Raw genomic sequence first — 88,377 nt, forward strand, 5'->3', positions numbered from 1 at the left:
TCAACCGGTGCCACGGTTTCAGGTATTGCGCAAACTCAGGCGAAGGTCGAAGTGCGTCAATCTGGGGTATTGATTTATTCAATGTTGGTGCCACCCGGCCCTTTTACGCTGGACAATATCCCGGTAGTGGATACTCGCAATGACTTGCAGGTGACGATAGATGAAACACATAGTCAACAGCAATACGTGGTACCGATTAATGCCAGTATTGCCAACATTGCTCCACCGATCGGTAAAGGATTTGCCTACGCAGCGGGCCAAACCAAAGGCAATAATACTAAAACACTGGTGAGTGCTACTGGCAACTGGGTTCCATTCAATCAAATAGGGGTCAGCGCCGGTATATTAGCCGCTTCAGATTATTATGCTGTCGGTTGGGCAGCGAATACTTCGCTGATCCCAGGCGGCTCACTGAGTTTCAATCAAAACTTGGCGCAAACATCAGGTAACGCGCAGTCACTGCAAGGCATCGAAAATCGGATTTCTGTGGGATTACCGATCACGAGTAACCTAAACAGCAACTTTTCAGTTACGCAGCGCAACGCCGGTTATCGTAACTTTGGCGATGATGATGGCAACACCATGAACACCCCTCAAGGTGCCAGGCTGCAATATACTGCGGGTTTGGGCTGGACAGCACCACTAATCGGTGGAGGCGTGTTTTCATATTCACGAGCAGAGAACTTTAGTGGTGCGGCCAGTCATGGTGTTTCTGCCAGTTGGGGACGTAGCTTCGACTTTGCGACTATCAACCTTAATGTGCAAAAAAACTTACAAAATATACAGCGCAGTGAGAAGGGAATATCCGTTACTAACAAAGCTCAAGTCTATGCTTCGATAAGCATTCCATTGGGTAAAAATGCCAATTTACGCAGCTATAATAATCGCCGACAAGACGGTGGAATACAGCAAGGTGCCAGCTACAACCAACAGGTTAGCGAACAACTGAGTTACGGATTGTCTTGGGCCAGAGAAGGCAACAGCGGTACTAACAGTTATTCAGCCAGCATAAATGCCGTGCCTTATTACACTCGCACCAGTGCAAATTATTCGCAAAGTTCAGGCAGTAACAGTATGTCAGGTTCGCTAAATGGCGGCATTGTGATTCACAATAAAGGCGTAACCTTCTCGCCTTATCCGGTACAAAACACCATCGGCATCGTCTCTGTCGGTGACTTGTCTGGCATTCCCATTAGTACCCCGAGTGGCACAGTATGGACCGATGCCTGGGGCCAAGCTGTCGTCCCACAATTGGCGCCCTACGGCAGTAGCAATATTCAGATTAACGCACAAGCCTTACCAAAAAATATTGATGTCAAAAATGGGGTTGAGGTGAAATCTGCCGCCGGCACCGTGCAGCGGATTTCATTAGAAGCCTCACTCGTGCAGCGTTTCCTGCTGGATACCGTAGACAGTAACGGTTTACCACTAAACGCAGGTGGGGAAGTGACCAATAACGACGGGGATTTACTGGCTTTTGTGACCGCCGGTGGCCAGATATTTATTTCCGGCAGCGAGATAAAATTGCCACTCATCGTCAGTGATGCTGATGAAAACCGCTGTCAGCTTGACTTCACCCCACCGAAAACAGTGGACACAGACAGTTATTTCACCACCGTCGCGGCACAGTGCCACCCGGTAAGCGCTTAAAACGAGATGATCATGCTTAGAAAATCGATAACACCTCGACAGTATCGAATGTTAATACTGCTACTCACCATTTGGAGTGGTTATTCGCTGGGGGGCTGCGACATTAACATTTCGCAATCAGAACTGAATTTTGCCACCTTCACGCCACAAAAGACGGACCAAATACAAAATGGCTATCGCAAAATTAATGAGCCACAACAACTGACACTTACCGTTAATTGCGATCCCTCGGAGCCAGCACAAGCGATAGCGCTCAGCTTTAGCGGTATGCCTGCAGATAACCAATTGTATAGTCTTACCAGCTCAGAAGGCTCGATCGGGGTATATCAACTGACACTGCATAATGTCACTCTGGATGGTAAAAGCGTCATGTTACAGGCGACTGATGAAACCAACAGCAACAGTGCTGCGGTATTTTCGAACCATCGGAAATTACAACCCGTCATCAACGGCATTGTCACTAAAGGCCACCAATTGACTGGGCAAGTCACTGCACAGATCTGGGCTGACGATAAGCGAGCACTCCCACACAGCGGTGAGACATGGTCAGGCAATGGTCGCTTTAGCTGGTATTAATTCGATAAGGCGAATAATTTTCGCCCTAAAGATATAAGAGTATTTCATGTTAAAAATCAATATGGTCAGAGCGATGATACTGGTCGCTACATTTTCCGTTCTTCAATCTGCTATGGCGGCCGACAGTGCGCCTTTGACCCTAAAAGTCAATTATCAGCCGGCAGCCTGTAGCGTTAATTTATCAAACCAACAAGCAGATTTTGGCGACATTTCCCCCCAAAGCCTAAGTAACAATGCGGCTGGAACGCCACTGCCCCCCCCCAACCCGGTGGATATTAGTGTCATTTGTAGTGGTGAGGTCGCCGCAGCTATCATGTTTGTTGACCACCGTAAAAATAGTATCGCCGAGGGATTGAATTATATCGGGCCACAAGGAAAACTGGGCAATCTGGGCAAACAGCAGGTGTTTGGTTTAGGAACGGATAGTCAGGGAACAGCCATTGGTGGATGGGTTCCCTATCTAAGTCAGATTATTGCAAATGGTGCGCCCACTAATTTTGGTTTGATTAATCATGACGGTCAACTTGATGCAACTGTCAGCCAACCTAGTGGAAAAATAATGCCCAGCCACGGCTTTACTCCGGTCAATCATCTGGCACAGGTCCAAAAATTTACTCAACTTAATGCCAGTATGTATGCTGTCAGCAGCATAAATCCAGTATCTAAACTCTCTTTGCGAGATGAGGTTAGAATTGATGGCAATATAACGGTACAAATAATTTATTTATAAAATTGGGTTGCCCTATGACCAAAGCGCCGTAATAACGCCTGATTAAAAAGGCAACACTGGGGGCTATTGACTCACCGCTGGCTATTCTGTCTCCGACGGTGGAGTGAATTCGAATTTTCGCCAAGCATAGTAACCACTAGGATGTACTTTAAGTGCCTCGCACAAACGACGTACTGGATAACGATCTAACATCCGATAGATAAACTCATACCTTACCCGGATGTTTGGGCAAAGTATGCCGCGGCCTTTTTTAGAATATCTCGCTCGTCAGTTATGCGCTTAAGCTCTTGGCGCAGCCATTTAATTTCGGATTCTAAAGCATCATCAAGGTTACGTTGATAAGGAGATTTTTGATGGCGTTTCAACCAAACATAGAGACTATTTGCAGATACTCCTAACTGTGCAGCTACACCCGATACAGGATGCCCCTGCTCGGTAATACGTTTAACAGCTTCATACTTAAATTCGTCAGTAAATTCTTTAACGGGCATATATCCTCCTTATTTAATACTAATTATAGGAAGCTACACCCTGTATTTATCTGCTATGGATCAATATTTCACAAAAATATAACACTAGAAAAAAATTGAATTATGTCTCTGCCACAAACCATCTTGATGATTATAGAAGCTTATTTTATAAAGATAATATTAGTGACAATTGAATTTTCCTACACAAGTCACACCAAATGAGTACGGAAAACAAGGATTTTAGCTACATAAAAAGTACAGTGTCTGATGTAAGATTCGCTGCGCTGTGTTATTAAACACCGGATACGTAGCAGCATCTTCTAAAGAGGCTTGATTAACAATTTACCTGATAATCTACGACCAACTAGAGGTTAATGTATTAAATTACATACTATAATTATAAAAAATTTATCGGCACTTACTCTCAGATTTACACTGGCTGTGCGGTCAGAAAAATATAGATCTGTGTAAGACCTACTTCGTATCTTTTTTTACGTCTTATCCTGAGGTTTAAATGTATAAAGTACTCGTCGTAGACGATCATCCCTTCATTCGCGAAACCGTTAAAATGGTGCTGGAGCAGGATAATTTTCGAGTTATCGCGGAAGCAGACTGTGGCTTAACTGCGATGAAACTCGCACGACTACACCATCCTGATCTTATCGTGTTAGATATATCGATTCCAAAAATGGACGGTTTGGAAGTAATTAGTCGCCTACATGACATCGGGCTATCACAGCGTATTCTGGTACTGACCTCTCAACTATCTGATTATTATGCCGTGCGTTGCATGCGTTTAGGTGCAACTGGCTTTGTTTCCAAGACCGAAGGGCTGAACGAATTAAGTAAAGCAGCCAATGCCATTATGTCCGGTTATACCTACTTCCCTAATTTAAGTATCAATGCCATTACCCGAAGTGATGTTGGCATGCAGGAAAGTGATGCTATCAAGCTGCTATCAAACCGTGAAATCTCTATTTTGCAATATCTCGCGATGGGGATGACCAATAAAGAAATCAGTGATCTGATGCTATTAAGCAATAAAACCATCAGCACATTTAAAACCCGGTTAATCGAAAAGCTTAACGTAAAATCCGTGGTACATCTGGCTGAATTAGCAAAACGTAACAACTTGATTTAACAGGGATCGCAATGACATTACGTAAAGCTATTTTGATGCTTTCGTTGCTTTTACTGGCGGTAATATGTCATCACGCTGCCGCCAATGGAGAGCCCTTGCATTTGCAGGGGCGTTCGCATGTCGACGGTTACAAACTTGACCTTACTGAGAACGACTGGCGTTTCCTGCGGGAACACAAAATTTTACGGTTGGGTACGGCATTATCCGATTACCCACCACTCGATATTTCACTAAATAATAATTATGAGGGCATTTCTGCTGACTACGCTGCATTGTTGGCGGACCTGCTGCATGTGAAAATTGAAGTTCTACAATTCCCAACCAGGGCGCAAGCGGTTCAAGCGCTAAAAGAGGGAAAGATTGATCTACTCAGTAGTTCCAGCACATTTGAGGCTAAAAAAAATTCACTAATTCTTTCAGGCGCATACGTTGAAAGTGAGCCTGTACTGGTCACTCGAGTTGATGATAACCAACACCCTGAACCGGAACCTAAAGCAGATTTAGCCGGACAAGTCGTTGCCATGTCCTACGATGACCCACTGACAGAAATCGTGCGCAAAGTCTATCCACAGGCTGATGTGCAACTTTTCCCTAACCAGCAGAGCGCACTGGGTGCAGTCGCCTTCGGGCAGGCTGATGCTTATATGGGAGATATGATCGGTGCTGATTACATGGCTGACAATATTTATCTGAATAGCGTCAACCTGATTTATGTCACTTCGTTGGGGGAATATAATTTCGCTTTTGCTTTAGCTCCGGAAAATACCCATTTACAAAGTTTGATCAATATCGCGCTTAAAGCCATTCCATCCCATGAGAAAGACAACATCCTGCGTAATTGGGCAGCTGACGTCAGTATCATTGATAAAGAAAGGCTGAATCTCAGCCCGGCAGAGAAACGTTGGATAGAAAAGCATCCACAGGTTGATGTCACCGTATCGCCTAATCTGGCACCGCTGACCTTTTTCGACAGTGAGGGCAGTTTCCGTGGTATTACCGCCAATTTGCTGACCGAAATCACTGCCCGCACTGGGCTGAAGTTTGATATCTCGCAAGCGGAAAACTCTCTGGGCATGATAGAGCAGATCAAAAAGGGCGATGCCGGAATGAGCGGCGGGATACTGTCCAGCACAGCACTAAATAATGAGCTAAGTGTCACCCGCCCCTATCTGACCAGCCCGATAGTGCTAATCAGTTCAATCAATAACAGAGACATACAAACGCTGGCAGATATGGATGGTAAACGTCTGGCAATAGCGCGCAGCTATCCTTGGATTGATTATATTCAGACTAATTATCCGAAAATCATTATTGTTAAAGTCGATAGCTTGAAGGCCGGCATGGACTCAGTGGTTAATGGTCAAAGTGATGCCACTCTCAATTTACTCCTTACCGGCAGCTATCTTATTTCCAATCAATATCGCAATAAATTGCAGGTCGTCGCCACCGTTGGCACCGATATGGAGCAGATAGCCTTTGCGATGAGTCGCAGTTCGGTTGAATTACAGTCGATAATGAATAAGGCATTACTGAGTATTACGCCGGAGGAAATGCATCGCCTAACGACACGCTGGCATACTAAAGTGTTTGTTGACGACAGTTATTGGTTTAAGAACCGGACCTTTATCACTAATAGCTTTGCCATTACCGTTTTACTTTTGGTATTTACTTTGGTGTGGGTAAGCTATTTATATCGTCGCCACCGTATTCAATTGCGGTCTAATATGTTATTGCAAGAGCAAGCCAGCTTTTGGCATAGCTTGATTGACTCTCTTCCCTACCCTATTTACTTGTTTAATAACCAAGGTCAACTGCTTGCTACCAATCAAGCGTTTCAGGCATGCAATAGTGCCCTTAACCAAGACGGCCAGCAGAGTATCGCGGAAGTAACCCATTTCAACGACGAATGCCAGCAGGTAATAAGTTCTGGGCAAAGTACCATGACCGATCGTGTTTTAGCGCTAGCAACGGGTGAGCAAGTAACCTTCAGTCATTGGATGGTGCCATTTTACGATGCCGAAAAGAAAATCATCGGCGTGATGGGCGGCTTAATTGACGTCAGTCAGCGGCAACAGCAATATCATGAATTAGCGTTGGCAAAATCCTTGGCTGATGATGCCAGCCGAGCGAAAACCACCTTCCTTGCAACAATGAGTCACGAGATTCGGACCCCAATCAATGCCATTATTGGGATGCTTGAATTGGCGCTGAAAAAGGCAGAAAAAGGCTTACTGGACCGCCTTGCGATCGAAGTTGCCTCAGGTGCGGCTAACAATTTATTGGGTTTACTTGGTGATATTCTTGATATTGCACGTATTGAGTCGGGTCGCCTCTCTCTACAGCCTGAACGAGCTAACCTGCGCGTACTGGTTGAATCGGTTGTGAGTCTCTTTGAACAACCGGCTCGCCAAAAAGGTATTCGCTTTGTTCTCGATATCGATTTTAACTTCAATACCAATAATGACGTGCTGATTGATCCGGTGCGCTTTAAGCAAGTGATGTCTAACCTATTAAGCAACGCCATTAAGTTTACGACTGAAGGCGAGGTTAGAGTCAGTCTCAAATCACTACCGCAAAAAAACGATCAACGACTCACTATCTGGTTACAGATTGAAGACTCAGGAATTGGTATTTCAAAGCAAGATCAAGCAGAGTTGTTCACCCCTTTCCATCAAGCACTTAATCATGGCCAGTCTGCTCGTAACAGTACCGGTTTGGGCTTGAGTATCTGCAAAGTACTTTGTGAAATGATGGGGGGAAAACTGGAACTGCACAGCCAGTTGGGGAAAGGGACTCAAGTTGAAGCTACTTTTGAGATGCAAATTCTGCAACCATTGAATTTGCCCGAGACTTTTGAAACTGTCGTCGCAGAACCAAAGACACTCAATATATTGGTTGTGGATGACTATCTACCAAATCGCATGTTGATGTTGCAGCAATTAAGCTATTTGGGCCATGAAGTGATGGACGCCGAAAATGGAGCCGCGGGCTTGAAACTTTGGCAAAGCGAACGTTTTGACGTGGTGATTACGGATTGTAATATGCCCGTAATGGATGGCTATCAGTTAGCCAGAGAAATTCGGCAGGCGGAAAATGAACAAGGGCTAGCACCTTGTTTGATATTTGGTTTTACTGCGAACGTGCAACCCGAAGAACGCGCAAATTGCCTAGCAGCAGGCATGGATGATTGCCTGTTCAAACCCATCAGTCTGAAGGAGCTCAATACCCGCTTAACAGGCATAGAACCCGAAGAAGCGCTGAGTTCGGAGATTCAGGAAGATGACGATATTGATGTTAGCGAGTTATTACAATCGGCCAAAGGTAATGATGCCGCAGTGCAGAAACTGCTCGGGTATCTGGCGAGTAGTACGGCGAGTGATCTGGTATTGATTAACGAGCTGTTAGGGAAAAAAGATAGGCGAGGCTTGTCGCAGTTGGCCCACAAAGTTAAAGGTGGCGGTCGTATGATCCATGCTCAGTTCTTGATTACTGCCTGTGAACAACTGGAAACAGCTTGTGCCCAGCCTGATGAAGATGAGATGTTAGCTGCGGGACAAAGGCTACAACAGGCAATGAAAAAACTAACAGAAATACTGGTATCACGTGGGTAATCTCCTATTTAGGCCCCGATGAGGGGCCTGAATAGGGAGTCACTCAACAACTTTGGTTGAGACTAATAAACTTACTGTCAAAAATAATAAATTGTTCGCTCTTGTATTTAATTCGTGGGTCGCGAAATGTCTCGCCTGGGCGAATATAAACGGTGGTTCCCTGTTCATCAGTCGCACCACAACCCGGTTTAATCAGGTATTTAAAGAAGGTATTACCACTATTGGTTATTGCACCTTGTTCCCTGTCTAAACGGTAATCAAAGTGAGTATCTCTCGGTCTAACCACCAAAATAGTATCAAGAACGATAACGGGCTCTAGCTCAACATCATGTTTTCTTTCTTCCAAATCAGAGGTGGGTACTTCGCGAAATGAAACCCGATAGTAGCGTTCATGCTGATCCTTTGGTCCATGATAAAAGAATTTGTAATATTCCGATTTTCCCGCAGCCAATACTAATTGCTTTGGTGAAAACAGTAATTCCCCCCCAGCCGGTCGGCTGACAACCTCCTTGCTACCAGGTCGATCAAGAGCAGAAATATTGACCTGATAGATACGCGCTGTCGGGTTATCGTTATATATCCGTTTGGCAATAAATACCTGATCCTGATTCATTGTAAAGGTCAGCGGCCCCACACTTATAGCCTGGGAAAAAAAGGGGCACATTAGTGCCACAATTACCCATAGTTGCAACTTTATACCCATAAACTCACTCGAATCCTTTCTCTCTAATAACTATCATTCCAAGTTGCTTGTACGTGAATTTCCCCAGAGGCACTGACTTCTCCCAACCAACTGTCGCCACTGACTGTTTTCAAAGATACAGGTGCGTCCATTGGAATGACAAAACTCACATTTGCACTGTCTCGGGTGCCGATAACTGCGGGATTATCCTTAGCGCGAGAAGTCCCCCAACCAATATTGGTAATGTCGAACCATTGGCTATTACAACTGGCAGAAAAGCGACTCGCCGCACCACGGGTACCACTGACATTCAATTGCGCAGGGAAAGGGACCTGAATACTGTTATCTGCTGAAGAGAAAATACAGTAATCGATACCACCAATTTTTTGAGAAGGGCCACTGACCATAATTTTTACGCTATCCGCCTGCGTCATGCCACTAGTGCTCAGGTTATAATCAAACACCAGTGGAGCATGACCCACCCCCACACTACCTTGCCGCTGAGGATTGGCGCTACCGTCTGTCGAGGTAATAGTCAATTCAAAATCACGTGGCTGAATAATCAGTTCATTGCTACTCGAAATATCATAATAGCCAGCCCCTACTGAGGCATTATTCACAAAACGGAAATGCAATAAATCACGAGTTTGTAAATTACCCTGTTTTAGCATTTGTTTGAAAAATTGACTGGAAAAATAAACGTAAATTCCTTGATTACCTTTCATTTCATTAAAGGTAAAATAATCATTGCTGCCCGAGGTCGATTTCCAGTCATTACCATTGAGGCTAAACTTAATGTCATTGGCGGCAGTAGCCGAGACTAATAATGGATTATTAATGACTGGATAGAGATGAATGGCCGAATTATTAATGTTCGCACTGGCATTTAAATCATAACTCAGCATTTTACACATGATGCCCGTCTGCCCCGCCAGCGAATGATTGCGGCAGTCAGCGCTGTCTTGCCCGACAACTGGGATACCATCGGTATTAATGAGTATCTGAGAAACAGCATTGACCTCTTTCAGCCGTAAATGTGCCACTTTCTGGTGGGATACACTACGTTTACTCCAATTAGCCAGTTCCCGATCCTTGCAACGAGCGCCATTGCTAGCATCATACTCTTCCGCAGTTGAGCACAAATTGATGTCCATTCTTAGCACATCACCAACGGGTCGTTGAGCCAAATAATAATAGAAACTGTCTGACATCATTCCCTGCGCTCCGCGACTGCCGCTGACTGGGAGTGTTACACCATAAAAACCTTTCTCATCAATCGACTGCGGCAATCCACTACAAACAGCCCCCCCTCCACAACGAAAACCGGTTAGCGGCCGCTGGATATTGCTATTTTCCAGCCACATATCTAGGCGATTATTAGCCGCTAATTCGGTCATCTGGCCGTTATCGATATAACCGAGCGTCAGCCCGTTATTACCCCGTGCACCTGAGGATTTCACCCCTGCCATATGGGGTAAAACTGCAGCCGTTGGGGTCACAAAATAATTACTATCGGCACTATTCTCAATAAAAATATATTGGGTCTGTTCAGCATCCGGTAATACAGTCACCTGTGCAGAAATGGCTACGGGCTGATAAAAAGCCGCGGTAAATACCACCAACGGAATGACTTTATTCGTCAACATTAACTCACTCCTTGGTTTGTTAAGCCATCACATATCACATCGCCCACCCATGCCGCACCCTTTGCTTCAGAGAGATTCAATTCAACCACACAACTTCGATTATCATTATTCTTCAACTTTATTACTGGCGAGTGTTTATCTATATCCATAATAAATTCTCCGTTTTTGTCTGTCGTCGTCTGGCTGATGCTATTGGTAATACTCATATTATCTAATCGATTCCCCTCCTTATTTTTAATAACACCGGATACTGTCACCATCTGCTTTATTTGTGGTTCAATCACTGCCACATTACCGGGATATAGAATAAATTTATTCTCAGCTTGACTTCCGATATCAAAATTGTCCGACGATTTATTATTATTAATAATTTGCACCTCATACTGAGCATAAGGTGGTAACGGAATATAATTGCGCTGCCCGGTTAGCTCGATATTGCGATCATTGACTTTGGCTGTTAGCCGTCCTTCCTTACCAAGACCATTACCGGTATCAATGATCACACCGGCACTGCCATCAGAACGGCCACTCGCCGCGATATACTTCCCTTGCCAGCCGATACTGCCCTCACCATTCAAGGTGGCGTTGATTGATCCATCGTCACTACTGCTGGCATTAGCATTACCGGAGAGATATTTACTTTCATAGCGGCTGGAGAAACCACCATTGAACGCACGCTGCCCATCATCCTTGCCTTTTACCGTATGGGAGACATTGCCGCCAATACTGCGGATAATGCCCATATCCACCTGCTGGCGTGCGGCCAGATTAGCCGTGGTGCGGCCATTTTGATGTGACATGCCCGCGCTGAACCAATGGCCGGTCGGCATACTAAAATCTAACGCAACATATTTACCCGAATCGTTATTTTCGTTCTCACGGTTAGCCCTCTGCTGCATCCCAAGGCGCAGACCTAATCTACCGTAGCGATTGGTCATGACATTCTGGCTATAACTGGCATTGTAGTAACGATTGTTATTGCGTCTATCGTTGTTATAACTGACGGAGAGATTACCCAGGCTGGACACCAACGGCGTGAAATTTACATTCACACCGAGGCTATAACTGTCATTGGGTGCTTGTCGTAGCTTGTCACCAATATCACTGCGCTGCTGACTCAACCACACAGAGCTGAAATTTCCCGGTAAGGAGGAATTGATACTGTTAATTACCCCCCAAGAATTATCTGCGGACAGCATATTCTGCATGCTGATATTGACGCTTTCGCTAGCAGGAAAATTCAAGCGCGTTTCTATAACGGGGTTATTATCAAATGAATACGCTGAGCCTCCCCAGCTCAGAGTACGGAAATTACCCGCAGCAGATGCCCCCACCAGATACGTTTTCTGCGCAGCAACTTTCTGCGTGTAATCGCGCTCATAGGTATGGCTATCGTTATAGCGTTGCCATTCGTCGAAGTGGATAGCCCCACCCCAAAGTTGCCATAATGTCTTGCCACCGTTACCGATTGTTGGCGTAAAGAGTTTATTCACTGACTGAGTGCGTTTCTCAACCACCTGACCATTGACAATAATTTCCATCTCAACGTCATACATGCCATAAGGCAGAGAGGCGGTATTAAGCTCATGATTGCCCATCTCAAACTGTTGTACTGATAATAAACGGCCATCACGAAATAAGCGGACTTCACCGGCTGAGGGTAAAAAAGCAATAATAGGGGTCAGAGACTGGCTATTATCGAATACCGTTGAATTTGCCTCACTACCATAGGATAAGCCATAAATCTGGCTAGCGTTCAGGCCAGTGACTGGGCCAATGGATTGCAAATTCCAACTATCCACCATACCAGCGGCAAAGCGGCGTCCGTTAGTATCCCGCTCATACATGGCCTTGTATAATTTACCTTGCCGGTTATCATCATCAGTTAATCCATACAACGCACCTGTGACGTCAAAATGATGTTCACGATATCCGGTCATACTGTTCAGCGATAAATAACTGGAGCTATTACCGCTATTGCCTCCATTAATACGATTACTCAAGCTACCAGTATAATTAAGTGTACTGCTCAGGTTCTCGATGGATGAACGGCCAATATCTTCACTACGTTGAATGGCCTCCAGGCCCAAAGCATTTTTTTGTACCGTTAACTGTAATGTTAACTGTTTTAGTTGCAGATCTAGCGAAGCAACGTCGGAAACAGGAATAGTTTTGTTATCGATAAATACCTGACCATCTATTTTTGCCAGTAATTTTAGGGTCTCATCTGATAATCTGGCACCATTTTTACTGTGTTCAATATTAACTTGCCTAATAACTAAATTATTCCCCTCTAATTGCAATAACGCGGTACCAATTTTTTGATCCTGCTCACTGCCATTATTTTGCTTATAGCGCAGCAGCAAAGGTAAAGTCATACCGCCACGCAAGGCCTGCGCAAAAGCATGAGGAATAACAACACCTTCAATCTGTGTTTTATTTTCTGCTGATAAAGATAAAGATGGAATAAAGCATAAGGGTATAGCGGCGACACTGACATATCGACTATTTAATATATACTCCACATTTCCACTCCGGGCTATTACAAATAATAGCAAGTAGGTTTAATCGTGATCATTTAACTTTGGTATAAGTGTTATTATGCCAAATGGAGATATGCGAAGCAGGATCTTCCACATCGACTAATTTGAAACTCCAGCGTTGCCCAGGCAAAACAAAATAGTCTTCTTTACAGATCTCTTTTTTACTTTTATCACGACAAGTGCCATAGCTATCTATTTTATACGCTGCATTTCCGTTATTAGTTAATTTTCCATCAGCATAATGATATGAGACATTTTCTTGTCGTGGCGACACCACCAAAATAGTTTGTAATTGTATAGTAGTATTCGCAGTCGCACTCTTTTTTGCCGGGTTAGGATTGCGGCTACTTAATGACTCTTCAGTCCATTTCAGGCGATAGTAACGTTCTTGTGCATCCTTTGGGCCATTATAAATAAATGTCACCAAATTATCCCCCATCGCGGGGAGCAACATATTTGCGGGAGTAAAAAGCAATTCATCTGGACTGGCCATCGCAATAATTTCACCATCCGGTAACGGGCTGGATATACGCGCCACTTCCACCCGAACAAAACGTCCACCATTGCTTTGATTCTTAATCTCTTTACTTATCTTATTAGTGTCACTGAGCATAAATGATGTGATATCACCCACATCCAGAGCATAAACTGAATAACTTTGGCATAAAAAAGCGGCAGCAATCAAGGTTAACAATCGCATAATAAAAACCCTAACAGAATAAAAAGCAGAAGTTATCTTCTGCTTAGACAATTAATAAAATTAAGCTGGCACTGTCCAAGTTGCAACTAAATTAACAGTGACGTAACCTGACCAATCACCGTTTGGTAAGTTTTGAATGGGAACAGTAACACCATTAGATGTTCCACTTACAATATTGAAGAGGAATACATCTGAAGCATTACTCTTGCCCTGGCTCTTATATTTAGGGACAGGGTGAGCAGTAGTAGTATTAATTAGCGTTCTCATTGCATCTCTCATTACTGACTTTGTCACCGTAGAGTCAAGCAACGTAAATGAAGTGCCAGCAGTGGGAGTTATATCGTCATATAAATTATAAAGCATCCCTACCTTTAATGTAGATACGCTAGCACCACTGGTATGAGTTAACGTGTTGTCACCCAAGGTAGCGACCAATTTAAATGCACTGGCGGAACCATCGCCACCAATAGTGACAGTAAAAATGCTGTCTGTAGTATCAAATTTATTCGTGTCAGGATCAAAGTAAAATTCAATTTCACCATCATTTGCTACTTCAACAGCCAGAGATGCCGTGGAGGTTTTCTTTGCAGATGTTTGCCAAGTTACCGTACTAGGGCTGGTTACATTTGCGGCCTGAGCTGCAGGGATAATAGAAAGTGCACTTATCATTGCAGCAACTATCGATATTTTTTTCATTTATAGACTTCCATTAGCCAAAGGATTGGATGCTCTATCAGATAAGAATAAATAAAATATTTTTATATATTAATAAAACAGCGGACGGCGTATTGCCGCCCGCTATGAACAGACACAGTTCCAAACCCAGTAATAGGAAAATACTGACCTGTTAAGTTAAATAGAATTAAACAGGTACAGTCCAGTTAGCCGTGAAGACGACTTTAACATCACCTGACCAAGTCGTATTTGGCATTGCGAAAGGCGCCACATTAGCACCACTGTCATTGGTAGAATTAATAACCTTTAATGTGAACTTGCTATTCACATCCCGATCGACATTATCGTTGTAAGAAGTAGACAGTGGATCGAAATCAGGATTATATGAACCTGGGGTTGCCGCATCGAAAATAATGGTATCAGCGGCTGCAAGCAGGGTTGTTGTGCCACTCATAACACCGACATTTAGGGTTGAAGTTCCAACAGCCGCATGAAGGGTATTGCTACCTGTAGTTTTAGCCGCCAAGGTAAAAGCAGTCGCTGAACCTTCACCACTCACTGTCAACTTGAAAGGTGCATCAACAGTGCCAAAACCATCAGTGTTATTATAGATAAACTCTGGATCTACTGTAGAATCAACGTCTACTGCTAATTTTGCTGTGGTGGTTTTAGACGCGTTTGCAGTCCAGGTTGCAGTTGCTGTCTCTTGATGTATAGCTGCATGTGCCACATTAGCTGCTGCGAAAATGGACATTACTGCAAGAGCTACAACTGTATTTTTTTTCATTGATGCGTTTTTCATTTGTCATTTATTCCTATTATGTATATGAAACTAAATTAATTGTGAAAGCTACAGAGGATTTTCACTCAACTATCAAAACTCATCTTTAGATAAGAGTAATATAGGAGAGCAACTAGATTAAAGCATAGGGTATAATGAATATATGTAGTTAAATACACCGTCATTCGTGGGAATTTTCATTATGCAGAATTATTGTTACGTAGATCATAAAAATTAAAAAATTAAATGAACGAGAAAAGCACTTCATCAGTTTAGCTTCATGCCATCCTATTTTTGTTAAATATTTCTATAGATGCCATCCCAGCCTTATCTTCCCAAAGATATCAATCGACATCTTCAACCCTCACTAAATAGATAAAAGCAAGATAAGAATAAGTAATAAAAAGCACACATCCTTGCCAAACAATGGAAAAACAAAAGAAATTACAACAAGATAAATTCAACAGTTAAAGTAAAGGCTATATAAAAAGTCAGTAACTATTAATTTTAGAGTTGCGAAAAACTATAATATTCGTAGGAATATTCACTATATTAATGCGAAAAAAGTATATTCTACTTTTGCTATTGTCGTTCCCTAGGTAATTACATAATCTGTGTTGGCGGTGAGTAGCCGAAAAACATTGTAGTAATTTGAAGTCTTATTTTAAAACCAGGAGTAATAAAATGCGTACATTAGATATCCAAGAAGTAGAAATGGTTTCAGGTGGCCTGAATATCAACTTGGGCAACTTCGGCACGACTGGCTTGACCAGTGGCCTAGATATTGGTAACGGTATTTCCGGTATTCTTAATGTGATTCCAGGTGTCCCAGTCATTAACCTTGGTGGCCTTTTGGGTGGTGCTGGTATGTTGGTTGGTACAATCATGGATATGGTCTTCCCAACAGCAAAACATTAATCAAAATAATGTAGTCCACGGCACAACCTATCATGGGTTGTGCTGTTTTTTATTTATAGATACTGAGAAAATAACGTGTTATTCAGAAAAGAGGTTCTGGCAGCAAAAAGTGCCCGCGATATCGGACCCGTAGTGGTTATAAGCCCGATTCCTTTGCAGGTGGTTGCCATAACTGCATTTATCGTATTTATCACCATCATCTTGTTCGCCTATTTCGCCAGCTACACCAAGAAAGCCACGTTACCGGGTTTTATCTTTCCCAAAGACGGTATTGTCAAAGTCTATGCTCCCCAACCTTCCCGAGTGATTAAGCTATTGACCCATGAAGGGGCACAAGTCAATAAAGGTGACCTGCTCTATATCCTCAACCGGGAAAGTAGCTCCCAATTGGGACAGACCGATATTCTGGTACGTACTGAGCTAGAAAATCAGCACAGCCGAATGGCAGATAACCATATCAATCTAACTAATCAATTGTTAGCGATAGAAAATAATCTTAAAAATCAGATTGAAGAATCTGACAAAACGAGATCTATTCTGAATAAAAAAATCATTATACAAAAAAAGAAAATTGCACTATTGCTTGAGAAACAAACTCGTTTTAAAGAAATGCATAAATCTGGTTATGTTTCAAATCAGGAATTGGACGATAACCAACTGGTTGTCCTGTCAGAACAAACTAATCTAGACACCCTCTATCTAGAGGAAAAATCTCTCGATAAGCAACGACTGGACGCTATTTCCTATAAGAATGAACAAACAGCATCCTACAAAGACCGTATTAATCAGTTAGAAAATACTATTTCTGAGGTTAAAAATCAGTTAGTCAGGAATGAATCTAACGAAAACAGTTATATCTATGCCCCAATATCCGGTACGGCGACCAGTATTCTTTCTCAGGTTGGTCAATACGTTGATGCCAGTAAACCGCTGTTAGTTGTTATCCCTGAGCATGAACCCTTAGTGGCATTTTTGTATGCCACCAGCAAGAGTGTCGGTTTTATCAAACAGAATGACAGTGTACGTATTCGATATAAATCTTTTCCTTATGAGAAATTTGGCCAATATACCGGCACGGTTACCCATATATCGAAAACAGCAATGTCACTTAACGATGCGGTAGATTTCAACATCCCAGCCAGTAATGCGTCAGAAGGTTTATATAAAGTGACCATCTCACTGGATAAGCAGTATGTGAATACCTATGGCAAGAAGACTGCGCTGGTGTCCGGTATGGAAATTGATGCTGATGTCTATCTAGAAACCAGAAGACTCTATGAATGGGTTCTGGACCCTCTTTACAGTATTACAGGTAGAATTTAATGAACCCCTCTTCGCTATTGAATTTTAAGTTTTCTCACAAACTGCCGGTAATACTACAGAATGAAAATTCTGAATGCGCACTAGCCTGCCTCGCCATGGTGGCCAATTATCACCGTCATGTTATTGACCTTAACAGTTTACGCCAACGTTATCCGGCGTCGCTTAAAGGGATGACGCTGGCCAGCCTGCTCAATATTGCACAAAAACTGAATTTCTCCTCCCGTCCGGTTCGCCTAGAACTGGAAGAATTGGGTGAGTTGAAAACCCCCTGTATCCTGCACTGGGAAATGAATCACTTTGTCGTGCTTAAGTCGGTTAAAAATAATACGATAGTGATTCATGATCCGGCAGTAGGTGAAAGGGTATTAAGCTTTAAAGACGTCAATAACAAATTCACTGGTGTGGCCGTTGAGCTATGGCCAGATAATAATTTCACCGTCAAAGATGAAAGCCGAAAAGTTACCTTTGGCTTATTGCTAGGCAAGTTGAACGGATTCTTTTCGTTCTCCAGCAAAATCATCGTAGTAGCAATGTGTATTGAAGTATTGGTGTTGTTATCGCCTTTCTATTTGCAATGGACCATCGACAATGTGATTGTGTCGGGAGATAAAAACTTATTACTGACACTGGCACTCGGCTTCGCCATGCTGGCGATATTACAATCGGCTCTCACTGCGGCGCGATCTTACGCACTGATTTATATGAATACGTCGATCAGTATCCAATGGCTAAATAATATTTTTTCTCATTTGATTAATTTGCCAGTGCAATATTTTGAAAGCCGTCATGTCGGTGATGTGGTTTCACGCTTTGATTCAGTCAACGAGATACAAAGAACCCTCACCTCTTCATTGATGACAGCAGTCATCGATGGCGTGATGACACTAGTTATTATTGTCGTGATGTATGTTTATAATCCCTTGTTGGCACTGGTTTCCGTTGTCACCATGCTGATTTATTGCATCACGCGGGTTTTACTCTTCCGCACACTAAAACATGCGACTGAAGAGCAGATAATCTTTCAGGCCAAACAGAAAAGTCACCTGCTGGAAAGTATCCGTGGGGCCAAAACGATAAAGCTGTTTCAAAATCAAGAAATACGCCGCAGGAACTGGTTAACACTACTGGTTGAGCAAATTAATGCCGGTTTGAAGGTCCAAAAGATCCAACTCTCTTATCAAACTGCCAACAGCCTTTTTTTCAGTGTCGAAAATATCATTATTATTTATCTTGGAGCCTCTGCGGTGCTGGGCGGTGTGTTTTCAGTCGGCGCATTAATGGCCTTTATATCGTATAAATCCACCTTTGGCTCACGCATTACCAAATTAATTGACTGTTACTTTGAAATAAAAATTATGCGAGTACAAATGGATCGCTTATCTGACATTGTGCTGGCTCAGCCGGAAGAGAAAGTCGAGGAATTAGCGGAGGAAAATCACCCGCCGCTGCAATCTATCTCGTTAAGAAATGTGAATTATCGTTATGCCGAGGGTGAACCTTGGGTATTGCAACAGCTTAACTTGGATATTACCGCGGGAGAGTCTGTTGCCATCGTCGGTGCTTCAGGCTGCGGTAAGACCACATTGTTTAATATTTTACTGGGTATTTTACCTATCAATTCCGGTGAGATAACCATCAACAATCAACCAGCCAACGGCCAAACGTTAATTAGAATGCGTAAGCGCAGTGGTGTCGTCACTCAAAGCGACCACCTATTTACTGGCTCTATTTTGGATAATATCTCATTCTTCGCCACTGAATGTGACCGGCTTCATGCAATGAATTGCGCAAACGTTGCAGCCGTTCATCAGGACATTATCAAAATGCCAATGCAATACGAAACTCTGGTCGGTGATATGGGGTCAGCTTTATCCGGCGGGCAACAGCAAAGGATTTTGCTCGCCAGAGCTTTGTACCGCCGCCCAGAAATACTTTTTATGGATGAGGCGACGAGCAGCTTGGATGTACATGTTGAGCGACAGGTCAGTACCACCCTTAAAAGTTTAAACATCACTAAAGTATTTATCGCCCATCGTCCAGAAACCATTTATAGCGCCAGTCGGGTAATAGTGCTGAAAGAAGGTAAGGTATTTATGGATTTACGTACCGATAATCTGAGTGCAGATCAATACAAGACACTGTTAAGCGACTATTTTGCTAACTCCACTGCTACCGCGTAAATTTTCCTTTCTTGATAATAAAAAAACCCACCGTCAGCGGTGGGTTATGACTTTTATTTGTTACTGTCCATGACTGATAATTTTCCTAGCCTTCCAAATTTAGCGATATTTGATAACAATAAAACTGTTTTTCATGTCTGCACTACCCAATCGATGTTATCGCGCAGTGGATTGATGTTTATCATGCCACTTTGCAATAAGGAATAAGGCAGAAATATAATACTATTTCGTTTGCAGTGGATATGTTGAATACAATCAATTTGTCGACTTCTGTTCCGTCACCTGTACTGGGCAAGCAGAGTCCAAATGGTCAGAACTGATACAAGGTAGCAGTGACACATAGCGGGCGATTAATGCACTCAGACTTTGTTCAATCTGTTTTACCAACGCCGGGCTAATCGCCTCCCCTGCTGTGGCATGCTGTTCCAGCTTACCCAGCAAAGCTTCGGCCGGTAAACCGCCACTGTATAGATCTCTACGCAATTGATATACCGCCGTTTTTAACTCAGAAACCGTCATGAACTGATTACGGTTTTTTTCTGAGTTCAGGAGCCTTTGTTCCAAGTGATCAATATCTGCATTTAGTTTTAGCCAACGGCCCAGTGGCAATGCATCCCCGGTTTTCTCTTGCATCCTGCGCTGCCAAAGTTGCGATGCCGGATTATCGGGATAAACTTTATTTAATTGGCGGGAAATTTGCTCTCCCTGCTCCCAAGGAAATTGAGGTGGTAGCGCTGACAACCAATTAAGCTGTTGTTCCGCATTGCTAATAATTGATAGCTGCTCTTTATTCCACTGTGCAGCGGTGGCTGTCGGCCACCCTTCCGTAGTAAATGATGCATACTGGCGCAGTGCCCCGATGGGGGCGACGAGCTGGTTTGTCAGAGAAGGAGAGCGGTAAAGATATCCCCCGACCACGGCCAGTGTCAGGACGACCCCTAGTAACAGGCCGGTTAATGCCGATGGCATGTAGTGCCACCATAGTCCTGCCGGTGTTTTCAAACTCGCGCCCTGTCGTGGCGCTTCATTAGTAAGAGGCGCTACAGCTGCCTTTGCCTGCGGTGTTTCACTTTGTGCTTCTGGCAAGCGTGATGTTGCCATCGGCATATGGTTCATGGTGCGACTGCGAACTTGCAAAAAATAGCGTAAGTTATTTAATGGGTCCTGTATTCGCGACTGTAATAGATTGGCCTGTTGGCATAATAGTGCCATAGCGACCTCAACCCGCTGCATCAACGGAATATATTCGATACCCTGAGGTAGAATGTAAATTAAGCTACCCACATAGGCGTTAAACCATTCAAGTATTCCCCTACGCTGATGTTCCGCACTGGCTGCTGGCCAGCAACGAACCCCTGTGGGGCCAAATGCTTCGGCTAATAAATCAACAGCTTGTGCCAACCCCTGCCATCCATGCTGTTTGGTGTTAATAAGGCAAAACCACACTCCACTTTGCAAGTCATAGCCGTCTTGTTGAAAGATCTGATGGCACCGATTTTCCAGTGCCGCCCAATCCAGATTGACCGTATTACTGCTATTCAGTTTGTTCAACTCGCTACTTAATAACAGAAAACTTTTGCTATATCGCGGGTCATGGTAGTTAATTTTTAATGCAGCCAGATTGATCGTACTTTTCATTTCACCTTCTCCGCGCATAGATTTCAGGCTGAGTTAACAGCGGCTAGCCGTAATGTTCCAACCTAGGCCACAGACCGGCTTAATAACACACAGCCACTTTCGCTGGTAACTGTGAGATTTTGCCTCTCAATGAGGTTGGCAATTGCTGTTCCGACTGTTTCCCCTCCAGCTGTCGCCGTTGCAGCTCCAGTTCATTCTGCTGATGACTCAATACATTCCATTGTCGCCAACTGTGTTGGATCTCACTCTGATCGCCCGTTTCATAGCGCACCATAATGCCCTTAATGCCTAAATCAGCGAGTTTCGGAAGGTCCTCTGGGAAATCATTCGGCTGAAAAACGTGTTCACCCTGAGAGAAATCCTCCAGAAAATCAGGCCACGCACCTTCGCCACTGTACTTATGCCGAATATCGAAACCTGGGAACTTAATGACCAGATCCACCTGATGGCAAAGTGACGGCTGCCAGCTAAATTCAGCGCTATCACTAAAATTCATGCTATCTAACGTTTTACTATTACCGTTGCAAGTTAACGTCACGCTGCTACCCGTCGGCATTAAACGTGCCCCTCCGGGTATAGTGGCAGGCTGACTGGATAAGCGAATATTCAATGACTGAGCCTTGAGCGCCTCAAACTGCTCATCGACTATTTTCTGTTGTGCCTCCAGTTTGGCCAGTTGATCCTGAACAAGAGTAACTTTACGCTCAGGCATCACCAGCACATCATCCGGCCGTAGTTCGTGGTTAACGAGCCGCAAAAATGCCGGAGTGAGGGCAATTGTTTGACCTTGATACTCACCAGCTCGCGCGCCCTTACTGCCAATGACCAGCAGACTTTGCGCAGAACTCTTAACAAAATCGGCCAGATATTGGCTGGCAAGTGTTTGTTGCTGGTCATAGCTTTGTTGCCTATTTTTATCCATCGGCCACAATACTTGGGACTGCCACTGATCCTGAAGCCAACAACTGGAATAGGCCAATGCATGTCTGATCAACAAACGCCCCTCATTTTGATACAAAGCCCAAACGGCATTAACCGCAAAATCGTTATCCACTGGACTCATGCTTTTCTGCAAAGATGAAAAGCGACTATCTACTTGTAGCAACGGGTTATTCCCGCCGTTGTCTGCTGGGGTAAATAAACCACGGGTCAATAAATTGCTGCTATCAGGAACGGCCATAGCATCGGCAACAGCGGCACTTAGGCTATCGCGCCATGCCAGCCAATTGGCAATCTGATAGTCAGTCATCGCCAAAACCTGTATCTGTTCATCTAACCCCAGCAACGTATTGAGTTTGTCCTGCAAAAACTGGCTTAACTGGCTGACTTGCTGAACAACCAACGCGGCCTCCGCTAATTCACGCAACGCTATCAGACGCCGCAGTTCCTGTAGCCAAGGCTGGGCATATTCTTCGTCAATATTGTCCAGCTCGTCATGTATCCGTTGAACCAATTGCATCGCCGGACTGTTACCTTGGGCGATGGACTGTAATAATTTTTGCCAACTATCACTGGTTAGATCGCCAAAATCCTCTTTCCCTGCAGCTAACATAAAACGTAACCATGCACTCTGCCGTTGGTTTATCCAGTAGGAGTGGAAGCCAGTCAATGCAGCGTCAATACTCTTTTTATCAATAGCTTGCGTTATTATCGCGATATCCGCATTAATCGCATGATCCCCCACACGGGTCCATATTCCCTCAACCCGCTCATTACTTTTGCCGTTGTTAGGCCAAAAATCGCCTATTGCCACCGGCGTCAAAGTCGCGTCGGGGGCCAACAACCAATGTAGCTGGCTACTATTAACCAATTGCACTAGCAACTCCCGCTGCTCAGCTATCTGGCTGGCACCAAGGGGCTGTTGAAGTAGCGCCCGTTGCAGAGCAATACTCTGTTCATAAGGTAATGACGGTTGTGCTCCACTCATATTTAACAGCGGGGACACCGGCGGATAAGCGAATAACTCGACCAACGGCTGTCCATCCAACATCGCTTGTTTTTGCCGGATACTCTGCACTAAATGACGGATTAGCTCGCGTTGGCCTATCGGGTCAGCCTGATAGAAACGTTCACGATAGTCTGCCAGGACGATTTTTAGATCTATCGGTTGCCGAGGAATATGCTGTAATAATTGCGCATTCAACTGTTTATGGCGAACATCCAATAGTGGTATGAAAGGAAAATAAACCCAATTATTTTCATAGCGTTGCTCATTACGCTGTAACTCAGCCACCCATTGGACTGGTGTGGTTTGCGCCGTTGGTGAGCTAATCAATTCAGCACTTTTCCAGCCGCTGCCCCCTAGCAATAGCAAAACAACGACATAAATGCCTGGTCTTCCATAGCGTTGAAAATAACGACGCCAAAGTCCCACGGCTTCAACTGGGCGATTACGGCCAATGGTTGGCAGATGCTGGGTTATCAAGTCATGCAGAAAGAGTGTTTGTCGCTTAATACTGTTTTTACTGACTGGCTCACTAGCGGTAAACCATACCGCCCCCAAAGCCCCTTGTTCAAAATAAGCATCAGGTTCGCATAATGCAGCCACATACCCCTGCAATGCAGGCTGTAAGCCGGCGATTTGTTCAGGGAAATCCAACAGCGGCAATAGCTCTGCCGTCGGTGCATTTCTTGCCAACATACTAATCCGAACAAGGCCTAGCCCCTCTTTCAGCAGCGCAAACATAGGATCCAGCAATGCAGGGTCGCTGCCGTCAATGACTGGTGAAGTTGGCCAATAATACCCTAGCGCTTGCTGCCTTTGCTGTGGCGAAAGCACCTGCACCCATTGGCTAAATCCGGGGATCTCATCACAGCAGGTGATCATCACATACAGCGGCAATCGCTGTTTGACCTCTTTTACCAATGGTTCTATTTGTGTCCTAATCTTCCGAGCATCCAAGTGTAGGGCAACACTATCCTGCTGTAGCAAGTCGCTGACTGAAACACAAATGATGACCCCTGAAGGGGCTGGTAACCGCCTACACCAGCGGGTGAGTCTTAGCCACGCACGGCCAAAAGCTGGGGATTTATCGAGAAAATGGCTAGAGACATCCAGAACAGCCAGAGAGCGGTAAAACCACCAGCGTAGGGTTCGAGTGGGGACGACTAGCGCATTTTCCGGTTCATGGGAGAACATTGGCAACCCAGCGCCCGCCAACAACGTACTTTTCCCACAGCGTTTCCCCGTTAGGATATACCAAGGCAATGGATGCTTTCGTCGGTGGATTCGCCTAATCACTGCAGCACCGGCTTTCCAATGTTGCAATAGAATATATTCCATTCTGGACAAACGGAAACGACCAAACAGACGTGCTATGTTTCCATTTTTATGACTTTGGAATAAATATGTTCCGGCCAACCGCAATAGAATAATAATAATGACAATGGCGAATAAAAGTATAAATGCGATTGGTGCTGGCCAATTCTGCCATAAAGTGATTGCCAGACAAAAAACCAGCAACAGACAGAGCGAGACTGACCATAAAGTAAAAACAAGTAATTTTTTTAACATAGAATAAATTAGGTCAGGTAGACCATCCCTGCGGTAAACATAGCGGCATAAATAGCAATCACACCCAAAATGGCAGTCCATCTATTGCCAACAAAGCGTTTCAGCGAAGAAGGTTGAACCCTTGCACTGCCTAAAGTCATCGGTGTTAGTAATGCCTGATTGGGCCAAACTTGCCACTCTACTGGCAAACACCCCCTTTCCTGCTCTACCCGCTTTACTAATAATCCATTATCTGTCTGAGTATATTTGCCATTAAAACCCATTAACAAACAGAATAAATAAACCAACCGCAAAGGATGGTTATCTTTATCAATACTGTCTAAGCGGTTAAAAAAAACCTCACCACCAATAGAGGTTTGGAATAATTGGCCTTGTAATAAGGCACTGCGCCATCGCTTAACCCAAGGTAGTGATGAACAAAGCACCCGCTCATCAAACCAAACGACAACAGCGAACAGGGCATGCTCACAGTCTTCAGTCTCATTTTGTTGCTCAGCCGCTAAAGCGGCCTGCTCGAATAAATTGATACTCTGCTGGCGAAATTTTTCGTAATCGCTGTAATTTTCAGGGAAGAGATAAAACTCTGTCGCAAATCGCCATATTGGCAAATAACACTCGATTAGCCTCATCATGAGGCCACCATAAATATTATTTGTACCTGAAGATCTTCTGGTGCATCGGCCCAATAAAATGCCACACTTTTATGCTGTTCTATTTTTTGCCACAACTCGCCGTCACGCTGGATGCTGAAATAATATGAATCACTGCGATTAGGGACACCACGGGGAACCTGAGGACAAATATTTGCACTAACGCCAGGTAATGCATGTTGAATTAACGACTCTATACTTTCTCGCGAGGCCAGCTTAATACTACGACTATTCGCTAGCAGCTGTTTATCTTCAACAAATACTTGCGAGCGTAATAACAGTAATACCGAGTTAGATTGGCGGTTTTGGGTAGTATCAAATGCAGCAGAAAATATACCACTCTGGTCGTTTTCCAGCGTGATATAAATATTATCTTCTAATATTAAGCTATTAAGCAGTGCCACCAGCGTTTGACGTAAACTATCAAAGCACGGAATCAATTGATGATGATCGTAATCCAGTACGGCATTCCCACCATGACGCCACTCGCCCAAAAATGAACACTCATCATTAAATGACGACAGATCACCGACCAATTGGCGCAATACGCAATACATTTGCCAAGGATGAACTTGACGCGCCTGACAATAATTATATAAAAGTGGCAATACACGATTTAGTGAGCGCATGACCAATAATTGCATCATTTGATCACTGCGTTCATTATCGCTAACCAGTCGTTCAGGCCGCTTATATTCTTCCAACTTACGGGCCCGGTTACTTAACTCGAAATAGATGGCATCTATCAAGCGGCCAAGCATCGGCGTGCTGTACAGGGTCAGCGCGGGAGGAGAAAAGTGGTTATCCAGCACGACACTACCGTTGTCAAAACGCAAACGGGCCAATGGGATACATTCACAATCAACGGCATCATCACGTTCGATGTCCCATAACACACGGACGTTGTAGCAAATATGCGGTACCGCAGCCTCCGGGCCATTATCATAAATATCCTTCATAATCATTTCATCACCGGCAGTGATCCAACGAGTCACGGCACGATCATTATCGCGAGCCAATACAGCGACATTGTTATGGCTGGGATCAAGCCTGCGCAAAGCCAACCAAAGGGTAAAAGGCTGGTCTCGTTGTTTCCATGCGTCACGAAAATTGCGCTTTTCAATCTGACAATTTCCGGGAAAAACCAGGTAATTCCCCCCCGGCATCACAAGGCGAAGAGTTTCAATATTAACGGTAAAATCAGTCAATGCTTCTTGATTCATCCCCCACGCTAACACGCCGTAATTATACGGCTGAGCCATGCTTAGCTGTTGGGTCTGCAACCACTCGTGATGCAAATCTAACGACTGCAAATGTTGTGGCTGTAAATAAAGTCCGGAATACCAATGAATCTGTTGCTGCTCTAAGTACATGTTATTTCACATCCTGTAAGATGGGCTGGTCCTGCTTCTGGGCTACGATGCTTTCTTGACCCAGCGTCACATAAGCATTCAGTGGCACCAACTTAGCCGTCCATATTTTGTTTTGCCAACCGTGAGTCTTGAGGGTCATGGGAATGGTAAAACGGGCGATATGCCTGCTGTCGGGGAAAGGGAAATAGCCAGCCACTACCGCGATATAGCGGGTATTTTCAGCACGATCGATATGCAAGGTATTTTGTTGGCCTGGCATGGCCACGTAGCGATCTGTCTGCAAGATATCCCCTTCACTGCCAGTACCGGCAAACATGGCTTTCAGCAGCACCGGATTGCTTAATAATTTATCCAAAGCGGCTGTATTCTGGGACTGGATAACCAAGATTGAACTGCTGTTAGCCAAACCATTCCACATATTCAAATTGGGTTGTGCGTTCAACTGGATGGTGATGGCGTTTTTAGCAAATGGCTGGGTTACACCATCAATCGCCTGTTGACGTAACTTGGGATCCTGATGGCTACACCCCGTCAACATCAGTACCAAAATGACGATTCTGATAATAGATTTCATTGCTGTCCCGGCCCTTTCAGGATCTTATTGATCTCCTGCAAACTGCTGTCATCACGTAACATCTCTTCTAACCATTCCGTCAACGTCATTCCAGCCCAACGAGCCGCTCGCTCCATTAAAAATGGCACTGGGCTGGAGGGTTCACTTTGACGGAAAAAATGCGCAATAGTCAGCATTTGGCTAATCGCCAAATCCCGTGACATCTCTTGCTTTTTGGCATCGCTAAATAAGAGGTCAGCAGATAGTTCAGGATTCTCCTCACTAAGATGCAGGACGTTTAGCGACATAATATCTTCATAATTAGGCATAATTCGGTCACCGATGCGCTTTAAAAATTCGTCAAGCTCGTTGATCATCTGGTGCGTTGAGCTAAAAGGCGGACTGTTCGTGTCCGTCTGCAACCCCATATAGCATTGCGTAAATTTGATCAATTCGACCAAGCAGCGCGCCAACACATCCATCGCTTTAGCAAGTTGCATGGTGGGAACCGTTTGAGCCCAGCGACTAAACGCTTCCATTGAAAATTCGCTGCTTTGTGGTGTGACGCCACGCCCGTCCATATCCACAGCGAGCTGATGCTCAAAAGCCAGTACTTTTTGCCAGTGTTCGAAACGGCTTTCAGCTTGGCCCAACAGGGGTAGACGGCTAAGAATCTGACTCAGTTGTCGGTCTAACCAATCAATTTTGCTCTGTCGGATCCTAGCCCCGTCATCATCCAACGCAGGCCAACAAGTGCTCCAATAGCGGCTCACGAATTGGTTGAGAAAACGTAGCCCTGTATGTAGGCCTTCGGTGCCATACTGCTGGGCCAGCGCTTCAGTTAACCAACAAGCGACCTGAAGATCTTTACTGTGCTGGCTTAGCAACGCTTCACTCAGCCCGATAACCTTTAGCCAATCGGCTTTGCGCATCGCGCTGGCCCACTCATCTTGCGGTAAGTAATCAGGATCACTTTCTCGCGCTTGACGTATCTCGTCATACACCGCTTCGTATTCCATATTATTGCCAGCTGGGTGATGAGGACTGATAGGCGCCAGCAACGCTTCTAGGTTTAGTTTTATTTCTGACATATTTCCTACGCAATCAAGACGGTGGGACAGCCGATGACAATGGTGCCGCCATGAGCGCAACTATCACCCATTCTCGCGGCAGGTTTGCCATCAATCAGGACAGTTAAACTCCCGCCGACTACAGTATCCGGTGGCCCTACACAAAGTGCCATTGACCCTAATGTCGCTGCTGGCATCCCCCCAATTAATACTTTAGGGCTACCCGGTGTGGTGATGGGTCCACCAACATGAGGAATCGGCGGTACAGCCGGCGTAGCCATCGGGCATACGTGCATATCGCCCAATCGGGCTGCTGGTAAGGCCATTTATGCCACCTCGCTTTTCTGCAATTGAGTCATTAAAATTCTGGCGCCCACCGACGGTGCTTCTTCAAGCGCCAGCATCAGACAGCTTGATTTTAGTGAACACAACAGCATCGCCGGCGATAGATCAGGCTCGGGATACACTGCATCCAGTCCTGTCGGCGTCATACTTCCTTGCGACCAAAACAGAGATAAAGCCAAAGCCCCTAATGGGGTAGAAAACCCCAGTAAATTACCCTGCTGAAAAATACGCCAACGCAGCGCCTCATCAGGTTCGCGCAGCCATTGAGCAATATCAGCATGGCAGCGCTGCCAGATAGAATCATCGGACGCATCAGATAAACAGGCGTGAGTCTTATAGAGCGCACGATGATAAGGCTGTTGTTCCAGCCACAAAATCAGCATTGCTTCCCATTCACCCTGTACCAATAAAATCTCTGCATTTTCAGGCCAAGATCGTTGCGGACGCAGAAAAGCACGAATCTCGGCACTTACCTGTTGTGATAGCTTATTCATATTCGTCCTTAGCCAATCATGACTACGCCGCCCTTCACTTGAGTCATCCCGCTCCCCTGAACCGTCACCATTGCTGCTTTCAATTCCGCCGTAGCAGAGCTTTCAATTTTGATAGTAGTGGCGGTTAAGGTAATACCGACGGGTGTGATGGAAATCTTGCTATTACCCACTTTTAGCTCAATGCCCTGAGTGGACTCCAGCAAGCAGCTTTTATCTGCACTCAACTCGCTGCCGCCACCGGAAACTTTCAGTTGATGATCGCCCCCCTGAAGTTGGGTCGTTAGATCGCCTTTGATCGTTAGCTGGTAATTCCCTTGATCTAACGTTGTCGAATGATCGCCCTGCTTTAATATCAGGGAATCATTTCCTTTGGTTATCTCGGTGGCACGATCGGCACCAATAGTGGTGTTTACTGCGTGCTGAATGTCGGTGGTAATGTCATTTTTGACCGTGAGCAGTAGGTCTTTTTGCGAAGTAATCGACAATTTTTCTGCATCTTTGCTATCGTCAAAACTCAGAATATGCCCTTGTTCTACCGTGCCGTTCTGACTGCTGCGTGAGGTAAAACCCGTCACGTGTTTTTGTTCTGGCAAGGTAAAAGGCGGTTTGTTTTCACCGTTGAATACCGCGCCGGTCACCAATGGGTAATCCACATCTCCCTGCACAAAGCTGACAATAACCTCACTGCCGACACGGGGAAGAAATAGAGCACCAAAACGCCCGCCAGTCCAAGGTTGGGATACCCTCACCCAGCATGAACTGCTGTCGTCTTTTTGATTTTCCCGATCCCAATGAAACTGGATCTTGATGCGCCCATATTCATCAGTATGAATTTCCTCTGAGTTCGGCCCGACCACTTTGGCGGTCATAATTCCGGACACGATAGGGATGGGGGTACAGGATTCAGCCCGGTATTTTTTATCGCCATCCATGGCGATAATTGAGCAACCATAATCCGCCTGATCACCATTCACATTACTGCTCACCCGTAGTGATAATGATTTAATACGATAATTACCACGACAAGAAGGGTGTTCGCTCAGGCTGAATATCTCGCCGCAATTGAGCCAATAGCTTTTTATTTCCCCCCTGAACAATTGAGTGCCAGCTTCCAATTGCTCTATTTTTACCTGCGCCGTCGTACTGAGAAGATCGCGTTTCTCATAGCCTAAAAAATCAACATAACTGACTGAATCCACTGCCTGATCATGGTTATTACTGCGGGTTTCGCTCTCAATAGACTGAGCTTGCAAAATATTGAAACCGAGCAATTTAACGCTGGATGCGGCCAAAGTACGATGAATCTCCCAACGATGTACCCCCATGTTGCCCTGCTCACTCAGTTGTGGGTAAAACGGCAATTCACGTGGCTTTGCAACGGGGTGACTGGCTGAATGATCGGCTAGCACTAAAGTATGCTTATCTGCCTTGTGCAGGAAGAAGTAGTAAATACCTTCCTGTTCCAGTAGACGGCTGATGAAGTTGAAATCGGATTCACGGTATTGCAGGCAATACTCACGTTTTTGATATTCCGAGCGCAAACGTACATCAATATCCTTGATGTTATGTTCACGTAATAATTGACATACCAAATCAGGGACATTCAGGTTTTGGAATACGCGTAAATTGCATCCCAAACGCAGTAATGCCATACGCGGCTCGATAACAGCCGTGTAGTGACTAACACCCTGGCTATCATTGTCCTCTTGCATCGCGGTGAGAACACCATGCACATAGCGTCCTCGATCACTGTCGCCAATCTGGCAGGACACGTCTTGTCCCAAATAATGATTAAGCTGGGCAGAGGTCAGCGAGGAACTGAAATGAGCATGATATCGATAAGGCTGGGAAATAGACTCTTCGCCAGTCAGTTCGAGTAGCAGCATGTCATCCGCCATATTACCCACCCAGCGAATAAAACGTTTATCTTGTCCTACTGACATAGTGTTACCTTAACGATTAAATACGGGTAAACGGACTTTATGGCAGACAGCGGGGTAACGCTGCGCCAGACATATATCCAACCCGAGGATACCCAGCCCTAAAACAGCGGTAGTGCTTTGTGCATTATCGATGAGCAGGTCGATTTCAAAATCGAGCCCGATGCCGACATAATCTCGGATTTGTTGCCAAAGCTGGTTGTAATAGCGGCCTTCGGGAAGAAATAGACTCGCGTCATCATGCTTGACCGGCCCCAAAGTCAGATTAAAATTGCTCTGGATATCACGGTATACCGATCCCAACATCGGTGCGGCTCCCAGACTCTGCTGTGGGTCACCTAGTCGGCAACATAGCGTCCTGTCAACCCTCTTCCAACTCCCCGTAAAGGGGATAATACGAGCCGGAACCGCAAAGTGCTGCTGTAACCAGATTTCAAGATTCACCAGTGAACGAACCGGATGAACCAGTAAACCGGCAAACTTTTCCTGCTGAAATACGGTTGATTGCTGTAGCACGCCAGCCAATGCGCGGATCGCCTGACTTAATGGCGGGCTACCCGTAAATTCACCTGCCGCATAGTAGTGATACTTCTGCCACGACAGGAAACGCAGGCTATGTAAACGGTGATTAAAAATATCCAGAAATGCCTTGCCAGCAGTGTCGCCGTAACGGTAATACCGACCAATTAGCCATTCCGTATAGGCGGTGGGTAGCGCCCCCATCGCGCCGGTCAAACCAGAGGCAAACACTTCAACCTGCCATTGCTGATCTTGGGTAAGGCAAATTTCACCTATCTCACCCTCCCCCGCATTCAGCGACAGCGGGGAGATAAACCGTAGATGGTCTTCCAGTATCTGTTCTGGCGGCAGCTTTTTTTGCCGGGAGAGTTTTTGTAACATCACCCTCACCTGCTGGAAAAAAATGTGCCGACTATAGTGGGGTTTTAAATCCATGCCAGCCGCCCTGCCCGTATTGGCCATTGACGTAAGGACTCCTCCTGCGCACCAATGCGGGTGACAACACGAGAAAAACTATTCACCGGTGCATAGAGCGCTAAAAAGTGATCCAGAAAACGGCACAACAAGAAATGGCCAGGTTCATCGTTAGCTTCGTCAGTAAAAGTAATATTGATCTGCACCCCGCGCGCCATAGAACGCGGATCATTAGCAACCAGACGGGCAATAATCGGTGTGACCTCAATTTGAGCGATGAGGTTAATTAGCCTTTCATTTATCGGGCTGTTACTAAAGTTGTAGAGCGCCAGTGTTTCTTTTAATACTCGACAGCCTTGAGCCCCGTTCAGCAGCATATGATTCAGGGACAACTGAGAGATTAATCGCCAGCGTGCCGCCTGTTTCATCGGTGGGCGCAGTGGTGCACTTGGCCGAGTCAATGCCTTGATTTTCACACCTGATATCGGGAGTTCTGATTCAAAATCTCCCGCAGGATCGCCATTGAGTAGCTGAGTCGCTAAATCTCGATTCGTGCACGTCAGTGAAATACTGACCATGTCACTTTCCGGCCCTAGTGGTTGCTCGCCACAATCGGAAAAGGCAATGAACCAGCCTTGGGTAGTATCCTGCTCATCAATCCATTTGCGCTGCATACATTGCCAGTAAATTCCGCTCTCCCCGTCACTAGCCGAATGATCAAGACCAAACAACGGATAAATGGGGCGCGATACGATGTCATTTCCCTGAACTCGTAAAGCGCAAACGCGGTCTACGGACCAGACTTCCATCGACGATTTATAGCGGACATCAGGTGTAATAGGGTATTCGGCCATATTGGCATGAGGAGTGATGGGTTCCGCCCGCTGTTCAAACAAATTAATTGCCGGTGTACAGTTAAGACGAAAGACATCTCGATCGATGATACTGGCGATACTTTCCAACCGACGTGCAGTTCGGCAGTGGTTAAAGACAAACCTAAAGGTAAACTCGCGGTGACTTCCTGCAATAAAGTTTTCCGGTAAGGGCAGATCGATAAAGTGAAATTTTTGTGGAAAGAAAAAGTAATCTTGCAACAATGTATGAGCAGGAGAAATCAGAGAGTCACTATCCAGCAACCCTTCATCAGCACCAAAACCAACAGCGCCAATATCTTCGGGTTTAAGTTGATGCCAAGCCCCCCCTTCACCGAAGGAAAGCGATTTCAGCTCGCCGCATAACAAGTTATACAGCACGTTGACAATAGATGCAGAACCGTTCAGATATAAGCGAATCCGATCAGTCGCGAGTTCTGCTCCCGGCCAAACTGAAAAAACCAACTCCAGCCGCCAGCTCATATCATCCTCATTGAAAGCCAGAAGCGACTTCTGCAATGTTATTGGCAGCAACGTGACAGGGTATACCGTACGGAAACGGCAAACCTGATTATTAATAGGTTTAGAAAATAGCTCTACGCCACTTTTTATTAAATTCTTAGCTGTCATAGCACTAGATTTGATATCAGGTAACATCTGCACAATACAAACAGAGGGAAATTGTCGTAACAGATGTGGAGCTAATACCGTTAATAGCGCATCAGTGACCTCCGGAATATCCTCATCAAGGCGCTGCTGAATTTGTGCTGTTAATAGCGCAAAAGATTCAATGATACGCTCTACATGGGGATCTTCAGATAACCCATCTGACATACCAAGACGACGAGCAACTTTGGGGAATTGGCGAGAAAAAGCCGCACCATATTTTTTTAGGTGCGTCAGTTCTTTTTGGTAATAAGAGAGAAGTTTATTTTCAAACATAATTGTCGCTATTCACTCAAATAAAACCGATTTATCGCATCATCCCAAATTAATTTGTAATGCACTGGCCTATTCTGATAATAGGCATTAACAAAAAAGAGAATACCCGTGGCGCCTTGATTTACCGTGGTAAAAGAGACATCCTTTAAGCGTGGTTCAAACCGTTGAATAGCCATTTCAAGACGCGCCTGCAAAATAGACTTACGTTCTCCTATGGGCATATCGCTGGTGAAATTCTCATTGATGCCATAATTAAGAATTGAACCGTTGAGTACAGGTATATGCTCTACCTCAGAAAAGCGAGGGCGGGAAGATAACAGCATCATAATCTCTTCTTCAAGGTAGCCGTCCGCAGACTCGATGAGTTCGTCCTGCTGTTTAGGATTATTATCTGATAAACGTTGCAGCAATGAAGTCATGCTAGCGACCATCCGTTAAAAAACGATAGCGACATTTCGTTCATACCCGATAAAAATATATAATCCATGCCATCCTCACTTTTTCGATCGTCACAAAAAGTCAATGACTAACAAGCTAACGTAGATATTACATTTTTATAAATCCCACATATGTAGGCAAAGTCGCATTTAAGTGTGGGTAGTTTCACAAACCAAAAGCGAAAATGACACATTATAAAAATAATAAGTAATACAAATTAAAAAATAGAAATATAGTCATCAAATCTTGTATTTTTTGGTTGTGGCTGCTATTTCTCATTATACTGGCAGTTAGCACTTTACGATTAACCTAAACGTTTTTTAAACACGTTAAAAAGAAAAGAGTCACCCACTCAAGATAGCTATTTATACGTAATAAGTACAAAACACCTGATATATAAAACTTAATCTGGTAGCAATTGCAGAGATTAGGCACTGACATTTGTAGCGAGTGTCAATGCACTAATTTCTGCAATCAGTACAGTTTATTTAGTAATGATTATAGTGAGAAACATCGATGAGTAATACACAACGAAAATTAGATAAAGCACGGCCACCACGGGTACAAATCACCTACGACGTTGAGATCGGCGGAGCACAAAGTCAAAAAGAGCTACCATTGGTTATTGGTGTGATTGGTGATTTTGCTCAGGATGAAAAACCGTTACGAGCCAGGCAGTTTACCCATGTAAATAAAGATAATTTCAACGACGTGATGTCTGGGATGCAACCCTCAGTTGAATTATTGGTTGAAAGCGCACTACCAGGAAAAGAAGGCCAAATGTCGGTCACTTTATCCTTTAGTTCTATGAATGATTTTTCCCCAGAAAGCATTGCGCTTCAGGTCGATCCCTTGCGTGCACTACTGGAGTTGCGCGAGCAACTCAGTGATTTACGTAGCCGAACCGCCAGCAATGAGCGACTAAAAGAGCGACTGCTTGAATTACTGGAGAGTAAACAGGCAGAGGATGCCGTACTCATTGCCCCAGAGGAGAAACCGCAATGAAAGAAATAAAGACGCTGAATGCTTCGGCGGGTACTTCCTTGCCAGCAGATTTTCTGGACCAGATTATCAATGAAACTCAAGCAATTCGTCGCGAATCTGATCGTAGTAAAATTAAAAGCCAATTGGATAGTTTGCTGCTAGAAGCAGCGTCCGGTGCCATGGTCATATCCAGTGATTTAGTTGGCAGTATTGAAAAACGTATCGCCGCGATTGATGCCATATTATCCGCGCAAATTAGTAAAATTTTACAAGAACCTGAATTTCAGCGCATCGAAGCATCTTGGCTCGGCTTGCATAAGTTAGTGCAAAGTAGTGTGACCGAAAATACTAAAATCAGAGTTTTCAATTGCACCAAAAAGGAACTCATCAAAGACTTTAAGTCGGCTTCTGATTTTGACCAATCTATCTTATTCAAATCCATATATGAGAATGAATACGGTACATTTGGTGGTGAACCTTATTCGGCTTTTGTTGGCGATTTCGAATTTGATGCTTTGCCTGAAGATGTCCAATTGCTGGAACAAATTTCTCATGTTGCTGCGGCTGCCCACTCACCTTTCCTGAGTGCTGCAAGTGCGGGCATGTTTGCCTTGGGACGATTCTCTGAACTACACCGCCCACGTGATTTAGCCAAACTTTTTGACACTTCGGACTATGCCCGTTGGAAATCCTTTCGCCAGACCGATGATGCTCGCTATGTAGGATTAACACTGCCACGTGTGATTGGCCGCCTGCCCTATGGCGCTAAAACCATACCAATAGAAAAATTCAATTTTGAAGAACAGATTGATGAGAATAACGGTGAGGCTAGCTATGTTTGGGTCAATGCGGCATATGAACTCGCCGGGCGTCTGGTCGATGCCTTTGAAGAGTACGGTTGGTGCGCAGCGATTCGCGGTGTTGAAGGCGGAGGATTGGTGAAATCGTTGCCGACATATAATTATGTTTCGCAAACGGGTGAGAAAGTGATGCAGTGCCCGACAGAGGTGACAATCTCTGACCGCCGTGAAAAAGAACTGGCTGAATTAGGATTTATTCCTTTGGTTCACTGTAAGGGAACAGATTATGCCGCGTTTTTTGCCGTTCAGTCGCTGAGTAAAGCACGCAAATATGACTCAGAGTTAGCCAATGCTAATGCCAAATTATCCGGCCAATTGCAATACATTATTACCACATCTCGTTTTGCTCATTACCTCAAAGTTATTGTGCGCGATAAAGTCGGGAGTTTTATGTCGCGAACTGACTGCCAGAATTTCCTACAAAACTGGATCAATCAATATGTTGTGGGCTCAGATAATGTCGGCCAGCAAATCAAAGCCAGTCACCCACTTCGAGAGGCCAGAATAGAGGTTATTGATATACCCGGCAGCCCTGGACATTACCGCGCTATCGCCTATCTCAAACCTCATTTCCAATTAGAAGGTTTAAGTATGTCGCTGCGTTTGGTAGCGGAATTACCTGCATCTACTGGTGCCTAATAGTACAACTTAGAGGGAATAAAATTAATGGCTCAAACAAATACGCTGTTTATGAAAATTAGCGACATTAAAGGCACAGTGACTGATTCAGCTTACAAAGACTGGATTGCAATTAACCACCTAGATCAAGGCATTTACAGTTCTGTCGGGATCAGTAATAGTGAATCTTTACTAAAAAGTGGCAATGCTGGATTCGATGACGTTTCTTTTACCAAAGAAATGGACTCAACATCAGGTGCCCTGCTAATTAATGTTGCTGAAGGCACTGCTGTGAAAGAAATCATCGTCGCATTGACAGCTAAAAAAGCAGGGAAAGATTATGAAATGGTGCGCTGGATTTACGAAAACTGCATTATTAACCGTTTGCATGTTTCCGCGGCCAATGCTGGCGATGTTCCAATCGAACACCTCAGTTTCGCCTTTAGTACTGTTAAAGTAGAAATCAATACCATACAGTCATCGGGTGGTACCCAAAAACATGGCCCGAATGGCTGGGATATCATCAAAAACTGTAAACTGTAATCTTTTTATCTATGCAAGCAATGCGATCGCAGACTGCATTGCTTGATAACTGACTTTGACCTATTGCTGACTCTATTAAACCACAGAGAGGTAATGTCATAGCATCATCGATACTATTCTTAACTTCCTATTTAGCAAAAAAAATCTACAACACAGACTAACCGCTCATATATATTTTGAACGCTTTTTCTATATTTTTACGGAAGGGAAAATGTTAAATATTTTTGATCTAAACTATAAATCGTTATCTGAAAAGAATTCAACTGAGCTATTTTCTCTCAGGAAAGATACTTTTAAAGATCGCTTAAATTGGGCGGTGAATTGTACAAATGGTATGGAGTTCGATCAGTATGATACGCAAAACACCCATTATTTATTCGGTGTTGCTAGTGATAGAATCATTTGCAGTGTTCGTTTTATAGAAACAAAATACCCAAACATGATCACTGGAACCTTCGCTTCTTACTTCAATAAAATTGAGGTACCGGAGGGAAACTATATCGAATCTAGCCGTTTCTTCGTAGACAAGAACAGAGCAAGGGATATATTGAAAGGTAAATACCCAGTTACTAATATATTATTTTTAGCTATGATTAATTATGCCATAGCATATCGCTACACCGGAATATACACGATTGTCAGTCACCCTATGTTGACCATTCTTAAACGTTCCGGTTGGCAAATATCTGTAGTAGAGCAAGGCATATCGGAAAAAGGAAAGTATATATATTTGGTTTATTTACCGACTGACATTGAAAACCAGAGCCTCCTAATCAATAGAGTAAACGAGACTAACGATTTCCCTGAAAGGGCCTTAAGACACTGGCCAATGTCGATCCCTCTTATTGCAAAACAGGTTTGATCAGTTGCAATTCGACACCAAGCTTGATGGCATGCTTAGCGTTAAGAACGCCTAGCTTTTTCACAACATTTCCAATATGGAATTTTACTGTCCCCATTTTTATGCCCAGAATAAGCGATATCTCCTGATAAGTCTTACCATTGCTTGCCCAATAAAGAATTTCATTCTCTCTTTGAGAAAAAATATCTTTGCTTTTCGATATATTATTATTTGTTCTAATCACCTCTCTGTATAGGGAGGTGCGTTTTTCATGAGCACTAATAAGTAACATTTGTAACTCTGACATGTTCACTTCGATCATATGTTCTAATTTATGGCAGGTAAATTCATCCATCATAATAGACAACATAACCAAATTATTGCAGTTATCGTGCAATACAAAAGTAAAACCATTTACCACATTGTATTTTTTGGAAAAATTAAATATTTGTGAAAATTTCAAACCATAACTAATCACAAGACTTTCGTCCCATGAGAAAGGAGACACTCTATTTAACGCAGTAATAACGACAGGATCAATACTCTGGTAATTATTACCTTTATAAATATTCACCCACTCTTCTGGATAGTTAGACACGATATCCATCTCTGAAGGATTTTTCTTATTCAAGATAAAGTATGAATATTTTAAGTCACCATAGATACTTATTTTTCTATCTAAAAAACCTCTTATTGTATCGTTTATAATCTTGTTATCATAAGATAGAACAGACATCTAATTATCTCCTAATAGATTACTGCGATTTTGTTAAAATAAAAGTGCAGTGCAGAACTAGACCTAGGTGTAACTATTAACAAAATCGGAAAATAAATATAATTATCTACGTAGTCAAGACGTAAGAAAAATACCTGATCCACAATTAGATCAGGCTGCCATTTGGCAAACACCAGGGAAATTTAACCATTACCAGATGGTTGAGTAAATAAGTCAACCTCTCTTGTGCTATCGTGGATGGTACACAAGAGAGTGCGACTCTATTAATAGTGATGAGCGTAACTTAAGCCACTAGGAAAATCACTGATGAGCAATATTATATGCCTATCACTTTCACGTCCTAGACACTGTACCGAGCGAAACGATAATATCAATTCCAATACAGATTTGTCCGTAGGAAATGGTAATACTTCGGCAAGAAAATTCATTATCACACCACAAGCCCGATGCCCTTCTTGCGCTGATCATCATCAGCACGTCTGTTGACCACCTATTGCTAAGATCCGCCACGAAATCTTCCCACTTATTGATGATGACAGGATTTGGCGTAGGCATGCTGCTGGTCGCTCCTTTCTACATTTAGCTAGAGCCGGCAGTCGTGATTATTCTATTTCACGGTTTTTCATTGACCTCACTGTTATTGATTGGGATTGGATTGCACTATCAGCGCAAGTATTAAAGTGTCGAACTAGGCACTAATACTCATCAAATTAAAAATTATAAAGGAGGATAACAAACAGAATTCAATACAAATTTATTTATCCCAGTAAAAGAATACTAAATTCCCATCAAGCTTATTCCACCGAATAAATGGAAATTTCCTACAACAAAAACACACTTGGACTACATACTCAACTGAGTGAAAAAACTACTCTCTTGGCTGCTTTTTTAATTAAGCAAATTCCTCGTATACAAAGAAAATAGAGCCATTGATATTCTAATTTCTTTGTGTCTGCACCAAAGGCCAACCGCCTCTTCGTCTTTAAGGTAGTTAATAATGAAATTGATTAATGGTTTGAACAAATTCAGCGTCAAAAAAGCTCAACAAGGTTTAACCTTAATTGAAGCATCAATGGTATTGGCACTTTCCGCCGTAGTGATTGCAGGCGCAGTCATGTATTACAACAGTGCCTCCGAAAGTAACAAAATTCAGCGCGCTCAGGGTTTGCTGGGATCTGTTCAATCCGCTGTTCAATCAATTTATGCTACACGCCCTAGTTTTTCGGGACTAAGCAGCCAAGAGCTGACAATGACAGCAGCGATTCCGCGATCATTTATCAACGGCTCAGGTACCACTGCCACGATAATTAACCCATGGGGGGGGAATGTATTAGTTGCAGCTGCTACACCAGCAACCAATTACACCATTACTTTTGAGGCATTATCGCTCTCCGCCTGTACTGCCATGGCTAGCGTGGATCTTGGCAATTCGCTTATCGGTCTGACAGTCGGTTCTACCAGCCTAAAGTTAGGCTCATTTACCGGTCTGGAAGTAGCGCAAGCTTGCGAAGCTGGTGGTTCGGCAGCCCGTTCGGTTGATATTGCTTGGACATTTAAGTAATCAATAAAAATGAATCACTTTCCGTAACTTGTATTCATTTGTTACGGAATAGCCTTTCTTTCCAATGGACGTTATATGCAATATAAAAACTATACCTTGCTGGCATTATCGTTATGCCTAAGCTTGGTTGGCGTGGCACAGGCTCAACCGGTTAATACCAGCGCTCAGCCTGATACCAATACGCGCTTTTTACAGCCAGAGAAAAAAACATCATCTATGCTCGGCAAAACAAATATGCCGTCACAACCACAGATGATTCAACCTAAGCCGGTATTCCAACAAAAACAGCCCACACCTAATACCGCCAAGGCCAGCACTTATACTTATACTGCACCGGAAAAAACCTGGCAGATTATTCGCGGCACTGATCTACGTGCACAACTTGATAGCTGGAGTACCGCAGCAGGCTGGTCATTAGTATGGGATTCAGAATACAGCTATTTAATTCAGGCTAATGCCAGTTTTAAAGGTGATTATATTTCTGCCGTAAAGCAATTATTTACTGCACTGGGTGATGATGTTAATCCCAATTTATATCCTGAACTTTACCAAGGTAATTTCGTTTTAAAAGTCAGTAATCAAGCCCGATAGCCATTACTGACACCAGGCTATTGATAGAAAATTTATAATAAGTAACGAGAAATAATAAAATGTTGAACACAAAAATGACTGTTTTGCTCTCGTGCATGACACTAGCAGGTTGTAGTAGTAGCACGTACAACAGTGCGACTGACCAAAATAAAGATACTCTACAACGTACTGAAAAACTGACAAAAATGGCCGAACGGCCGATGCCTAAAGCAGATACCAGTGTAGTTCCCGTCCGTTCGGGGGTTTATCTGGGTGCAACGTCGATGAAACGCCAAAGTGGACAAGTTCTTCCGGCATCCGTGGAGCGCGATGGTATTCGTTTAGCCACGCCGGATGCACAGAGTTTGATGGCTATTGGTGATTTGATTTTTGAAACCACAGGTATTCCAGTGTCATTCTCCAGTGATATTTATGCCGTCAAAAACGTCCCCGTGGCTGCACCAACTGCACCAACCACAGCAACATCGACCGAAGCCGGCGCCATCGCCGCCGCACTCGATGCCGCTTTGCCTAAAGCCATCAATGCACCACAAGATGCTCAAGTACCAACCGTATTTGCCGGTAAAGTACCCAACATTAGCCGAGATAAGATGCGGGTTAATTACAACGGTTCGTTGTCCGGCTTCCTAAATACCACCGCTGCTTACTATGACATTGGCTGGAGCTATCACGACGGCCGCATTCAGTTTTCCCGTAATATTACTCGCACCTTTAAGCTGGCCTCGATGCCAACCGTCCTGGACTCCAGTGCCAGTATGACCGGTGGCTTGACGGGTAAAGAGAGCGATAAAGGCAGTTCGATGAATGCAGGTTCCACGCAAACTTCATCAATTAAAGTTCAGTTGGATTTTTGGAAAGAACTTGAAGCTAATCTGAAAAATTCCATTGGTGATAACGGTACCTTTACTGTATCCCCAACAAATACCTCTATTACCGTCACCGCTCCAGCATCAGTAGTTGATCGAGTGGGTAGACAGATTCAAGAAGCTAACAAGCAGTTATTACGCCAAGTCGCCATCAAAGTTGACGTTTATCGCTTCAATGTTGCCCGAGATTCTAATTGGCAGTTTGATTTAACCGCTCAATTTAAAACGGGAGTGGCCAAATACGGGTTAGGCTCCACTGCGCTAATGCCTGATGGGCAAAATCTGGTTGGCTCAGTCACGGCCAGTGTGACCGGTGGCCGTTTTGAGGGCAGTAAAGCAGTACTGGATATGTTAGAAGAAAACGGCGATGTCAGCGTGGTCACAACCGCCAATGTCACCACCATGTCGGGCCAACCAGTTCCTGTTCAGGTGTCTAATTCCCGTGGTTATGTTTCCGCTATCAAAGTCGAAATGAATGACAACAAAACCACCACAACTGCAGAGTCCAGCATGGTCACCGCTGGCTTCTCGATGAATATCCTGCCAAACGTGATGGATGATGGGAAAGTGTTGATGCAATACAACATGAATATCTCAACATTAGTCGGCAAGGACAATGGTTTTGAGACAGTGGTTATCGATAACAATGGAACAAAAATGCAATTGCCAAACGTTGACCAACGTTCGTTTATTCAATCTGGCATGGTCAACAATGGGTCTACCTTAGTCATGGCGGGCTTTGAGCAAGTACTGAATAACACCTCTGACCGTGGTCAGGGATCAGCCAACTTCAAATTACTGGGTGGCAAGCGAGCTGGCCAGCAGAGCCGTGAAATTCTGGTCATCTGCATTACACCGGTCGTGCTTGATCATACTGCTGAACTAGCCTCATTAAACTAGAGGTAATTATGGATCAGCAATCGAATACATTCCCATCACAGCAGGGTATGGCCCTGTTGCATGGTGTCGTGCCTTTAGGACGTCGCAAGTATGCCGTTAGCTTACTGTGGAATATGGCTGAAGGTAACGAAAAGTTACTTCAGGAAGCCAGGATTGCCGCAGAGCGAATGGGAAGTACCCTATTGGCACTGCGTCCAGGACATGGCGTATGGAATGATCAATTTGCTATCGGGGACGCTCAATTAGGTCATACCCCTAAACTGCCTTCTCTTGCGGCAGCCTTGGCAGAGCAGCTTAATGGCTCGCTGTTGGGGGTGTGGCAACTCAATGATCAAGTCTGGTGGCTGGTTGGCGTGCGGTCTGATGGTTCCATTGTTTATGACCGAGCAGTAGCAGATGTTGATGAAATCCGTACCGAGTTTGATAACGCCCGGGTCAGTGATCTGTGGGAAGAAGTTATTTGTCCGGCCGATTTTTATGTCGAAAACGCTAAAGTGGGTAACCCACTAGATGAATTAATCGGTACCAGTAAAGTCCGTTTACGCCCGTTGAAACAAAACCCGACACTGGTGATCGCAACAGCGTTAGTGTTTTCTATACTCGCAGGCGGCGGTTTATATGCTTATCAGCAATATCAAGAACATCTGGCTGAACTGGAAAGACTAAAAATACGCTCTAGTGGTACCCCGCAAATGGGCGATGAAATCATCGTCCCCCCCATGCCGTGGGCAGGTAAAGCACAAGGCGGTGCGACACTATCAGCCTGTGTGAAAGGATTACTGTTCTATGCCAATGAGGCGAACAAAATCCCAGGCTGGTCTCAAGGTATAGGGCGATGTGATGGCAAACAGATCACCTATAGCCTCAAGCGCTCAGGGGGGACCAATAGTTGGTTGCAAACGATGGCAACGCGTTTAGCCAGTCAACCGACCGTTGCGGAAGGCGACAAAGAATCATCATTAATTTGGCCGCTGAGCAATCTGCCCCTTTATCCGTCTGATAGCCCTGGTGTATCGGTTCAAAAAGCGCAGCGCTACTTACAAACAGAATTCGACGAGCTGTTTACCACGATTCAGTTTACTCCCGGCAAGAAAGAACTTTACTGGACCAGTATCCGCTATGCGCTGAAAGACACACCGAACCCAAGTGTTTATCTCCCGTTGTTCGGGAAAATTCCTGCCTCATTGGTTCAGGAAGTGACCTTTGATCCACAGACCAACTACTGGTCATTAAGTGGTGAAATTTATGAGCGCCGGCAACCAACAGCACAAGAATTAGAAAATTTAAAGAACTCACGAGGACACTAAAGTGACAGCAACTTCTGCTAAATTTCAACATTTTCGTACCCCACTCCATGCACTCATTATCAGCATGGCATTAATCAGTTCGCCCATGGTGAATGCACTGAGTACCGATGCAAATTCCCCCCCTCCGGCTGCAACAACAGGTGCTCCTCATCAACCAATGAATGCGCCGTTGAACGCAGACGATGCAGTGCCTGACCAAGCGGACATCTCTTCTTATATCAATGAGCTGGAAAGTATGAAGCGTAACCAGCGTGAAGCCTTAGAGATGAAACAAGAGCTGGAAACCATGAAGTTGCGGGCCGAATTAATGGCCTTACGTGGTGGCGCTCAGCGCGAAGGTGCCAGCCCTTACATTATGGCGCTGATGGGCGTTAGCAAAAATCGTCAGGCACGTATTATGGTCCCGGGTTACGGTGAAATGACTGTACGTAAAGGGAATGTTTTGCCGGGTAACTGGCACATCATCAATGTCACCAATCAAACTGTGATTGCGCGTCAAGGTGATAACGAACAAGTGCAACTGCCATTCTTTGCACATTAATAGATGAGTTGAAATACCATGAAGACCCAACCTCCTCATACACGTGACACATCCACTGCAAACCTGCAAACCTGGTTTAATAATGTGGATACTATTGTGTCAGTGCCAGGCGGTAAGCTTGAACTATCCGACAGTCAGCGCCGAGTGGCGCTGCTTTTTGCTGATGGTACCTTGTTAATTGACCTCGAAAATCAGACCAATCCTCAAATCTTGTTAGTGCGTGAATTAGCCCGCCGTAAGGGTATTGCCATTACGACGATAAAACCGGTAGCAATCGAAATTATTCGTCAGCTCTACGGCGAGGCAGAAAAACAGTTTGGCGACCCGACAACACGCACAGATCAAGTCACGCCGATGCAGCGGGATTGGCTTATGTTGCTCAAAGAAGCCTCAGAACGGGCAGTCAGTGATATACACATTTATATCAACTCCTTTGAAGCTGATATCAAATTCCGTGCCCATGGTGAAATGCACAATATCCGGCAAGTCGAAGCTGCTTACGCGCACGAACTGGTGGCCTCTGCCTACAATATGGCAGATGCATCGGATTCGACTTATCGCCTATATGACTATCAGGCTGCACGTATTTCAACGACCAGCACCCCATTACCCAAAGGGCTACAAGCGGTACGCTTGCAGCTAAACCCAATGGGCAATGGTGGGCGCTATATGATCGCCCGTTTGTTGTACGCAGAGAATAGCTGGGACAGGGAAAATCAAATGTCTCTCGACTCTATGGGCTTACATCCACAGCAATTGCGCTGCCTGGCTAATATGCGTTTGGTGCCGGAAGGTATTAACATTATTTCCGGTCCGACCGGTTCGGGGAAATCGACCACCCTAAAATTGGTGCTAGAGCTGTTGTATCGTGAACGGCGACAGATGATTAATATCCTGACCATTGAAGATCCGCCTGAATATGAAATCTATGGTGCAGCCCAGCTACCGGTCACGAATGTAGACAACGAAGAAGAACGAGGAATGGCCTACCGCAAAGCCATTACCGCAGCCCTACGCTCTGACCCTGATGTCATCATGCCAGGTGAAGCGCGTGACCGCGAAGTGATCAATCTGGTATTCACCGCAGCAATGACCGGCCATCAGGTATGGACTTCACTGCACGCCAATAGCGCCATGTCTATCTTTGATCGTTTAAGGGATCAGGGAGTCGATCGTTATAAGCTCACCGACCCCACGCTGCTGTGTGGTTTAACCGCCCAGCGCCTCATTAAAAAACTCTGCTCCTCGTGCAGCCAGCCCATTGATAGCAATGAGTTGACAACCCTAGTGCAAAATCTGTCTGGATTTGCCGATGCTAGTGACGGTTACATCGAACACATTAGGCAAGCCAATCCAGCAGGTTGCTCAAAATGTTCAGGTGGCTATGCAGGCCGAACCATTCTGGCTGAAGCCATTTGCCCGGATCAAGAATTTCTCACTCTGATGGACGCCGGCGATCGCGGAGCCGCTCTGCGCCATTGGCAAGAACATCTTGGTGGGATCACCATGATGGAGCACGGTTGGTTACACATGATAAACGGTGACGTTGCGCCCCGTGATGTCGTCGACCTCCTTGGCCCCTTCCGTGGCCTTACGCCCCTAAGACGCACTGCGTTAATTAATCTGAAGTGATAAATATGTTTGACTTCTTACGCCGCAAGGCCGCGCCACGTAAAGCAACATTGAAAACCAGCAACAAACTCAGTGGGTTTGAGCTGCGTTTTGCCAAATGGAGTATGGACGCGAAAACACGCATGGGTATTTATGAAAAGCTGGGCAAATTTATTGCCAACGGCGTTCCGATCACCCAAGCATTAGCTGAAATCCATTTGCATCTTTCCATCGACGGTACCAAGCCCAACAATCCGAAGGCGCAAGCAGTTGAGCAATGGCGCAGAACTGTCCTGAATGGGCAATCTTTTGCACGAGCATTACAGGGCTGGGCACCCAAGAATGAAATCTCACTGCTGGAAGCCGGTGAAATTTCCGGCAGATTTGATCAGGCGGTGCAAGATGTACTTTTTGTTTATAAGGCGGGTAAGCGTATTCGCTCAGCGCTAGCGGGGCTGGTTTACCCACTGTTCCTGATGTGTACTACCGGCCTATATATGTACATTTTTGGCACTCAGGTAATACCGGCGTTTGATGCCATCTTGCCCAAAGAGCGCTGGCAAGGCACGGGGCACACGATGGCATTGATGGCTGAATTTGTTCAGACTGGATTGCTGCCTTTAGTCATCTTCCTAACAATAATGGTTATTTTCATCCTCAGTACTATGGCTATTTGGACTGGTCGGGTAAGACGCGTATTTGATCGTTTCCCGCCTTGGAGCATTTACCGATTAGTGATTGGTTCTAATTTTCTTATTTCGTTTAGCGCATTATTAAATGCCGGTATTTCGGTGCCTGATGCATTGCAAATATTGGCGCGTAATGCGTCACCTTGGTATCGAGAAAGATTATTAGCTACCCGCCTGCAAATGCTAAATGGCGCACGTAATATTGGTGATGCTTTGCATCGTACCGGGTTAAATTTCCCCAGTTGGGAAATGATTATCGACATTCGCTCATATTCTGCATTAGCCGGTTTTGATGACATGCTCAATAAACTTTCCCGCGAATGGTTGGATGATGCCGTAGTGGGTATTAATCGACAACTGGATGTATTCCGTAATATCGCCATCGTGGTTATGGGGTTGATATTTATGTGGCTTGCTGCGGGGATGTTTGAGTTACAGCAGCAATTAAGCGATGCAGCAACACGCTAATAACCTAAATTAACTACGCTATATTACGGAGCAATGTATTTATTATGTCTTTCTTTAAATCATCCAAACCAAAAAGTCAGTTCGGCTCGCAACCAGAAACAGGGTTACAGGTGCCTTGTATCAACGAGATGCCACTCCACCAATATCAACCGCCTCCAACGCCTATGGTGCAGGCTGTCATCGCCGACGCCGACCATTCTCAGGTGGTGAATGGAAAACTACGCGATTTAAGTTTTTCCGACCTCATGCTATGGCCAGATGGTCGCGGATTTCTGCGTCATGTGGTCGGCTATAAAGGGCCAATTATCGCCGTACCAAAAGGTTTTCAAGGTGATATTGCCGCCATCATCGCGGCTATCAACAGTGAAACGCGCGATAAGGAATTCTTTTTCCGCCACGACGACGTGCCCTACCGTGTGGCGCGCATCGATACTATTGACGGCTCTGGATATTTCATGCGTCGCCCTAAGTATCCGATTCCGGAATTGAATTCATTAGGGCTACCTACGGCGATGGCGGAAACCTTGCTGAAGCTGGGTAAAACCTCCGGGCTGGTGCTGATTGCCGGTGCCACCGGCTCTGGTAAAAGCACCACGATGTATTCGTTGCTAAACCAGTTAGTGACGATAAATGGTGATATCGCCGTTGCCGTGGAAGACCCACCTGAAATTCCGGTACAGGGAATTTATGGCGATAAAGGTCAGGGACTCTGGTACCAGATTGATGCCCACACGGCGGGCGGGTTCGAAACGGCGATGATTGCGGCCATGCGCTACAACCCACGCTATATCATGCTGGGAGAAATTCGTGCACCTAAAGTGGCAAATGAAGCTATTCGTGCGGCAGTTAATGGCCACTTAGTGCTAGCGACTATTCACGGCAGTTCTATTCCTGGTGCCATCATGGCTTTGCAACAGATTGCAGCGGCCAGCTCCGGCTCGCAAGAACTCGCGCGTTCGATTCTGGCGGATGGTTTGGCGGCAGTAATACAGCAAGAGTTAACCGCTGATCCAGAAAATCCAGGCCAGCGTAAACTGCAAGCTGAAATGCTCTGTTTTGGCAACGAGCACGGCCTACGCGCCAAAATTCGTGGTGGAAAACTCGAACATCTCAGTTCCGACATTGAGGCCCAACGGATGCGAATTCAACGTGGTCAATTACCGGTTGATATTTGAGTAATCACCTATGTGGATAATTGTTTTACCTATGTTCATATTACTGGCGATCACACCGCTATTGTTGCTCAGTGAAGATTTACTGAATGAAAGCCAACAACAATCGGCGGATCAAATAGCCAGAATAGTGCAAATTCAGCATCGGGCGGTGGTGGAATATTGTCGAGATAACCCAGCTAGCTGCAACACAGATACTAATATCCGTTACGTTGCATTCAAAAGTTATTTAGACGAAAACAATCGTACGGGGGAGCTATTTAGCACTGGCTCAGGAATGAGCTCCTTCGTCAGTAATAATGGCAAATTAATTTTTACTGTGCTGTCCAATGAACGCGCAGTGAACCAAATGCGCTTGCCGCCAATTAGCATGATTCAGTATGCATGGGCGGAGCAGAATATTGTGGGGGCCGGTGTATACAATGCACAGTCGAGTAAAGTGATGGATGGCAATGGCAGCCAATTTTCTGTTCCGCTCGAATCCAGTGACAGCAATGTTCCGGTACTGGTGTGCGACAAAGAAAGTCAACAGCCGTCGGCATGCTGAAATGAGAAATCGCTAATCATGATGTTATTTGAACTGACTCTATTGCCAACTGGCTGGCTATTATCATTTGCAGCATTGTTAGGTGCGATTTTAACCAGTTTTGGTCGTTTGGCGGTGTACCGTTTACCGCACCAAATGGGCTGGCGCGAGCAACCCATTAGCGGGCTAACCCTTTGTTCACCGGCTTCCCGATGTGATAGTTGTGGGCAACGTATTGATTTCATCAATTTACTGCCCATCATCGGCTGGTTGCTAGCCAAAGGGCGCTGCCCAGATTGTGGTATTCGGATCTCAGTTAGCCACCCATTGATAGAAGCTATTGGCGCATTGGGCTGGGTCATTGCATTGAGTTGGTTTGGCCCGACTGCCGAAGGATTGGCCGCTTGTATTTTGTGGCAGGTGCTGCTGTTTTTGGCTGAAATTGATTGGCGTGAGACTTGGCTGCCAGCGGTGGTGACTCTGCCATTATTTTGGGCCGGATTGCTGTTATCACCCTTTGAGCCCTCCATAGCTGAACGAGCATTAGGCGGCTTCGCCGGTTTCAGTCTGATGTGGTTTTGTATGGCTGTTGTCGGGCGCTGGCGCCAGTTGGATGTATTGGCTGGTGGTGATATTGCCCTAGCTGCAGCAGCAGGGGCTTGGCTAGGGTTTGCAAAAATACCGCAGTTTTTGTTTATCGCCGCCGCTCTTTTTATTTTGATCGCACTCCCCGCAAGATTGCGTGGCCAATTGATGGTGCCAATGGGACCGGCTCTTGCTGCCAGCTTCCTGCTATGCCTCGGGTTACCTGACCTGCTGAACGAACTCATTATTAAGTAAGGTTGATGTTGTTATGTCTACATTAAGTTCCGTACTCGCAGCCTGTGTGATGCAGGCCGCCAGTGTTCATCAATTACCACCGGAATTATTGGTTTCAGTAATAAAAGTTGAAGGTGGAGCCCCTGGTGTTGCAGCCAAAAATCGCAACCGTACCGAGGATCTTGGGGTCATGCAAATCAATACCGGTGCGTGGTTAGATCTGGTTGCTCGTGCCCATTTTGCAGGTGATCGCGATCAGGCATATATCAAATTACGCGATGACCCCTGCTATAACGTACAAGTCGGTGCTTGGATTTTACAACGCTCAATTAAGCAATCTAATGGCGACCTTTGGCACGGAATTGGCCGTTATCACTCTGCGACGCCCGTTCATAACCAGCGTTATCAAGCGCTAGTACAAAAAGCTTGGGTCAGTCTGTTTTAAATCTATCTTTTCGTCATCGGCGTATAGAAAATAACTATGAATCAGAAACAAAGAATGGAACGGGGTATAACCCTGATAGAACTGGCGATCGCATTAATGCTGGTTGCCGTGGTGGTGGCCGGAGTTGTCACTTGGATGTCCGGCATCAACCAACAATTACAATTACGTGGTGATGCCAAACACTTTAGTAGTGTAGCCAAAGCGGCACAGCTTTATTTAAAAGGCGAACGGGGTGAGCTGATTAAAGAGTATAACGCCGGTACCACCACTAAATTGGTCACCATTAAAGACCTACAGGATACCGGATATTTAGCGACAGAAATTCAAAGTACGCTGGGTAGAAAACAACAAAATATAACGATGTTAATCAAACTTAGCAAACCAGCGCATAGTGTTGAAATACGCAGCCTGTTAATTACCAGCGGAGGGATTACCAGCACGCCAGATTATACCAATAGTGAGCTGGGCACTATGGTCAATATGGCCGGAACATCAGCAGGTTTTATGGCCAAGGCCGGAGAGCCGATTCAAGGTATCAGTGGCAGTTGGGAAGTAAAAGCCACCGATTGGAGCTTTGGCCCTGAAATTAAGCCCGGCCATCTGGTGGCATTACTGACTGATACGTTGACACTTTACTCGAATCAAATCAAAAAACCTTATTATGAAAATAATCTCCATATAAACAGTAACATACCCAACAATACGGGAAAGTATCTACAAATCAATATAAGGGTGCACTGTGATACTGCCATTTGGTGGGCTTGGGGAGTGATAAGTGCCACAGTTGATGGGCTCAACATAGCGGAAGTAAGAATTAAAGGAGGTGGCAAGTATTATTCTCAGGGATTGTCATTTATTGTCCCTCCGGGTTCAGTTTGGCGAATTATTAAGGAAAGTGACATGTGCTACCCATCCGATGGCAATCAATATCTTGTCACTGAACTTAATTAAGCATTAATATTTCATTGCGTTTCAGTCACTATTTCTCTGCTAGAGAATCAGGCTATATGGCTTTACGCCAGACTAACTTATAGGTTTGGCGTAAAGTAAAGAATTCGCTGTCACTAATTAAAAATTTTATGATCTTACTTTGTTTACTTTGTTTACTCTGTTCAAGTTATAAATATTGAGTGATTGCATTTTCTGGCAATGGGAGCTAAAAACAGTTTTATAGCTCCCACAACCTCAATCCACAGCTTATTTTCCATCTTTATCAAACATGATCTTCCATTGCGGCACCGCAGTCGCAAAAGTGCCGCGATGGGTTGTTTGGCCGGTAGAAATCGCCTGCACCTGCGGGTTACCATTCCCCATAGCCTGTTGATAGGTCATTGGCAATTTGCCCAACCCAATACTGATGGCTTCATCAGCTTCACCATAATAATTCCTGACTGGCGTTTTAATCACCCAACGATAAGCTTGAGTATCGGCTATCAAACGACCATAGGCTGAGGTGGCAAAAAATTGTGGATCAAAATATTCCGGCCGTACCAGTTTATGTAAATCGGTGGGAATATCAGCGGCGTTAAATGGTTTTTTCTCATAGGCCTTGCGCGCGACCTCATAATAATCATCATTGATTACCGAACGCGCCAAACCGGGGACACCGTAATAATGCTCGAAAGAGAATGCGGACAGGATAAATAATGTCGGTACCCAATCGGCATCATTTTTACGCGGGAAATTGAGGAAACCATTTAATGTCATGAAAATATCGGTCGGCGCACTGGCCGTTACCGCTGCCACTACAGGCACTTTAATTTGTTCTAACTTTTCCAAGAAAGCCATCGTAACAAAGCCCCCCTGTGACCAACCAGCAATAAACAGTTTTGGCGTGGTTATATGCATCTGCTGTAGTACTACCCTGCTCGCCTGCAACATATCATAACTAGCCTGCTGATGGCTGCCTTTCACCATATAACCTTCCGGCTCAGTAGATTCCCCCATACCGAAATAATCTGCACCAATGACCACATACCCTTGCCCAGCAAACTGAGCAATCATCAATGCGCTCTCAAGAGACTGCTCAGGGAACGAGGGTACCTGTTGCTTGCCATACACGGTGCCATGCTGATATGAAACCAAGGGGAAAGTCGCGGATTTGGTGTCAGGGATAGCCAGCAGTCCGCTGGCCGTTGTCGGTTGATTGCCCCGCTCCGGTATTACTGATGGATAAGTGATGCGATAAAGCTTCACTCCATTGGTCGCCGGCGAGTATTTTACTGTTACACCAGCAAATTCAGGAATCTCCTGCTGGAGAACTTTATTAAGCCGTGTCTGATCCCAGTAACCAATTAACTCATATTTCACCCCAGATGGCGCTTCAACCACTTGGGTATTCTCTGCAACAGCAGGGTTGATAGCGAGAGAAATGAAGAATGGAACGAAGAAAACGGCAACTATCTTGCGAAGGTAGGACATGTTGTTTCCTTTTTATTCTGACGAAAAATGAGCCACTCCAAAAGTAACAGATCCAGACTAACTTTCCTTATTTAACTGGCCCTAAAAGCTAAACCAAATTATTACTTTCAGTCAGGTTAGCCAAAGATTAACTCACCATCAATACTTCAATTAAGGAAAATAGTCTGTAGGATAACGCCATTTATCATGTGGTTACGTTAGTTAATTTGCGAAAAAAAAATACAAACTCGGACGAAAACTAAAATATCACTATATTTATCAACACATAAAAAACATGCCAATATTTTAAAATCCAAGCGTCAAAAACTAAAGCATAGGTATCAACCAGACCTAAGTATAGCTTTAAATTATTTAAAAAAGACTTATCGTTATTAAAAGGTAAAGATGAAAAATAAACATTACAATTAAACCGACTAAGCAGAGGGTATTATTAATACGTCATCAAGATTATAGTATTGGTAAAAAATTCAAGTCAGATAAAAATCACATTTAGAATTGCAAGAACTCTGAAATTTAATTTTCATGCTTAATGAACAATTAGGAACAGCTGGAAATTTTACAATTAAGGATAAAGTTTATGAATAAAAAAGTAAGTTCTATAAACTTAGATGAAACAGCAATTAAATCAATGCCGAAATTTTTGATTGAACAATTAGACAACAAATCTGTTATCTGGAAAAAACACGCTTCAGGCATGGACAAAGCTTTATATGTTAATTTGATTGATCCTCATGGTGTAATGTTTTGCAAGCCGCATGTAAAGAGAAGTGAACGACAAAATCATAATAACTTATTCTGTGCTTTCAAAAAATTTCTTCCCGAGCTAATAGATATAATACCGGAAAACAATGGTAAGTTCATTGAAAAACCATCTAAAACAAACCTAATATATAATAATCAAGCCTTAAAAGATTTCTATGATAAGTTAAATGAAAATAACAAAGAACAATTGAGAGAATATGAACCCGCATATAAAATAAAGGTAATTGATTTCATTACCCAAATTAAGCCCCTTATGCAGCGCTTTGGTGTACAAACAACAATTTTACGTGCCATAGATAAAGTCACAGATAAGCGGTCTCTATATGAAAAAATTGAAACCATACAAGATAATCTAGGTAAGATCTGCCTGCATGTTGGCGAATTGACTTTTGTCATTGAGAAAAACACACACAATATTAAATTAATTGATCTTGCTACTGGTTCGAATGGAGCATCAGCAAAAGTAAACCAGCGCCAAATTTCATTGGGACTAAATAACATTCAGAAATACATTAAATCAAATTACCTAAACAACAGAAACAATGTTGATACAGAGTACTCACGCCGCCCCAAAAATAACACCACCACTTATGGTTCCAATTATAAAAAACCATAGAATGAGAAATTATATAAAATTAAGCCATTGACAAAGAGTGTATTGTAACCCATGGTTTGTCAACTATTCTGAATAGTATGATTAATCCTCATCAAGCTACACATATTAAATAAGCAAACTAAAAGACATACTGTGATAAAAATGACTAATATTTATTGTGACCATATCATAAATAACTATCTAGCATTATTCATTATTTTAAAATTCAATGGAGTTGATTAATGTCTTCAAGAACATCGTATGCAGCACGAATGGCTACACTCGCCGCCACTTTATCGTTTTGTGTCATTCCTTTGTCATTCGCATATGACCAACTTTATGTATTTGGCGATAGTCTGAGTGATACCGGTAATAATGGTAAATTCACCTACGATAGCAGTACCCACCTTCTGTATGACGAAGTGTTAGCACAACATATCGGTACCAACTTGCTCCCATCCAGTCATGGTGGCTTCAATTATGCGACCAGTGGCGCTGTAGCAAATCCGGCACTGAATGCCACTCACAACACCCAAGATCAAGTGCAAAATTATTTGAATCGGGTAAACGGCAAGGCGGATAGCAACGGTCTGTATATCCATTGGATCGGTGGTAATGATCTCGCCGCGGCTGCAACACTCAATCCCGCCGCGTCACAGACAGTGGCTTATACCAGTGCGGTGGCTGCCGCCATGCAGGTAAATTCATTACTAAACGCGGGTGCTGGCACGGTGATAGTGCCGACGGTACCTAACATCGGTTCTACGCCAATGCTAATGGAGCTAGTTATCCAGCAAGGGCTGAGCGCAGTGCAAAATGCTGCAGTGCAAGCGGCCTATACCACACTAAACTCGCTAGCCACACCCGATAATACCAGCCATCAGCAAGCAATCCATCAGGCACTTACCGCTGCCGCCGAGCAGGCAAGCATTGTCCCATCAGTCCAACATGCGATCGCCGCTCAGCTTATCGATGCCTACGACAAATTAAGCACGCAGGCAGAAAAGCTTACCGAGTTCTTCAATAGCAGCGAAGACCACCAGTTAGCACAAAATGGGGGCAATATCGTCAGAGCTGATGTGAACCGATTATTTGCCGAAGTTATCGCCAATCCACGTCAGTTCGGCTTTACCAATACGGTAGGGATGCCCTGCCCGCCAGGCGTATCGTCAGCAGTTTGTAGCGCCACGCAAGTCGGTTTTAATGACAGTCAGTCGTATCTGTTTGCCGATAATTTTCACCCAAGTCCGCAAGCCCATTTGCTCGTAGCCGATTATATGCAGGCGGTGCTTGACGGGCCAACACAAGTTGTCGCGCTGACCCAAGCTACGGCAGCAATTGCCCGAGACACCCGCGCCACACTCGATAGCCGTTTCCAACAATTGCGTACCGGTAAAAATCCACCGAATGCCTTGGGGATTTTTGGCGGTTATGCTGGGCAGCGTTACGACTATTCGGCCAATTTGACCGCCGGAAATGGTCATGCCACTACACATAATTTGAGTGTAGGCGTTGACTATCAACTGACTAACCGCTGGCTTATTGGAGCATTGATTTCAGGTTCGAATGACAATCAAAAACCTTCCACCCGCTATGATTATAGCGCACGTGGTTTCTTGTTCTCCGCATTTACCGCCTTGGATATACTTGATCACGGCTGGGTAAATGCCGATTTGCACTACGCAACCATGAATTACGATGATATCCAACGCAGTATGCAACTCGGGCCACTGACCCGTACTGAAAACGGTGATACCCATGGTAAACAATGGGGAGCCAGGTTGACCGCAGGTTATGACATCCCGATCACTCCCTATCTGACAACCGGCCCGATAACACAATTTTCTCTGGACTACAGTAATGTGTCTGGCTATAGCGAGCAAAGTAACAGTAGCACTGCGATGCATTTCAACGATCAAACCTATCATTCACAGATTGGTGCAATCGGCTGGCGATTGAGTGGACAATTCAGCCATTTCTCTCCTTACGCCGAAGTGCTCTATCAGCACCAGTTTGGTGATGATGTCTACCGAGCAGGTGGCGGGTTGAAATCGACTCAAACCCAATTTGTGCGTAACACCGCCAAACAAGATAACAACTGGCTGGATATGACTCTCGGAGCCAGCCTACCATTGACCGACCAATTAACCGCATTTGCCTCTATATCTCAAACCGGCAATCTGAGTAGTGGTGAACAATTTCGCTATAACATCGGTTTCAGCGCCCTCTTCTAGTACCAGAACTGTCAATCTAATCAGGCAACTGGTTAGATTGACTTAAACGAATAATAAAACAATACCAGTAGGCTAAAGTATATTTTTGCTGAAAAACGTGCTCCCCTAGTTTTCCTTATCGCATATCGTAGGACATTTCTATTTAACCTGTAATCCATCGCCATTTATTATAAATAAAAACACCTAAAAACCCTAAAGCCGACTTTAATTAAAAGCATGGAATATATTTCATAATATTTATATTTGTAATTATTTATTGAATTAAAAAATCGTAAAAAAATGACTAATAACACTGATGCTAGGCCGGAATCTCTGCATTAGAGCTGCATTTACCCTGATGATTCGCTACTTATCTCGGTTAGCACCATGAAAAGGCCAATGATTGTATTTATAAAAAGGATGCGTTAATAATCGGTTAACCATTTGTAAATCCCTCAGCAATTATAAATGGTCGATATCTTTGTACTATAAAATCCAAATTAAAATTATAAGGAATATACATTGAAAAAGCTTGATCGTAATGCAGCTTTAGCAAGTTGGTTTTTCTACCAAACCTATGGTGTTGATAAAAAAGTCAGCACCCCGCAAAAATTACACTATCTAAGCCTTCTGCTTGCTTGCGCTAAAGCAGATGGTGACGTCTCTCAAAAAGAAATGGATTATTTCATCGGCGCAGCATTTGCTCGCGGCTGTACCGAAGAAATGGTCGAAGCATTAATAGAAAGTGAAACTACTATCGACCTCTCTACAGAAGTCGTTAACTTTATTGAAGTCAATCCGAATGCAAAAAAATCGGATGTTCTTTCATTACTTTACAGTGCGATGCAAGTCTGCGCCGCAGATGGAACATATAGCACTGAGGAAGTTAACGCCATCAGAAAAATCAGTTCTCTACTCGGTATTTCTAAAGAAGAGTTACAAAAAGTTGAAGATTTCTTTGCCAAAGAGCTGTCTCTAAAACAAGAAGCACGAGTACTGTTCGTCGGTTGATAAGCTGTAAATCATCTAGATCTAGAAAATAATACTGTGCCAATCATATATCCTACGGTTGGCACAGACTAATGTGCGAAAAATCATATTTTTCGTTTTTTTAATGAATGACTAATAAAAAATCGCCATGAAAAAAAAACTAAGAATTGCCGTAATTGGTTCAAGCTTTAGTGGTTCAATCTTCACCAGACAACTTGAACGTTATTTGAAAAATCCCGAGGTTATTATTTTCGAGAAAAACGTTAATTCCGATGTTTCTCCACATTGGGCTCAACCATCAAAAGGGGCTGCCATATTTATTAATCCAAATGGTATGTCCACCATCAAGCACTATGATAATGAGCTTTATCACCAACTACGGAAGATAACCACCCCACGCGTTTCGATGGAAATTGATTCTATAAGCATGAGCCATAATAGTCTTTGTAAAATTAAAGATATTATAGAAAGCGGCTTGGCTGATGACTATGGTGCAACAATCAGGTGGGATAATATTAATCATTTATTACGTAATCTCTTAGATAAATCTAGAATTGTCTATGGCATGCAATTATCTTCTTACAAATACGATTCTTCCACACATAAAATATCACTGTTATTTCATGAAGACAGTATCTACGCCAATGAAGACTTTGGTGAGTTTGACCTATTAGTTGCCGCAGATGGCCGTTACTCTGCCGTAAGAAACACAGAGGAAAAGATTAATTCAGGAGATTCTGATACTACAACCTATTATAGTATTTCAAACTTCAGATTATTAGTACCAAATACATCCGAACCTATCGTTGACGATTTAAAGCTAATCTATAATATCCCAGACAAAATAGGGCACCCCCATTACCAAGATTTGCCCCCATTTAATTCATTATGTCGTGTTGGCTTATCTCATTGTCAAGCTAATGAGCAAAATCCAGCAGGTTCAACTTATCTGTTCGGAAATTTTTCTCTTGGTAATAACACTGAAATATCGCCAATAATGAAAAGTTCTGATTTTTTAAAAGCACTCTTTATGCCAGCAGGTGGGGCAGCAAATTTGAGTAAACAAGGTAAATGGCTCATGAGTGTATTGGAAAATGAAAATGCGAATATACACTGGTCAAGATTTCAATCAATCCCAATTAAGTTTACCCCAACAATACATACGAGTACGGAAGCTTTGCCTATTCTTTATCTTGGCGATGCCGCCCATGCCTTTCCACCATCATTAGGACAAGGTGCGACAACTGCGATTGAAGATGCTTACTATTCATCTGAAGTATTTATTGATGCCATTATTGAAAATCAATATTTCGAAAATAAAGATAGTTACCCCTATATCATTACATTGCTGCAAAAAATCAATGCTCAGAGAAAACCAAGAATTGAGCTAATAAAAAATGCCAGTATTTCTGCGGGTAAACATTTAACATCAGAAAACATGAATGAAGAACTTCAACAAGAGGCTGAATTATGGGCCAATAACTGTCAGTGGCGAAGTATTATCCGCACTATATGGAAAGGGTATTCTCGACCAAAAGACGAACTGTGTTGGCGATAGCACATAGATACCGTACTTCCACATAGTTATTAAATTTTCACATTACTATTTAGTAGACATATCAGGACTAAGCGCATAAACATTCATTTTCAATCACACACTCACATTTTTTACTCAAAACGGAAATTATATGAACCTATTTAAAAAAGCACTTCTTTATCATTTAGACAATTTCATGGCCAAAGGTACGGGAGCCTTTTTAATTGCCATCTTAATATTAACATTTATAATATCAGCTATTTCTGCGCTTTTTTTAATCAATGTTGAACCCAGTGGCGAAAACCAAAATTTCCTAAGTGTTTTAAGCAGCAACATGCAAAATGCTTTGCGAATAACACTAAAAGGGGGAACGACGTCTTCTATTATCGGCGGTATTATAATTGGGATTGGTGGGTTATTTATGGCTGCTATGCTTGGCAGCGTATTAAACTATTCCCTTTTCCAAAAAATCCACGATCTTCGCCGTGGCCGCTCAATGATTTTTGCCCAAAAGCATGTCGTAATATTGGGTTGGTCTATGCAGGCTCATTATATTATTGGTGAAATCATCCTCGCTAATCAAAGTAATGGTGGCGTTAAAATAGTTATCATGGGTGAAGAAGACAAGCTTACGATGGAAGAAACTATTCGTGAAAAATTAACTTCTTTATTTGAATTTAAACACTATTATGGCTCAAAAATTGTGTGCCGCAGCGGTAATACTTGCGAACGAGAAGACATTGATATTCTTAGCCTTGATACGGCCCGGGCAATTATTGTATTAGGCCCAGACAATCGCCAACATGACATTAAAGTAGTTAAAACATTACTCGCTATTACTAATGCGCTTAACCCACCGTCAACCATATGCACTATAACCGCAGCAGTGAAAAGTGAAGATTACTACCAAGCTGCACTGGTCGCGTCCAATGGCCGAGCAGCTTTAGTCGTCAGCGATCCATTAATAGCAAAAATCAGTGCTCAAAGCTGCCATCAACCAGGGCTAGCCATGATATATGGAGAGCTACTTTCATTCAACGGTGATGAGATTTACTTCAGTAATTCAGCTAGTCTGGTCGGCAGAAAATTTAGCGATGTTATGTTGCAATATTCTGAATCCACCGTCATTGGTATTAGAACAAAAAATGGGATAAATAAATTAGTGCCGAATATAGATCACGTATTTGAGGTTGGTGAATCAGTCATATTGATTTCTGAAGATGATAGCCTTATTGGTGAAATATCGACTACAAATGAAAAGTTTCATGACCAAATTAATTATATGGCAATATTAAACAAGCCGAAATTTACCGCAGCTAACAATCGCAATGTCAATACGTTAATATTAGGCTGGAATTCCCGCGCAGAACTTCTGATACGTGAAATGGATAGCTATATTGGCGCAGGGTCGCATACCACAGTCATTTATCAACCCAGTGACGCAAGAGATAAAATATGTGATGCCATGAATAGTATCGTGTTAGAAAATCAAGAAATAGAGTTTATACAAAGAGATATTACGAAGTACAAAAATATCATAGACGCTAATATTGAAAACTATTCAAGCGTTCTTGTATTATCTCCCGATAACGTAGATGTGAACGATGTTGACTCTACAACTCTAATGATACTGATGTATTTGCGCGGTATAGTAAAAAGAACAAATAAGCATTGTTCAATAATTAGTGAAATACAAGACCCCAATAACCGAGAGTTAGCCCATTCAGCTTATCCTGATGATTTTATTATCAGTTCAAAAATAGTCAGTGTCATACTAGCCCAATACTCAGAGAATATAAATTTGAAATCTATTTATGATGATATATTTGATTCTGATGGCGCTGAAATTTACCTAAAAGGTGTGACTAACTATTTAAATATTAGCAGTCCAGTTAATTTCTATACCGTAATAGCAGCAGCCTCTACTCAAGACCATATTGCTATCGGTTATAGAAAAATGAAATACAAACACGACAAAGAACATAATTATGGCATTGTCATTAATCCGACGAAAAGTGATGAAATCACTTTCCAAGAGGAAGATAAGCTTATTGTTCTCGCCGAAAATTAATCTCTTTGGCTATTATGCCATGTTTTCCTCGCCTAATTGGGCGAGGATTACCCCCTAATCAAAAAATGAATAATCTTACATACATTAGCCTTATAGCTTACATACCCACTTTCAAACCTTATCTATCATATAAAGATAAGTGATTGCTTGGTGGTTTTATATTTTGTGTGAAATCCCATATGGCAACTAACTCACGTAACTATTAATTTCATTGCATCGGATGCTAGCTAAATTATTTTATATTTGTTGATAATTTAGGCTGAGTGTTAAATATGGATAGAAACATAAAGATGAAACCAGCAATTGTCACGTCAACGCCGCAACAAGATATGATAGTAAAAGCTCGTGAACTGACACAATACCTGCGTAGCCATGCTCGTAGCGTCGAAGAGTCCAGACGAATATCAGAAGAAACAATGCAGCAGTTCCATAATGCTGGATTTTTCAAGCTATTGCAGCCAATACGTTATAGCGGGTATGAATATAATCTTACAACGTTTATTGAGGTCATGGCTGAGTTGGGCCGAGGATGTGTATCCTCGGCCTGGTGTTGTTCCATTTGCTCTATACATCAGTGGCTAGTGAGCATTTTCCCCGCTCAAGCGCAGCAAGATGTTTGGGGATCCCATCCTGAAGCTATCGTGTGCGGTTCCTATGCTCCGGCAACTATTGCTTCCCCTGTTGAGGGAGGCTATATCGTCCAAGGTCGTTGGAAGTTTGCATCTAACGTCGATAATGCTCAATGGGCCTTACTGGGTGTGAAGTTTAATACTGGAAGTCAAAACGATACAGGAATGGGTGGATTTGTACTTATATCTAAAAATGAATGGGTTATTGAGGATGACTGGTTTGTTTTTGGGCAACAAGGTACGGGTTCTAAAACAATAGTCATAGATAAAACGGTATTTGTTCCATCGCACAGGTGTCTTACATTTATAGATGCTTCTTCTGGTTCGCCTCCAGGCAGTTCCGTTAATCATAATAGCATATACAGAATACCTTTTTTATCTGTAGTCCCTTTAGGTTTAGTCTCACCATTACTAGGTGCTGCTCAAGGAATACTAGATATTTTTATTCAACAATGTGGCTCAAGAATAACTCGCGGGGCAGTCGCGGGTGATGGAAACAAAATAAGTCAGTTCTTTCCAATTCAATCTCATTTGGCAGAAGCATCTGCATTAATAGATGCTGCCAAACTTTTACTCATGAGAGATATATCAGACTGCGAAAAAAAAGTAGCTAATAAAGAGATGATTAACATAGATAGTCGTATTCGTAATCGAAGAGACCATGCATTCTCTGCGCAATTGTTGCATAAAGCTATTACGATCTTATTTACACACACCGGTGGTACTGGTCTATCACTAGACCAACCAATGCAACGAATCTGGCGAGACTCTAATGCGATTATGCAACATATCGCTTTGAATTGGGATGCAACATCATCAATGGTAGGACAGCATCTCATCGGCATAGAGCCTAATGGACAATATTAATATTTTTATTCTCTCAGTAATATTCAAGCTAAGGAATAAAAAGTAACTTTATAGAGCGTTTATAAAGAATAAAAATCAGAATATTGATTATCGTAAAACATTTTACATTAAGGATTTAATTTTCATGCTAACACAATTTCAGATAAAGAAGCTTACTAAAATATTCAATTGCTATGATTTTGATAATAGTGGTTTCTTAGAGAAATATGACTTTACTCGCCGTTCAGAACGACGTTATGAAATCGCTGGTTGGGACCCAAATTCAGCTCAAGCTAAAGAACTAGAATCGCTTAATATGCAACATTGGGAGGCTTTCAGTCATTATGCCGACAGCAATAGTGATGGTAAAATCACCCTAAAAGAGTGGCTTGCGGTATTTGATAGCCAGATTTCAGGAAAACCTGTCGCCTTCGATAGTTTTCCTCTCCACTTGCAACACTTCTTTGAGGCAATACTAAAGTCTCTAGATGCTGATGGCAGCGGTGACTATTCTTATTTTGAATATGCACAACTTCTGAAAAATTTTGGTACGTATGATGATGCTACCGTCAAATCTCTGTTTGATAAAATGGATATCAATGGAGACGGTGAGTTTTCCTTAGATGAAATGAAACATGCATTTGCAGAGTTTTATATGAGTGACGATCTGAACGCGCCAGGAAACTTGGTCTTTGGCCCATTAGAATAATGGTGTTAGTCGTCTAGACATAGGTTTATCTTTTCCCGCTCACGACTCATGGGCGGGTATTTATAAAACACATCAAGCTCATCTCTAATTTAAGCATTAAATAAGGCGTCTTAATTGATTCAGATATCTACACCAACAATATGTAAACCAGCCGTTATCCTTCCGAAATACAGCGTTACTCAAAAGGAAATAATTGAATTTATTAAGGTCAACTTTTCCGATACTGAAGAATTACCAAAAGCAATTGAGATGATTAGTAACAACCAAGTTTTAAAAAGACATTTTATACGACCACTTGAGGAAATTATATTTGATTGTGGATTAGAGAAGAGGAATTCACTCTATATAAAATATGCGCGTCAACTCGCAAAAGAAGCTGCACTACAAGCCATTAAAAATTCCGGTCTAGCCCTATCGGAGATTAATATGGTTATCGCAACATCATGTACCGGTATTTCGATGCCATCATTAACGACCATGTTGATTAATGATCTCGAACTTTCCGCAACAACACGCCAACTGCCCATTTCTCAGTTGGGCTGCTCCGCAGGAACGGCAGCGGTCAATCTGGCAGTCGACTACTGCAATGCTCACCCTGGCAACAATGTGCTCATTGTGAATGTCGAACTGTGTTCATTGTTATTCCATCCAGAAGATACTTTATTATCCTCTCTAATTTCCGCCTCTCTTTTTGGCGATGCGGCTACCGCAAGTGTCGTTCGTGGAGAAGGAGGTAAAGGTTTTGCAATTACAGCAACACATTCATTTTTGCTAAGCAACTCAGAAGATTATATCTATTATAAGATAAAAGATGCAGGGTTTTACTTTAGATTAAATAAGAAAGTCATGTCATCAATTAAATTAGTCATCCCTGAAATAAATGATTTTTTAAAAAAAACCACTCAGAAAGAACCACATGAAATGGATTTCTATGTCTTTCATACCGGCGGAAAGCGAATTTTAGATGAACTTGTTAAAGGACTTTTTCTTCAAGAAGAGGACATATTAAATAGTAGAAACTCCTTATCAGAGAACGGTAACCTATCAAGTGCTGCCGTATTCGATGTATTAAACAGACTATTTGAAAATGAGCCACCATTACCGGGCCAAAAAGGGTTAATGGTGGCATTTGGTCCGGGGTTTAGTACAGAAATAAGCACAGGGTTTTGGGTATGAATCCAATCTTAATCCACATTCATCAAATATGGTAGTAGTATGAAAAACAGAATAATAGCGGTAGAAGAAGCATTTATTACTCCCTGCATTGTCGCTGAGTGGGACAACTATTTAAGCAAAGATGATGTAGAACCAGGCTTCCGTATAATGGGACAAACCTACCTTAAAGCAACACCTAGCACCAAAATAGTACAAGATAGGCTACTCAACCTTGGTGTAGAACGAATTGCAGATATGGATGCCGCAGGCATTGACCTACAAATACTGTCACTATGTTCGCCAGGCGTGCAGGTTTTTGAACCCGCAATGGGCGTTCGACTTGCACATCAAGCGAATGAGATATTAAGTGATGCTATCAAGTCCTTTCCGGGGCGATTCGCTGGGTTAGCGACCATCGCCCCTCAAGATCCCAAAGCGGCAGTAAAAGAGTTGAAGCGCTGTAAATATCTAGGCATGAAGGGAGTGATAATTAATTCCCACACTATGGGGGAATATTTAGACTCAGAGAAGTATTTTGCAATATTAGAAAGCAGTGAATCACTGAAGTTGCCGATTTATCTTCACCCAAGAGAGCCGTCCCCCAGTATGATTGCTCCATATCTTAATTATGGATTATATTTTGCCGGATGGGGTTTTGCCGCAGAAACAGGGCTACATGCATTACGATTAATCATGAGTGGTGTGTTTGATAAATTACCTAACCTTAAATTTATATTGGGCCATTTAGGTGAAGGTATACCATACTGGTTACAGCGTATTGATAATCGCTATAAACTTCAGGTCAGTATTGGTGCTGTGCGGCAAATGAAAAAGCTCCCAAGTGAATATTTTCGAGAACATTTCGTCATTACAACGAGTGGGATGTATTCTGATGCAGCCTTACAACTTTGCCTAGCCGAATTAGGAGCAGATTCCATTCTCTTTGCTGCCGATTACCCCCATGAATCAGCGCAGGAAGCAGTGGCATTTATGGATTCCGCACCTATCTCAGATGAGAATAGAAATAAAATTTACTGGAAGAACTCCACTAGAGTTTTTGATCTCTGATTTCCGATAAATTTCGTTTTAAAAAATATGATAATACTATTGATGTTTAGGCTATAAGCACCCCATTTATAATGTGTGATACATAAAGCCTAAACATCAACAGTGACACTTCTCACACTTAAAAGTAAATTACCCTACATAATATTATCACTCCCCCTACAAAAATAGATTATTAAAGCGATTATTTTAAACGGGATATAAACAAGCCTAGTTTCAGTCAAAATTTGAGATGGAGAGAAAGTATGACTCCGCTATAATCTCCACAAATTTAATTTATACATTCAAGGTATCCCATCATGTCAAAAAAAACATTACTGCTATTAGGCTTATTAGTTATTTTCCAGAATGCTTACGCATCTAAAATATCATTAACAAAACTCAGTGATAATCTTTATGTCGTCGAAGATAACTATTACTATAAAGAAAACTCTATGGTTTATATTGGTAAAGAGCACATCACTGTTATTGGCGCCACTTGGACACCGGATACAGCTAAAGAATTGGATTTACAAATAAAGAAAATAAGCAAAAAACCCGTCACTGAAGTTATTAATACTAATTATCATACGGATAGAGCCGGTGGTAATCTATATTGGAAAAATAATGGTGCGGAAATAGTATCAACAAAAATGACGTATGATTTAATGTCAGCTCATTGGCAAGACATCGTAGAATTTACCCGTAAGGGAATACCTGAATATCCTATGATTCCACTCGTTTTACCGACAAAGACTTTTGATAATAACTTTGACCTCCAAAATGGTGAAATAATGACGATCTACACTGGTGAATCGCACACACCTGATGGCATATTTGTCTATTTCCCTAATGAAAAAACATTATATGGCAATTGTATTATTAAAGAGAAACTAGGCAATTTATCTTCTGCCAATCTAAAGGAATACCCAAAGACCTTGCAGAAACTTAAAAATTTAAATCTCGATATCAAGACAGTTATTGGTGGCCATGACTCACCCATTCACGGCTATGAACTAATTGATAACTATAAGAAATTAATCGAAGAAGGTAACAAGTCATAAAATGACTTATCGAAAAGACTAGTTTCCCCTGCAGAACCATCAATTGAGAAACTCGACACCGCTTCGCGGTGTCATCAACGTCCCGATATTATCGTTTCGCTCATGCCGACACTGCCATTTCTACCAAACCCCTAAGCCACGCGCAAACAGGCGAATCCCCTCAAAACTAAGTAAAGCGCCTTAAGCAAGAGCATCGGACTAAAGTACACCTCCATGAATCAAATGCTGTCTTTTTATAGTGCAACACCTTCTTGACGGTATAATTTACTCAAACCAACAAAAAATTATTGTAATGCGATAATTTTTTCAACATACTCTGCAGGAAATTTCATTTTATTAAGGACGATTTAAGCATGAAACAACCTATAACCGACCAAAAGCAACATTCCTCGACTCGCCTTAGCTTGGTGGGCAAAGGCACGGCGATACTTGCTTGGGGGTTAGGCATCGTTTATACCGTCGGCGAGCTCTATATGTGGTTCAACCATGGGACCGTTATGCTACAAGGGATTTTGCAAGCGTTTTCAGACAGTCAACCTCTCCTGGCCGAGCCGAGCTTTCAACTTTCCAAGATGGCAATCGCGCTGCTTTTTATTCTCAATTTCTTGCCGATTATCGTCACCTCTGCAGTTTGGTTGCTAGCAGGGCTTTTCTTCCTACGTTTATCCAGAAATGAGTTGTGGACTGCCCGTAACTTCAAACTTCTATGGGCTGCAGGTATATTGAACATACTCAGTCCTTTCTTGTATCAACTGAGCTGGACAGGACAAAGCTTGGCGATCTCATTGGATTTACCACCGGGGGAAAGAATATTTGTATTTTCCTTAGGGCTATCAACCAACAGTGTTTATGATGTTGTCGTCGGTATCATACTTTGTGCATTCGCTTGGATGATTCGAGAATCTACTAAAATTCATCAAGAGAATGAGCTCTATATATAAGGTCTTTAGGTGGCAATTATAATTACACTTGATGTCATGATGGCCAAAAGAAAAATTCGCTCAAAGCAACTTGCTGCAGCGGTCGGTATAACTGAAGCCAATTTGTCGTTAATGAAGAATGGAAAAATAAAGGGCATTAAGCTTAATACTGTCGAGCGACTGTGTAAGGCGCTGGAATGCCAGCCCGGCGATTTATTTTGCTATGAGGAAGACGCCGATCATGAATAACGTTTTTTAGTCACCTTCAGTCGTTGTGGCTGCTGAGCGGTTGTCCTTCATCGTGGGAGAAACCATGGAGGTTAATCGCTGAGGATGGTCACGGCAGTGGCTCTCGCAAGCTAATTTTTTAGCGCGCGCTCATACAAGTTTGAATAATAGTAACGCGTTATATTACCTATCTTTTCGGGGGTTTCCCCTGCCCGAAATTCGTGAGCAATGGCATTCTTAACACATTTTTTGGAAAATACTTTTAATTGTTATTTATGGAGAAATATCATGCCTAACTTATTAATGCTTATTGCTTTACTACGCAAATTAATAAAATTCATTGTTTCGTTCTTTCTGATATCCACCCCGTTGATGGCTGTGGAGCCTTTGGTATTAAAGGATAGTGACTCGACGTTTACCTATAAAGACAACAGGGCATGTATTAACAAGATCTGTTTGGAGTCCAAAAACAATAACAAAATGCCGGATATGTTCGAGAAACCTGATCGGTTTAGCCAGCGGGAGCGAACCGATCCATGGTCTACTTATGATTTTGATCATTCTAGCAATTTTGATAATTCCAGCAATAGCGTACGTCTTAGCATAGACCTTTAGCCGGGAGGTTAAATCCCCCACCAGCATAGCAACCTTGATGAAGGTGCTTTAGGGTTTGTTTATGCGGGTTCAGGCAAGGTTATAGTCGAGGGTAACGGCAGCGTATTATTTATCACGTAGGTTTTCTAAAATTCGTTACTTTTGTTTTTTTTAGGCGCAATTAAGCGGCAACTATTTCAACAAGAGATGACAATATGAAGAAGTTACTTAATATGAAATTAGTCATAAAATTCACTGTTGTTGCACTCTTTATTTTTTCAGCTCCTGCTTTCTCATTGAATCAGGAAACGAGTCACTTTGAAAAAGCATTGCTCGGTCCAGAACAAATCAAAGAAGCCATTATCTATCAGAAGGAAGCAGATAAAAATCAGGATGTTCAACCGAGAGAGGGGGAAAAGTGGTTCGACGTTATCTTAGGGCAGGAGCCTATTATCATCAGTGCGCCACATGCGACTCAACCATTCCGAGATGGAAAGTATCGTTTCTCTGACGGTGGAGGGACAGCAGCTCTGGCAATCATGTTGGGAAAACTGACGAATTCGACTGTCATTTTCACCACAAAAGCCTCCCCGTCCGATCCCAACTACTACGATGATAATGATTATAAAGTGCAGCTAGCCGAATTAATCAAATCTCAAAAACCGAAACTCATTATTGATATTCACGGCAGCCACCCTTTTCGGCCCTATGATGTCGATATTGGAACGATGAATGGAGAATCGCTATTGGGTAAAGACGAACTGCTCACTAAACTCATCGCCTCATTACGAAATGAAGGTATTTCCAATTATTCAAATAACTATTTTGCTGCCTCCAAGAACGAAACCATTACCAAGTTCGGTGCAGCACATGGCGTGCCAACGATCCAATTGGAGTTCAGCAGTATTTGGATGGTGCCAAGTGACGGTAATTATGAATCACATCGGTTTGCACAACTGCTTCAAGGCATGGTTCGTTACGTCAATAGCGTAAAATAATGCCCCCTTAAAACATGGCCGCCGTAAGGCGGCATAAAAAGTCGGGGGAAAGCGCCATTGGCTGCGGCGGCAATCCCCTATCGCAATACCAAGACGATTTGCCGATTTTAAGACCTTACACTGTCATCCAATCATCCCAAGCGGGTGTCGCAGATATCTTTTCCACAATAAAATCAATAAAACTTCTCACTTTGGGGTCCTGATAATGGCCAGGGTGGTAGAGAGCAAAAAGGCTGTACTCGTGCTCTTTCACATCATGATCGAGCAGAACAGGAATCAACTCACCATTAGCAATATGATCCCCCAGCAGATAAGTTGGCAAATTGACGATCCCCTGATGATGAAGGGCCGCCTCAAGTAACCCCAATGTGCTGTTCACTTCAACGATATTATTGGTTTTTAATGCCTGTGAATGACCGTCGTCATCTATAAATTGCCAGCTATCGGACACATTTGGATTGATTAGGCAATCGTGTGACTTTAAGTCCGCTTGCGTTTTAGGCAGTCCACGTTGTTCTAAATAGCGCTTACTCGCGCAATACACCCAGTTGATCTTACATATTTTTCGTAAAGCAAAGTTGGTCGGCGGGTGCGCCGTAATACGCAGAGCAATATCAATATTCTCTTCATTCAAATTGATATTCTGATCGTTAAGATCAACCGACAGCCGGACATCCGGATTGATATTTCGATACTCACTGTACAAACGCATCAGATGACAGACACCAAAGGCAATTGAACAGGTAATTTTAAGCTGGCCCTGCGGGTGACTGCGGAAACTGGAGGTATTAACCAACGAATCATCAAGATCCATCAACAGATGCTGCGCACGAAACAATAGATATTTGCCGGGTTCGGTTAAAATAAGGTTGCGTGTCGTCCTCTTTAGCAAAACGACACCAAGGTGTTCTTCCAGCTGAGAAATACTGCGACTCACCGAAGAGGGCGTCAGATTCAATTTCTGCGCCGCGGCTGAAAAGCTATTACATTCCACAACCTTAATAAAAATCTCTAACTGCCGGAAAATAGCGTAGTTATCAATTTTTGCCTTAAATAAAACTGAAGATTTGTTTGAAGACATCATCTGCCAATACCCCTTTTATGAGTTTATGCTGGCGGGCGAATCTGGCAACGGAGTATCCACAATACTCTAGATTAGTGAAATTCCCATTATCTTACAGTAAGCTATATTCTTTGGAATGGGATGCTATCTGCATTTTTTATCCTATTTCTATCAAAACACCCTAGAAATAAGACAGGCATCAACTTTTGCGTTTTATGCACAAGTCTTTTCATTTAATAGCACCGCCAACGACTGTTAGTTTAGCTTCCCTGTACGTACTATGCCTGTATATCAGTATGTTTGTTTGGCATACATGATGTTTTAAAAAAACATCTCATTTCGTGAGAATACTAATTCTAATTATCTTGCGACAGGAAGAAAACGATGAATAGCATAATAAACGCAGATACAAAATCAAAAACCGCTTATAATAACGTTCCTTTTACTCGATATGACTTCGGCTGGGTTATTCTCTGTATTGGTATGGCGATTGGCTCCGGTATTGTGTTTATGCCGGTACAAGTGGGCATTAAAGGTATTTGGGTCTTTATTGCCTCTGTTATCATTTCATATCCCGCCATTTATTTGTTGCAAAGTCTTTATCTTAAAACACTGTCAGAAAGTGAGAACTGTGAAGATTATACCAACGTCATCACACAATATTTGGGCCGAAACTGGGGCTTCTGGCTAGGTATTGCCTATTTCCTGATGCTATTGCACGGAATGTTTTCATACTCTCTCGCCGTCACCTTTGACAGTGCCTCCTACATCCAAACCTTTGGGCTGACCGAAGGGCTACTATCAAACTCTATCTGGTATGGATTGGCGGTTCTGGTGGTATTGGTTAGCATTGCCGCTCAAGGCGAACGCTTACTATTCAAGATATCCGGCCCGATGGTTTGCATAAAATTCGGTATCATTGTTGTATTAGGCATTGTGATGGTCCCGCATTGGAACTTTAATAATATTACCGCCTTCCCTGCGCTATTGCCGTTTATGCGCGACGTGTTTTTAACATTGCCCTTTACCCTGTTTTCTATTTTATTCGTTCAAATACTTAGCCCGATGAATATTGCCTATCGTAAAATTGAATCAGATAAGCGTATTGCCACTTATCGAGCGATTCGCGCTAACCGTGTCGCTTATATTATCCTTGCGGTTGCCGTATTGTTCTTTGCCTTCTCATTCACCTTTGCCATTAGCCATGAACAAGCCGTTTCCGCTTTTGAGCAAAATATCTCCGCACTTGCCATTGCAGCACAGGTTATTCCTGGATCAGTTGTTAGAGTCATGAGTGCGTTATTGAACATTTTTGCCATATTAACGGCATTCTTGGGTATTTATCTCGGTTTCCAAGAGGCAATAAAAGGGATTGTAACCAATATTATTTGTCGCTTTATTCCAGAGGAAAAGATAAATCAGAAAGTACTTCATATTGCGATTAGCGTTGGCGTTGTATTAGGCTTATGGGCTTGGATTTCAACCCGCTTCTCTATCCTGTTCTTTATGCAGCTCGGGAGCCCTTTGTTTGGTCTGGTATCATGCTTAATTCCTTGCTACCTCGTTTATAAAGTCGAAACACTGCATAAATTTAAGGGACCAGCAGTTTGGTTTATCACTTTCTTTGGCATATTACTTTGCTTATCACCCTTCTTTAAATTTTTCGAATAAATGATGATTGTCGATATTGCTCTATTCAATGAGGTTAGCAATGAGTAAAAAACCAAACTCGGATTTCAGCATGAGTACCCGTATTACACAGGTCGGCAGAGATCCCGCGAAACAAGCCGGTTTTGTTAACGCAGCCGTTTATCGAGGTTCGACGGTTATTTTCCCTACCGTTAGCGATATTGAACATAATCGAGCCGAATTTAATTACGGAACGATGGGGACACCGACAATCGCCAATCTTGAAAATGCCTGGAGCGAGCTGGCGGGTGCCGCAGGAACCGTGCTGTCACCCTCAGGACTGGGTGCCATTGCGCTGGCATTACTGACAACACTGAAAGCCGGTGACCACCTGCTCATGCCAGATAGTGTGTACAAACCCACTCGCCTATTTTGTGCTGGGATGTTGGGCAAAATGGGCATCGAGACCACTTACTATGACCCCTTAATTGGCGCTGACATAAAAACCTTGTTCCGCCCGAATACTTCCACCCTATTTTTAGAATCGCCTGGCTCTCAAAGTTTTGAAATTCAAGATATCCCAACGATGACAGCACTAGCGAAAAAACAGGGGATCGCGACCATTATTGATAATACTTGGGCCACACCGATATTTTTCCGCGCCCATGAACATGGCTGTGATATTTCCGTTGAGGCCGGCACGAAATATTTAGGAGGACATTCCGATTTACTCATGGGGGTGGTTTCTGCCAATGAGGACTGGTGGCCTAAATTACGGGAAACCTATGATCTGATGGCCATGTTGCCAGGTGCAGAAGACTGTTTCCTCGCACTGCGGGGGTTACGGACGATGTACTTGCGATTGAAAGAGGCCGAAAAGCGCGGTCTGGAGATGGCTCACTGGCTTAAATCCCGTCCGGAGGTATTAAAAGTTCTGCATCCTGCGCTGCCTGATTGCCCAGGACATGAATTTTGGCAACGAGATTTTAAAGGCTCGTCTGGTCTTTTCTCTCTTATTTTACAACCGGAATACACCAAAGCCGGCGTTGATAATATGTTAGATAACATGTCTATTTTCGCCATGGGCTACTCTTGGGGAGGTTTTGAAAGCCTCGTCATTCCTTTTAATTGCGCTGAATATCGTACCGTAACGCAGTGGCAACCCGGCGGTCGGGCACTGCGTTTGCAGATTGGTTTGGAAGATATGGATGAACTGAAAGCCGATCTGGCACAAGGGTTTGAGCGCTTAAAACAAGCTGTCTAGAACGTCATTTCCATCAAGGTGATCGACGACGCTCGGTCACCTACTCTTCCCCTACTTTTTCCCTAATGCTAATTGGCGCAATCGTCGAATAAATGGCCCTGATTCATCGATAACAACCTGCGACGATGGCTGGTTGAGGCATTCCAATGAGATAGCACCTTGATAGCCGGAAAACTGGAGTTGCCGATAGATATCATCAAAGGAAAGATGGCCATACCCCGGAAACGCACGATTAGAATCGGCAAAGTGCACGTGCCGTAACCGAGTCCCCATCAGTTGGATCGCCTGTGCAAAATGTTGATCCTCAATATTCGCATGAAACACATCCCATAGAATGCCAACATGAGACGGTGAGCCAATGAAATCGAGGAAAGACACCATCTCGGCTGCGCTATTGATATGTTCCATCTCATAGCGATTTAGCGCTTCGATGATGAGGGTGACACCACTGCGCTGCGCATAATCGAGACAAGGGCTTAATCCTTCGGCCAGTAAATGGCAGTAATTATCGGCACTGAGTGAGTATCCGGACGCGCGCAATGAACCAATGGTGACATAGGAGCCCAGTGTTGCTGCTGCATCGATATGACGACAAATACGTTGTTGAGTACGCTGTAATACGGCGGGATCTTGCGCCAATAATGATAGCCCGTCTCGCTTACGGGCCTGCCCACTGGCAATCGTCGTACACTTCAGATCATGCGCTGCTAATGCCTTGGCTATAGTCTTAATATCGATATCGTTATAATCAGAAATACACAGCTCAGCCGCATCAAAGCCGCTCTCTTGCAACCAAGCGAGTCCCTGATAAAAATCCGCAGCGCGAAAAGGGGAAAAAATGGCATCATACTGACAGGTGAGCGTCGCACTAAATTTAATCATCATCTCATTCCATGTATAAATAACTAAGCCTTGCTCCCCGATGCAATAGCACGGGGGAGCTTATATTGAGGGCGGTGCAGGTTATTTCATGGCGCGCTTTAGGATACGTTCGGCATTTTTGGCAAAGAAAGAAGCCGCCTCTTTCACGGTGAAATCACCTTGGTCTATTTTCTGAATTGTTTCATGGTAAAGAGAGACAAACTGCGGGTAATCGAAATAAGGTGACGTGGGAATATTGTGGGGCAGAGCCATAAATGATTTCAGCCCCGCCACAGCAATACTGCTCTCCTGAATCGTGCCATCCTGCAATAGCTGTTGATAGGCTTTGTCGCTGATCGGTACGCCTCTCTCCAGCCCCATCGCTTTGATGCCTTCAGGTTCGTTCATCAGGAAGTTAACCAATAAAGCGGCTTCTTCCGGATGCTTCGTCGTGCGGCCAATGCTGAACATCATGGTAGGTTTAAAGAATAAGCCCGCGTCTTTTGCTCCTGGCAACATGAAAAACGGCCCCAATTCAAGCTTGTTATAGGGCGGCTGTAAGCTATTTTCATACATGGTGGCGTTGGTATTCCACATATAAACGCCCCCCCATGCGCCATTAATCCATGGCTTCATTTCCCACGTATTCGCTTTACCATAAGAGGCTAATACACGCTTAGAAGGGAATACATGGCTATCGACCAGATCCTTATAAAGTTGGAAAAACTCTTCCCACTGCGCGGCGGTGTAATTGAATTTTCCTGTTTTTTCATCAATAGCGGGAATGTTGTATTTCTGCGCCATATAAGAGTGCAATAGAGTCAGTGATTCCATGTAGTCCAGAACCAATGGATAGCTATTGTTATTTTTGGCTTTAAACGCGATTCCGGCGGCTTTCAGCTCATCCCAACTTTGCGGATAAGCAACTCCCATCTCTTCCCAGAGTTTTTTATTGTAATAGAAACTACGGGCAGTCATGGCGACCGGAATACCGTTAAGTTTGTTATTTACCGTCACACTATTGAGCGATTCTGGGTCATATTGCGTCAGATCGAGTGTCTTAGCGACCTGACGCAAATCATAAAATCCAGAGCCATTTTTAGAGAATATTGGCAGCCAGTTCCAGTTGGTTTGAATAACATCAGGTTCTTTACCACCGGCGATTTGAGTGGTAAAGCGTGATAAATAGCCCTCCCAACCCGCATACTCAGCCTGAACTTTGATATTGGGATACTGCTGCTCAAATGCTTTTATTGCCTGAAGTGTCGCTTGATGGCGGCTATTTCCCCCCCACCATGAAAATCTTAACTCTACGTTTTCCGCCTGCGCCATACCGGATGTGGCCAGCAACAAGATTGAGGCAATAATTCCTGGTGTCTTAAACATAACTAAACCCTCTTATTATTATTGAATACTGTCGAGAATTGAGGTTGGAATAGTGGCAAGGTACAACGCCGGCAGACCATCTTTATCCGAGGAGAAGAGCACACTCTTTTCATCGGGTGTAAAAGAAGGATGGGGATGAGTCACTTGACGATCGCCATCGAGTACCGCCCACGAACTACTGTGCTTCGCTATCCTGTGGTTTTTTTGGTTCTTCAGATCGAAGAGATAGAGGTAGGGGTCAGTGGCATCGCCATACTTGTCATTATCGACGATGTCGATAGGCTTGCCAGAGCCGTCACCAACCGCCAATTGTCCATTGTGATTGCTCATCACATGTGAACAAGGCGGCATTGCGACAATTTTTTCATCCAGACCCGTATCAGGGGAAACTCGGCATAAATAGCGCACGGGACTGTCTTTTACATAGGTGACGTACATCATGGCAGAGCCATCCGGCACCCAAAATTCATGGGTATAACTTTCCCCAGGTGCGGGCTGTTTAACCCGACGAATATGGCTTCCATCTTCATTCATCAGCCACATGCGGGTTTCTACCCGATCCAGCGGCCCCTCATGGCAAAACGCCACAGTATTATCATCATAAGGGCGGTATATCGGGTGACCTAACCATTGGTTTTCCTGTAGCAATGTCGTACGGTGCCCATTGTGTAAATCCACTCGAATCACTCGGCAAAGTGGCTGCTCTTCGTAAAACTGTTGGAATACAGTCCAGTCACTGACCGGCCGCCAGCTATCGCGATGGATCTCCACGCCAACCAGTTTGGTGCAGTCGGAGTTAGCCACCCAAGTGCCATAGCCGACCCACTCATCCGCCACCTGATACACCGAGATCTCTGACAAGTCTTTCAATGTCACGCGCATCAGGTTACGTTCACTTTTGACGTAATAGAGATACTGTTCATCAGGTGAGAGGAACCCGCCAAAGGTGTTATCCCCAGCCCCTTCGGTCAATTGAGTCGCGATCCCGCTGGACAGCTCAAGCCGGTAATAATTGCGAAACCCGTCGAATTCTGCGGCGAAAATCAGTGAGCGCCCTTCGTCCAGAAAACACTTTTGATAAAAGTAGTTACGATGACAAATCACATTGGTTGGTGTCAGCCTAGTGACCCGTGAGCCTGTATCTTCGTCGATATACTCATGATATTCGAGTGGATAAATATCGCCCTTTGCCATGGTTATTGCTCCCTGTTATGCCGCGACAACAGTTTTCTGCCGACGGGTAATTGATCGATAAAAATAGGTTGATTGTGTTGCATGGATAAATTGCCGCAGATCCCCGTCAGAATGGACATCGCGCCCGCATGACTATCTGCACGTCGTTTGAGTGGGTCTGGGCCGGGATTGCCAAATAGCTCGGCTAATATCAAGGCATCACCGCCGCCATGCCCGCCTTGCCCGTATTCAACCGCAATACGCTCAGGCGCACCGAACATCGGATACCATGTAATTTCGCAGTCCATCAGGCTGCCTTCTTCTTTGCGTTCTCCCCCACCATTAACGTAGGAGTTCTCCACCAGCTTCATTTCCAGCCGACCTTTACTGCCGTTGAAGGCAATATTTAATCCCTCCCAAGGTTGATAAGCATTCAGGGAGTAAGTTAATAAGGTCTTGTTGCGGTACTTCACCATGACCGCCAAGGTGTCTTCGATACTGATGCCATCACTAAAGACGCTTTGATCACGCAGGTAGCCATCTTCATGTTCTGCATCCAGATACAAACTCTTGAGCATGTCTCGCTCTGCCATATGCAGGGCAAAGGGGTCGTTGCGGGCATGTGGGGCGTTGTGACAGCGCGGATAGAAATCTGTCACGCCGCGATTCTCGGCATTTTCCTTGCCATAAAAACGCAGGTCACCCTGGGCAAAGACGAATTCGGGTACTGAGTCGAGCCAGAAGTTGACGAGATCGAAATGATGGGTGGATTTGTGCACCAGCAATCCGCCGCTGTTACGTTTATCGCGATGCCAACGGCGGAAATAGTCGGCACCATGTTGAGTATTTAGCAGCCATTCAAAATGCACGGAAAAAATATCACCCACCGTGCCATTGAGGATTAGCTCGCGCAGCTTGCTGTGATGGGGTGCATAGCGATAGTTAAATGTGACGCGCAGATCGCGCCCCGTTTTTTCGACGGTCTCCACAATAGCAAGACAGCGTTCGGCATCAATCGTCATGGGTTTTTCTGTAATAACGTCGCATCCCAATTCCATCGCACGGATGATGTAGCGGTCGTGTGTGCGATCCACACTGGTGACAATCACAATATCGGGCCGATGCTGGGTAATCATTTGTTCGAAATCGGCGGCTTTCCATGTTGTGACCGCTGGATGGCCCCATTTTTCGAGATTGCGATTGGCATAATCCATGCGCGTTTGATTCGAATCACACAGTGCGACCAGACGTGCTGTTTGTCGGTAGGTGGTCGCAATGGCTTCCAAATACATCCCCGAACGCCCGCCAGTGCCGACCAGTGCATAGGTCTTCATATACTCGTTTCCCCTTCCTTTCGCTGATTCACAGGACTGCGATTGACTCACCACAACCCCCGTTCTACTATCCGTTCACTTGGATGACGTACCCACGCAGTTTGTAGGAGAACCACTATGGGTAGCTCGACACCGCTGCTGTTTATTGAGATAAACACGCCCGCTATGTGGCAATGGGATGTGTTTCTCGACCTGATGCGTCATATCAAAAAACTCCCCTTTAATGGCCTGATCGTGCATCAGCAATCACTGCTGGCCCTATTAGCCAAACCTTCACCGCGATGCCCGAGATCCACGGTCGAGCACATGTTGTTGGCTCGAAATAACGCCCTGCAATATCTGCAAAAAGTGGGGCAATATTGCGAAGAAAATCATCTTCAGTTATGGCTGCAAGGTGAGGCGGCACCGGATAACCACGAGTTACGCCGTAAATTTCCTGAATATTTTCTTTCCACTGATTCCGATAATGAGGCGGCATTTCTTAACCTCTTTTTTGGTGAAACATTGCCAGAAATATTGAGCCACCTGCCCACAGTACGCGGGTTGCGGCTATCCCTCTCAACCCCCACAGTCCACCGAACCGAGTGGGAAACCGCCCTTCAGTGCCTCTACCAGAACCTACGCCTTCAGGGCCGCCAATTAGTTTTGCGCGACTATCAGGACAAAGAGTGGCCCCGCCAGCAATTAAAGATGGCGTTAGATGCTTTACCTCATGATGTACGGGCTTCAATGAAAGCCACAGAATTGGACTATCGTCCTGGATTTGCTAACAACCTTAACTTGACCAGCCTAGCCGGCTATCGTAAGTGGGTGGAATTCGACCTTTGGGGCATCGAATATGGTTGGGCGCTGCTTCCGTGTTGCCTATTAGACGAACTGCAAAAGCGTCTGCACTGGGCCAGCCAAAATCTAGGCGATGAACTTGAGGCCATCACAGCGCGCATCAACTGGGAGTGGCTCCCGAATAACCCACTCTTGGGGGCAGTCAATGAACTCAATTTGTTCGGCCTCTCGCGTTTAATCCGTACCCCTACCGTCTCGTCACAGGCTATTTTTACCGAGTGGTTAGCCCCCCATTGCGTGCACCCCCTGCCGCAACAGGAAATCGACGATCTGTTTGCCATTTACACCTCCAGTTATGACTGGATTTGCAAGACTTCCAGCTTGCTCGGCCGCTTATTACAGCGCCATAGCCAGCCACCTTTTGATTTTGAACAAGCGCTACAGTTGCTCCATATGGACACTCGCAGTGCCAACTGGTCGCAATCTTTCCAGCCGCTGATGCCCCCTGACGATGAAGTTGTTGGCGAGCAACAGATGCAACTTATCGCACTGGAAAAACAGAAGTCTCGTTTCTTGGCTGAATATCTACGCACTCAAGTGAACAAGAAATTACCCGCCATGGCGCTCACCGATACCTTCAAACAGACCCTTATCGATACTTGGGAACGTGCTTTTTGGTATACACGCGCTTTTAGTCATATTACGGAGGCTTTTGCACTCCGCTTGTGGATCCACAAGTATGGCGAACACCCTGAACAGCGACAGAAGCTACTCATCTCATTACAAAAGTTGAACCAGTTCATCACTGAACTTGAAGCCTGGTTTGCTACCACAGGGGAGCACCACCCTTACACATTTAAGCTGTTGATCGACCCGCAAAGAATTCGGCATTTGGCCATGAGTTTGTCGTGTGATGCTTCTGCCCCTCTACGCTTGAAATGAGCATAAGCATTTCACCTGAGAAATAAACGGGGCGAGTGGTGGGAAGAGAGAGGGAAAGTGCGGTATTCGAGTAATATGTGAGCAATGCTACAGAACCCAAAAATTGTGCATGATGGCTGTCACAGAATGGCGGCGTTAAAGTGTGATATCGGTCATCCCGCTTTTTATCTTTCAGTTTATTTCCAACGACAAGTTTATTTCCAGCGGCAAGTTTATTTCGGACGGCTTTGATATTGAGGCGGTATACCATCAAGCCTGAAATATGACCTATTTCAGGCTTGATGGTATTTTCTGAATACACATTATCTTTTCGGTTTCAGCGCTAGAATGACGCTCTAAACAGCGCCATTCATTCGTTGGGCGCTACTCATTTTTAGCGAAGATCACCCACTTTAATATGGTCCATGTCATCAAATACCTGATTCTCACCGACCATGCCCCAAATGAAAGCATAGGCACGAGTACCGACGCCTGAGTGAATCGACCAGCTTGGCGAAATCACCGCTTGTTCATTTTGCACAATAATATGGCGGGTTTCCTGAGGTTGCCCCATCATATGAAATACGCAGCTATCCTCTTCTAAACCAAAATAGAAATACACTTCCATACGTCGTTCATGTGTGTGGCATGGCATGGTATTCCACAGATTACCTGGCGCTAATTCCGTTAACCCCATACTCAATTGGCAAGTTTCTAGCACGTCTGGAATAAAATACTTATTAATGGTGCGACGGTTGCTCGTGAGGTTATCACCCAACGTCACCTGAGAAGTTTCCGCTGGCGTCACGCGTTTAGTGGGATAGGCCATATGCGCAGGTGCACAATTATAATAAAAGCGTGCTGGTTGCTGGGCATCCGTACTGGCGAACACCACATCCTTAGCCCCTTTACCGACATAAAGTCCATCGCGCGGACCAATTTCGTAGCAGGTACCATCAACAGTCACCGTTCCCGCCCCACCGATATTGATGATCCCCAGTTCACGACGCTCGAGAAAATAACTGACGCCAAGCTGTTTCCCAACGTCACACCCGATAGTGACAGACTGGGTGACCGGCATGACACCACCCACGATAATGCGGTCAATATGGCTGTAGGTCATCGTGAACTCATCTGTACTGAAAAGCGTCTCTATCAGAAACTCTTTGCGTAACCCTTGGGTATCAAGACTTTTAGCATGGTCGCTATGGATACTTTGACGAACATCCATTGTAGCTCCTTATCGTTTTGGTTTGAGGCTGCCGATAAATTTATACGCACCGATATAGCGGGCTCAAGAATGATAATCTTCGCTAAAAATAAGCCCGAGATTAATCAATAAAAACAGCCCGTTATCGTCCGATTTAATCAACTTTCAAATATAACAAAAAGCATATTATCAGTTCTTCGAAGCGTAAAATGTGACAACCAATAAAATAATATTCCATTTATAATGAACCTTAATTCCATTTAATCAACGGAATTAGATGAAGACGTGCAGTCTTGTCAGACCAAATAGGGAGCGGTACACATAAAATCAAATGAAGTAACGCTAAAATTGCAGAAAAAGTATGACGCGACGCAAAGTTATCACACCAAAATAATCAAGCTATTGGATCTCAACAACACTTACAATATAAATAACTCATACTTATCAAATAAATACAAAGTAATGCGATACAATTAATCTACATACTCGAGACTGAAACGACTTTCCACTTTTGTGATATCACTCAATTTACAAAGCTGTATAATAAGTTACTTTGTGTTACATCTGATTAGCCAATGACATCTTTGGCAACCTATTAAAAACGGACTGACTAATACAGATTGGGCTTTATCTGGCGTTCAGCTTATGTCTAAAAACCAGCTCATTACAGAAGGGTCATATCAGATAAAAATAACACCTGGGCCATATTCCAACCGTGTTTTGATTCACTGAGTCCTCCCCAGGTTTTTTAGTTCACTTCTGGAGATCACCAAATGGAATTATCAAAAACGCTACTCAGTCTTTGCCTCGCTTCAACAACATTGTTCATCACTCATACTTCTGTTGCTGCGCAGCAAATTAAAGCCGCAGATGTTCATCCCGCAGGTTACCCAAACGTCGTTGCCGTTGAGCATATGGGTGAAAAATTAAAACAAGCTACCGATGGCCGACTGGAAATTAAAACCTTCGCCGGTGGGGTATTAGGTGATGAGAAACAAGAGATAGAGCAGGCGCAAATCGGTGCCATCGATATCATTCGCGTTTCCATGTCACCGGTTGCAGCGATCTTACCGGAAGTTGATGTCTTCACCCTCCCCTATATTTTCCGCGATGAAGATCATATGCATAAGGTACTGGACGGTGAGATCGGTCAGGAGATTGGTCAGAAAATTACCGACAGCGCCAAATCAAAAATGGTCTTCCTGGGCTGGATGGATGGCGGCACCCGCAACATGATCACTAAAAAGCCGATCAATAAGCCGGAAGATCTGCAAGGGATGAAAATCCGTGTTCAAGGCAGTCCAGTCGCACTCGCCACATTGAAAGCGATGGGCGGAAATGCCATCAGTATGGGCGTCAGCGAAGTCTTCAGCAGTATGCAGACCGGCGTTATCGATGGAGCCGAGAACAATCCTCCGACTTATATCGCGCATAACTACATGCCTGTCGCCAAAAACTACACCCTTACTGGCCATATGATTATTCCGGAAGTGTTCCTCTACTCCAAAGCCAAGTGGAACAAGTTGTCAGCAGAAGACCAACAATTGATCTTGAAACTCGCGAAAGAAGCCCAAGCCGAGCAGCGCCAATTGTGGGCAGCCTATAACCAAGAGTCTCTGGATAAAATGAAAGCCGGTAACGTCAATATTCAAGATATTGATCGCGACTATTTCTATAAAGCCACCCAACCCGTTCGCGATGAGTTTGGTAAAAATTACCAAGATCTGATCCAACGTATCGAAGCGGTCCAATAATCGTCTGGGGTGGAGGCGTCGTTCTCCACCTCTCTTTTTCTGACTAGGACCTAGGGGATTATTATGTCTCGCTCCTACTTATCGCTCATGGATTTCTTGTACCGTTTTTCTATCTGGTTGGCCGGTTTCGCCTTGCTCGTCATGACTGCCGTGATCCCCGTGGGTATTTTTGCCCGTTATATCCTAAACACGGGCCTCTCATGGCCAGAGCCTGTCGCCATTATCTGCATGGTGACATTTACCTTCATTGGTGCCGCCGTCAGCTATCGTTCTTGCTCGCACATTGCCGTTAGCATGTTGACCGACCGACTTTCAGAGCCCATGAAGAAGGTCTGTTCCGCGCTCACCAATCTTATGATGCTGGCCATCAGCCTATTCATTCTCTATTACGGCGCTAACTTGTGCTTAGAACTGTGGGAACAACCTGTGGCGGAGTTTCCTGTTTTAACCGCAGGGGAAACCTACCTGCCGTTGCCAATAGGCTCATTTATCACGCTACTGTTCATTATTGAGCGTATCTTTTTAGGCCCACAGAACCACCGTCCGGTGGTCATGCTGGGTAATTCCTGAGTCGTCATAAGGAGTTGATAGCATTATGGATGCACTTATTTTACTCATGACGCTCGGTGTCATGCTCGCCATTGGCGTTCCCGTTGCCTACGCCGTTGGCATTAGTGCGATCGTGGGCGCCTTTTGGATAGACTTGCCACTCGAGGCCGTCATGATCCAGATAACCAATGGCGTGAACAAATTTTCGCTGTTGGCTATCCCGTTCTTTATTCTGGCTGGAGCCATCATGGCGGAAGGGGGAATTGCCCGCCGTCTGGTGAATTTCGCCTATATTTTTGTTGGCTTTATCCGCGGTGGCCTGTCATTGGTTAATATCGTGGCCTCGACCTTCTTTGGCGCGATTTCCGGCTCATCCGTGGCAGATACTGCCTCTATCGGTTCAGTCATGATTCCGGAAATGGACAAGAAAGGTTATCCGCGCGATTTTGCCGCTGCGGTCACCGCCAGTGGTTCAGTTCAGGCGATTCTGACTCCGCCGAGTCATAACTCAGTTATATACTCACTGGCAACCGGCGGCACAGTCTCCATCGCCTCACTGTTTATCGCCGGGATCTTGCCAGGCTTATTATTGAGCCTGACACTCATGGTGATGTGCGTCTGCTTTGCCCACAAACGTGGCTACCCGAAAGGCGAACGTGTTCCCTTCCGCCAAGCGCTGAAAATCTTCGTGGATACGTTGTGGGGATTGATGACCGTTGTCATCATCATGGGCGGGATTCTTTCAGGCATCTTTACCGCGACTGAATCTGCCGCCATCGCCTGTTTGTGGTCATTCTTCGTCACCATGTTCATTTACCGTGACTACAAATGGTCTGAATTACCTATTCTGATGTTCCGCACGGTGAAAACCGTCACTATCGTGATGATCCTGATTGGTTTTGCTGCCAGTTTCGGTGCCATCATGACCTATATGCAACTGCCCACACGGATCACCGAGTTCTTCACTTCTATCTCCGACAACAAATATGTGATCCTTCTGTGGATCAACATCATGTTGCTGTTGATCGGCACCTTGATGGACATGGCACCGTTGATCCTGATCTTGACTCCCGTGTTACTGCCGGTCGCGATCAATCTGGGCATCGACCCGGTTCATTTCGGTATGATCATGCTCGTTAACTTGGGTATTGGCCTGATCACTCCACCAGTGGGTTCGGTACTTTTCGTCGCCAGTGCTGTCAGTAAACAAAAGATAGAGCAGGTGGTGAAAGCCATGCTCCCATTCTATCTCGCCCTGTTCTGTGTGCTCATGCTAGTGACCTATATTCCAGCCATCTCGCTGTTCCTGCCTAAATTGTTTGGTGTACATACCGGATAACGCGGCGATAAATCGATAAACAAACCCATTCTGCTCAGGAGTGGGTTTGTTGTTTTTATGCAGGAACGACCTGTCGGTGTTAGGGATAACTGTTAGCGTTAAAAATAACAGCGGGGGTCACCGTCAAATCTCACTGAGACCCTACTCGCTCAGAATTCATCTTAGAAAACAACCACTGCGCAAAACTCCGCATCGCGGCAGTTTCAGTACGAGATTGAAGGCGAGTCAGCCAATATCCTCCCAAGCTGACCGTCGTACTAAAAGGCTGAATAATGCGTTCACTGCGTAACAAATGCATAAACATAGAGGGTGGGGCCAGCGCGATACCGATTTCGGCCTGCGCGGCTTCCAACATACCAACCGATGAGTCGAACACGATAATTTGCTGAGAAGGCGAAGGGACATTGACCCCTGCGGCGGTAAACCATGTTGACCACTCATCACGGCGGTAAGATCGAAGCAACGTAAATTTTTTGAGATCAGCGGGATGGCGTAAATCCCTCGCCAAAGCTGGCACACATAATGGCGACAGTGGCGCATCACATAAGAATTGTGAATCTGTCCCATGCCAAGCACCAGTGCCATAACGAATCGCGTAATCCAGCCCTTCAGCCACCACATCGACACGATTATTATGCGTCGAAAGGACCAACTCAACATGTGGATGTTGATGCTGAAAATCCCGCAAGCGCGCTAAGAGATAACCGTTGGCAAAGGTCCCCACAACACCCACCCTGACTTTCTCACGTACGATCCCTGCGGAAAAACGGTCTAATGTGTCAGCAATACGATCAAAAGAATCGTTAAGAATAGGCAATAAGTTCTCGCCTTCGGTTGTGAGTACTAACCCCCGTGAAATACGAATAAAGAGACGACAATTAAGGTGTTGTTCTAGCGCTTTGACCTGCTGGCTGATGGCGGCATGAGTGACATTTAATTCGATAGCAGCCTTAGTAAAACTTAACTGTCTGGCCGCCGCTTCGAAAGCACGCAGTGAATTTAGGGGTATATAACGGCGAACCATAGGTTTATCTGTTAGTTTTTCTATTAGTAAATGCCAAATATAATCGATTGTGATCCATAGTCAATCACTGCAAAATTTGTCGCGCAGAAGGAGCCACACTGCTTATTACTCATCGTTCTATGGAAGATTAACCAACAATGAAAAAGTCTATCATCAATACGCTGGTCTTTACCGCGTTCGCAGCTACCCCCCTTTATATTTCGGCACAAACAATACTGACGCCAAAGCAAGTGGCGACAATCGTTAATGACGCAATTGCTCCCCTCGTCGAAAAACAAGATATTCCGGGCATGGCCGTCGCGGTATTTTATGACGGAAAACCACAGTTTTTTAACTATGGCGTCGCCGATAAAAAAACAGGCCGCCCAGTGACTGAAAATACCCTGTTTGAACTGGGTTCTGTCAGCAAGACTTTTACTGGGATCGCAGGGGAATACGCCGCGCAAACCGGCATCATGAACCTTAATGATCCGGTGACAAAATACGCTCCAGAGCTTACTGGGAATCAGTGGAAAGACGTGAAAATGTTGCATTTGGCAACGTACACAGCGGGTGGTCTGCCTCTGCAACTTCCTGATTCAGTTATCGACCAAACAACATTATGGCAATTTTATCAACAATGGCAGCCGCAATGGGCGCCTGGTGTGATGCGTAATTATTCCAATGCCAGCATTGGCTTATTTGGTGCGTTGGCAGTAAAAAGAAGTCAGTTAACGTTTGAGAACTACATGACTCAGCATGTATTTCACCCATTAAAACTGGATCACACCTTTATTACTGTCCCTGAGGCTATGCAGTCAAATTATGCATGGGGATATAAGGATGGTCAGCCAGTTCGCGTCACATTAGGTATGTTGGGTGAGGAAGCTTACGGTGTGAAATCCAGCTCGCACGATATGGTGAAATTCCTTCAGGCCAATATGAACCCAAATAGCTTACCGGCTGGGAACGATGTACTGAAGAAAGCGATCACCGCCTCTCAATCACGTTATTTCCAAGCGGGAGAAATGTTCCAAGGGCTGGGATGGGAAATGTATAACTGGCCTATCAATCCGCAGCATGTTGTGGCTGACAGTGGCAATGATATCGCCTTGAAGCCGCGTAAAGTTGATGCGTTGGTACCACCAGTGAATGCCATGCCGGCATCTTGGGTACATAAGACGGGCGCAACCAATGGTTTCGGCGCTTATATTGTTTTCATTCCAGAAGAAAATATTGGCATCGTCATGTTAGCGAATAAAAACTATCCTAACCCTGTTCGTGTCCAAGCCGCCTATAATATCCTTCAAGCATTACGTTGATGATAGCGTCACTTTGATTTAATAGCCTCTTGAGTAGCTATCGCTAGTTGAGAGGCTTTACTACATGATATCCATCCCCTCAGAATTTGACTCTATTTTCATATGTTTTCCCCTCTATCTTATCCGTTAATTTTAACGTGGTGAGCAATATATAAATGGAATGCTTTTTGTCGACACGCCATAATACCCCTCCTTTTTTTTAGAAAAATCAATTTGCATTTTCCTGTTTGGTATTGTGTAAAACTCGTGGATCATAAGACTATTAAATAGTGTATCATCAATACTATTTACCTCACTGACCCAATTGTTCACTGAACTTAACAAAATAACATCATTTATGACCTCAACATAAAAATGAATCCTCCTACTAATCACTCCCATATTTTTATTGTCTTTATAAAGTTTACCATCTATAGAAATAATACCTTTGGTTGAGTTGACCGAAAAATCAATACTGATGTTAGCCACTATGCTTGGATCACTACCATAGATGATAACTTCAGCATCGCAATTAACAACTTTTAGTACGCGATTCCCTCCATCATTGCTCTCTCTTAAAAAAAACAACAATAGTGATACAGAAATTGTGATAAAGGTAAAAATAGAAACCTTAATTTTATTTTTAATACAAATATTGAGTATATTTTTCATATATATCTTTTTTTTATCTCATTTAAACACCATACCCCCTGGCATGATTACGTTGATGTACTTAACTCAATGGGCCTGCTACGCCTGTTAAACGAAAACATTCCCATCATTTTATGTCACCAATAATCGGGATAAACCCTACATAGTCAACTATCCAACGCTAGGAAAAACAATTAGATGAATTCATCCTGTTAGAAAATAACAGGCTGCGAAAATTTGCAGCCTGTTGTTGGCTCAATTGAATAGGCCTAGCCTATCGCTGGGAAGTATCAGTTGGGACCGTCATGGTTGGATGCTTAATCCAACCTGACGATGTACCATCATCCTTTGGTAAATTACCGATAAAGTTACCATCCTGTTTTGAGCCTGGGTAACTTGGGCTCATATGATTCGGATCACTTTCTACTGGTTTTTTAACCGAATTAACTGGCTGTTTAGCCGTCGGCTTAGGTTGTCGTATCTCCGATGGTTTTGGATAGGATGTAGGTTCCTCCCCCGCGGTGGTTTTCTTGATCCACTGAGAAGAGTTTTTATCATCTTTCGGTAAATGGCCTTTGAAATCACCACCGAGTTGTGAACCTGGATAACTAGGGCTCATATGATTTGGCTTATCAGCTTCTTTCACCGGTTTTGATGGGTAACTCTTTGGTGGCGTTGGCTTATCATTATCAGCCGGCGTCGTTTTTGGTGGCGTCGGTTTCTCACTCACCGTCGGTGGCGTCTTCGGTGGTGTTGGCTTCTCACTCACCGTCGGTGGCGTCTTCGGTGGTGTTGGCTTCTCACTCACCGTCGGCGGCGTCTTCGGTGGTGTGGTTTCTCACTCACCGTCGGCGGCGTCTTCGGTGGTGTTGGTTTCTCACTCACCGTCGGTGGCGTCTTCGGTGGTGTTGGCT

The 88,377-nt window shown here is 44.0% G+C and carries 73 protein-coding genes and 1 pseudogene (1 of these 74 cut by a window edge); 44 read left to right on the forward strand and 30 right to left on the reverse strand.

Annotated elements, in window-relative coordinates; genetic code table 11:
- The 3 genes in view from BN68_RS13620 to BN68_RS13630 are tightly spaced (at most 48 nt apart) and all read left to right on the forward strand, a layout consistent with a single transcriptional unit that may run on beyond the window.
- A protein-coding gene (locus tag BN68_RS13620; protein ID WP_186375648.1) for a fimbria/pilus outer membrane usher protein crosses the window boundary here: on the forward strand, positions 1 to 1,650 show its 3' portion. It extends 723 nt beyond the left edge of the window; 1,650 of the gene's 2,373 nt are visible here — the last part of the coding sequence; the start codon falls outside the window, past its left edge; its stop codon occupies positions 1,648 to 1,650.
- A 48-nt stretch (positions 1,651 to 1,698) separates the two neighbouring features.
- Positions 1,699 to 2,226 carry a fimbrial protein gene (locus tag BN68_RS13625; RefSeq protein WP_019211710.1) on the forward strand — a complete coding sequence of 176 codons (528 nt, stop codon included), beginning with the start codon at positions 1,699 to 1,701 and terminating at the stop codon, positions 2,224 to 2,226.
- A 46-nt stretch (positions 2,227 to 2,272) separates the two neighbouring features.
- Positions 2,273 to 2,956 carry a fimbrial protein gene (locus BN68_RS13630; protein ID WP_019211711.1) on the forward strand — a complete coding sequence of 228 codons (684 nt, stop codon included), beginning with the start codon at positions 2,273 to 2,275 and terminating at the stop codon, positions 2,954 to 2,956.
- A 114-nt stretch (positions 2,957 to 3,070) separates the two neighbouring features.
- Here the strand turns inward: BN68_RS13630 and BN68_RS13635 are convergent.
- Positions 3,071 to 3,447 (reverse strand): annotated as a pseudogene (locus BN68_RS13635) (transposase); the annotation flags it as partial.
- Between the two features lie 493 nt (positions 3,448 to 3,940).
- On the opposite strand from BN68_RS13635, the gene BN68_RS13640 reads away from it, so the two are divergent.
- Entirely contained in the window at positions 3,941 to 4,567 is a 627-nt protein-coding gene (locus BN68_RS13640) for a response regulator transcription factor (RefSeq protein ID WP_019211713.1), read from the forward strand.
- Positions 4,568 to 4,578: 11 nt separating this feature from the next.
- Complete coding sequence (locus BN68_RS13645; RefSeq protein WP_019211714.1) at positions 4,579 to 8,178, forward strand: ATP-binding protein; 3,600 nt, start codon at positions 4,579 to 4,581, stop codon at positions 8,176 to 8,178.
- 43 nt (positions 8,179 to 8,221) lie between these two features.
- Here BN68_RS13645 and BN68_RS13650 read toward each other — a convergent pair whose 3' ends face one another.
- The 6 genes from BN68_RS13650 to BN68_RS22965 form a co-directional block, all read right to left on the reverse strand.
- Complete coding sequence (locus BN68_RS13650; RefSeq protein ID WP_019211715.1) at positions 8,222 to 8,881, reverse strand: fimbrial biogenesis chaperone; 660 nt, start codon at positions 8,879 to 8,881, stop codon at positions 8,222 to 8,224.
- Positions 8,882 to 8,904: 23 nt separating this feature from the next.
- A complete protein-coding gene (locus BN68_RS13655; RefSeq protein WP_019211716.1) occupies positions 8,905 to 10,506 on the reverse strand; it encodes a hypothetical protein in 1,602 nt (533 codons plus the stop codon).
- Complete coding sequence (locus tag BN68_RS13660; protein WP_019211717.1) at positions 10,506 to 13,031, reverse strand: TcfC E-set like domain-containing protein; 2,526 nt, start codon at positions 13,029 to 13,031, stop codon at positions 10,506 to 10,508. Before BN68_RS13660 ends, BN68_RS13655 begins: the two co-directional genes overlap by 1 nt.
- A 49-nt stretch (positions 13,032 to 13,080) precedes the next feature.
- Positions 13,081 to 13,749, reverse strand: coding sequence for an EcpB family pilus assembly chaperone (locus tag BN68_RS13665; protein WP_019211718.1), 669 nt, complete (start codon positions 13,747 to 13,749; stop codon positions 13,081 to 13,083).
- A gap of 60 nt (positions 13,750 to 13,809) precedes the next feature.
- A complete protein-coding gene (locus BN68_RS13670) occupies positions 13,810 to 14,445 on the reverse strand; it encodes a common pilus major fimbrillin subunit EcpA (RefSeq protein ID WP_019211719.1) in 636 nt (211 codons plus the stop codon).
- Between the two features lie 166 nt (positions 14,446 to 14,611).
- Positions 14,612 to 15,226: a common pilus major fimbrillin subunit EcpA gene (locus BN68_RS22965; protein WP_019211720.1), complete on the reverse strand. Its 615-nt coding sequence runs from the start codon at positions 15,224 to 15,226 to the stop codon at positions 14,612 to 14,614.
- A gap of 663 nt (positions 15,227 to 15,889) precedes the next feature.
- On the opposite strand from BN68_RS22965, the gene BN68_RS13680 reads away from it, so the two are divergent.
- From BN68_RS13680 to BN68_RS13690, 3 genes are all read left to right on the forward strand, one after another.
- Positions 15,890 to 16,123, forward strand: coding sequence for a hypothetical protein (locus BN68_RS13680; RefSeq protein WP_019211721.1), 234 nt, complete (start codon positions 15,890 to 15,892; stop codon positions 16,121 to 16,123).
- Between the two features lie 75 nt (positions 16,124 to 16,198).
- Entirely contained in the window at positions 16,199 to 17,446 is a 1,248-nt protein-coding gene (locus tag BN68_RS13685) for an HlyD family secretion protein (protein WP_019211722.1), read from the forward strand.
- Positions 17,446 to 19,626, forward strand: coding sequence for a peptidase domain-containing ABC transporter (locus BN68_RS13690; RefSeq protein ID WP_019211723.1), 2,181 nt, complete (start codon positions 17,446 to 17,448; stop codon positions 19,624 to 19,626). The genes BN68_RS13685 and BN68_RS13690 overlap by 1 nt, the downstream gene beginning before the upstream one ends.
- Before the next feature lie 255 nt (positions 19,627 to 19,881).
- On the opposite strand, the gene BN68_RS13695 is transcribed toward BN68_RS13690, so the two are convergent.
- The 12 genes from BN68_RS13695 to BN68_RS13750 form a co-directional block, all read right to left on the reverse strand.
- Complete coding sequence (locus BN68_RS13695) at positions 19,882 to 21,264, reverse strand: VasL domain-containing protein (RefSeq protein WP_019211724.1); 1,383 nt, start codon at positions 21,262 to 21,264, stop codon at positions 19,882 to 19,884.
- A 79-nt stretch (positions 21,265 to 21,343) separates the two neighbouring features.
- Positions 21,344 to 24,532, reverse strand: coding sequence for a type VI secretion protein IcmF/TssM N-terminal domain-containing protein (locus BN68_RS13700; RefSeq protein ID WP_196796395.1), 3,189 nt, complete (start codon positions 24,530 to 24,532; stop codon positions 21,344 to 21,346).
- A 254-nt stretch (positions 24,533 to 24,786) separates the two neighbouring features.
- Positions 24,787 to 25,410, reverse strand: coding sequence for a DotU family type IV/VI secretion system protein (locus tag BN68_RS13705; protein ID WP_019211726.1), 624 nt, complete (start codon positions 25,408 to 25,410; stop codon positions 24,787 to 24,789).
- Positions 25,407 to 26,801, reverse strand: coding sequence for a type VI secretion system baseplate subunit TssK (gene tssK, locus BN68_RS13710; protein ID WP_019211727.1), 1,395 nt, complete (start codon positions 26,799 to 26,801; stop codon positions 25,407 to 25,409). The genes BN68_RS13705 and tssK overlap by 4 nt, the downstream gene beginning before the upstream one ends.
- Position 26,802: 1 nt before the next feature.
- Positions 26,803 to 27,375 carry a type VI secretion system lipoprotein TssJ gene (gene tssJ, locus BN68_RS13715; RefSeq protein ID WP_019211728.1) on the reverse strand — a complete coding sequence of 191 codons (573 nt, stop codon included), beginning with the start codon at positions 27,373 to 27,375 and terminating at the stop codon, positions 26,803 to 26,805.
- On the reverse strand, positions 27,372 to 28,445 hold the full coding sequence (gene tssA, locus BN68_RS13720; RefSeq protein ID WP_019211729.1) for a type VI secretion system protein TssA: 1,074 nt from the start codon (positions 28,443 to 28,445) through the stop codon (positions 27,372 to 27,374). The genes tssJ and tssA overlap by 4 nt, the downstream gene beginning before the upstream one ends.
- 5 nt (positions 28,446 to 28,450) lie before the next feature.
- Positions 28,451 to 28,750 carry a PAAR domain-containing protein gene (locus BN68_RS13725; RefSeq protein WP_019211730.1) on the reverse strand — a complete coding sequence of 100 codons (300 nt, stop codon included), beginning with the start codon at positions 28,748 to 28,750 and terminating at the stop codon, positions 28,451 to 28,453.
- Positions 28,751 to 29,263 carry a DUF6931 family protein gene (locus tag BN68_RS13730; RefSeq protein WP_019211731.1) on the reverse strand — a complete coding sequence of 171 codons (513 nt, stop codon included), beginning with the start codon at positions 29,261 to 29,263 and terminating at the stop codon, positions 28,751 to 28,753. It abuts the gene before it with no gap.
- Positions 29,264 to 29,271: 8 nt separating this feature from the next.
- Positions 29,272 to 31,206 (reverse strand): type VI secretion system Vgr family protein, encoded by a 1,935-nt coding sequence (locus tag BN68_RS13735; protein ID WP_019211732.1) that lies wholly within the window; start codon positions 31,204 to 31,206, stop codon positions 29,272 to 29,274.
- 9 nt (positions 31,207 to 31,215) lie between these two features.
- Positions 31,216 to 32,184, reverse strand: a complete 969-nt coding sequence (tssG, locus tag BN68_RS13740; RefSeq protein ID WP_269212175.1) for a type VI secretion system baseplate subunit TssG — start codon at positions 32,182 to 32,184, stop codon at positions 31,216 to 31,218.
- Positions 32,148 to 33,950 (reverse strand): type VI secretion system baseplate subunit TssF, encoded by a 1,803-nt coding sequence (gene tssF, locus BN68_RS13745; RefSeq protein ID WP_019211734.1) that lies wholly within the window; start codon positions 33,948 to 33,950, stop codon positions 32,148 to 32,150. The genes tssG and tssF overlap by 37 nt, the downstream gene beginning before the upstream one ends.
- Before the next feature lie 8 nt (positions 33,951 to 33,958).
- Complete coding sequence (locus BN68_RS13750) at positions 33,959 to 34,369, reverse strand: GPW/gp25 family protein (RefSeq protein ID WP_019211735.1); 411 nt, start codon at positions 34,367 to 34,369, stop codon at positions 33,959 to 33,961.
- A 535-nt stretch (positions 34,370 to 34,904) separates the two neighbouring features.
- Between BN68_RS13750 and tssB the strand changes: the two genes are divergently transcribed.
- The 4 genes from tssB (at position 34,905) to BN68_RS13770 (ending at position 38,255) form a co-directional block, all read left to right on the forward strand.
- Positions 34,905 to 35,393 (forward strand): type VI secretion system contractile sheath small subunit, encoded by a 489-nt coding sequence (gene tssB, locus BN68_RS13755; protein ID WP_019211736.1) that lies wholly within the window; start codon positions 34,905 to 34,907, stop codon positions 35,391 to 35,393.
- On the forward strand, positions 35,390 to 36,871 hold the full coding sequence (tssC, locus tag BN68_RS13760) for a type VI secretion system contractile sheath large subunit (protein WP_019211737.1): 1,482 nt from the start codon (positions 35,390 to 35,392) through the stop codon (positions 36,869 to 36,871). Before tssB ends, tssC begins: the two co-directional genes overlap by 4 nt.
- A gap of 27 nt (positions 36,872 to 36,898) precedes the next feature.
- Positions 36,899 to 37,393, forward strand: coding sequence for an Hcp family type VI secretion system effector (locus tag BN68_RS13765; RefSeq protein ID WP_019211738.1), 495 nt, complete (start codon positions 36,899 to 36,901; stop codon positions 37,391 to 37,393).
- Positions 37,394 to 37,604: 211 nt separating this feature from the next.
- Positions 37,605 to 38,255, forward strand: a complete 651-nt coding sequence (locus BN68_RS13770; RefSeq protein WP_019211739.1) for an acyl-homoserine-lactone synthase — start codon at positions 37,605 to 37,607, stop codon at positions 38,253 to 38,255.
- On the opposite strand, the gene BN68_RS13775 is transcribed toward BN68_RS13770, so the two are convergent.
- Entirely contained in the window at positions 38,236 to 38,970 is a 735-nt protein-coding gene (locus BN68_RS13775) for a LuxR family transcriptional regulator (protein ID WP_019211740.1), read from the reverse strand. The genes BN68_RS13770 and BN68_RS13775 overlap by 20 nt on opposite strands.
- A 997-nt stretch (positions 38,971 to 39,967) precedes the next feature.
- Between BN68_RS13775 and BN68_RS13780 the strand changes: the two genes are divergently transcribed.
- From BN68_RS13780 to pilV, 12 genes are all read left to right on the forward strand, one after another.
- A complete protein-coding gene (locus BN68_RS13780; protein ID WP_019211741.1) occupies positions 39,968 to 40,531 on the forward strand; it encodes a type 4 pilus major pilin in 564 nt (187 codons plus the stop codon).
- Between the two features lie 75 nt (positions 40,532 to 40,606).
- A complete protein-coding gene (locus BN68_RS13785; protein ID WP_019211742.1) occupies positions 40,607 to 41,122 on the forward strand; it encodes a toxin co-regulated pilus biosynthesis Q family protein in 516 nt (171 codons plus the stop codon).
- Positions 41,123 to 41,181: 59 nt separating this feature from the next.
- Positions 41,182 to 42,888 (forward strand): hypothetical protein, encoded by a 1,707-nt coding sequence (locus BN68_RS13790; RefSeq protein WP_019211743.1) that lies wholly within the window; start codon positions 41,182 to 41,184, stop codon positions 42,886 to 42,888.
- 8 nt (positions 42,889 to 42,896) lie between these two features.
- On the forward strand, positions 42,897 to 44,195 hold the full coding sequence (pilO2, locus tag BN68_RS13795; RefSeq protein ID WP_019211744.1) for a type 4b pilus protein PilO2: 1,299 nt from the start codon (positions 42,897 to 42,899) through the stop codon (positions 44,193 to 44,195).
- Between the two features lies 1 nt (position 44,196).
- Entirely contained in the window at positions 44,197 to 44,736 is a 540-nt protein-coding gene (locus BN68_RS13800) for a hypothetical protein (RefSeq protein WP_019211745.1), read from the forward strand.
- 18 nt (positions 44,737 to 44,754) lie between these two features.
- Positions 44,755 to 46,368 (forward strand): GspE/PulE family protein, encoded by a 1,614-nt coding sequence (locus tag BN68_RS13805; RefSeq protein ID WP_019211746.1) that lies wholly within the window; start codon positions 44,755 to 44,757, stop codon positions 46,366 to 46,368.
- A gap of 5 nt (positions 46,369 to 46,373) precedes the next feature.
- Positions 46,374 to 47,504, forward strand: coding sequence for a type II secretion system F family protein (locus BN68_RS13810; protein ID WP_019211747.1), 1,131 nt, complete (start codon positions 46,374 to 46,376; stop codon positions 47,502 to 47,504).
- A 44-nt stretch (positions 47,505 to 47,548) separates the two neighbouring features.
- Complete coding sequence (locus BN68_RS13815) at positions 47,549 to 48,679, forward strand: ATPase, T2SS/T4P/T4SS family (protein ID WP_019211748.1); 1,131 nt, start codon at positions 47,549 to 47,551, stop codon at positions 48,677 to 48,679.
- A 31-nt stretch (positions 48,680 to 48,710) separates the two neighbouring features.
- Positions 48,711 to 49,223, forward strand: a complete 513-nt coding sequence (locus tag BN68_RS13820; protein ID WP_019211749.1) for a hypothetical protein — start codon at positions 48,711 to 48,713, stop codon at positions 49,221 to 49,223.
- Positions 49,224 to 49,241: 18 nt separating this feature from the next.
- A complete protein-coding gene (locus tag BN68_RS13825) occupies positions 49,242 to 50,042 on the forward strand; it encodes a prepilin peptidase (protein ID WP_019211750.1) in 801 nt (266 codons plus the stop codon).
- Between the two features lie 13 nt (positions 50,043 to 50,055).
- On the forward strand, positions 50,056 to 50,466 hold the full coding sequence (locus tag BN68_RS13830) for a lytic transglycosylase domain-containing protein (protein WP_019211751.1): 411 nt from the start codon (positions 50,056 to 50,058) through the stop codon (positions 50,464 to 50,466).
- A 36-nt stretch (positions 50,467 to 50,502) separates the two neighbouring features.
- Positions 50,503 to 51,417, forward strand: a complete 915-nt coding sequence (gene pilV, locus BN68_RS13835; RefSeq protein WP_042806759.1) for a shufflon system plasmid conjugative transfer pilus tip adhesin PilV — start codon at positions 50,503 to 50,505, stop codon at positions 51,415 to 51,417.
- A 246-nt stretch (positions 51,418 to 51,663) separates the two neighbouring features.
- On the opposite strand, the gene BN68_RS13840 is transcribed toward pilV, so the two are convergent.
- Positions 51,664 to 52,887, reverse strand: a complete 1,224-nt coding sequence (locus BN68_RS13840) for an alpha/beta hydrolase family protein (RefSeq protein ID WP_019211753.1) — start codon at positions 52,885 to 52,887, stop codon at positions 51,664 to 51,666.
- A gap of 577 nt (positions 52,888 to 53,464) precedes the next feature.
- Here BN68_RS13840 and BN68_RS13845 point away from each other — a divergent pair.
- The 13 genes from BN68_RS13845 (at position 53,465) to BN68_RS13910 (ending at position 69,242) form a co-directional block, all read left to right on the forward strand.
- Positions 53,465 to 54,265, forward strand: a complete 801-nt coding sequence (locus BN68_RS13845; protein WP_019211754.1) for a hypothetical protein — start codon at positions 53,465 to 53,467, stop codon at positions 54,263 to 54,265.
- Between the two features lie 221 nt (positions 54,266 to 54,486).
- Entirely contained in the window at positions 54,487 to 56,478 is a 1,992-nt protein-coding gene (locus BN68_RS13850) for an autotransporter domain-containing esterase (RefSeq protein ID WP_042806760.1), read from the forward strand.
- 501 nt (positions 56,479 to 56,979) lie between these two features.
- Positions 56,980 to 57,468, forward strand: a complete 489-nt coding sequence (locus BN68_RS13855; RefSeq protein WP_019211756.1) for a TerB family tellurite resistance protein — start codon at positions 56,980 to 56,982, stop codon at positions 57,466 to 57,468.
- Positions 57,469 to 57,595: 127 nt separating this feature from the next.
- Positions 57,596 to 59,005, forward strand: a complete 1,410-nt coding sequence (locus BN68_RS13860) for an FAD-dependent monooxygenase (RefSeq protein WP_019211757.1) — start codon at positions 57,596 to 57,598, stop codon at positions 59,003 to 59,005.
- Between the two features lie 130 nt (positions 59,006 to 59,135).
- On the forward strand, positions 59,136 to 61,055 hold the full coding sequence (locus tag BN68_RS13865) for a CASTOR/POLLUX-related putative ion channel (RefSeq protein ID WP_019211758.1): 1,920 nt from the start codon (positions 59,136 to 59,138) through the stop codon (positions 61,053 to 61,055).
- A gap of 290 nt (positions 61,056 to 61,345) precedes the next feature.
- Positions 61,346 to 62,551 carry an acyl-CoA dehydrogenase family protein gene (locus BN68_RS13870; protein ID WP_196796396.1) on the forward strand — a complete coding sequence of 402 codons (1,206 nt, stop codon included), beginning with the start codon at positions 61,346 to 61,348 and terminating at the stop codon, positions 62,549 to 62,551.
- Positions 62,552 to 62,675: 124 nt separating this feature from the next.
- Complete coding sequence (locus BN68_RS13875; protein WP_019211760.1) at positions 62,676 to 63,239, forward strand: EF-hand domain-containing protein; 564 nt, start codon at positions 62,676 to 62,678, stop codon at positions 63,237 to 63,239.
- Between the two features lie 114 nt (positions 63,240 to 63,353).
- Positions 63,354 to 64,415, forward strand: a complete 1,062-nt coding sequence (locus tag BN68_RS13880) for a type III polyketide synthase (protein ID WP_019211761.1) — start codon at positions 63,354 to 63,356, stop codon at positions 64,413 to 64,415.
- Positions 64,416 to 64,454: 39 nt separating this feature from the next.
- Positions 64,455 to 65,462 carry an amidohydrolase family protein gene (locus BN68_RS13885; protein ID WP_019211762.1) on the forward strand — a complete coding sequence of 336 codons (1,008 nt, stop codon included), beginning with the start codon at positions 64,455 to 64,457 and terminating at the stop codon, positions 65,460 to 65,462.
- A gap of 296 nt (positions 65,463 to 65,758) precedes the next feature.
- Complete coding sequence (bla, locus tag BN68_RS13890) at positions 65,759 to 66,502, forward strand: subclass B2 metallo-beta-lactamase (protein WP_019211763.1); 744 nt, start codon at positions 65,759 to 65,761, stop codon at positions 66,500 to 66,502.
- Positions 66,503 to 66,855: 353 nt separating this feature from the next.
- Positions 66,856 to 67,443, forward strand: a complete 588-nt coding sequence (locus BN68_RS13895; protein ID WP_019211764.1) for a hypothetical protein — start codon at positions 66,856 to 66,858, stop codon at positions 67,441 to 67,443.
- Positions 67,444 to 67,452: 9 nt separating this feature from the next.
- The gene (locus BN68_RS13900; protein WP_019211765.1) at positions 67,453 to 67,671 is read left to right on the forward strand and encodes a helix-turn-helix domain-containing protein; all 219 of its coding nucleotides are present in this window, start codon (positions 67,453 to 67,455) and stop codon (positions 67,669 to 67,671) included.
- A gap of 788 nt (positions 67,672 to 68,459) precedes the next feature.
- Positions 68,460 to 69,242 carry a hypothetical protein gene (locus BN68_RS13910; protein ID WP_019211767.1) on the forward strand — a complete coding sequence of 261 codons (783 nt, stop codon included), beginning with the start codon at positions 68,460 to 68,462 and terminating at the stop codon, positions 69,240 to 69,242.
- 115 nt (positions 69,243 to 69,357) lie between these two features.
- Here the strand turns inward: BN68_RS13910 and BN68_RS13915 are convergent, their stop codons facing one another.
- On the reverse strand, positions 69,358 to 70,323 hold the full coding sequence (locus BN68_RS13915; RefSeq protein ID WP_042806810.1) for a LysR family transcriptional regulator: 966 nt from the start codon (positions 70,321 to 70,323) through the stop codon (positions 69,358 to 69,360).
- A gap of 366 nt (positions 70,324 to 70,689) precedes the next feature.
- Here BN68_RS13915 and BN68_RS13920 point away from each other — a divergent pair, with 366 nt between their 5' ends.
- On the forward strand, positions 70,690 to 71,976 hold the full coding sequence (locus BN68_RS13920; RefSeq protein ID WP_019211769.1) for an amino acid permease: 1,287 nt from the start codon (positions 70,690 to 70,692) through the stop codon (positions 71,974 to 71,976).
- A 40-nt stretch (positions 71,977 to 72,016) separates the two neighbouring features.
- Positions 72,017 to 73,198 (forward strand): cystathionine beta-lyase, encoded by a 1,182-nt coding sequence (gene metC / locus BN68_RS13925; protein WP_019211770.1) that lies wholly within the window; start codon positions 72,017 to 72,019, stop codon positions 73,196 to 73,198.
- A 51-nt stretch (positions 73,199 to 73,249) separates the two neighbouring features.
- Here the strand turns inward: metC and BN68_RS13930 are convergent, their stop codons facing one another.
- From BN68_RS13930 to BN68_RS13945, 4 genes are all read right to left on the reverse strand, one after another.
- Positions 73,250 to 74,080: a sugar phosphate isomerase/epimerase family protein gene (locus BN68_RS13930; RefSeq protein WP_019211771.1), complete on the reverse strand. Its 831-nt coding sequence runs from the start codon at positions 74,078 to 74,080 to the stop codon at positions 73,250 to 73,252.
- A gap of 81 nt (positions 74,081 to 74,161) precedes the next feature.
- Complete coding sequence (locus tag BN68_RS13935) at positions 74,162 to 75,445, reverse strand: ABC transporter substrate-binding protein (protein WP_019211772.1); 1,284 nt, start codon at positions 75,443 to 75,445, stop codon at positions 74,162 to 74,164.
- Between the two features lie 18 nt (positions 75,446 to 75,463).
- Entirely contained in the window at positions 75,464 to 76,639 is a 1,176-nt protein-coding gene (locus tag BN68_RS13940) for an oligogalacturonate lyase family protein (protein ID WP_019211773.1), read from the reverse strand.
- 2 nt (positions 76,640 to 76,641) lie between these two features.
- Complete coding sequence (locus tag BN68_RS13945; RefSeq protein WP_019211774.1) at positions 76,642 to 77,952, reverse strand: Gfo/Idh/MocA family protein; 1,311 nt, start codon at positions 77,950 to 77,952, stop codon at positions 76,642 to 76,644.
- Positions 77,953 to 78,069: 117 nt separating this feature from the next.
- Between BN68_RS13945 and BN68_RS13950 the strand changes: the two genes are divergently transcribed.
- Positions 78,070 to 79,677, forward strand: a complete 1,608-nt coding sequence (locus tag BN68_RS13950; RefSeq protein ID WP_019211775.1) for a hypothetical protein — start codon at positions 78,070 to 78,072, stop codon at positions 79,675 to 79,677.
- A 373-nt stretch (positions 79,678 to 80,050) separates the two neighbouring features.
- Here the strand turns inward: BN68_RS13950 and kduI are convergent, their stop codons facing one another.
- Positions 80,051 to 80,887 (reverse strand): 5-dehydro-4-deoxy-D-glucuronate isomerase, encoded by an 837-nt coding sequence (kduI, locus tag BN68_RS13955; RefSeq protein ID WP_019211776.1) that lies wholly within the window; start codon positions 80,885 to 80,887, stop codon positions 80,051 to 80,053.
- 752 nt (positions 80,888 to 81,639) lie between these two features.
- Between kduI and BN68_RS13960 the strand changes: the two genes are divergently transcribed.
- The 3 genes from BN68_RS13960 (at position 81,640) to BN68_RS13970 (ending at position 84,508) form a co-directional block, all read left to right on the forward strand.
- Complete coding sequence (locus tag BN68_RS13960; protein ID WP_019211777.1) at positions 81,640 to 82,620, forward strand: TRAP transporter substrate-binding protein; 981 nt, start codon at positions 81,640 to 81,642, stop codon at positions 82,618 to 82,620.
- Positions 82,621 to 82,683: 63 nt separating this feature from the next.
- Positions 82,684 to 83,190, forward strand: a complete 507-nt coding sequence (locus BN68_RS13965; protein WP_019211778.1) for a TRAP transporter small permease — start codon at positions 82,684 to 82,686, stop codon at positions 83,188 to 83,190.
- A 25-nt stretch (positions 83,191 to 83,215) separates the two neighbouring features.
- Complete coding sequence (locus tag BN68_RS13970; RefSeq protein ID WP_019211779.1) at positions 83,216 to 84,508, forward strand: TRAP transporter large permease; 1,293 nt, start codon at positions 83,216 to 83,218, stop codon at positions 84,506 to 84,508.
- Between the two features lie 130 nt (positions 84,509 to 84,638).
- Here the strand turns inward: BN68_RS13970 and ampR are convergent, their stop codons facing one another.
- Complete coding sequence (gene ampR / locus BN68_RS13975) at positions 84,639 to 85,532, reverse strand: LysR family transcriptional regulator AmpR (RefSeq protein WP_019211780.1); 894 nt, start codon at positions 85,530 to 85,532, stop codon at positions 84,639 to 84,641.
- A 137-nt stretch (positions 85,533 to 85,669) separates the two neighbouring features.
- Between ampR and ampC the strand changes: the two genes are divergently transcribed.
- The gene (gene ampC / locus BN68_RS13980; protein WP_019211781.1) at positions 85,670 to 86,833 is read left to right on the forward strand and encodes a class C beta-lactamase; all 1,164 of its coding nucleotides are present in this window, start codon (positions 85,670 to 85,672) and stop codon (positions 86,831 to 86,833) included.
- A 132-nt stretch (positions 86,834 to 86,965) separates the two neighbouring features.
- Here the strand turns inward: ampC and BN68_RS13985 are convergent, their stop codons facing one another.
- On the reverse strand, positions 86,966 to 87,484 hold the full coding sequence (locus BN68_RS13985) for a hypothetical protein (protein WP_019211782.1): 519 nt from the start codon (positions 87,482 to 87,484) through the stop codon (positions 86,966 to 86,968).
- A 253-nt stretch (positions 87,485 to 87,737) separates the two neighbouring features.
- Positions 87,738 to 88,271: a hypothetical protein gene (locus BN68_RS13990; protein WP_019211783.1), complete on the reverse strand. Its 534-nt coding sequence runs from the start codon at positions 88,269 to 88,271 to the stop codon at positions 87,738 to 87,740.
- Positions 88,272 to 88,377: the final 106 nt, after the last annotated feature.

Source organism: Yersinia massiliensis CCUG 53443 (genome assembly GCF_000312485.1).
Lineage (GTDB): Bacteria > Pseudomonadota > Gammaproteobacteria > Enterobacterales > Enterobacteriaceae > Yersinia > Yersinia massiliensis.

Bases quoted from the DNA above. Each gene is read 5' to 3' on its own strand.
- BN68_RS13625 (WP_019211710.1), top strand. From the start codon at position 1,699: ATGTTAATACTGCTACTCACCATTTGGAGTGGTTATTCGCTGGGGGGC.
- BN68_RS13630 (WP_019211711.1), top strand. From the start codon at position 2,273: ATGTTAAAAATCAATATGGTCAGAGCGATGATACTGGTCGCTACATTT.
- BN68_RS13640 (WP_019211713.1), top strand. From the start codon at position 3,941: ATGTATAAAGTACTCGTCGTAGACGATCATCCCTTCATTCGCGAAACC.
- BN68_RS13645 (WP_019211714.1), top strand. From the start codon at position 4,579: ATGACATTACGTAAAGCTATTTTGATGCTTTCGTTGCTTTTACTGGCG.
- BN68_RS13650 (WP_019211715.1), bottom strand. From the start codon at position 8,881: ATGGGTATAAAGTTGCAACTATGGGTAATTGTGGCACTAATGTGCCCC.
- BN68_RS13655 (WP_019211716.1), bottom strand. From the start codon at position 10,506: ATGTTGACGAATAAAGTCATTCCGTTGGTGGTATTTACCGCGGCTTTT.
- BN68_RS13665 (WP_019211718.1), bottom strand. From the start codon at position 13,749: ATGCGATTGTTAACCTTGATTGCTGCCGCTTTTTTATGCCAAAGTTAT.
- BN68_RS13670 (WP_019211719.1), bottom strand. From the start codon at position 14,445: ATGAAAAAAATATCGATAGTTGCTGCAATGATAAGTGCACTTTCTATT.
- BN68_RS22965 (WP_019211720.1), bottom strand. From the start codon at position 15,226: ATGAAAAACGCATCAATGAAAAAAAATACAGTTGTAGCTCTTGCAGTA.
- BN68_RS13680 (WP_019211721.1), top strand. From the start codon at position 15,890: ATGCGTACATTAGATATCCAAGAAGTAGAAATGGTTTCAGGTGGCCTG.
- BN68_RS13690 (WP_019211723.1), top strand. From the start codon at position 17,446: ATGAACCCCTCTTCGCTATTGAATTTTAAGTTTTCTCACAAACTGCCG.
- BN68_RS13695 (WP_019211724.1), bottom strand. From the start codon at position 21,264: ATGAAAAGTACGATCAATCTGGCTGCATTAAAAATTAACTACCATGAC.
- BN68_RS13705 (WP_019211726.1), bottom strand. From the start codon at position 25,410: ATGATGAGGCTAATCGAGTGTTATTTGCCAATATGGCGATTTGCGACA.
- tssK (WP_019211727.1), bottom strand. From the start codon at position 26,801: ATGTACTTAGAGCAGCAACAGATTCATTGGTATTCCGGACTTTATTTA.
- tssJ (WP_019211728.1), bottom strand. From the start codon at position 27,375: ATGAAATCTATTATCAGAATCGTCATTTTGGTACTGATGTTGACGGGG.
- tssA (WP_019211729.1), bottom strand. From the start codon at position 28,445: ATGTCAGAAATAAAACTAAACCTAGAAGCGTTGCTGGCGCCTATCAGT.
- BN68_RS13725 (WP_019211730.1), bottom strand. From the start codon at position 28,750: ATGGCCTTACCAGCAGCCCGATTGGGCGATATGCACGTATGCCCGATG.
- BN68_RS13730 (WP_019211731.1), bottom strand. From the start codon at position 29,263: ATGAATAAGCTATCACAACAGGTAAGTGCCGAGATTCGTGCTTTTCTG.
- BN68_RS13735 (WP_019211732.1), bottom strand. From the start codon at position 31,206: ATGTCAGTAGGACAAGATAAACGTTTTATTCGCTGGGTGGGTAATATG.
- tssG (WP_269212175.1), bottom strand. From the start codon at position 32,184: ATGGCCAATACGGGCAGGGCGGCTGGCATGGATTTAAAACCCCACTAT.
- tssF (WP_019211734.1), bottom strand. From the start codon at position 33,950: ATGTTTGAAAATAAACTTCTCTCTTATTACCAAAAAGAACTGACGCAC.
- BN68_RS13750 (WP_019211735.1), bottom strand. From the start codon at position 34,369: ATGACTTCATTGCTGCAACGTTTATCAGATAATAATCCTAAACAGCAG.
- tssB (WP_019211736.1), top strand. From the start codon at position 34,905: ATGAGTAATACACAACGAAAATTAGATAAAGCACGGCCACCACGGGTA.
- tssC (WP_019211737.1), top strand. From the start codon at position 35,390: ATGAAAGAAATAAAGACGCTGAATGCTTCGGCGGGTACTTCCTTGCCA.
- BN68_RS13765 (WP_019211738.1), top strand. From the start codon at position 36,899: ATGGCTCAAACAAATACGCTGTTTATGAAAATTAGCGACATTAAAGGC.
- BN68_RS13770 (WP_019211739.1), top strand. From the start codon at position 37,605: ATGTTAAATATTTTTGATCTAAACTATAAATCGTTATCTGAAAAGAAT.
- BN68_RS13775 (WP_019211740.1), bottom strand. From the start codon at position 38,970: ATGTCTGTTCTATCTTATGATAACAAGATTATAAACGATACAATAAGA.
- BN68_RS13780 (WP_019211741.1), top strand. From the start codon at position 39,968: ATGAAATTGATTAATGGTTTGAACAAATTCAGCGTCAAAAAAGCTCAA.
- BN68_RS13785 (WP_019211742.1), top strand. From the start codon at position 40,607: ATGCAATATAAAAACTATACCTTGCTGGCATTATCGTTATGCCTAAGC.
- BN68_RS13790 (WP_019211743.1), top strand. From the start codon at position 41,182: ATGTTGAACACAAAAATGACTGTTTTGCTCTCGTGCATGACACTAGCA.
- pilO2 (WP_019211744.1), top strand. From the start codon at position 42,897: ATGGATCAGCAATCGAATACATTCCCATCACAGCAGGGTATGGCCCTG.
- BN68_RS13805 (WP_019211746.1), top strand. From the start codon at position 44,755: ATGAAGACCCAACCTCCTCATACACGTGACACATCCACTGCAAACCTG.
- BN68_RS13810 (WP_019211747.1), top strand. From the start codon at position 46,374: ATGTTTGACTTCTTACGCCGCAAGGCCGCGCCACGTAAAGCAACATTG.
- BN68_RS13815 (WP_019211748.1), top strand. From the start codon at position 47,549: ATGTCTTTCTTTAAATCATCCAAACCAAAAAGTCAGTTCGGCTCGCAA.
- BN68_RS13820 (WP_019211749.1), top strand. From the start codon at position 48,711: ATGTTCATATTACTGGCGATCACACCGCTATTGTTGCTCAGTGAAGAT.
- BN68_RS13825 (WP_019211750.1), top strand. From the start codon at position 49,242: ATGATGTTATTTGAACTGACTCTATTGCCAACTGGCTGGCTATTATCA.
- BN68_RS13830 (WP_019211751.1), top strand. From the start codon at position 50,056: ATGTCTACATTAAGTTCCGTACTCGCAGCCTGTGTGATGCAGGCCGCC.
- pilV (WP_042806759.1), top strand. From the start codon at position 50,503: ATGAATCAGAAACAAAGAATGGAACGGGGTATAACCCTGATAGAACTG.
- BN68_RS13840 (WP_019211753.1), bottom strand. From the start codon at position 52,887: ATGTCCTACCTTCGCAAGATAGTTGCCGTTTTCTTCGTTCCATTCTTC.
- BN68_RS13845 (WP_019211754.1), top strand. From the start codon at position 53,465: ATGAATAAAAAAGTAAGTTCTATAAACTTAGATGAAACAGCAATTAAA.
- BN68_RS13850 (WP_042806760.1), top strand. From the start codon at position 54,487: ATGTCTTCAAGAACATCGTATGCAGCACGAATGGCTACACTCGCCGCC.
- BN68_RS13860 (WP_019211757.1), top strand. From the start codon at position 57,596: ATGAAAAAAAAACTAAGAATTGCCGTAATTGGTTCAAGCTTTAGTGGT.
- BN68_RS13865 (WP_019211758.1), top strand. From the start codon at position 59,136: ATGAACCTATTTAAAAAAGCACTTCTTTATCATTTAGACAATTTCATG.
- BN68_RS13870 (WP_196796396.1), top strand. From the start codon at position 61,346: ATGAAACCAGCAATTGTCACGTCAACGCCGCAACAAGATATGATAGTA.
- BN68_RS13875 (WP_019211760.1), top strand. From the start codon at position 62,676: ATGCTAACACAATTTCAGATAAAGAAGCTTACTAAAATATTCAATTGC.
- BN68_RS13885 (WP_019211762.1), top strand. From the start codon at position 64,455: ATGAAAAACAGAATAATAGCGGTAGAAGAAGCATTTATTACTCCCTGC.
- bla (WP_019211763.1), top strand. From the start codon at position 65,759: ATGTCAAAAAAAACATTACTGCTATTAGGCTTATTAGTTATTTTCCAG.
- BN68_RS13895 (WP_019211764.1), top strand. From the start codon at position 66,856: ATGAAACAACCTATAACCGACCAAAAGCAACATTCCTCGACTCGCCTT.
- BN68_RS13910 (WP_019211767.1), top strand. From the start codon at position 68,460: ATGAAGAAGTTACTTAATATGAAATTAGTCATAAAATTCACTGTTGTT.
- BN68_RS13915 (WP_042806810.1), bottom strand. From the start codon at position 70,323: ATGTCTTCAAACAAATCTTCAGTTTTATTTAAGGCAAAAATTGATAAC.
- BN68_RS13920 (WP_019211769.1), top strand. From the start codon at position 70,690: ATGAATAGCATAATAAACGCAGATACAAAATCAAAAACCGCTTATAAT.
- metC (WP_019211770.1), top strand. From the start codon at position 72,017: ATGAGTAAAAAACCAAACTCGGATTTCAGCATGAGTACCCGTATTACA.
- BN68_RS13930 (WP_019211771.1), bottom strand. From the start codon at position 74,080: ATGATTAAATTTAGTGCGACGCTCACCTGTCAGTATGATGCCATTTTT.
- BN68_RS13935 (WP_019211772.1), bottom strand. From the start codon at position 75,445: ATGTTTAAGACACCAGGAATTATTGCCTCAATCTTGTTGCTGGCCACA.
- BN68_RS13940 (WP_019211773.1), bottom strand. From the start codon at position 76,639: ATGGCAAAGGGCGATATTTATCCACTCGAATATCATGAGTATATCGAC.
- BN68_RS13945 (WP_019211774.1), bottom strand. From the start codon at position 77,952: ATGAAGACCTATGCACTGGTCGGCACTGGCGGGCGTTCGGGGATGTAT.
- BN68_RS13950 (WP_019211775.1), top strand. From the start codon at position 78,070: ATGGGTAGCTCGACACCGCTGCTGTTTATTGAGATAAACACGCCCGCT.
- kduI (WP_019211776.1), bottom strand. From the start codon at position 80,887: ATGGATGTTCGTCAAAGTATCCATAGCGACCATGCTAAAAGTCTTGAT.
- BN68_RS13960 (WP_019211777.1), top strand. From the start codon at position 81,640: ATGGAATTATCAAAAACGCTACTCAGTCTTTGCCTCGCTTCAACAACA.
- BN68_RS13965 (WP_019211778.1), top strand. From the start codon at position 82,684: ATGTCTCGCTCCTACTTATCGCTCATGGATTTCTTGTACCGTTTTTCT.
- BN68_RS13970 (WP_019211779.1), top strand. From the start codon at position 83,216: ATGGATGCACTTATTTTACTCATGACGCTCGGTGTCATGCTCGCCATT.
- ampR (WP_019211780.1), bottom strand. From the start codon at position 85,532: ATGGTTCGCCGTTATATACCCCTAAATTCACTGCGTGCTTTCGAAGCG.
- ampC (WP_019211781.1), top strand. From the start codon at position 85,670: ATGAAAAAGTCTATCATCAATACGCTGGTCTTTACCGCGTTCGCAGCT.
- BN68_RS13985 (WP_019211782.1), bottom strand. From the start codon at position 87,484: ATGAAAAATATACTCAATATTTGTATTAAAAATAAAATTAAGGTTTCT.